This is a genomic window from Streptomyces sp. NPDC043176, assembly GCF_056436715.1.
Genome location: NZ_JBWKCA010000008.1, coordinates 227,485 through 342,385, shown reverse-complemented (window position 1 = coordinate 342,385; position 114,901 = coordinate 227,485). Strand labels below are relative to the sequence as shown.

The 114,901-nt window shown below is 72.3% G+C and carries 103 protein-coding genes and 2 riboswitches (2 of these 105 running past the window's edge); of the genes, 64 read left to right on the top strand and 39 right to left on the bottom strand.

Features of this window, described 5'->3' with window-relative positions; all coding sequences use genetic code 11:
• A protein-coding gene (locus tag AC067A_RS16635) for a L,D-transpeptidase (RefSeq protein WP_478620393.1) crosses the window boundary here: on the top strand, positions 1-1,121 show its 3' portion. 133 nt of this gene lie to the left of the window's left edge; 1,121 of the gene's 1,254 nt are visible here — the last part of the coding sequence; its start codon lies beyond the left edge, outside the window; it ends in the stop codon at positions 1,119-1,121.
• 77 nt (positions 1,122-1,198) lie between these two features.
• On the opposite strand, the gene AC067A_RS16630 is transcribed toward AC067A_RS16635, so the two are convergent.
• A complete protein-coding gene (locus AC067A_RS16630; RefSeq protein WP_478620391.1) occupies positions 1,199-1,600 on the bottom strand; it encodes a hypothetical protein in 402 nt (133 codons plus the stop codon).
• 202 nt (positions 1,601-1,802) lie between these two features.
• Here AC067A_RS16630 and ctaE point away from each other — a divergent pair, with 202 nt between their 5' ends.
• The 6 genes from ctaE to AC067A_RS16600 all read left to right on the top strand — a co-directional run bounded on the left by ctaE (position 1,803) and on the right by AC067A_RS16600 (position 8,997).
• Positions 1,803-2,423: an aa3-type cytochrome oxidase subunit III gene (ctaE, locus tag AC067A_RS16625; protein ID WP_366302417.1), complete on the top strand. Its 621-nt coding sequence runs from the start codon at positions 1,803-1,805 to the stop codon at positions 2,421-2,423.
• 74 nt (positions 2,424-2,497) lie between these two features.
• Positions 2,498-3,307 (top strand): cytochrome bc1 complex diheme cytochrome c subunit, encoded by an 810-nt coding sequence (gene qcrC, locus AC067A_RS16620; protein ID WP_033203298.1) that lies wholly within the window; start codon positions 2,498-2,500, stop codon positions 3,305-3,307.
• Positions 3,304-4,356 carry a cytochrome bc1 complex Rieske iron-sulfur subunit gene (gene qcrA, locus AC067A_RS16615; RefSeq protein WP_478620386.1) on the top strand — a complete coding sequence of 351 codons (1,053 nt, stop codon included), beginning with the start codon at positions 3,304-3,306 and terminating at the stop codon, positions 4,354-4,356. Before qcrC ends, qcrA begins: the two co-directional genes overlap by 4 nt.
• Complete coding sequence (gene qcrB, locus AC067A_RS16610; protein WP_478620383.1) at positions 4,353-5,975, top strand: cytochrome bc1 complex cytochrome b subunit; 1,623 nt, start codon at positions 4,353-4,355, stop codon at positions 5,973-5,975. The genes qcrA and qcrB overlap by 4 nt, the downstream gene beginning before the upstream one ends.
• Positions 5,976-6,105: 130 nt before the next feature.
• Positions 6,106-7,170, top strand: coding sequence for an anthranilate phosphoribosyltransferase (gene trpD / locus AC067A_RS16605; protein WP_478620381.1), 1,065 nt, complete (start codon positions 6,106-6,108; stop codon positions 7,168-7,170).
• Positions 7,171-7,252: 82 nt separating this feature from the next.
• A riboswitch (SAM riboswitch) is annotated at positions 7,253-7,369 on the top strand.
• 227 nt (positions 7,370-7,596) lie between these two features.
• On the top strand, positions 7,597-8,997 hold the full coding sequence (locus tag AC067A_RS16600) for an aminotransferase class V-fold PLP-dependent enzyme (protein WP_478620378.1): 1,401 nt from the start codon (positions 7,597-7,599) through the stop codon (positions 8,995-8,997).
• 72 nt (positions 8,998-9,069) lie between these two features.
• Here the strand turns inward: AC067A_RS16600 and AC067A_RS16595 are convergent, their stop codons facing one another.
• Both AC067A_RS16595 and AC067A_RS16590 read right to left on the bottom strand, forming a co-directional pair.
• Entirely contained in the window at positions 9,070-9,351 is a 282-nt protein-coding gene (locus AC067A_RS16595; RefSeq protein ID WP_189802211.1) for an Lrp/AsnC family transcriptional regulator, read from the bottom strand.
• Complete coding sequence (locus AC067A_RS16590; RefSeq protein WP_478620373.1) at positions 9,348-10,082, bottom strand: rhomboid family intramembrane serine protease; 735 nt, start codon at positions 10,080-10,082, stop codon at positions 9,348-9,350. The genes AC067A_RS16595 and AC067A_RS16590 overlap by 4 nt, the downstream gene beginning before the upstream one ends.
• 158 nt (positions 10,083-10,240) lie before the next feature.
• Here AC067A_RS16590 and AC067A_RS16585 point away from each other — a divergent pair, with 158 nt between their 5' ends.
• The 5 genes from AC067A_RS16585 (at position 10,241) to AC067A_RS16565 (ending at position 15,675) form a co-directional block, all read left to right on the top strand.
• Entirely contained in the window at positions 10,241-10,483 is a 243-nt protein-coding gene (locus AC067A_RS16585; RefSeq protein ID WP_017238847.1) for a hypothetical protein, read from the top strand.
• 33 nt (positions 10,484-10,516) lie between these two features.
• Entirely contained in the window at positions 10,517-11,881 is a 1,365-nt protein-coding gene (locus tag AC067A_RS16580; RefSeq protein WP_478620370.1) for an NYN domain-containing protein, read from the top strand.
• 257 nt (positions 11,882-12,138) lie between these two features.
• The gene (locus tag AC067A_RS16575; protein ID WP_478620367.1) at positions 12,139-13,176 is read left to right on the top strand and encodes a C40 family peptidase; all 1,038 of its coding nucleotides are present in this window, start codon (positions 12,139-12,141) and stop codon (positions 13,174-13,176) included.
• Between the two features lie 195 nt (positions 13,177-13,371).
• Entirely contained in the window at positions 13,372-14,397 is a 1,026-nt protein-coding gene (locus tag AC067A_RS16570) for a C40 family peptidase (protein ID WP_478620364.1), read from the top strand.
• 48 nt (positions 14,398-14,445) lie between these two features.
• On the top strand, positions 14,446-15,675 hold the full coding sequence (locus AC067A_RS16565) for a hypothetical protein (protein WP_478620362.1): 1,230 nt from the start codon (positions 14,446-14,448) through the stop codon (positions 15,673-15,675).
• An 85-nt stretch (positions 15,676-15,760) separates the two neighbouring features.
• On the opposite strand, the gene AC067A_RS16560 is transcribed toward AC067A_RS16565, so the two are convergent.
• Both AC067A_RS16560 and AC067A_RS16555 read right to left on the bottom strand, forming a co-directional pair.
• Positions 15,761-17,254 (bottom strand): DUF2079 domain-containing protein, encoded by a 1,494-nt coding sequence (locus AC067A_RS16560; RefSeq protein ID WP_478620359.1) that lies wholly within the window; start codon positions 17,252-17,254, stop codon positions 15,761-15,763.
• 53 nt (positions 17,255-17,307) lie between these two features.
• The gene (locus AC067A_RS16555) at positions 17,308-18,582 is read right to left on the bottom strand and encodes a glycosyltransferase 87 family protein (protein WP_478620356.1); all 1,275 of its coding nucleotides are present in this window, start codon (positions 18,580-18,582) and stop codon (positions 17,308-17,310) included.
• Between the two features lie 91 nt (positions 18,583-18,673).
• Between AC067A_RS16555 and AC067A_RS16550 the strand changes: the two genes are divergently transcribed.
• Complete coding sequence (locus tag AC067A_RS16550; protein ID WP_478620354.1) at positions 18,674-19,816, top strand: glycosyltransferase family 4 protein; 1,143 nt, start codon at positions 18,674-18,676, stop codon at positions 19,814-19,816.
• On the opposite strand, the gene AC067A_RS16545 is transcribed toward AC067A_RS16550, so the two are convergent.
• Positions 19,800-19,961 (bottom strand): hypothetical protein, encoded by a 162-nt coding sequence (locus AC067A_RS16545; protein ID WP_478620351.1) that lies wholly within the window; start codon positions 19,959-19,961, stop codon positions 19,800-19,802. The two genes, AC067A_RS16550 and AC067A_RS16545, sit on opposite strands and share 17 nt — an antisense overlap.
• A 135-nt stretch (positions 19,962-20,096) precedes the next feature.
• A complete protein-coding gene (locus tag AC067A_RS16540; RefSeq protein ID WP_478620348.1) occupies positions 20,097-21,893 on the bottom strand; it encodes an AMP-dependent synthetase/ligase in 1,797 nt (598 codons plus the stop codon).
• 255 nt (positions 21,894-22,148) lie between these two features.
• Here AC067A_RS16540 and AC067A_RS16535 point away from each other — a divergent pair, with 255 nt between their 5' ends.
• The 6 genes from AC067A_RS16535 (at position 22,149) to AC067A_RS16510 (ending at position 26,942) form a co-directional block, all read left to right on the top strand.
• A complete protein-coding gene (locus AC067A_RS16535) occupies positions 22,149-22,916 on the top strand; it encodes a metallophosphoesterase family protein (protein ID WP_478620345.1) in 768 nt (255 codons plus the stop codon).
• 89 nt (positions 22,917-23,005) lie between these two features.
• Positions 23,006-23,446 (top strand): SRPBCC family protein, encoded by a 441-nt coding sequence (locus tag AC067A_RS16530; RefSeq protein WP_478620342.1) that lies wholly within the window; start codon positions 23,006-23,008, stop codon positions 23,444-23,446.
• 31 nt (positions 23,447-23,477) lie between these two features.
• Positions 23,478-24,608, top strand: a complete 1,131-nt coding sequence (locus AC067A_RS16525; RefSeq protein ID WP_478620340.1) for an ArsA family ATPase — start codon at positions 23,478-23,480, stop codon at positions 24,606-24,608.
• Positions 24,609-24,649: 41 nt separating this feature from the next.
• Positions 24,650-25,111 carry a DUF5304 domain-containing protein gene (locus tag AC067A_RS16520; RefSeq protein WP_478620338.1) on the top strand — a complete coding sequence of 154 codons (462 nt, stop codon included), beginning with the start codon at positions 24,650-24,652 and terminating at the stop codon, positions 25,109-25,111.
• A gap of 66 nt (positions 25,112-25,177) precedes the next feature.
• Positions 25,178-26,119, top strand: a complete 942-nt coding sequence (locus tag AC067A_RS16515) for an ROK family glucokinase (RefSeq protein ID WP_478620335.1) — start codon at positions 25,178-25,180, stop codon at positions 26,117-26,119.
• Between the two features lie 76 nt (positions 26,120-26,195).
• Entirely contained in the window at positions 26,196-26,942 is a 747-nt protein-coding gene (locus tag AC067A_RS16510) for an endonuclease/exonuclease/phosphatase family protein (protein WP_478620332.1), read from the top strand.
• Between the two features lie 79 nt (positions 26,943-27,021).
• Here the strand turns inward: AC067A_RS16510 and AC067A_RS16505 are convergent, their stop codons facing one another.
• Together AC067A_RS16505 and AC067A_RS16500 are read right to left on the bottom strand one after the other, a co-directional pair.
• Positions 27,022-27,723 carry a hypothetical protein gene (locus AC067A_RS16505; protein WP_478620330.1) on the bottom strand — a complete coding sequence of 234 codons (702 nt, stop codon included), beginning with the start codon at positions 27,721-27,723 and terminating at the stop codon, positions 27,022-27,024.
• Positions 27,716-28,498 carry an alpha/beta hydrolase gene (locus tag AC067A_RS16500; protein WP_478620328.1) on the bottom strand — a complete coding sequence of 261 codons (783 nt, stop codon included), beginning with the start codon at positions 28,496-28,498 and terminating at the stop codon, positions 27,716-27,718. The genes AC067A_RS16505 and AC067A_RS16500 overlap by 8 nt, the downstream gene beginning before the upstream one ends.
• Before the next feature lie 173 nt (positions 28,499-28,671).
• Here AC067A_RS16500 and AC067A_RS16495 point away from each other — a divergent pair, with 173 nt between their 5' ends.
• From AC067A_RS16495 to AC067A_RS16480, 4 genes are all read left to right on the top strand, one after another.
• Positions 28,672-29,418 carry a lysophospholipid acyltransferase family protein gene (locus AC067A_RS16495; protein WP_478620325.1) on the top strand — a complete coding sequence of 249 codons (747 nt, stop codon included), beginning with the start codon at positions 28,672-28,674 and terminating at the stop codon, positions 29,416-29,418.
• A 33-nt stretch (positions 29,419-29,451) separates the two neighbouring features.
• Positions 29,452-30,663, top strand: coding sequence for a MacS family sensor histidine kinase (gene macS, locus AC067A_RS16490; RefSeq protein ID WP_478620323.1), 1,212 nt, complete (start codon positions 29,452-29,454; stop codon positions 30,661-30,663).
• 32 nt (positions 30,664-30,695) lie between these two features.
• Complete coding sequence (locus tag AC067A_RS16485) at positions 30,696-31,343, top strand: response regulator (RefSeq protein ID WP_478620443.1); 648 nt, start codon at positions 30,696-30,698, stop codon at positions 31,341-31,343.
• Between the two features lie 78 nt (positions 31,344-31,421).
• Positions 31,422-32,420, top strand: a complete 999-nt coding sequence (locus tag AC067A_RS16480) for a 2-hydroxyacid dehydrogenase (protein ID WP_478620321.1) — start codon at positions 31,422-31,424, stop codon at positions 32,418-32,420.
• Between the two features lie 103 nt (positions 32,421-32,523).
• On the opposite strand, the gene AC067A_RS16475 is transcribed toward AC067A_RS16480, so the two are convergent.
• The 3 genes from AC067A_RS16475 to AC067A_RS16465 form a co-directional block, all read right to left on the bottom strand.
• Entirely contained in the window at positions 32,524-34,395 is a 1,872-nt protein-coding gene (locus AC067A_RS16475; RefSeq protein WP_478620318.1) for an anthranilate synthase family protein, read from the bottom strand.
• Positions 34,396-34,493: 98 nt separating this feature from the next.
• The gene (locus AC067A_RS16470) at positions 34,494-34,550 is read right to left on the bottom strand and encodes a trp operon leader peptide (protein WP_071892416.1); all 57 of its coding nucleotides are present in this window, start codon (positions 34,548-34,550) and stop codon (positions 34,494-34,496) included.
• 103 nt (positions 34,551-34,653) lie between these two features.
• Complete coding sequence (locus tag AC067A_RS16465; RefSeq protein ID WP_478620315.1) at positions 34,654-37,467, bottom strand: N-acetylmuramoyl-L-alanine amidase; 2,814 nt, start codon at positions 37,465-37,467, stop codon at positions 34,654-34,656.
• 154 nt (positions 37,468-37,621) lie between these two features.
• On the opposite strand from AC067A_RS16465, the gene AC067A_RS16460 reads away from it, so the two are divergent.
• Both AC067A_RS16460 and AC067A_RS16455 read left to right on the top strand, forming a co-directional pair.
• Positions 37,622-38,974, top strand: a complete 1,353-nt coding sequence (locus AC067A_RS16460; protein WP_478620312.1) for a class II 3-deoxy-7-phosphoheptulonate synthase — start codon at positions 37,622-37,624, stop codon at positions 38,972-38,974.
• Positions 38,975-39,096: 122 nt separating this feature from the next.
• Positions 39,097-39,351 (top strand): (2Fe-2S)-binding protein, encoded by a 255-nt coding sequence (locus tag AC067A_RS16455; protein WP_478620309.1) that lies wholly within the window; start codon positions 39,097-39,099, stop codon positions 39,349-39,351.
• 19 nt (positions 39,352-39,370) lie between these two features.
• Here AC067A_RS16455 and bfr read toward each other — a convergent pair whose 3' ends face one another.
• Positions 39,371-39,847 carry a bacterioferritin gene (gene bfr, locus AC067A_RS16450; RefSeq protein WP_043223049.1) on the bottom strand — a complete coding sequence of 159 codons (477 nt, stop codon included), beginning with the start codon at positions 39,845-39,847 and terminating at the stop codon, positions 39,371-39,373.
• A gap of 183 nt (positions 39,848-40,030) precedes the next feature.
• Here bfr and AC067A_RS16445 point away from each other — a divergent pair, with 183 nt between their 5' ends.
• The gene (locus tag AC067A_RS16445; protein ID WP_478620305.1) at positions 40,031-40,675 is read left to right on the top strand and encodes a sulfite oxidase-like oxidoreductase; all 645 of its coding nucleotides are present in this window, start codon (positions 40,031-40,033) and stop codon (positions 40,673-40,675) included.
• Between the two features lie 48 nt (positions 40,676-40,723).
• Here AC067A_RS16445 and AC067A_RS16440 read toward each other — a convergent pair whose 3' ends face one another.
• From AC067A_RS16440 to thiO, 6 genes are all read right to left on the bottom strand, one after another.
• Complete coding sequence (locus tag AC067A_RS16440; protein WP_478620303.1) at positions 40,724-41,374, bottom strand: DUF4396 domain-containing protein; 651 nt, start codon at positions 41,372-41,374, stop codon at positions 40,724-40,726.
• 69 nt (positions 41,375-41,443) lie between these two features.
• Positions 41,444-42,307 (bottom strand): deoxyribonuclease IV, encoded by an 864-nt coding sequence (locus AC067A_RS16435; RefSeq protein ID WP_478620300.1) that lies wholly within the window; start codon positions 42,305-42,307, stop codon positions 41,444-41,446.
• Between the two features lie 8 nt (positions 42,308-42,315).
• Entirely contained in the window at positions 42,316-44,217 is a 1,902-nt protein-coding gene (pknB, locus tag AC067A_RS16430) for a Stk1 family PASTA domain-containing Ser/Thr kinase (protein WP_478620297.1), read from the bottom strand.
• An 87-nt stretch (positions 44,218-44,304) separates the two neighbouring features.
• Positions 44,305-45,099, bottom strand: a complete 795-nt coding sequence (locus AC067A_RS16425; RefSeq protein ID WP_478620295.1) for a thiazole synthase — start codon at positions 45,097-45,099, stop codon at positions 44,305-44,307.
• Positions 45,100-45,104: 5 nt separating this feature from the next.
• Positions 45,105-45,323, bottom strand: a complete 219-nt coding sequence (gene thiS / locus AC067A_RS16420; RefSeq protein WP_478620292.1) for a sulfur carrier protein ThiS — start codon at positions 45,321-45,323, stop codon at positions 45,105-45,107.
• The gene (thiO, locus tag AC067A_RS16415; protein WP_478620289.1) at positions 45,320-46,513 is read right to left on the bottom strand and encodes a glycine oxidase ThiO; all 1,194 of its coding nucleotides are present in this window, start codon (positions 46,511-46,513) and stop codon (positions 45,320-45,322) included. The genes thiS and thiO overlap by 4 nt, the downstream gene beginning before the upstream one ends.
• Positions 46,511-46,623, bottom strand: a riboswitch (TPP riboswitch). It overlaps the preceding gene by 3 nt.
• 82 nt (positions 46,624-46,705) lie before the next feature.
• On the opposite strand from thiO, the gene AC067A_RS16410 reads away from it, so the two are divergent.
• The 5 genes from AC067A_RS16410 to AC067A_RS16390 all read left to right on the top strand — a co-directional run bounded on the left by AC067A_RS16410 (position 46,706) and on the right by AC067A_RS16390 (position 51,115).
• Complete coding sequence (locus AC067A_RS16410; RefSeq protein WP_478620287.1) at positions 46,706-47,920, top strand: NAD(P)/FAD-dependent oxidoreductase; 1,215 nt, start codon at positions 46,706-46,708, stop codon at positions 47,918-47,920.
• Positions 47,921-47,963: 43 nt separating this feature from the next.
• A complete protein-coding gene (locus AC067A_RS16405) occupies positions 47,964-48,329 on the top strand; it encodes an Rv2175c family DNA-binding protein (RefSeq protein ID WP_478620286.1) in 366 nt (121 codons plus the stop codon).
• Between the two features lie 164 nt (positions 48,330-48,493).
• A complete protein-coding gene (gene thiE / locus AC067A_RS16400) occupies positions 48,494-49,147 on the top strand; it encodes a thiamine phosphate synthase (RefSeq protein WP_478620283.1) in 654 nt (217 codons plus the stop codon).
• Between the two features lie 117 nt (positions 49,148-49,264).
• Positions 49,265-50,182: a methylenetetrahydrofolate reductase [NAD(P)H] gene (gene metF / locus AC067A_RS16395; protein WP_478620280.1), complete on the top strand. Its 918-nt coding sequence runs from the start codon at positions 49,265-49,267 to the stop codon at positions 50,180-50,182.
• Between the two features lie 54 nt (positions 50,183-50,236).
• Positions 50,237-51,115, top strand: coding sequence for a hypothetical protein (locus AC067A_RS16390; RefSeq protein ID WP_478620277.1), 879 nt, complete (start codon positions 50,237-50,239; stop codon positions 51,113-51,115).
• Positions 51,116-51,130: 15 nt separating this feature from the next.
• Here AC067A_RS16390 and AC067A_RS16385 read toward each other — a convergent pair whose 3' ends face one another.
• The 5 genes from AC067A_RS16385 to AC067A_RS16365 all read right to left on the bottom strand — a co-directional run bounded on the left by AC067A_RS16385 (position 51,131) and on the right by AC067A_RS16365 (position 57,259).
• The gene (locus AC067A_RS16385; RefSeq protein WP_478620274.1) at positions 51,131-52,567 is read right to left on the bottom strand and encodes a phytoene desaturase family protein; all 1,437 of its coding nucleotides are present in this window, start codon (positions 52,565-52,567) and stop codon (positions 51,131-51,133) included.
• Between the two features lie 66 nt (positions 52,568-52,633).
• Positions 52,634-53,284: a DUF4126 domain-containing protein gene (locus AC067A_RS16380; protein WP_478620271.1), complete on the bottom strand. Its 651-nt coding sequence runs from the start codon at positions 53,282-53,284 to the stop codon at positions 52,634-52,636.
• Between the two features lie 304 nt (positions 53,285-53,588).
• Positions 53,589-54,197 carry a TetR/AcrR family transcriptional regulator gene (locus tag AC067A_RS16375; protein WP_478620268.1) on the bottom strand — a complete coding sequence of 203 codons (609 nt, stop codon included), beginning with the start codon at positions 54,195-54,197 and terminating at the stop codon, positions 53,589-53,591.
• Positions 54,198-54,240: 43 nt separating this feature from the next.
• Entirely contained in the window at positions 54,241-56,328 is a 2,088-nt protein-coding gene (locus tag AC067A_RS16370) for a YhgE/Pip family protein (RefSeq protein ID WP_478620265.1), read from the bottom strand.
• Positions 56,300-57,259 (bottom strand): ATP-binding cassette domain-containing protein, encoded by a 960-nt coding sequence (locus tag AC067A_RS16365; RefSeq protein WP_478620263.1) that lies wholly within the window; start codon positions 57,257-57,259, stop codon positions 56,300-56,302. The genes AC067A_RS16370 and AC067A_RS16365 overlap by 29 nt, the downstream gene beginning before the upstream one ends.
• Positions 57,260-57,407: 148 nt before the next feature.
• On the opposite strand from AC067A_RS16365, the gene AC067A_RS16360 reads away from it, so the two are divergent.
• From AC067A_RS16360 to AC067A_RS16350, 3 genes are all read left to right on the top strand, one after another.
• Complete coding sequence (locus AC067A_RS16360; protein WP_478620260.1) at positions 57,408-57,938, top strand: SAV_6107 family HEPN domain-containing protein; 531 nt, start codon at positions 57,408-57,410, stop codon at positions 57,936-57,938.
• 67 nt (positions 57,939-58,005) lie between these two features.
• Entirely contained in the window at positions 58,006-58,794 is a 789-nt protein-coding gene (locus AC067A_RS16355; RefSeq protein WP_478620257.1) for a methyltransferase, read from the top strand.
• A gap of 273 nt (positions 58,795-59,067) precedes the next feature.
• Entirely contained in the window at positions 59,068-59,472 is a 405-nt protein-coding gene (locus AC067A_RS16350; RefSeq protein ID WP_478620255.1) for a DUF3040 domain-containing protein, read from the top strand.
• A 903-nt stretch (positions 59,473-60,375) separates the two neighbouring features.
• On the opposite strand, the gene AC067A_RS16345 is transcribed toward AC067A_RS16350, so the two are convergent.
• From AC067A_RS16345 to AC067A_RS16330, 4 genes are all read right to left on the bottom strand, one after another.
• Positions 60,376-62,760, bottom strand: a complete 2,385-nt coding sequence (locus AC067A_RS16345) for a transglutaminase TgpA family protein (protein WP_478620253.1) — start codon at positions 62,758-62,760, stop codon at positions 60,376-60,378.
• Positions 62,761-62,848: 88 nt separating this feature from the next.
• Positions 62,849-64,201: a DUF58 domain-containing protein gene (locus tag AC067A_RS16340; RefSeq protein ID WP_478620251.1), complete on the bottom strand. Its 1,353-nt coding sequence runs from the start codon at positions 64,199-64,201 to the stop codon at positions 62,849-62,851.
• Positions 64,201-65,220, bottom strand: coding sequence for an AAA family ATPase (locus AC067A_RS16335; protein WP_478620248.1), 1,020 nt, complete (start codon positions 65,218-65,220; stop codon positions 64,201-64,203). Before AC067A_RS16335 ends, AC067A_RS16340 begins: the two co-directional genes overlap by 1 nt.
• Before the next feature lie 144 nt (positions 65,221-65,364).
• Positions 65,365-65,904 carry a beta-class carbonic anhydrase gene (locus AC067A_RS16330; RefSeq protein WP_478620246.1) on the bottom strand — a complete coding sequence of 180 codons (540 nt, stop codon included), beginning with the start codon at positions 65,902-65,904 and terminating at the stop codon, positions 65,365-65,367.
• Between the two features lie 325 nt (positions 65,905-66,229).
• Between AC067A_RS16330 and rsmH the strand changes: the two genes are divergently transcribed.
• The 16 genes from rsmH to AC067A_RS16250 all read left to right on the top strand — a co-directional run bounded on the left by rsmH (position 66,230) and on the right by AC067A_RS16250 (position 84,023).
• Positions 66,230-67,186: a 16S rRNA (cytosine(1402)-N(4))-methyltransferase RsmH gene (rsmH, locus tag AC067A_RS16325; protein WP_478620243.1), complete on the top strand. Its 957-nt coding sequence runs from the start codon at positions 66,230-66,232 to the stop codon at positions 67,184-67,186.
• Positions 67,183-67,794, top strand: coding sequence for a cell division protein FtsL (gene ftsL, locus AC067A_RS16320; protein WP_478620240.1), 612 nt, complete (start codon positions 67,183-67,185; stop codon positions 67,792-67,794). The genes rsmH and ftsL overlap by 4 nt, the downstream gene beginning before the upstream one ends.
• Before the next feature lie 11 nt (positions 67,795-67,805).
• A complete protein-coding gene (locus tag AC067A_RS16315; protein ID WP_478620237.1) occupies positions 67,806-69,788 on the top strand; it encodes a peptidoglycan D,D-transpeptidase FtsI family protein in 1,983 nt (660 codons plus the stop codon).
• A 16-nt stretch (positions 69,789-69,804) separates the two neighbouring features.
• Positions 69,805-71,508 carry a UDP-N-acetylmuramoyl-L-alanyl-D-glutamate--2,6-diaminopimelate ligase gene (locus AC067A_RS16310; protein WP_478620235.1) on the top strand — a complete coding sequence of 568 codons (1,704 nt, stop codon included), beginning with the start codon at positions 69,805-69,807 and terminating at the stop codon, positions 71,506-71,508.
• 4 nt (positions 71,509-71,512) lie between these two features.
• Positions 71,513-72,937, top strand: a complete 1,425-nt coding sequence (locus AC067A_RS16305; protein ID WP_478620232.1) for a UDP-N-acetylmuramoyl-tripeptide--D-alanyl-D-alanine ligase — start codon at positions 71,513-71,515, stop codon at positions 72,935-72,937.
• Positions 72,934-74,004, top strand: coding sequence for a phospho-N-acetylmuramoyl-pentapeptide-transferase (gene mraY / locus AC067A_RS16300; protein WP_030314508.1), 1,071 nt, complete (start codon positions 72,934-72,936; stop codon positions 74,002-74,004). The genes AC067A_RS16305 and mraY overlap by 4 nt, the downstream gene beginning before the upstream one ends.
• The gene (gene murD, locus AC067A_RS16295; protein ID WP_478620229.1) at positions 73,986-75,425 is read left to right on the top strand and encodes a UDP-N-acetylmuramoyl-L-alanine--D-glutamate ligase; all 1,440 of its coding nucleotides are present in this window, start codon (positions 73,986-73,988) and stop codon (positions 75,423-75,425) included. The genes mraY and murD overlap by 19 nt, the downstream gene beginning before the upstream one ends.
• A gap of 55 nt (positions 75,426-75,480) precedes the next feature.
• Entirely contained in the window at positions 75,481-76,821 is a 1,341-nt protein-coding gene (ftsW, locus tag AC067A_RS16290; protein ID WP_478620226.1) for a putative lipid II flippase FtsW, read from the top strand.
• A gap of 6 nt (positions 76,822-76,827) precedes the next feature.
• The gene (gene murG / locus AC067A_RS16285; RefSeq protein WP_017238796.1) at positions 76,828-77,922 is read left to right on the top strand and encodes an undecaprenyldiphospho-muramoylpentapeptide beta-N-acetylglucosaminyltransferase; all 1,095 of its coding nucleotides are present in this window, start codon (positions 76,828-76,830) and stop codon (positions 77,920-77,922) included.
• 27 nt (positions 77,923-77,949) lie between these two features.
• A complete protein-coding gene (locus tag AC067A_RS16280) occupies positions 77,950-78,753 on the top strand; it encodes a cell division protein FtsQ/DivIB (RefSeq protein ID WP_478620223.1) in 804 nt (267 codons plus the stop codon).
• A 277-nt stretch (positions 78,754-79,030) separates the two neighbouring features.
• Positions 79,031-80,242, top strand: coding sequence for a cell division protein FtsZ (gene ftsZ, locus AC067A_RS16275; protein ID WP_478620221.1), 1,212 nt, complete (start codon positions 79,031-79,033; stop codon positions 80,240-80,242).
• Positions 80,239-81,015, top strand: coding sequence for a peptidoglycan editing factor PgeF (gene pgeF, locus AC067A_RS16270; RefSeq protein ID WP_478620218.1), 777 nt, complete (start codon positions 80,239-80,241; stop codon positions 81,013-81,015). The genes ftsZ and pgeF overlap by 4 nt, the downstream gene beginning before the upstream one ends.
• Entirely contained in the window at positions 81,015-81,734 is a 720-nt protein-coding gene (locus tag AC067A_RS16265) for a YggS family pyridoxal phosphate-dependent enzyme (RefSeq protein ID WP_478620215.1), read from the top strand. The genes pgeF and AC067A_RS16265 overlap by 1 nt, the downstream gene beginning before the upstream one ends.
• Positions 81,735-81,857: 123 nt before the next feature.
• Positions 81,858-82,478 carry a cell division protein SepF gene (locus tag AC067A_RS16260; protein ID WP_017238791.1) on the top strand — a complete coding sequence of 207 codons (621 nt, stop codon included), beginning with the start codon at positions 81,858-81,860 and terminating at the stop codon, positions 82,476-82,478.
• Between the two features lie 80 nt (positions 82,479-82,558).
• Positions 82,559-82,849, top strand: coding sequence for a YggT family protein (locus AC067A_RS16255; RefSeq protein ID WP_478620212.1), 291 nt, complete (start codon positions 82,559-82,561; stop codon positions 82,847-82,849).
• Between the two features lie 61 nt (positions 82,850-82,910).
• Complete coding sequence (locus tag AC067A_RS16250) at positions 82,911-84,023, top strand: DivIVA domain-containing protein (protein WP_478620209.1); 1,113 nt, start codon at positions 82,911-82,913, stop codon at positions 84,021-84,023.
• Positions 84,024-84,721: 698 nt separating this feature from the next.
• Here AC067A_RS16250 and ileS read toward each other — a convergent pair.
• Positions 84,722-87,865 carry an isoleucine--tRNA ligase gene (ileS, locus tag AC067A_RS16245; RefSeq protein ID WP_478620206.1) on the bottom strand — a complete coding sequence of 1,048 codons (3,144 nt, stop codon included), beginning with the start codon at positions 87,863-87,865 and terminating at the stop codon, positions 84,722-84,724.
• Positions 87,866-88,405: 540 nt separating this feature from the next.
• Here ileS and AC067A_RS16240 point away from each other — a divergent pair.
• The 6 genes from AC067A_RS16240 to AC067A_RS16215 all read left to right on the top strand — a co-directional run bounded on the left by AC067A_RS16240 (position 88,406) and on the right by AC067A_RS16215 (position 93,632).
• Positions 88,406-89,194: a TraR/DksA family transcriptional regulator gene (locus AC067A_RS16240; protein ID WP_478620203.1), complete on the top strand. Its 789-nt coding sequence runs from the start codon at positions 88,406-88,408 to the stop codon at positions 89,192-89,194.
• An 80-nt stretch (positions 89,195-89,274) separates the two neighbouring features.
• Positions 89,275-89,895, top strand: a complete 621-nt coding sequence (gene lspA / locus AC067A_RS16235; protein WP_478620200.1) for a signal peptidase II — start codon at positions 89,275-89,277, stop codon at positions 89,893-89,895.
• A gap of 52 nt (positions 89,896-89,947) precedes the next feature.
• Entirely contained in the window at positions 89,948-90,889 is a 942-nt protein-coding gene (locus AC067A_RS16230; protein WP_478620197.1) for an RluA family pseudouridine synthase, read from the top strand.
• Positions 90,886-91,353 carry a GNAT family N-acetyltransferase gene (locus AC067A_RS16225; protein WP_478620195.1) on the top strand — a complete coding sequence of 156 codons (468 nt, stop codon included), beginning with the start codon at positions 90,886-90,888 and terminating at the stop codon, positions 91,351-91,353. Before AC067A_RS16230 ends, AC067A_RS16225 begins: the two co-directional genes overlap by 4 nt.
• 86 nt (positions 91,354-91,439) lie before the next feature.
• Positions 91,440-93,026, top strand: coding sequence for a Na+/H+ antiporter (locus tag AC067A_RS16220; protein ID WP_478620192.1), 1,587 nt, complete (start codon positions 91,440-91,442; stop codon positions 93,024-93,026).
• Positions 93,027-93,062: 36 nt separating this feature from the next.
• The gene (locus AC067A_RS16215) at positions 93,063-93,632 is read left to right on the top strand and encodes a dienelactone hydrolase family protein (protein ID WP_478620189.1); all 570 of its coding nucleotides are present in this window, start codon (positions 93,063-93,065) and stop codon (positions 93,630-93,632) included.
• Positions 93,633-93,703: 71 nt separating this feature from the next.
• Here the strand turns inward: AC067A_RS16215 and AC067A_RS16210 are convergent, their stop codons facing one another.
• The 5 genes from AC067A_RS16210 to AC067A_RS16190 all read right to left on the bottom strand — a co-directional run bounded on the left by AC067A_RS16210 (position 93,704) and on the right by AC067A_RS16190 (position 99,730).
• Entirely contained in the window at positions 93,704-94,663 is a 960-nt protein-coding gene (locus tag AC067A_RS16210; protein WP_478620441.1) for a zinc metalloprotease, read from the bottom strand.
• Positions 94,664-95,001: 338 nt separating this feature from the next.
• Positions 95,002-96,651 carry an alkaline phosphatase D family protein gene (locus tag AC067A_RS16205; protein WP_478620186.1) on the bottom strand — a complete coding sequence of 550 codons (1,650 nt, stop codon included), beginning with the start codon at positions 96,649-96,651 and terminating at the stop codon, positions 95,002-95,004.
• Between the two features lie 130 nt (positions 96,652-96,781).
• Positions 96,782-97,597: a DsbA family protein gene (locus AC067A_RS16200; protein WP_478620183.1), complete on the bottom strand. Its 816-nt coding sequence runs from the start codon at positions 97,595-97,597 to the stop codon at positions 96,782-96,784.
• 50 nt (positions 97,598-97,647) lie between these two features.
• Entirely contained in the window at positions 97,648-98,334 is a 687-nt protein-coding gene (locus AC067A_RS16195) for a hypothetical protein (RefSeq protein ID WP_478620180.1), read from the bottom strand.
• Positions 98,335-98,404: 70 nt separating this feature from the next.
• Positions 98,405-99,730, bottom strand: coding sequence for a DUF2252 domain-containing protein (locus tag AC067A_RS16190; RefSeq protein WP_478620177.1), 1,326 nt, complete (start codon positions 99,728-99,730; stop codon positions 98,405-98,407).
• A 190-nt stretch (positions 99,731-99,920) separates the two neighbouring features.
• On the opposite strand from AC067A_RS16190, the gene dnaE reads away from it, so the two are divergent.
• The gene (gene dnaE, locus AC067A_RS16185) at positions 99,921-103,460 is read left to right on the top strand and encodes a DNA polymerase III subunit alpha (protein WP_478620175.1); all 3,540 of its coding nucleotides are present in this window, start codon (positions 99,921-99,923) and stop codon (positions 103,458-103,460) included.
• A 69-nt stretch (positions 103,461-103,529) separates the two neighbouring features.
• Here the strand turns inward: dnaE and AC067A_RS16180 are convergent, their stop codons facing one another.
• Positions 103,530-103,703, bottom strand: coding sequence for a hypothetical protein (locus AC067A_RS16180; protein WP_478620172.1), 174 nt, complete (start codon positions 103,701-103,703; stop codon positions 103,530-103,532).
• Positions 103,704-103,929: 226 nt separating this feature from the next.
• Here AC067A_RS16180 and AC067A_RS16175 point away from each other — a divergent pair, with 226 nt between their 5' ends.
• The 4 genes from AC067A_RS16175 to AC067A_RS16160 all read left to right on the top strand — a co-directional run bounded on the left by AC067A_RS16175 (position 103,930) and on the right by AC067A_RS16160 (position 107,953).
• A complete protein-coding gene (locus AC067A_RS16175; protein ID WP_478620170.1) occupies positions 103,930-105,393 on the top strand; it encodes an NYN domain-containing protein in 1,464 nt (487 codons plus the stop codon).
• Between the two features lie 20 nt (positions 105,394-105,413).
• Positions 105,414-106,385: an ABC transporter ATP-binding protein gene (locus AC067A_RS16170; protein WP_478620438.1), complete on the top strand. Its 972-nt coding sequence runs from the start codon at positions 105,414-105,416 to the stop codon at positions 106,383-106,385.
• A 67-nt stretch (positions 106,386-106,452) separates the two neighbouring features.
• Positions 106,453-107,280 carry an ABC transporter permease gene (locus tag AC067A_RS16165; RefSeq protein WP_478620167.1) on the top strand — a complete coding sequence of 276 codons (828 nt, stop codon included), beginning with the start codon at positions 106,453-106,455 and terminating at the stop codon, positions 107,278-107,280.
• 34 nt (positions 107,281-107,314) lie between these two features.
• Positions 107,315-107,953, top strand: a complete 639-nt coding sequence (locus AC067A_RS16160; protein ID WP_478620164.1) for a DUF2567 domain-containing protein — start codon at positions 107,315-107,317, stop codon at positions 107,951-107,953.
• A 33-nt stretch (positions 107,954-107,986) separates the two neighbouring features.
• Here AC067A_RS16160 and ybaK read toward each other — a convergent pair whose 3' ends face one another.
• From ybaK to AC067A_RS16140, 4 genes are all read right to left on the bottom strand, one after another.
• A complete protein-coding gene (gene ybaK / locus AC067A_RS16155; protein WP_478620161.1) occupies positions 107,987-108,484 on the bottom strand; it encodes a Cys-tRNA(Pro) deacylase in 498 nt (165 codons plus the stop codon).
• A gap of 41 nt (positions 108,485-108,525) precedes the next feature.
• Positions 108,526-109,263 (bottom strand): LON peptidase substrate-binding domain-containing protein, encoded by a 738-nt coding sequence (locus AC067A_RS16150; RefSeq protein ID WP_478620158.1) that lies wholly within the window; start codon positions 109,261-109,263, stop codon positions 108,526-108,528.
• An 11-nt stretch (positions 109,264-109,274) separates the two neighbouring features.
• On the bottom strand, positions 109,275-110,354 hold the full coding sequence (locus AC067A_RS16145) for a hypothetical protein (RefSeq protein ID WP_478620155.1): 1,080 nt from the start codon (positions 110,352-110,354) through the stop codon (positions 109,275-109,277).
• 189 nt (positions 110,355-110,543) lie between these two features.
• A complete protein-coding gene (locus tag AC067A_RS16140) occupies positions 110,544-112,163 on the bottom strand; it encodes an oxidoreductase (protein WP_478620152.1) in 1,620 nt (539 codons plus the stop codon).
• Between the two features lie 225 nt (positions 112,164-112,388).
• Here AC067A_RS16140 and hisD point away from each other — a divergent pair, with 225 nt between their 5' ends.
• The 3 genes in view from hisD to hisB are tightly spaced (each overlapping or abutting the next) and all read left to right on the top strand, a layout consistent with a single transcriptional unit that may run on beyond the window.
• Positions 112,389-113,732 (top strand): histidinol dehydrogenase, encoded by a 1,344-nt coding sequence (gene hisD, locus AC067A_RS16135; RefSeq protein ID WP_478620149.1) that lies wholly within the window; start codon positions 112,389-112,391, stop codon positions 113,730-113,732.
• Positions 113,729-114,835 carry a histidinol-phosphate transaminase gene (locus tag AC067A_RS16130; protein ID WP_478620147.1) on the top strand — a complete coding sequence of 369 codons (1,107 nt, stop codon included), beginning with the start codon at positions 113,729-113,731 and terminating at the stop codon, positions 114,833-114,835. Before hisD ends, AC067A_RS16130 begins: the two co-directional genes overlap by 4 nt.
• Positions 114,832-114,901, top strand: the beginning of a protein-coding gene (hisB, locus tag AC067A_RS16125; protein ID WP_017238764.1) for an imidazoleglycerol-phosphate dehydratase HisB. 524 nt of this gene lie beyond the right edge of the window; only the first 70 of its 594 coding nucleotides appear in the window; the start codon lies at positions 114,832-114,834; its stop codon lies beyond the right edge, outside the window. Before AC067A_RS16130 ends, hisB begins: the two co-directional genes overlap by 4 nt.

Sequence of the window (114,901 nt, the reverse complement as noted above, 5' to 3'; positions counted from 1 at the left end):
AGCTCGCGGTCAACGCCCCCGCCGACGGAGCCAAGGCGGACCCCGAGAAGCCCCTGGAGATCACCGCCAAGGGCGACGGCGGCCGGATCACCGACGTCACCGCCACCGACGAGTCGGGACGCCACCTCGCGGGCGAACTCACCGCGGACGGGCAGCGCTGGCGCTCCACGGCCGCCCTCGCGGCCGGCGCCCGCTACACCGTCCGGGTGGCCACGGAGGACGACGACGGCGCCCCAGGCGCCCGTACGTTCACTTTCGAGACGGCCCCGGCCAAACAGGCCCTCACCGCGACCTTCGGGCCGGAGGCGGGTACCTACGGCGTCGGGCAGCCCATCACGGCCGACCTCAGCCTCCCCGTCAAGGACCGGGCCGCCCGCGCGGTCGTCGAACGGGCCCTGAAGGTCCGCTCCACGCCCTTCGTCGAGGGCGCCTGGTACTGGGTGGACGACAAGAAACTGCACTTCCGCCCGAAGGAGTACTGGCCCGCCGGCGCCCTCGTCACGGTCACCGGCAACCTGGACGGCCTCAAGGTCGGCGACAAGCTCTACGGCGGCGCGTCCAAACCCCTGAAGCTCACCATCGGCGACCACATAGAAGCCGTGGCCGACGCCGGGTCGCACCAGATGACGGTGAAGCGCAACGGAGAAGTGATCAATACCATTCCGGTGACCACCGGCAAACCGGGCTTCTCTACCCGAAACGGCATCAAGGTCATCCTCGGCAAGGAGTACTACGTCCGCATGCGGGGCACCAGCATCGGCATCTCCGAGGGCAGCTCGGAGTCGTACGACCTGCCGGTCTACTACGCCACCCGGGTCACCTGGAGCGGTGAGTACGTCCACGCCGCGCCCTGGTCGGTCGGCTCGCAGGGCGTGGCGAACGTCAGCCACGGCTGTGTCGGCATGTCGACCGGGAACGCGGCCTGGTTCTACGAGACCGTCCGCCCCGGCGACATCGTCCGCGTCGTCAACAGCATCGGCAAGACGATGGACACCTTCGGCAACGGCTTCGGCGACTGGAACCTGTCCTGGGACAAGTGGCGCGAGGGCAGCGCCCTGGTGGAGGCCGCCGGAAGCCCGGTCGCCCCCACCGAGAAGGCCCGCCTACGCCCGTCGCTCTGACCGGCTCACGCGGCGATGCGCCGACCGGCTCACACGATGACGTCCTGATCGGCTCGCGCGACGATGCTCCGACCGGCTCAGGCGTCGATCGACAGGCGGGAGCGCAGCAGGGCCGCCAGGGACGCCGCGAACTCCACCGGTTCCACCGGAAGGGTGACCGCGGCGTCCGCGCGGCTCCAGGTGGCCAGCCAGGCGTCCTGCGGGCGCCCGATCAGCAGCAGCACCGGCGGGCACCGGAAGACCTCGTCCTTGATCTGCCGGCAGACGCCCATGCCGCCCGCGGGCGCGGCCTCGCCGTCGAGGACGCACACGTCGATGCCGCCCTCCTCCAGGCGCTTGAGCACGGCGGGGAGCGTCGCGCACTCCACGAACTCGACCGGGGGAACGTCGGCCGCCGGCCTGCGCCCGGCCGCGAGGCGTACCTGCTCGCGGGTGTTCGCGTCGTCGCTGTAGAGCAGGACCGTGGCACTCGACTGCATCGTTCCTCCGCGTGGAAGTCCGTGGGATGGTCGTCGATCGATGCGCCGGATGCTACTCCGCTCCACACCTCGTCAACACCCGTTCAACATCTGTTCGAAGGGCGCCCGGGGGCGCTTCCACTGGGCCGTTCGGGCTGGACACACGCCTCGGACACTCCGAACGGCACCCCCCGGAGTGAGGGCGGGATAAGCGACCGACATAATGTCGGTCGTGGCGACAGTAACGACAGTAGAAACAGGGCACGCGCACCCGTCGGTCAATCGACCGAACCTCACCAGCGTCGGAACCATCATCTGGTTGAGTTCCGAGCTGATGTTCTTCGCGGCCCTCTTCGCGATGTACTTCACCCTGCGATCGGTGACGGGTGCCGAGTTCTGGGCGGAACAGGCTTCGGCCTTGAACTTCCCGTTCTCGGCGACCAACACCACGATCCTGGTGCTCTCCTCTCTCACCTGCCAGCTCGGCGTCTTCGCCGCCGAGCGGGGTGACGTGAAGAAGCTCCGGACGTGGTTCATCATCACGTTCGTGATGGGTTCGATCTTCATCGGCGGCCAGGTCTTCGAGTACACCGAGCTGGTGAAGCACGAGGGCCTCTCGCTCTCGTCGGACCCGTACGGCTCCGTGTTCTACCTGACCACCGGCTTCCACGGCCTGCACGTGACGGGCGGTCTCATCGCCTTCCTGCTGGTCCTGGGCCGGACGTACGCCGCCAAGAGGTTCACTCACGAGCAGGCAACCGCCGCCATCGTCGTGTCCTACTACTGGCACTTCGTCGATGTCGTCTGGATCGGCCTCTTCGCCACGATCTACATGATCAAGTAATCGGTCCCGCCGACACGGCGGACCGAGACATCCAGCAAGCATCGACGCAGAAGATCCTGACACCGGGGTAATCCGTGAAAAAGCTCTCCGCACGACGACGCCATCCGCTGGCGGCGGTCGTCGTCCTACTTCTCGCGCTGGCGGCCACTGGGGGGCTGTACGCCGCGTTCGCGCCCGCGGGCACGGCGAAGGCCGATGAAACCGCCCAGTCCCTCGCCATCGAGGAGGGCAAGAAGCTCTACTCCGTCGGCTGCGCCAGCTGCCACGGAACCGGCGGTCAGGGCACCTCTGACGGCCCGTCCCTCGTCGGCGTCGGCTCCGCCGCGGTCGACTTCCAGGTCGGCACGGGCCGCATGCCGGCCCAGCAGCCGGGCGCCCAGGTCCCGAAGAAGAAGGTCATCTACTCGCAGGCTGAGATCGATCAGCTCGCGGCGTACGTCGCCTCTCTCGGTGCCGGCCCGATCACGCCGACCGAGGGCCAGTACAGCCCTGAGGGTGCCGACATCGCCAAGGGTGGCGAGCTGTTCCGCACCAACTGTGCCCAGTGCCACAACTTCACCGGTGAGGGTGGCGCGCTGACCTACGGCAAGTACGCCCCGAACCTCGAAGGCGTGAGCCCGAAGCACCTCTACGAGGCCATGCAGACCGGCCCGCAGAACATGCCCTCCTTCCCGGACACCACCATGCCGGAGAAGGAGAAGAAGGACATCATCGCGTACGTCCAGGCCGTCAACAGCGACGAGGCCGACAACCCGGGCGGTCTCAAGCTCGGTGGCCTCGGCCCCGTCAGCGAGGGTCTGTTCGCCTGGGTCTTCGGTCTGGGTGCGCTGATCGCAGTTGCCATCTGGGTCGCGGCCCACACCGCTAAGGCCAAGAAGTCATGAGTAGCCAAGAGATTCCAGAAGAGAACCTGCCGGCAGGGCAGGACACCGCGCACGGCGCGGTGAAGGTCGCCGACGACCCGTTCGCCGACCCGGGCCTCCCGCCCCACAAGCCCCGCATCCAGGACATCGACGAGCGTGCCGCCCGTCGGTCCGAGCGCGCGGTCGCCTTCATGTTCACGCTGTCGATGCTGGCCACCATCGGCTTCATCGCCTCGTACGTGATCTTCCCGGTCGACCAGATCGTGTACATCTGGCCGTTCGGCCGGGTGTCCGCGCTCAACTTCGCCCTGGGCTGGACCCTCGGTCTCGCTCTCTTCTTCATCGGCGCGGGCGCGGTCCACTGGGCCCGCACCCTGATGTCCGACGTCGAGATCGCGGACGAGCGGCACCCGATCCAGGCCGACCCGGAGACCAAGGCGAAGGTCATGGCGGACTTCGCGGCCGGTGCCGCCGAGTCGGGCATGGGCCGTCGCAAGCTCATCCGCAACACGATGTTCGGCGCGCTGTCGCTCGTCCCGCTCTCCGGCCTCGTGCTGCTGCGTGACATGGGCCCGCTGCCCGAGAAGAAGCTCCGGACCACCATGTGGGCCAAGGGTCTTCAGCTCATCAACATGAACACCAACGAGCCGCTGCGTCCCGAGGACGTCGCCGTCGGCTCGCTGACGTTCGCGATGCCCGAGGGCCTCTCGGAGCACGACCACGACTTCCAGGTCGAGATCGCCAAGGCCGCCCTGATGATCGTCCGGATCCAGCCGGAGGACATCAAGGACAAGCGCGAGCTCGAGTGGTCGCACGAGGGCATCGTCGCCTTCTCGAAGATCTGCACCCACGTGGGCTGCCCGATCTCCCTGTACGAGCAGCAGACGCACCACGTGCTCTGCCCGTGCCACCAGTCCACCTTCGACCTCTCCGACGGCGCCCGCGTCATCTTCGGCCCGGCCGGTCACGCCCTTCCGCAGCTGCGGATCGGCGTGAACGACAAGGGCTTCCTGGAGGCGCTCGGCGACTTCGACGAGCCCGTCGGTCCTGCCTTCTGGGAGCGCGGATGAGCACCGTGACCGAATCCAAGAAAGCACCCGCCGGTGAGCGGGTCGCCGACTGGGCCGACGGCCGCCTGGGGATCTACACGCTGGCCAAGGCCAACATGCGGAAGATCTTCCCGGACCACTGGTCCTTCATGCTGGGCGAGATCTGCCTCTACAGCTTCCTCATCATCATCCTGACGGGCGTCTACCTGACGTTGTTCTTCCACCCGTCGATGAACGAGGTGGAGTACGTCGGACCGTACGTCCCGCTGCAGGGACAGCTGATGTCCGAGGCGTTCAACTCGACGATGCACATCTCGTTCGAGGTCCGCGGTGGTCTGCTCATCCGGCAGATCCACCACTGGGCGGCGCTGATCTTCCTCGCCGGCATGTTCGTGCACATGATGCGCGTCTTCTTCACCGGCGCGTTCCGCAAGCCGCGTGAGATCAACTGGCTGTTCGGCTTCCTGCTGTTCTTCCTGGGCATGTTCACCGGCTTCACCGGTTACTCGCTCCCGGACGACCTGCTCTCCGGCACCGGTGTCCGCTTCATGCAGGGCGCGATCCTGTCCGTGCCGGTCATCGGCACGTACCTGTCGATGTTCCTGTTCGGCGGCGAGTTCCCCGGCGGCGACTTCGTGGCCCGGTTCTACTCGGCCCACGTGCTGCTGCTGCCCGGCATCATGCTCGGCCTCGTGGTGGCCCACCTCATCCTGGTGTTCTTCCACAAGCACACGCAGTTCGCCGGCCCCGGCCGCACGAACAAGAACGTCGTGGGCATGCCGCTGCTGCCGGTCTACATGGCCAAGGCCGGAGGCTTCTTCTTCCTGGTCTTCGGTGTCATCGCGGTCATCGCGGCGATCGCCTCGATCAACCCGATCTGGGCCCTCGGCCCGTACCGCCCGGACCAGGTGTCCACCGGCGCCCAGCCCGACTGGTACATGGGCTTCGCCGAGGGTCTGATCCGTGTCATGCCGGGCTGGGAGATCAACCTCTGGGGCCACACGCTGGTCCTGGGCGTGATGATCCCGCTGGCGATCTTCCCGGCGGTCCTGGCCGCGATCGCGGTCTACCCGTTCATCGAGTCCTGGATCACCGGCGACAAGCGCGAGCACCACATCGCGCAGCGCCCGCGCAACGCTCCGACGCGCACCGCCTTCGGTGTCGCCTGGATCACCGCGTACATGATCATGCTCGTGGGTGGTGGAAACGACCTCTGGGCGACCCACTTCCACCTGTCGCTGAACTCGATCACCTGGTTCGTCCGGATCTTCTTCTTCCTCGGCCCGGTCATCGCGTTCATCGTCACCAAGCGGATCTGCCTCGGCCTCCAGCGCCGCGACAAGGACAAGGTGCTGCACGGCCGCGAGTCCGGCATCATCAAGCGCCTGCCGCACGGTGAGTTCGTCGAGGTCCACGAGCCGCTCAGCCAGGGCGAGCTGCACCGCCTCACCGCGCACGAGCAGTACGACGCCGCGGAGCTTCCGCCGGCCGTCGACGAGAACGGCGTGGAGCGCAAGGTCGGCGCCATGGAGAAGCTCCGGGTCAAGCTCAACAAGGGCTACTACGGCGGCGACAGCCAGATCGCCAAGCCGACGGTCGAGGAGTACAAGGAGATCCAGAGCGGCCACGGCCACCACTGATCACCTTGACCTCCTGACTTCCTGAGAGTCGCCACGGCGAGAGCCCCGTCCATTCGATGGACGGGGCTCTTTGCCGTCCCGCCGGCTCGATAGGGTGGGACCGCATCCGTCACGATCACCAGGAGCTGCCATGAGCGCTGCGACCCCCGCTGGAGGACCTACGTCGGCGGGCCGCTCCTGGCCCGTCCTGCTGAACGGCCTGCTCGACGGCAAGGACCTCTCAGCCGACGACACGGCCTGGGCGATGGACCTGATCATGAGCGGTGAGGCGACCGACGCCCAGATCGCCGGCTTCATGGTGGCGCTGCGCGCCAAGGGCGAGACCGTGCAGGAGATCGCCGGTCTCGTACGGACCATGTACGCGCACGCCAACGTGATCGAGGTGCCGGGTCCGGCCGTCGACATCGTCGGCACCGGCGGCGACGGCGCCAAGACGGTGAACATCTCCACGATGGCGTCGATCGTGGTCGCCGGCACCGGGACGAAGGTCGTCAAGCACGGCAACCGCGCCGCGTCCTCCGCCTCCGGCTCCTCCGACGTCCTGGAGAAGCTCGGCATCAACCTGAACCTCACCCCGCAGCGGGTCGCCGAGGTCGCCGAGGAAGCCGGCATCACCATCTGCTTCGCGGTGAGGTTCCACCCGTCGCTGCGGCACGTCGCCGCGGCGCGCGGCCAGTTGGGCATCCGGACGACCTTCAACGTGCTCGGCCCGCTGACCAACCCGGCCAAGGTGCGCGCCCAGGCCGTCGGGGTCGCCGACCCGCGCATGGCGCCGATCGTCGCCGGCGTCCTCGCCGACCGCGGCAACTCCGCCCTGGTCTTCCGCGGCGACGACGGCCTGGACGAGCTGACCACCACCGCCACTTCCCGGGTCTGGGTGGTCGGGAACGGCACCGTCACCGAGGAGCGCTTCGACCCGCGGGACGTCGGCATCGACCTCGTCCCCCTGGAGGCGCTGCGCGGCGCGGACGCCTCCTACAACGCCGACGTGGCACGGCGGCTGCTGGCGGGGGAGACGGGTCCGGTCCGGGACGCGGTGCTGCTCAACGCGGCGGCGGCGCTGACCGCCCTGGAGCCCGGCACGGGAAGCCTGGCGGAGCAGCTGTCCGCGGGCATGGCGAAGGCGGCCGAGTCGATCGACTCCGGCGCGGCCCGCCGGAGCCTGGAGCGGTGGATCGCCGCCAGCAACGCCTGACCCCTCTTCGGCCGTACGACCCCGGTCCGTCATGCGGACCGGGGTCTTGCGCATCGGCGATCATGTGGCAGGATGCTTCTCAGGTCACGAGTGACAGCGTTTAGGCCCCGGCTTGCTGTCCGGCAACCCTCCGTCCGTGGCGGGGTGCCCCGGGTGATGACCAGGCCGTAGGCAGCGAGGTCTACGGCAAGCGCGGACCCCTCGAACACCAGGGGTCCTGGTCTCTCGAGGAGCGTTTTCCGTGAGCAAGCGAATGCGATAGGGCGACTCCGCCCCTTCTTCACCCTCGGAGCAGGGCCTCTTCCGCGTACCCGTGTACCGGCGTACGCCCCCGCCGTCTCCGAGGCATCACCCGTACCCCGCCGCATCCGGCCGCGTACGGGATCCACCGAAGCCATTCCGCACCGCCCGCCGGGAGATTCCGCCATGTCCGCACGCCCGAACGCCGCCACCACCACCGTCGAGACCGCCGCCACCGAGAGCGCCGACCCCTGCTGCGCCGCCCCGCTGCCCGTCCTCGGCCGGGACGTCACCGTCCCGCTCGTCACCGGCGGCGAGGTGACCTACGCGGCGCTGGACTACGCGGCCAGCGCCCCGGCCCTCCAGCGGGTCTGGGACGACGTCGCCGCGTACGCCCCCTACTACGGCAGCGTCCACCGGGGCGCCGGATACCTCTCGCAGCTCTCCACCGACCTCTTCGAGAACAGCCGCGTCACCGTCGCCGAGTTCCTGGACTGCCGCCCCGGCGACCAGGTCGTCTTCACCCGCTCCACCACCGACTCGCTCAACCTGCTCGCCGCCACGATCCCGGCCGGCTGCGAGGTCTTCGTCTTCGAGACCGAGCACCACGCCTCGCTGCTGCCCTGGCGCGACGCCCGCGTCACCTACCTCAACGCGCCGCGGACCCCGGAGCAGGCCGTCGCCACCCTGGAGCGCGCCCTCGCCGACCGCGACCCCCACGGCCCCGCCCTGGTCTGCGTCACCGGCGCCTCCAACGTCACCGGCGAGCTGTGGCCGGTGAAGGAGCTCGCCGCCGCCGCGCACGCCCACGGCGCCAGGATCGTCCTCGACGCCGCCCAGCTCGCGCCTCACCACCCGGTCTCCGTGCAGGAGTCGGACGTGGACTGGGTCGCCTTCTCCGGGCACAAGCTGTACGCGCCCTTCGGCTCCGGCGTCCTCGCCGGCCGCGCCGACTGGCTGCAGGACTCCGAGCCCTACCTCGCGGGCGGCGGCGCCTCCCGCAAGGTGGCCCGCCGGGCCGACGGTGGTGTGGACGTGGAGTGGCACACCACCGCGGCCCGGCACGAGGCCGGTTCGCCGAACGTCATCGGCGTCTACTCGATCGCCTCCGCCTGCAAGGCGCTCACCGAGGCCGGGTTCGACTCCCTCGTCGCCCGCGAGCAGCACCTGATCGACACGGTCCGCGCGGGCCTCGCCGAGGTGCCCGAGGTGCGCGTGCTCTCGCTCTTCGGTGACGACGCGCCCCGGGTCGGCGTCATCTCCTTCGTCGTGGAGGGCTGGAACAGCTCCCACTTCGCCGCCGCGCTCTCCGCCGAGTACGGCATCGGCGTCCGCGACGGTCTCTTCTGCGCCCACCCCCTGGTCCGGACCCTGCTCGGCAGCGACCCGCAGGACCCGGGCGAGTGCGGCGCCCCCGAGGCCGCGCCCGGCGAGCGCTCGCTGAACGCCATCCGGGTGAGCTTCGGTGCCGGTACGCCGGACGAGCACGTGGAGCGCTTCGTCGGCGCCGTGAAGGAGCTCGTCCGCGACGGCGCGCAGTGGAAGTACCGCACCGAGGACGGCCGCTGCGTCCCGGACCGCGGCTGATCGGTCACTCGTACGGGTGAAGGGGGCCTCCCCGCCGGGAGGCCCCCTTCGCGTGTCGCGCGGTCCCGGGTGTCAGGACTCCAGACCGATGGCGAAGGCCGCCTCCAGGTCGTGCTGGGAGTACGTGCGGAACGCCACGTGGGTGTCGGTGGCCTCGACGCCCGGGATCTTGCTGATGCGGCCGGGGATCACGTCCGCCAGGTCGTCGTGGCGGGGTACGCGGACCATGGCGATGAGGTCGTACGTGCCGGTCACCGAGAAGACCTCGCTGACGCTGTCGAGCGCGGCGATCGCCTCGGCGATCTCGGGGATGCGGTCCACGCTGGTCTTGATGAGCACGATCGCGGTGATCACGGCTGGCTTTCTCCCTCGGTCGCCGCGGCTGGAGCCTTCACTCTATCCCCACCCCGGTAGCACCCCCAGGCGTAGAGGAAGCCGACCGAGAAGCCCACGACGTGGGCCAGGTAGGCGACCCCGGGACCCGGTCCGGCCGCGCGCGCGGCGAGCCACTGGAGCACGAACCAGAAGATCAGCACGATCCAGGCGGGGAAGCGCAGCGGCAGGAAGAGGAGGAAGGGGAAGAGGCTGGTGACGCGGGCGCGCGGGAAGAGGAAGAGGAAGGCCCCGAGCACCCCGGAGATCGCCCCCGACGCCCCCACGAGGGTCTGCTCGCTGTCCGCGTGCGCCACCGCGTACCCGAGGAGCGCGAGGTAGCCGACGGCCAGGTAGAAGAGGGCGAACCCGGCGGCTCCCATGCGTTCCTCGGCCATCGCCCCGAAGACGTACAGGAACAGCATGTTGCCGAGCAGGTGGAGCCAGCTGCCGTGGACGAAGAGCGCGGTGAGGGGGGTGAGCAGGGCGTGCGGCTCGCCGGTCATCAGCTCGGCGGGGACGACGCCCCAGCGGCGGAAGTACGCCCCCTGCGCGGCCAGGAGCGTGTCACCGGTGCCGTACACCGGATTGACACCGGAGACGGGACTGACGACGAAGAGGAGACAGCAGGCGGCGATCAGTCCGTAGGTCACCGTGGGGCCCGTGCGCGCGCCCTGCCAGGCGCCGCGGGCCGCTCCTCGCCAATCGATCATGGACAGATCATCGCGTACCGGGGTCGAAGTGGACAGAGTGCCTCGCCGTGCCCCGGGGTACGGGCAAGGCCGTAGGGTTACGGGCACGACGACCGCAGTTCGACGGCGCACCGCGGCTCCCGCACCTGGTACCACGCAACAGGAAGAAGGACGGCACGATGACGACGGTTCCCCTGCCGACCGCCGAGACCCGCTGGCGCTGCACCCTCTGCGGCAACCTGACCCGCTTCGACGTGACGCGCTCCTCGAAGGTCGTCGAGTACGTCCATCTGGACCTCGCGGGCGATCCGACGGTCGAGGAGCGGCAGGTGGTCAGTGAGACCATCGAGTCGGTCCGCTGCCGCTGGTGCAACGCGGTGGACCAGATCGAACTGGTGGACAGGCCGGGCGCCGCCTCCTGAGGAGCGGCGCGGACGACATAGGGGTGACGGATCGTGGAGCAGCCCGCGCACGGTGGAGAGCCGGCCGGCGCGGCAGGTGACGCTGCCGAGACGCTCGACCACCCACTGCCGGAAGGCGTACGGCGGCGGGTCGTCGCGCTGGTGGCGGACGCCTTCGGCGGGCTGACCGTCGCGGAGCTCCCCGCCCCCCTGCGTCAGTACGCCCGCTTCACCGCCAGCCGGCGGGCGAAGTTCGCCGGCAACGCGATGGCGGCCGCCCTGGAGAGCGACCCGCTCTTCCGGCAGCGCATCGCCGAGCGGTTCAGGCAGGACCAGCCCGAGCTGGCCGGGGCGGTGGAGACCGGTACCCCGCCGGCCGCCGCCGACCCCGTCGACGTGGCCGCCGCCGCCTATGTGCTGCGCCCGTCCGGTTGGGTCAAGCTCGTGGCCGCCGCGGGCGAGGAGGCCCAGCGGGCCGACGCCGAGCGGGCCGACGAGGCCGGCCGGCGGGAGCTCGAGCGGCTCCGCGAGGAGCTCGCCGCCGCCCGGGACCGCTCGCGGAGCGAGACCGAGCAGCTGCGGCACGACCTGGAGGCGGCCCGCAGGGAAGCGGAATCGCTTCACCGCAAGCTGCGCAGCGCCCAGAGCGACGTGAAGCGCGGCGAGGCCGCGCTGCGGCGGGCCCAGGGCGAGATCGACGCCGTGCGCGCGGAGGGGGCGGCCCAGCTGTCCTCCGCCGAGAGCGAGACCCGGCGGCTCAAGGCGCGCCTCGGCGAGGTCGAGGCGGCCCTGGAAGCGAGCCGCCGGACGGCCCGTGAGGGGCGTTCGGTGGAGGACATGCGGCTGCGGCTGCTCCTGGACACCGTCCTCGACGCGGCCCAGGGGCTGCGCCGCGAACTCGCGCTGCCGCCCCTCTCGGTGCACCCGGCGGACACCGTGGACGCGGTGGAACCGGGGCGGATGTCCCCGAAGGACATCGCGGCGCGGGCCCTGTCCGAGACCGATCCGGCGCTGCTCGACCAGCTCCTCGCGCTGCCGCAGGCGCATCTGGTGGTCGACGGCTACAACGTCACCAAGACCGGTTACCCGACCATGCCGTTGGAGAAGCAGCGGCTTCGGCTGCTCGGCGGCCTCTCGGCCCTCGCCGCCCGTTCGGGCGCCGAGGTGACCTGTGTCTTCGACGGGGCGGAGCTGGCGGCACCGGTGCTGCTGGCGCCGCCGCGAGGGGTGCGGGTGCTGTTCTCCAAGCCCGGTGTCACGGCCGACGAGTTGATCCGTCAGCTGGTGCGGGCCGAGCCGCCGGGGCGCCCGGTCGTGGTGGTCTCCACCGACCGCGAGGTGGCCGACGGGGTCGCGAAGGCGGGTGCGCGGCCGGTGGCGTCCGTCTTGTTGCTGAAGCGGCTTTCGCGCCTCTCGTGACGCATCGCAACCCGTGGGCGCTATGCCCGAATTCTGGATGGCGGACCGTCAAGTCACCATCACTGCCCGTGCGGTGCGTGTAAACAAAGTGCTGCGTGAGCAATATTTTTGCCGGTGGGATTTGAACTGATCACGGCTTGGTCACTAGGGTCGGGCATCGAACCTTCGCGCGGTTGATCACCCATCCGGGGTGACGGCGGAGGAACCGCCTGCCCCTGACCGGTTGGGCGGCTCTGAGGAAGAAGGAGATCGCCTTCGTGGCGTCCCACCGTCGACCCAAGCAGCCGAGCCGCGCCCGTGTGACCGTGCTCACTGTGACCGCGGCCGCCGCCGTGGCGTTCACCGCCCAGTCCGGCGCCCAGGCGGCCCCCGCCAAGCCCAAGATCGACGAGGTCAAGTCGAAGGTCGACAAGCTGCACCACGAGGCCGAAGAGGCCACGGAGCAGTACAACCTCGCCGAGGAGCGCCGCGGCAAGCTGCAGACGGAGATCGGCAACCTGCAGGACAAGGTCGCCCGTGGTCAGCAGGAGCTCAACACCCTGCGCGACCAGATCGGTTCGGTCGCCAGCGCCCAGTACCGCTCCGGCGGCATCGACCCGGCGCTCCAGCTCTTCCTCTCCGCCGACCCGGACACCTACCTCGACAAGGCGTCCGCGATCGACCAGTTGAGCGCCCAGCAGGCCGACGTGCTCACCTCGATCCAGGCCAAGCAGCGCACGCTCGCCCAGCAGCGGGCCGAGGCCACCACGAAGCTGGCCGACCTCGAGGACGTCCGCAAGACCCTCGGCGAGAAGAAGAAGAAGTTCCAGGCCAAGCTGGCCGAGGCCCAGAAGCTCCTCAACACCCTCACGGCGGAGGAGAAGGCCAAGCTGGAGCAGCAGGAGCAGCGCGCCAGCCGCGACGCCGGCGAGCGGGTCAACCTGGGCAGCGAGGCCCCGTCGAACGGCTTCGGCGCCGCGGCCCTCGCCGCCGCCGACACCCGGGTCGGCATGCCGTACGTCTCCGGCCACGAGGGCCCCAGCTCGTTCGACTGCTCCGGTCTGACCCAGTGGGCGTACGGCCAGGCGGGCATCGACCTCAGCCGCACCACGTACACCCAGCAGAACGACGGCACGAAGATCGGCCGCAGCCAGCTCAAGCCCGGCGACCTGGTCTTCTTCAACGGCCTCCAGCACGTCGGCCTGTACGCGGGCAACAACACCGTCCTGCACGCCCCCTACTCGGGCGCCTACGTCCGCTACGAGTCGATGAACACGATGGGCTCCTTCCAGTTCGGCGTCCGCATCGGAAGCTGACGCCCGACGAACCGCCGTGGCGTGCCGCCCAATCGGGTGGTTCGCCGCGACGCGCGCTGACCTGACGCCCCGCCGGTGACCTGTGTTCTCCGGCGGGGCGTCACTTTGTGTGCCCGGCGCCTTCGTTGGACGCGGAGTGATCAGCGGCTACTGTCTGCCGCGCCAGTCTGCGTCGAGCCGAACGGAGCGCGATTCGTGGCGTCCCACCGCCGACCCGCCAGGGTCACCGTCCTCACCGCCGCCGCGGCGGCCACCGCGGCGGCGTCCCTCGGGGCCGTCCCCGCGAGCGCCGACCCCGGAGCGAGCCCCGCGGCCGCCCGTGCCACGGTCGACCGCCTCTTCGAGGAGGCCGAGAAGGCCACCGAGGGTTACAACCGCGCGGACGAGAAGACGGACGCGCTGCGCCGCACGGTCGCCGAGGCCCGGGACGGCCTCGCCCGCGGCCAGGAGCGCATCAACCGCATGCGGGGCGCGCTCGGCTCGGTCGCCGGAGCCCAGTACCGCTCGGGCGGCATCGACCCCGCCCTCGCCCTGCTGCTCTCCTCCGACCCGGACAGCTACCTCGACCGCGCCTCCGCCCTCGACCGGGCCACCGCCCGGCAGGGCGCCGCGCTCGGCGAACTCCAGCGCGAGCAGCGCCGGCTGAACCAGAAGCGGTCCGAGGCCCGCACGGCCCTCGGCGAACTGGAGCGCAGCCGCGCCGAGGTCACCCGCCACAAGCTCGCTGTCGAGCGCAAGCTCGCCGAGGCCCGCCGGGTGCTCGCCTCCCTCACCGCGGAGGAGCGCGCCGACTACGACCGCGCGTCCCGTTCCGGCGGGCGCGACGGCGGGCCCGCCGAGGAACTGCCTCCGCTCGCCGACCTCGGCCCCGCCTCCTCGCGGGCCGCCGCCGCGGTGATCGCCGCCCGCAGCGCCATCGGCAAGCCGTACGTGTGGGGCGCGACCGGCCCCTCCGCCTTCGACTGCTCCGGCCTGATGGTGTGGTCGTACCGCCAGGCCGGCATCAGCCTGCCGCGCACCTCGTCGGCGCAGCGGTACGCGGGCCGCCAGGTGCCGCTGTCGCAGGCGCAGCCCGGGGACCTGGTCACCTACCGGGGCGACGCCAGCCACGTCGCCATCTACGCCGGCAACGGGCAGGTCATCCACGCCCCCTACCCGGGCGCGCGGGTCCGCTACGACCCGGTGAACATGATGTCCCACGTGACGGTGACCCGGGTCTGACACCCGGCCGGAGACAGGGCCCGCCGTTTCGACCGTACGATCGGGGGCGTGGCAGGTCAGGGGAGTGGAGCGGCGCGCGGCGCGGTCGCGTGCGCGGCGGCGGCCCTGCTGACCCTCGCAGGGTGCGCGGCACCCGCGCCGGCCGACCCGTCGCCCCGGGAGATCCAGACCCTGCTCGACCGGCACGCGCGGGCGCTGCTCGACCGGGACCGGGCCGGTTACCTCGCGGCCGTCGACCCCGCGCTCGCACCGGTGGCCCGCACCGAGTTCGACCGGCTCGCGAGGATCCCGCTCGGCGGCCTCGACTACCGGGTCACCGACGTCGACCGTACCGGCGAGGACCGGGCGACCGCCGAGGTCGAGCTGGGGTACCGGATCAAGGGGTACGACTCCGGGCCCGCCACCACCGAGCGGATCCTGGACCTCGTCGAACGCGACGGCCGCTGGTACGTGACCGGTGACCGCGGCGCCGAGGGCGCGCCGCAGCAGCTCTGGCAGCAGGGCGAGGTGGAGACGGTGACAGGCCGCCGCAGCCTCGTCCTCGGCGTGGGGCAGAGCGCGGAGCGGCTGCGGGAGATCGCGGTGGCCGCGGACCGGGCGGTGCCCGCGGTCGGCGACGCCTGGGGCGGGAGCTGGGCGGGCCGGATCGTGGTCCTCGTGCCCGCGTCGGTCGAGGCGATGGGCCGGCTCCTCGGCGGGTCGGCCGCCGACTACCGGGGCATCGCGGCCGTCACGACCGGCGAGGCGGGCGGCGGCCCGCAGGCGCCCGCGGACCGGGTGATCGTCAACCCGGACGCGTACGCGATGCTGGGCGCCTTCGGCCGGCAGCTGGTCCTCACCCACGAGACCACCCACGTCGCCACGCGCGTCCAGACCACCAGGGCCACCCCCGTCTGGCTCTCCGAGGGTCTCGCCGACTGGGTCGCCTACCGGGGCGCCGGCCGCACCCCCGCCCAGGCCGCGCCCGAACTCCGCCGCGCGGTCCGCGCGGGCGAGCCGCCCGACCGGCTCCCGGACGACGCCGACTTCTCCTTCGGCGGCGACGCGGACGCCCTCGCGCGGGCCTACGAGGGCGGCTGGCTCGCCTGCGAGCTGATCGCCGAGCGCTGGGGCGCCGGGAAGCTGACCGCGTTCTATCGCGCCGTGGGCGCCCACCCGGGCCGCGAGGGGGCGGTGGAGAAGGCCCTCCACGAGGTCCTGGACACCACCCCGGAACGGTTCACCGCCGACTGGCGCGCCTATCTGACGGACCGGCTCGGCGGCGCGGACCCTGCTTAGGGGGCGGCCTTGCCGGTCATGCCGGGCCGGCGGGGACCGGACGCCTTCCAGGACCCGCCCGGAGGATCACGGGCCGGGTCCCCGGTCAGCCGGAGCGGGGCCTCTGGCGCCCCGCGTTCTCCTCGTCGGAGGTCCTGGCGAAGAGAGAGATCCCGTCGCGCCGGTCGACCAGGCGGTAGCCGGGGACGTCCGGCGTGGCCGCCTCCATCGCCCGGCCGGCCGCGCAGTCCGGGTCGGTCATGTCGGTGTCGTCGTAGATCAGCCACCCGGGCGGCTCGGACGGGGGGAACGAGCGGGGGAAGAGACAGATCTCGCTGACGGTGGCGCGGTCCACGAGCTGGGCGGCGAGCTGGTTCGACGCGGCCACGGTCGCGCCGTCGGGGATCCTCGCGAGCAGCGCGTCCGCGGTCCGGACGTGGGCGGACCCGGTCCAGGTCCGCGGGAGCACGAGCTCGTGCAGGGGATGGGTGAAGAAGGTGACGGCCGTGACCACCGCTCCGACGGCACAGGCGGGCACGAGCCGGCGCGCGGTCACGCGGCCCGAGGCCACGGTGTGGACGGCGGCGGCGAAGGCGATGGGCATGAGCACCGCGCTGTAGTGGAAATCCGTCCCCCAGTGGTAGGGGTTCGGCGAGGTGAAGCGCCATGCCAGGGTCGGCAGCGCGATCAGCACGATCGGCGAGCGAAGGGCGAGGAAACCGGTGGGCGCGACGATCATCAGGACCGTGAGCCACTTGACCGGCGGCCAGAAGGCCTCGGCTGCCTGCATCAGCAGGCCCGTCTCCTCGGGGGTCGGTGCCGGCCAGTAGGCGAACTTCCCGAGGGGGTTGAAGTACGGCAGGATCACCAGCATCTCCAGGGCCGTCGCGGCGGCCCCGAAGGCGGCGACGGCGAGCCCCGCGACCCGCGGTCCCTTCCAGGCCGCGTAGGCGCCGATCGCGGCGACCGTGAGACCCAGGTCCTCCTTGACGAGCACCAGGGGAAGCGACCACAGGAGCGCCGCCCGCCACCGCTGCCGCCCGGCGGCGCAGAGGGAGAGCGTCAACAGCGGTACGGCGAAGGCGACTTCGTGGAAGTCGAAGGAGATCAGCTTGGCGAGTCCCCAGGAAGCCCCGTACGACACCCCGACCCAGGAGGCGAACCCGCGCCCCCTGACGTCGTGCGCCCACCTCATCAGGGGGATGACGGAGAAGGCGACCAGGGCGGCCTGGCAGACGAGCAGGGTACAGCTGGAGGGAAACGCCCTGTAGGCCGGCGCGAGCAGCGCGAGGATCGGGTGGAAGTGATCCCCGAGGGTGTTGTAGTCGGGCCCTTTGAGGGGCGAATACGGAGCGGAGAGCTCGGAGTAGGACTTCACGATCTGGGTGAAGATTCCCAGGTCGTAGCCGGTCGAGAGGTTGGCCGCGTGGCGTCGCGCCGACAGCAGCAGGTAGACCGCGAAGAACGCGCCGGCCATCAGGTAGGGGGACTTCCGGAACCTTCCCGCCGCGACGTCCCCGGATGTCTCCGCGGCCCTCTCGGTACCCCCTGTCGCGGTGCGCCGCTGAAGCGTGTCGACCGAGAGGTTCGGGTTGTTCATGTCAGAAGGAGGACCTAACAGGGAGGCAAAGGTCCATCAGGGTAGCACCGGGCCTATCCGCGGGACCGGGCCGAACCGGTCAGCACCTTCTCCCGCTCCGGCCGGTCCGCCGGGACGGGGATCCGCACCACGCCGGCCTCCGTCACCGTGTGCCGCCACAGGGTGCGGCAGGCGGCGAAGGCGGCGGCCACGAGCAGGCCGTTGCGCAGGAACAGGACCGCGATGCCCAGGGGGTCGCTCTCGGTCACGTGCCAGAACCAGACGGGGTACTCGAACTGCGTCACGGCCGTCGCCCACAACACCAGATGGGCGGGGCGCCGCATCCTGCTCGACCGGTAGGCGAGGCAGACCGCGGCCAGTCCGACCAGCCAGATCATGTACTGCGGCGAGATCACCCGGCTCGTCACGGTGAAGAGCAGCACCGCCACGAAGGCCGCGTCCGCCATCGTCGAGGAGACGAACCGGCGCGCCTTGAACCGCCACACCGCCAGCCAGCCGAAGGCGGCGACCGTCATCCCCATCGCGCCGGCCGACACCCACGAGACGTACGGGCCGATGAACTCCATCGAGCCGTAGTTCATCCGCGCCTCGCCGCCCCAGCCGAGGTTCCGGGCCAGGTGGAACACCATCGCGCCCAGGGACTCGACCTCCGTGCCCCGCTCGCTCTGGTAGGAGAGGAAGGCCAGGGAGCCCGGCATCCACGCCCCGCACAGCAGCAGCACCGCGCATCCGGCGCCCGCCGCCACCGGCCAGGAGCGCCAGGTCACCGGCCCCTTCGGGGTGCCCGCGAGCAGCAGCGCCGGCCACACCTTCAGGACCGCGCCGAAGCCGGCGAGCACTCCGAGCGTGCGCGGGCTGCGGCCGGCCGCCAGCAGGGCCGCGACGGCGACCGCCGCCACCATGATGTCGTAGCGGGCGTACGCGGTCGGGCCGAGCAGGGGCACCGCCGCCAGCCACAGCCAGGCGCCCCGCATCGACCGGCCCGGCCGACGGCCGGTGCGCGTCAGGAGCCCGAGGACGAAGGCGTCGCACAGGAACGCCAGGACGAAGAAGGCGGTCGCGTAGTCGAGGATCGGCAGCAGCGAGGGCGCGAGGATCGGGAGGGCGGCGCCCGGCGGATACTGCCAGGTCGCGTCGTCCAGCGGGTACGTACCCGACCTCAGGACCTCGAACCAGCCCCGGTAGATCTCCTCGACCTCGCGCGTCGTCTCCGGGCCGGGGACCGAGACGACGTCGAAGGCGCACAGCAGCAGGACGGCACGGGTGAGGCCCCACAGGACGAGCGGGAGCCGCAGCCCTATCCGGTCGTCGCCCGCCGCACCCGTCATACCGTCCTGGCTCCTGTCCTGTCGGCCCGCTCGCGAGGGAGGAAGCGGTGGGTGCCGGGCGGGGGGCGTGCTCGCGGTACTGTCGGCCACGATGCACAAGACCCTGATCGTAACGAACGACTTCCCGCCGCGTCCCGGCGGAATCCAGGCGTTCCTGCACAACATGGCGCTCCGTCTGGACCCCGAACGGATCGTGGTCTACGCCTCCACGTGGAAGCGCAGCCGCGAAGGGATCGAGGCGACGGCCGCTTTCGACGCCGAGCAGCCTTTCACGGTCGTCCGGGATCGCACCACCATGTTGTTGCCGACCCCCCGGGTCACCGCCCGCGCCACCGCGCTGCTCCGCGAGCACGACTGCGCGTCCGTGTGGTTCGGCGCGGCCGCGCCGCTCGGTCTGATGGCCCCCGCGCTCCGCCGGGCGGGCGCGCGGCGGCTCGTCGCCACCACCCACGGCCACGAGGCGGGATGGGCCCAGCTGCCCGCCTCCCGGCAGCTGTTGCGCCGCATCGGCGAGGGCACGGACACGATCACCTACCTCGGCGAGTACACCCGCTCCCGGATCGCCGCGGCCCTCACGCCCGCCGCCGCCGGCCGGATGGTCCAACTCCCGCCCGGCGTGGACGAGAAGACCTTCCACCCCGGTTCGGGGGGCGCCGAGGTCCGCGCCCGCCTGGGGCTGAGCGACCGTCCGGTCGTCGTCTGCGTCTCCCGGCTCGTCCCGCGCAAGGGTCAGGACACCCTGATCCGGGCGATGCCCCGGATCCTCCGGCAGGTCCCGGACGCGGTCCTGCTGATCGTCGGCGGCGGCCCGTACGAGAAGGACCTGCGCCGTCTCGCCGCGGAGACCGGCGTGGCCGGATCCGTACGCTTCACCGGCGCCGTCCCCTGGTCGGAACTCCCCGCCCACTACGGGGCCGGCGACGTCTTCGCCATGCCCTGCCGCACCCGGCGCGGGGGCCTCGACGTCGAGGGCCTCGGCATCGTCTACCTGGAGGCCTCCGCCACCGGCCTGCCGGTCGTGGCCGGCGATTCCGGCGGCGCCCCGGACGCCGTCCTCGACGGCGAGACCGGCTGGGTCGTCCGCGGCGACGCCCCGGAGGACACCGCCGACCGCGTCACCACCCTGCTCCTCGACCCCGAGCTGCGCGCGCGCATGGGGGAGCGGGGGCGGGCCTGGGTCGAGGAGAGGTGGCGCTGGGACCTGCTGGCGGAGCGGCTCAGGGAGCTGCTGTAGCGGACGGCTTCCGCGTCATGACGTAGGTGCTGCCGCCGTCGGGGTCGCCGAAGAAGAACAGGACGAGCTCGCGCTTGTCGTCGCGGTCGACGTGGAAGCGCCAGGCGTAGGTGGTGGGCGCGTCCGTGCCGTCCGGCAGCGGCATGGTCGCGCCGGCCCGGTGGTCGACCTTGGTGCGCGCGGTGAGTTCCAGTCCGTTTCCGCGGAGGGGCGCGGAAACGGCCGGAGGCCCGGGGCGACAACGCCCCGGGCCTCCGGCCGTACGGTCCGCCTACGGGCCTCAGGCCCGGTAGATCGCCTCGATCTCGTCCGCGAAGTCCTTCGCCACCACGTTCCGCTTCAGCTTCAGCGACGGCGTGATGTGCCCCGCCTCCTCGGTGAACTGCGCCGGGAGGATACGGAACTTGCGGACCGACTCGGCCTTGGAGACCGCCGCGTTGCCGTCGTCGATCGCCCGCTGGACCTCCGCCACGAGCTCCGCGTCCTCGCGGAGCGAGGCCGCCGTCGAACCGGCCGGCTTGCCGTGCTCGGCGGCCCAGCGGCCGAGGAACTCCTCGTCGATGGTGACCAGCGCGCCCACGAACGGACGCCCGTCGCCGACCACCATGCACTCCGCGACCAGCGCGTGCGCCCGGATCCGGTCCTCGATGACCGCCGGGGCGACGTTCTTGCCGCCCGCCGTCACCAGGATCTCCTTCTTGCGGCCGGTGATCGCGAGGTAGCCGTCCTCGTCGAGCGTGCCGATGTCACCCGTGTGGAACCAGCCGTCCGCCAGCGCCTCGGCCGTCGCCGCCGGGTTGTTCCAGTACTCCGTGAAGATGTGTTCGCCGTGCAGCAGCACCTCGCCGTCGTCGGCGATCCGCACCACCGAGCCCGGCAGCGGCTGACCGACCGTGCCGATCTTCTGCCGGTCCCACGGGTTGAACGCGGTCGCCGCGCACGACTCCGTCAGGCCGTAGCCCTCCAGGACCGTGAAGCCGATGCCCCGGAAGAAGTGGCCGAGCCGCTCGCCCAGCGGCGCGCCGCCCGAGATCGCGTACTCGCCCCGCCCGCCGAGCACCGCCCGCAGCTTGCTGAAGACCAGCTTGTCGAAGACCTTGTGCTTCAGCTTGAGCCCGAAGGACGGCCCCTGCGGGGTGCCGATCGCCCGGCTGTACGCGATGGCCGTGTGCGCGGCCTTGTCGAAGATCTTGCCCTTGCCGTCGGCCTGGGCCTTCGCCCGCGCCGAGTTGTAGACCTTCTCGAAGACGCGCGGCACGCCCAGGATCAGCGTCGGCCGGAACGAGGCCAGCTCGTCGGTGAGGTTCTTGATGTCCGGGACGCAGCCGAGGCGGATCGGCGCCATCACGGACGCGACCTCGACGAGCCGCCCGAAGACGTGCGCGGCCGGCAGGAACAGCAGCACCGAACACTCGCCCGTACGGAAGAGGGGCTTGAGCCGCTCCACCACGTTGCCGCACTCGGCGAAGAAGGCGCGGTGGGTCAGGACGCAGCCCTTGGGGCGGCCCGTCGTGCCCGAGGTGTAGACGATCGTCGCCGGGTCGTCGGCGTTCGCCGCCGACATGCGCTCGTCGAGCAGCTCGTCGGAGACGTCCGCGCCGGTGGCCGTGAGCCGTGCGACCGCGTCGGCGTCGATCTGCCAGACGCCCTTGAGGTCCGGCAGATCGGCCCGTACGGACTCCACCGAGGCCTGGTGCGCGGCGCTCTCGACGAGCACCAGCGTCGCGCCCGAGTCGCCGAGGATCCACTGGATCTGCTCCGGCGAGCTCGTCTCGTACACCGGCACGGTGACCGCGCCCGCGCTCCAGATCGCGAAGTCGAGGAGGACCCACTCGTAGCGCGTGCGGGAGAGCAGCGCGACCCGGTCGCCCGGCTCCACGCCGGCGGCGATCAGGCCCTTGGCGACGCCGCGGACCTCGGCGAGGAACTCGGTGGCGGTGACGTCGGTCCACACGCCGTCGACCTTGCGCCCCATCACGGCGACATCTGGGTGCTGGGAGGCGTTGCGGCGGATGAGATCCGTCAGGTTGCCGTCCGCGGGGACCTCGTACAGGGCCGGAAGGCTGAACTCGCGCAAGACTGCTGCTCCTCATCGGGCGCCGGCGCCACGGCTCTGTGTGATGCACCGGTGAAGTCCATGATCGGGCAGGTGCTCAGTGGGGGTGAGCACGACTGGACTGCCCGGACGTTACCCACCAGTACATGGTTCCCGATAGGGGGTCCCGGTCAGATGTTCCGTGCGTCACACATGCGTGACGGTGCTCTGCGCACAGTAATCCACCGGTTTCGCGACTCCCAAGTAACCGCAGGTGACACCCCCTAAGGTGGGCTCATGCGAGTCCATGTGGTCAGTGACGTACACGGCAACGCCGGAGATCTCGCCCGGGCGGGGGAGGGCGCCGACGCCCTGATATGCCTGGGGGACCTGGTCCTCTTCCTCGACTACGCCGATCACAGCCGCGGCATCTTCCCCGACCTCTTCGGCACCGAGAACGCCGACCGGCTGGTCGAGCTGCGCACCGCCCGCCGCTTCGACGAGGCCCGTGACCTGGGGCGCCGCCTCTGGGCCGAGCTCGACGTCGACCGGGAAACCGCCATCGAGGCCGCCGTGCGCCGCCAGTACGCCGAACTCTTCGCCGCCTTCCCCACCCCCACCTACGCCACCTACGGCAACGTCGACATCCCGCGGCTCTGGCCCGACTTCGCCCGACCCGGCACCACCGTCCTCGACGGCCGGCGGATCGAGCTCGGCGGCCTCACCGTCGGCTTCGTCGGCGGCGGCCTGCGCACCCCCATGCGCACCCCGTACGAGATCTCCGACGAGGAGTACGCGGCCAAGGTCGAGGCGCTCGGCGACGTCGACGTCCTCTGCTCCCACATCCCGCCGGACGTGCCGGACCTGACCTACGACACCGTCGCCCGCCGCTTCGAGCGCGGCAGCCGGGCCCTGCTCGACGCGATCCGCCGCACCCGGCCCCGCTACGCCCTCTTCGGCCACGTCCACCAGCCGCTCGCCCGGCGCATGCGGATCGGCTCGACCGAGTGCGTGAACGTCGGGCACTTCGCCTCGACCGGCACACCCTTCGCGCTGGAGTGGTGACGGGGGCGGAGCCGGGGCGCGATAGCCTGCCGTAGGCACGTCTGTGCCCTTTCACTTCCGCCGGAACACACCGTGGAGGAGCCACCGCGATGGCCGAACACACCAGCTCGAGCATCACCATCGAGGCGGCACCGGCCGACGTCATGGGTGTGATCGCCGACTTCGCCCGCTACCCCGAGTGGACCGGCGAGGTGAAGGAGGCCCAGGTCCTGGAGACCGACGCCGCCGGCCGCGCGGAGAAGGTCCGGCTCCTCCTCGACGCCGGCGCGATCAAGGACGACCACACCCTCGCCTACACCTGGACCGGCGCCAACGAGGTCAGCTGGACCCTGGTCAAGTCCCAGATGCTCCGCTCCCTCGACGGGTCCTACCGCCTCGCCCCGCTCGCCGGCGACCGCACCGAGGTCACCTACCAGCTCACCGTCGACGTCAAGATCCCCATGCTCGGCATGATCAAGCGCAAGGCCGAGAAGGTCATCATCGACCGCGCCCTCGCCGGCCTGAAGCAGCGGGTCGAATCCGGCGCGTGATCCCCCGGAGGGCGCGGGTAACGTCCTCCCCATGCGGATCATCCTTGTCACAGGTGTCGGGGGCGCGGGGCGGAGCACCGTGGCGGGGGCGACGGCCGTCGCGGAGGCCCGTGCGGGGAAGCGGGTCGTGCTCGTCTCCGAGGAGAGCGATCCGCTGAGGGGCGGGGACGGACCGAGGGTGCTGCGGCCCGAACCCGCCGCGGACTTCCGGCGGGAGTTCCTCGCGCTGCAGGCGAGATCGGGGGCCGCCCTCGAGCTGCTCGGGACCGCGCCGTTCGAGGACGCCGAGCTGACGGAGCTGCCGGGAAGCCGACAGTTCGCGCTGCTCAGGGCCCTGCGGGAGGTGGCCGCGGGGGACGAGGACGTCGCCGTCGTCGACCTGCCGCCGCTGCCGGAGGCGCTCGCCCTGCTCGCCCTGCCCGACCAGCTCCGCCGCTACCTGCGCCGGCTGCTGCCGCCCGAGCGCCAGGCCGCGCGCGCCCTGCGCCCGATGCTCGCGCAGCTCGCCGGGGTGCCGATGCCCGCGCAGTGGCTGTACGAGACGACCGCGCGGTGGGAGGCGGAGCTCGCCGCCGTCCAGGCGGCCGTCGAGGCCCCCGGCACCACCGTCCGCCTCGTGCTCGAACCCGGCCCCGCCGCCGGCCGGACCCTGCGCGCCGCCCGGCTGGGACTCGCGCTCCAGGGCCGGGCGCTGGAGGCGGTCGTCGCCAACCGGCTGCTGCCCGCCGACTCGGAGGACCCCTGGCTGGCCGGACTCACCGCCGAGCAGCACCGGCACCTGGCGGAGCTCCGCACCGCCACCGACGTCCTGTACGAGCTCCCCCACCTCGGCCGGGAGCCGCGCGGAACCGAGGACCTCGCCCTGCTCGCGCCCGTACGGCCCGACGTCCCGCCCGGCCCCGCGCCGCAGTGGCCCGTCGAGGACCGGCGGGAGGAGGACGGCGTCCTCGTCTGGCACATCGCCCTCCCGGGGGCCGTCAAGGAGGAACTCTCGCTCGTCCGGCGCGGCGACGAACTGCTGCTGGCCGTCGGCCCCTTCCGCCGTGCCGTCCTGCTGCCGGGCGCCCTGCGCCGCTGCACCGTCTCCGGCGCGGGACTCGTCGAAGGCGACCTCCGGGTGCGCTTCACGCCCGACCCGGGACTCTGGCCCCGCACGCCCTGAGGCCGTGTACCGTCGAAGTACCAGCCAGTGAGGAGTGCGCCATGAGCGATTCGGACGCCTGGGCCAAGGCGTGCGCCGAGGACCTGGAGGCGGAGAAGGCCCGCCGGCGGGCCGAGCGCGGAGCCGAGCCGGGCTCGCCCGCGGAGGAGTTCCGCAAGCTCTTCGAAGCCGTCGCCGACAAGGTCTCCGGAGGCCTCGGCAACCCCCTCCTCGCGGGCCAGGCCGCGCAGACCGTACAGCAGCTCGTCCATCAGGCGAAGGCCGTCGTCGAGCCCGTCATCGAGCGCAACCCACAGGTCTTCGACCACCTCGCCGCCGCCGGCAGCGAACTCCTCGCCGCCTACCGCTCCGCGGTCGAGGGCCATGAGAACCGCTGGACGCGGGGCGGCCCCGTGGCCGAGGACGACCCCCGCCGGGACGCGGACGGGCCCGGCGGCGACACCGACGAGCCCCGCAAGGACGACGAAGGGCCGGGAACCGGCCAGCACATCGACCTTGACTGATCAGTAGCCGCCTCGCCCTCGGGTACGGTGGGCCTTAGCGGGGCTCGACCGAAAACTGAGGGACACATGGGACTCACCATCGGCGTCGACATCGGCGGCACGAAGATCGCGGCCGGCGTGGTCGACGAGGACGGCAAGATCCTCGACACGCACAAGGTGCCCACCCCGCCGACCCCCGACGGGATCGTCGACGCGATCAGCGCGGCCGTCTCCGAGGCCGGCAGGGGCCACTCGATCGAGGCCGTCGGCATCGGTGCCGCGGGCTACGTCGACGACAAGCGTGCCACCGTCCTCTTCGCGCCGAACATCGACTGGCGGCACGAGCCGCTGAAGGACAAGGTCGAGCAGCGGGTCGGCCTGCCCGTCGTCGTCGAGAACGACGCCAACGCGGCGGCCTGGGGCGAATACCGGTTCGGCGCCGGCCAGGGCCACGAGGACGTCATCTGCATCACCCTCGGCACCGGCCTCGGCGGCGGCATCATCATCGGCAACAAGCTGCGCCGCGGACGCTTCGGCGTGGCGGCCGAATTCGGCCACATCCGGGTCGTCCCGGACGGCCTGCTGTGCGGCTGCGGCAGCCAGGGCTGCTGGGAGCAGTACGCCTCCGGTCGCGCCCTCGTCCGGTACGCCAAGCAGCGCGCCAACGCCACCCCCGAGCGGGCGGAGATCCTGCTCGGCCTCGGCGACGGCACCCCGGAGGGCATCGAGGGCAAGCACGTCAGCGAGGCCGCCCGCGCCGGCGACCCGGTCGCCGTCGACTCCTTCCGCGAGCTGGCCCGCTGGGCCGGCGCAGGTCTCGCCGACCTGGCCTCGCTCTTCGACCCCTCGGCGTTCATCGTCGGCGGCGGCGTCTCGGACGAGGGCGACCTCGTCCTCGACCCGATCCGCAAGTCCTTCCGGCGCTGGCTGATCGGCGGCCAGTGGCGCCCGCACGCGCAGGTCCTCGCCGCCCAGCTGGGCAACAAGGCCGGCCTCGTCGGCGCCGCCGACCTGGCCCGCCAGGGCTGAGCCCGCACACAGGCACCCGCCGACCGCCCGCCGCGTCCGCACGGACCCGGCGGGCGGTCGGCGTATGGTGCCCGACATGGCGACCAGCGAGCTGCCCGACTCCCGCACCGAGGACGACGGCTCGGCCGTCCTCCGGGTCATGAGCTACAACGTCCGCTCGCTGCGCGACGACGAGGACGCCCTCGCCCGGATCATCCGCGCCTGCGCCCCGGACGTCGTCTTCGTCCAGGAGGCCCCGCGCTTCTTCCGCTGGCGCAAGCACGCCGCCCGGCTCGCCGCCAAGAGCGAGCTCGTCGTCCTCGGCGGCGGCGCCCCCGCGGCCGGCCCCCTGCTGCTCTGCTCGCCGCGCGCCACCGTCGAACACACCGAGGACGTACTGCTGCCGCTCACCCCAGGACTCCACCGCCGCGGCCTGGCGACCGCCGTCGTCCGCTTCGGAAGGGCCCGGGTCGGCCTGATCAGCTGCCATCTGAGCCTGCGGAAGGACGAGCGGTACGCCCAGGCCGGGATGGTCCTCGACCGGGTCGACGCCCTGGGCACCCCGTACACCCTCGTCGCCGGCGACCTCAACGAACGCCCTGGCGGCCCCGCCTTCACCCGGCTGACCGGCCGCCTCCAGGACGGCTGGGAGGCCGCGCCCTGGGGCGGCGAGTACACCTCGATCCCCGCCGACCCGCACCAGCGCATCGACGCGATCCTGGCGACCCCCGGCGTCGAGTTCCTCGGCTGCGGCGTCCCCCGCGGCCTCGACCCGGCGGACCTGCGGGCCGCCACCGATCACCTGCCGGTGCTGGCGGCGGTCCGCGTCCCCGCGACGGGCTGAGCGGCCCCCGCGGTCCGGCGCGGCCGGCCCCGGGGGGCGTGCCCCGGCGCCTCCCGGGGCCACCGCGGCGCCGGGAGGCTCAGACGACCGCCCCGCGGCCCGGGTCGTCGAAGCCGTCGTCATCGTCGTCGTGCTTCATGCGGCCGACCAGGGTGGCGAAGCCGCCGAGGAAGCCACCGATGCAGAGGGTCGTCAGCCACCAGGTCATGTCCCACTGGAGCAGCACGGCCACCAGCATCAGGACCGGGCCGCCGACCACGGCGAGCCAGGCGAACCTGGTCGTCACGTCGGCCTCGGGGAGCGGCGGCGGCTCCGGAGGGACGAAATGGCCCTCGTCGGCGCCGCCCTCGGCCTCGTCCGGTTCGGCGGGCGAGTAGTCACGGGGACCGGCGGGCCGCACCCCGGGCGCGAAGACGATCGAGCCGCCCAGCGCGGGCCGCTCGGGCCCGGATTCGGCGTCGCCGTCCGCCTCGGGCTCGTCGGCCGCCTCCGACGGCTTCTTCCCGGCGGCCTCCGACGGCGTCTCCCCGGCGCTCGGCCGCGGTTTCCAGGGCGTGCCCTCCCCGACCACCGGCCGCGGCTTCACCGGCCGGACCTCGTCCCCGGCCGCGTCGGCCCCGTCCTCGGGCTCCGGCAGCGCCAGGTTCTCTATCGACCGGAACGGCTTCGTCCCCGGAGGGTCCGCGGGCTCCTGGCCGTACCCGGCGACGATCGCGGCCCAGGCCGCCTCCTCGTCGATGGGCTGCGGCTCCCGCTCGTCGCCGTCCTGCTGCTCAGCCACCGCTCCTGCTCCCCTTTCCGTCGACCAGCCCCGGCGCGAGGCGCTCGACGAAGGCCAGGCTCTCGTCGAAGATCAGCTCCGCGTCATGGTCCAACGTCGCCACGTGGTAGCTCTGTTCCAGCAGGACCTCCCGGACGTCGGTCGAGGAGATCCGGGAGAGGATCCGGGCCGAGTCGGCGGGCGGCACGACGTGGTCCTGGGGGCTGTGCAGCAGCACCACCGGCTGTGTGACCTGGGGGAGCTCCGCGTCCACGGTCATGAAGAACTGCCGCAGGGAGTGCGCGGCGTGCAGCGGCACCCGGTCGTATCCGACCTCCGCCACGCCCTCCTTCGCGATGTCGCTGGCGATGCCCTTGGTCGAGGGGACCAGATGGCGGACCACCGGCAGCGCGCGAGCCGCCAGGCCGTGCACCTTGTTCCCCGGGTTGACCAGCACGATGCCCCGCACCGCGTCCCCGTACCGGGCGGCGAGCCGCAGGGTCAGCGCCCCGCCCATGGAGAGACCGAAGACGAAGACGGTCTCGCACCGGTCGAGGAGCTCGCGCAGCGCCCGGTCCACCTCCGCGTACCAGTCGTGCCAGCCGGTGACCTGCATGTCCTCCCAGCGGGTGCCGTGGCCGGGCAGCAGCGGCACCGACACCGTCAGCCCGTGCTCGGCCAGGTACTCGGCCCACGGGCGCATCGACTGCGGGGATCCGGTGAAGCCGTGACAGAGAAGGACGCCGACCTTCCCGCCTTCATGGCGGTACGGCTCGGCTCCGGGAAGGACCGGCACCGGGGTCTCCTGTTCGCTTGCGACTCCGGCGTCTTCGGGTGTGCCGGAGCGACGGAAAATGGGGAAGGACCTTCACGTTACGCGACCGGACCGACACCGACCAGGGCCGTAGCGGGGGGCGTGCGCGGGTACGGGATAAAGTCGTCGCGACGGCACACGGAAGGCATGGCGAGTTGATCTACGGCGCAATGAAGTTCTCCCTCGGAGGGTCTCTGAAGCTTGCCTTCCGGCCCTGGGTGGAGGGTCTGGAGAACATCCCCGCCGAAGGGCCGGCGATCCTGGCGAGCAATCACCTGTCGTTCTCGGACTCCTTCTTCCTGCCCGCGGTCCTGGACCGCAAGGTCACGTTCATCGCCAAGGCCGAGTACTTCACCACGCCCGGCGTGAAGGGCAAGCTCACCGCCGCCTTCTTCAAGGGCGTCGGCCAGCTCCCGGTGGACCGCTCGGGCGCCAGGGGCGCCGGCGAGGCGGCCATCAAGGCCGGCATCGAGGTCATCGAGGGCGGCGGCCTGTTCGGCATCTACCCCGAGGGCACCCGGTCGCCCGACGGGCGCCTCTACCGGGGCAAGCCCGGCGGCCTCGCCCGGGTGGCCCTGGCCACCGGCGCTCCCGTGATCCCGGTCGCCATGATCGACACCGAGAAGATCCAGCCGCCCGGCAAGCTCGTCCCCAAGCTGATGCGCCCGGGGATCCGGATCGGCAAGCCGCTGGACTTCACCCGCTACCAGGGCATGGACGGGGACCGCTTCATCCTCCGCTCGGTGACCGACGAGGTCATGTACGAGATCATGAAGCTGTCGGGCCAGGAGTACGTCGACATCTACGCGACCGCCGCCAAGCGGCAGATCGCGGACGCTGAGAAGGCGGCCAAGGAGGCCGTCAAGGCCGAGATCGCCGCTCGGGAAGAGTCCGGCGCGTAGGTCCCCGCGAGGGGCTTTCCGGGGGTGGGGGAGATGGCCAAGCGCGAGCGTGTCGTGCGCATGTCGGTCGAGCAGCCGCTGTGGCGGGCGCTGACCGGCTACCGCGTCCTGACGATGGTCTACGCGGTCCTGCTGTTCGCGTTCGACCGGAGCGCGTACGAACGGCCCTGGATCGCCGTCGGCTACCTGGCGGTGATGTGCGTCTGGACCCTCGCGACCCTCCCCAAGGTGGCGAACGCGGCCAGCTGCACCAAGCGCTTCCTCGTCGCCGACCTCACCATCGCCCTGGTCGGCATCCTCCTCACCCCGCTCGCCGACACCCACGCCCAGTCGGTCGACGGCCCCACACTGCCGTCGATATGGACCGCCGGCTCCGTCCTCGCGTACGCGATCAAGGGCGGCTGGCGCTGGGCCGGCGTCGCGTCCACCCTGGTCGCCGTCGCCAACATCGTCGAACGCGGCCACCCCAGCCGGGACACCCTCCACAACGTGCTGCTCGTCTGGGTCGCCTCCATCGCCATCGGGTACGTCGTCGAGGTCGCCCGCGCCTCCGAGCGCACCCTCGCCCGCGCCCTGGAGATCGAGGCCGCCACCCGGGAACGGGAGCGGCTCGCCCGCGACATCCACGACAGCGTCCTCCAGGTCCTCGCCATGGTGCAGCGGCGCGGCACGGCCATCGGCGGCGAGGCCGCCGAACTCGGCCGGATGGCGGGCGAACAGGAGGTGGCGCTCCGCACCCTCGTCGCCGGTGGACTCACCCGGCCCAGCCTGGTCTCCGAGGACGAGTCCGAGGGGGCGGTCGTCCGGGTCGTCGAGGTCGACGAGGAGCCCGGCGACGACACCCCCGTCGACCTGCGCCTGCTGCTCGCCCCCCGGGCCGGCGCCCGCGTCACCCTCTCGGAGCCCGGGGCGCCGGTGCTGCTGCCCGCGCCCGCCGCCCGGGAGCTGGCCGCCGCCGTCGGCGCGGCCCTGGACAATGTGCGGGTGCACGCGGGCGGGGACGCCCGCGCCTGGATCCTCGTCGAGGACTGGCCCGACGAGGTGATCGTCACCGTCCGGGACGACGGCCCCGGCATCCCGGAGGGCCGCCTCACCCAGGCGGAGGGCGAGGGCCGGATGGGCGTCGCCCTCTCCATCCGGGGGAGACTGCGGGATCTGGGCGGCACGGCCGAGCTGATCTCGGTCCCGGGCCAGGGCACGGAAGTCGAGTTGAAGGTTCCACGGGGGAAGGCAGGGGAGAAGTGAGCGAGCAGCAGGCCGAGCGCCGGATCAGGGTGATGGTCGTCGACGACCATCCGATGTGGCGGGACGCGGTCGCCCGCGACCTGGCCGAGGCGGGGTTCGACGTGGTCGCCACGGCGGGCGACGGCGAGCAGGCCGTACGCCGGGCCACGGCCGCGGTCCCGGACGTCCTCGTCCTGGACCTCAACCTGCCGGTCAAACCCGGTGTCCAGGTCTGCAAGGAGCTGGTCGGCGCGCACCCCGCGCTGCGGGTCCTCGTCCTCTCGGCCAGCGGCGAGCACGCCGACGTCCTGGAGGCGGTCAAGTCCGGCGCCACCGGCTACCTCCTCAAGTCGGCCAGCACCGAGGAACTGACCGACGCCGTGCGGCGGACGGCCGTCGGCGACCCCGTCTTCACCCCGGGCCTCGCCGGGCTCGTCCTCGGGGAGTACCGCCGGCTCGCCTCCGAGCCCGCCCCGGCCGCCGGAGGCGACGAGCCGAAGGCCCCGCAGCTGACCGAGCGCGAGACGGAGGTCCTGCGCCTCGTCGCCAAGGGGCTCAGCTACAAGCAGATCGCCGAACGCCTGGTGATCTCGCACCGCACCGTGCAGAACCACGTCCAGAACACCCTGGGCAAGCTCCAGCTGCACAACCGGGTGGAGCTCGTCCGGTACGCCATCGAGCGCGGGCTCGACGACGCCTGAGACGGCCGGGCGGGACGAAGGGCCGTATATTCGCGATATTCGCGCATATGCGGCCCATCGTGACGGTGAGGGGAAATCGTGGAGATCCTGGCATTCGGCGTGCAGGCGGACGAGAAGCCCCTCATCGAGAAGGCGTTCGAGGGCCACCACGACGTCCGCTGTCTGGGCGTCTTCCTGACCGAGGACACCGCCCCCATCGCGGCCGGCTACGAGATCGTCTCCACCAGCGTCAACGCCGTCCTCGACCACCGGGTCCTGCAGACCCTCGCGGCCGGCGGCACCCGGATGATCGCCCAGCGCTCCACCGGCTTCAACAACATCGACCTGGAGGTCGCCGAACGCCTCGGCCTCACCGTCGCCCGCGTCTCGTACTACTCGCCGTACTCCGTCGCCGAGTTCGCCTGGACCCTCGCGATGGCCGTCAACCGCCGGATCGTCCGCGCCTCCAACCGCACCCGCGACTTCGACTTCCGTCTCGACGGACTGATGGGCCGCGACCTGCGGGGCCGTACCGTCGGCGTCCTCGGCACCGGAAAGATCGGCGAGGCCTTCACCCGGATCGCCCACGGCTTCGGCATGGACCTGCTCGGCTGGGACCTCACCGAGAACCCCGCCTGCGCCGCGCTCGGCATGAAGTACGTCGAGAAGGAACGGCTCTTCGCCGAGGCCGACCTCATCAGCCTCCACGTGCCGCTGCTCCCGTCCACCCGGCACCTCATCGACGCCGCCGCCCTCAGGGCCATGAAGGACGACGCGATCCTGGTGAACTCCAGCCGCGGCGGACTCGTCGACACCGAGGCCCTCGTCACCGAACTCCGGGCCGGCCGCTTCACCGGCGTCGGCCTCGACGTGTACGAGGCCGAGGCCGGGCTCTTCTTCCTCGACAAGTCCCTGGAGGTCGTCGAGGACGACACCCTCGCCCGCCTCGTCACCTTCCCGAACGTCGTGGTCACCTCGCACCAGGCCTACTACACCGTCGAGGCGGTCGGCCAGATCATCGACACCACGGTCCGGAACGTCCTCCACTACATCGCACGACGACGCGACGAGAACGTCCTGGTCCCGAGGGCCTCCTAGTCCCGGGGCCTCCTGGGGGCGCCCTGCCGGTCAGGCCCCGCGAGCCCGATCGGGCTTCGCGAGCCGGCCCGACCGACAGGACACCCCCCGGGGTTCCCGCTCCTCAGACCAGCACCCCGGCGAGGAGCGAGGCCGTCAGCGCGGCTCCCTCCAGGGTCAGGACCGACTCCGGGTGGAACTGGACGCCGGCGAAGCCGGGACCGCGCAGCGCGTGCACCTCGTCCGTCTCCGCGTCCCGGCTGACCTCGATGCGGTGGAGGGCGAGCTCCGTCGCCGAACGGTCGTCGCAGCGTGCCGTGAAGCTGTTGTAGAAGCCGACCGTCCGCTCCTGGCCGAAGAGGTCGACGCGGAGCTGGGCGCCCTGGAAGGGGGTGCGCTTGCGGACGATCTCCAGGCCGAGCTCGGCGGCGATCAGCTCGTGCCCGAGGCAGACGCCGAGGAGGCCGTGGCGGTGGTCCCGCACCAGCTCGGCGGTCAGGGCCCGCAGGAAGCGCATCTTGGGATCGGCGGCGTCCGAGGGGTTCCCGGGCCCGGGGCCGAGGACGACGGGCCCCTCGTGGGCGAGCGCCAGCTCCCGCAGGCCCGGCTCGTCGTAGCGGAGCACCGACACCTCCAGGCCCGACGAGCGCAGCACGTGCGCCAGCATCGCCGTGAAGGTGTCCTCGGCGTCGACCACGAGCGCGTGCCCGGTCAGCTCGGCCGACCTGGCCTGCATCTTCAGCCAGAACGGCGCGAGGTCGGCCCGGCGCGCGTCCAGGGCGGCCCGCACCCGGGGATCGTCGGCGAGCCGGGTGGACGCCGGGGCCCCGTCGCCGGCCGGCCGGCCCTCCCGCACCCCGAGCGCGGTGAGGACCCCCGCCGCCTTCGCGTGGGTCTCGGCCACCTCGCCGGCGGGGTCCGAGTGCCGGACGAGGGTCGCCCCGACGGGCACCCGCAGCCGCCCTCCCGCGTCGATGTCGGCGGTACGGATCAGGATGGGGGAGTCGAGCGTCTGGGCGCCGTTCTCGTCGGTGCCGAGCAGGGCGAGCGCACCGGCGTAGTAGCCGCGGCCGCCGGTCTCGTGGCGTTCGATCACCCGGCAGGCGTTCTGGACGGGGGAACCGGTCACGGTCGCCGCGAACATGGTCTCCCGCAGCACCTCCCGCACGTCCAGCGAGGACCGCCCGCGCAACTCGTACTCGGTGTGCGCGAGATGGGCCATCTCCTTCAGGCGCGGGCCGATCACCACCCCGCCCATGTCCCCGACCGTGCACATCATCTTGAGCTCCTCGTCCACCACCATGGAGAGCTCCTCGGTCTCCTTGCGGTCGGCGAGGAACGCGAGCAGGCCCTCGGCGGTCGGGGCGGCTCCCGCCGGGTAGCGGTAGGTGCCGCTGATCGGGTTCATCACGACCGTTCCGCCCGACATGCGCACGTGGACCTCCGGGCTCGCCCCGACGAGCGTCCGGTCGCCGGTGTGCACGACGAACGTCCAGTACGCGCCCCGCTCGCCCGCGAGCAGCCGCCGGAACAGGGCCAGCGCGTCGGCCTGGCCGAAGCCCGGGATCTCGCCGGTGTAGGTGCGGCGGATGACGAAGTTCGCCCCCTCGCCCGAGCCGATCTCCTCGTCGACGACCCGTCGCACGGTCCCGGCGTACTCCTCGTCGGAGACGTCGAACCGGCCGCCCTCGACCGTCACGTCATGCGCCGGAAGCCGTTCGAGCACGTCGGCGAGCGGCAGTTCGTACGCCTCCTCGGCGACGAGCACCGAGAGCGGGGTGCCGTCGTCGCGCACGTCGAAGCCGCGCTCCCGGATCTGCCGGAAGGGGACCAACGCGAGCGTCGGCAGCGGTCCCACCGGCAGCTCCGCGAGGCGCTCGGCCTCGTGGACCGAACCGATCAGCACCTCGACGGTGTCGTGGTCGCGCCCCGGGGTGCGCCTGCGCAGCAGCGCGAAGGGAGGGCAGGAGTCGTCGAGGAGGCGGGAGAGGTCCATGGGGTGTCGTTCCTTCCGGTCGGGTGCGGAGAGGAACGGCCCGGGTACGAGAAAGGCCGCCCCTCGGGGCGGCCTGTGTGCGTTCGGTGTACGCGCAGTCAGTGGGCCGCCGGATGAGCGGTCCACCACCAGTTCTGGATCTGAGGCGCGAACATGCGAGCACTGTAACCCAGCCGGGCACGGAAACGGGGCCCGGTCCGCACCGCGGACGGTGCGAGCCGGGCCCCGAGAGCCGTTGGCCCTGTCTCGGCTAGCCGATCAGAAGATCATGTTGTAGATCTGCCAACCGCTGCCGACCTGCACACGCGGCGGGAACGGTGCCGTCGGGTTGCCGTTGGTGGCGTACAGCCACAGCGCACCCGATCCGTCCCGGGCGATGACGTCCGGACGGCCGTCCGCGTTCAGGTCGCTCGGGCCGAGGATCGTGTTGTACGTCTGCCAGCCGGTGCCGATCTTGAGCCGGGGCCCGAACGGCTTGGACGCCACGCCGGTGCCGTTGTAGAGGTACAACGCGCCCGTCGTGTCGCGGCCCATGACGTCGGGCTTGCCGTCACCCGTGAGGTCACCCGTGCTGACGATGCTGTTGTACGTCTGCCAGCCCGTACCCACCTTCAGGCGCGGCCCCAGCGGCGAGCTCGGGTTCCCGGTGCCCGGGTACAGCCACAGCACGCCCGAGCTCTCCCGGCCGATCACGTCCGGCTTGCCGTCGCCCGTCTGGTCCCGCACGCCGACGATCTGGTTGAAGACGCCCCATCCGGTGCCCGCCTTCACCCGCGTCCTGAACGGCCCGGACGGGTTCCCGCTGCCCGGGTAGTACCAGAGCACCCCGCTCGGCTCCCGCGCGATCACATCGCCCGTGCCGTCCGCCCGCAGCGCCGTCAGCGGCGTCACCAGGTTGTACGCGTTCCACCCCGTCCCCACCTTGTATCGCGCCAGGAACGGCCCGGTGCCCTTCCCGGTGCCCTGGTACTGCCAGAGCGCACCGGAGGTGTCCCGGGCGAGGAGGTTGTAGCGGTTGTCCGTGCGGACGGGGGCCTTGGTGGCGACCTCCTTGATGTCGCTCGCCTTCACCCACGCCAGGCGGTGGTTGAAGCGGATCGGGACGAAGATGTTGGTCTTGCCCTCGACCCGGGTGCCGTCGACGTTGTAGGCGCTGTAGTAGTAGTCGCCCGGCACGGCGTTGCCGGCCTTCGCGTACTGCTGCCCGGCGGGCAGGCTGTACTTCGTCAGCGACGCGTTGTTGCTGCCCTGGACCGGGACGCCGGTGCCGGTGTAGGCGGCGTCCTCCGGGTAGGCGCGGCCGTAGACCGGGATCGAGGTGGCGCCGTCCTTGGCGGTGATCGCCGTCTGGGCGGTCGTGCCCACGGGTGCGGTGAACTGGCCGCCCGGGTTGTGGAACCAGGCCTTCTTGCCGCCGTACCAGATGGCGGTCCAGTCGGTCCCCGAGGTCCCGGCGACGACGTAGGTGCTACCGGCCGTGACCTTGTTGCCCCAGTTCGAGCCCTGCGACCACAGCGACGAGAAGTACGGGTCGGTCAGGGTCTTCGCCGGGTCGGCCACCGGCTCCGTGTACAGGTAGCCGAAGTTCACCGGTTGGGCCGGGGCCGTCTTGGTGGTGCCGTCCTCGGTGTAGGTCAGCTTCGGCTGGTTGGCCGAGGTGAACGGCGGAACCACGCGGATGAGCTGGCCGGTCTGGAGGATGCCGCCCGCGCCATTGGCACCGGTGGGCGCGCCGACCAGGGTCATGAAGCGGTTCCAGTCCCAGAACGGGCCCGGGTCCCAGTGGTCCTGGATCTTGCTGTCCAGGATGCTGGGCACGTCGTCGTGGCCGATCACGTGCTCACGGTCGAGCGGGATGGAGAACTTCGCCGCCAGGTACTTCACGAGGGCCGCGGAGGACTCGTACTGCGGCTCGGTGTACCAGCCTCCGCCGCCCTTGATCGCGTAGCCCTCGTGCTCGATGCCGATCGAGTGCATGTTCACGGTCTTGTTGCCCGCGTGGTACGCCTCGTTCTTGGTCTCGACCATCTGGGTCACGCGACCGTCGTTGCGCACGATGTAGTGGGCGCTGGCGTAGCTGGCGGGGTTCTTGAAGACCGTCACCGCGGCGTCGTGGCTGCCCTCGATGTCGTGGATGACGATCTGGCGGACGTCGAAGCCGTTCGCCGGACGACTCGCGATGTTGTAGTTGCCGTCGTTCTGCGAGTAGGCGGCCGGATCGAAGGCGCAGACGAGGCCGGAGGGGCACTCGACCTGCGGGTCCGCGGTCGTGCTCGCGAAGCTCGCCGCGAGCGGCACGCTGGACGACTTGACCGGCTCCACCGACGGGTCGGCGGCCAGAACGACCTGCTCGCCGTCGGCGGTGACCTCGCGCTCACCGGTCCTGATCGACTCGAAGACGCGCTTCGCGAAGAGGTCGGCGCCCTTCCGGTCCGTGGACTGGCTGTAGCGGGCGACGGCCGGGTACCAGTCGCCCGCGGCGTCGGAGAGTTCCGCGCCGGCCTGCTTCTGGTATTCGGCGAGCAGCGCGGCCCCGGCGCGGATCGACGCCGCGCTGTCCTTCTGGACGGAATCGGTCGACTCGTCGATCAACTCGGCGGCCTTGTCCAGCGTGTGCAGGGTCGGGTCGCTGGTGTCGACCGGCTTCTCGGGAAGGGAGGCCAACGCCTTCTGCTTGTCGAACCTCTTCTCGACGCGCGGGTCGCCGCTTCGGTTCATGAGGTCGAGCAGGTGCTCGTCCGTGTCCTGCTCCACGTCCTCCGGGTCGACCTTCGTCAGACCCATGACGTTGTACGCGCCCGTGGTGCTGGGCACGCCGTCGTGCGACTCCCACCGTGTCTGGCGGTACGACACCGCCATCAGCACGCTCTGCGGTACGTCGAACTCGCGCGCCGCGTTTGCGAACTGCGACTGGAGGGAAGGGTCACCTCCGGACGTACCGTCGCCGGCCGCGCCGAGGAGGCCCGGGGAGGCGACCGCGATGGTGCCGATCGTCGCGGTGGCGACGACCGCGGCCGCCGCTCCGTACAAGAGTCGTTTCTTCTTGCGGTCCCTGCGGTGCCTCTGGGTCACGCCCACCCCTGTGGTTCGACTGTGTACTTGTGAAACGGGCCAGAGGGTAACACCACTCGAACGCGTGAATGGCACCGGGTGACATTTCGGGCGCGCGTCTCAGCCACTGGTCAGGGGGACAGGACCGGACGAAGAACCCCGTAATGTTGTGCTCGTGACCGTGAACGCTGATTCCCACGCCGTCGCCAAGGCGACCTGGCGAGACCTGCCCGCGGCGCAGCAGCCCGAGTACCCCGATGCCGAGGCTCTGCGCGATGTGATCGCGGACCTCGAGTCGTATCCTCCGCTCGTCTTCGCCGGCGAGTGTGACCAGCTGCGCGCCCGGATGGGAGCCGTCGCCCGTGGCGAGGCGTTCCTGCTCCAGGGCGGCGACTGCGCCGAGGCCTTCGACGCCGTGTCCGCCGACCACATCAGGGCCAAGCTCAAGACGCTGCTCCAGATGAGCGCCGTCCTCACCTACGCGGCCTCCGTGCCCGTGGTGAAGGTCGGACGCATCGCCGGCCAGTACTCGAAGCCCCGCTCCAAGGGCACCGAGACGCGTGACGGAGTGACGCTCCCCACCTACCGGGGCGACTCCGTCAACGGCTTCGACTTCAACGAGAAGTCCCGCATCCCGGACCCCGAGCGCCTGAAGCGGATGTACAACGCCTCCGCCTCGACGCTCAACCTGGTGCGCGCCTTCACCACCGGTGGTTACGCCGACCTGCGCCAGGTGCACGCCTGGAACCAGGACTTCGTGAAGTCGTCCCCCTCCGGTCAGCGCTACGAGGCGCTGGCCCGCGAGATCGACAACGCCCTGAACTTCATGAAGGCCTGCGGCACCGACCCGGCCGAGTTCAAGGCCGTCGAGTTCTACGCCTCCCACGAGGCGCTGCTGCTCGACTACGAGGGTGCCCTGACCCGTACGGACTCGCGCACCGGCAAGCTGTACGACACCTCCGGCCACATGGTCTGGATCGGTGAGCGCACCCGCCAGCTCGACCACGCCCACATCGAGTTCGCCTCGCGGATCGCGAACCCGATCGGCATCAAGCTGGGCCCGACCACCTCGGTGGACGAGGCGCTGACGTACATCGACCGCCTCGACCCGGACCGCGAGCCGGGCCGGCTGACCTTCATCGTCCGCATGGGCGCCGACAAGGTCCGCGACAAGCTCCCCGAGCTGGTCGAGAAGGTCACCGCGTCGGGTGCGGTCGTCGCCTGGGTCACCGACCCGATGCACGGCAACACCTTCGAGGCCGCCTCCGGTCACAAGACGCGCCGTTTCGACGACGTGCTCGACGAGGTCAAGGGCTTCTTCGAGGTCCACAAGGAGCTCGGCACCCACCCGGGCGGCATCCATGTCGAGCTCACCGGTGACGACGTCACCGAGTGCGTGGGCGGCGGCGACGAGATCTTCGTCGACGACCTGCACCAGCGCTACGAGACGGCCTGCGACCCGCGCCTCAACCGCAGCCAGTCGCTCGACCTGGCGTTCCTGGTGGCGGAGATGTACCGCGATCAGTAAGTAGGTACCTACGACGACGGGGCGCGGATCCATGTGATCCGCGCCCCATCGCCGTATCCAGGGCTTTTGAGGCTCCCGGCCGCCGGGTAAGGTTAGGTTAGCCTTATCGATCTAGGCGGGAGGTGAACCGCGTGTACGTCTGCTCATGCTTCGGTGTCACGGAGAAGCAGGTCAAGGAGCATGCGGACGCGGGCGCCTGCACGCCCCGCCAGATCGCCTCCGCCTGCAAGGCCGGCACGGACTGCGGTTCCTGCGTCCGTCGCATTCAGGCCATTCTCGGGCGCGGCAACTGCCCGCGACGCGAGCTGGTGGACCAGGGCATGCCTGCCCTGGTCTCCGACGCTGACACCGTCGCGGAGCTCGGGGAAGCGGCCTGAGCGAGCGGAGGGCCTCGCGTCAGCTCGGCTGCTCGATGAGGGTCGAGATGTAGAGCGCCTCGCCCAGGGACTCGATCAGCTCCAGCTGGGTGTCCAGGTAGTCGATGTGGTGCTCCTCGTCGGCGAGGATCTCCTCGAAGAGGTTGGCGGACGTGACGTCCCCCTTGGCACGCATCACCTCGATCCCGCGCTTGAGGCGGTCGATCGCCTCCACCTCGACCTGGCGGTCGGCCTGGAACATCTCGGTGATCGTCTGGCCCACGCGCACGTGGAAGAGCCGCTGGTAGTTGGGCAGGCCGTCGAGCATCAGAATGCGCTCGGTCAGCTTGTCCGCGTGCTTCATCTCGTCGATGGACTCTTCGCGGGTGTACTTGGCGAGCTTCGTCCAGCCCTTGTTGTCCTGGATGCGGTAGTGCAGCCAGTACTGGTTGATGGCCGTCAGCTCGCCGGTCAGCTGCTCGTTGAGGAACTCGAGGACCTCGGGGTCGCCCTGCATCGCAGAGGCTCCTTCCACTTCCACGCTGTGTGTCTACGCCGTCACTGGGCAGGATGGCCGCATCCTCGCACCCCCAATGGGGGGCGTCCAGTAAGTGCAGGCTTAGTCGCAGTTGCCCGAATCGAATCGGGCGGGAGGTCGGCTGGTCATGACCACCCCTCGCCGTCTGTCACCATGGATGACATGGGTCAGCCGGAGAGCGGAGTACACCGGGAAGCGGGGCAGCCGGATCGTTCGCCGGATCTTCCGCCGGGCCAGCGGATCCAGCGCGGCTGGCCTGTCACCCATTACGGGCCCGTACCCAAGTTCAAGCCGGACCGCTGGGAGTTCCGCGTCTTCGGGGCCACGGCCGACGGCGACAAGCGCTGCTGGAACCACGAGGAGTTCTCGGCGCTCCCCTTCTCCACGGTCGTGGCCGATCTGCACTGCGTCACGAAGTTCAGCATGCTCGGCTCCGAGTGGGGCGGCGTGGCCGCCCGCACGGTCCTGGAGCTCGCCCCGCCGGCTCCCTCGGTCACCCATGTGATGGTCTGGGCCGAGTACGGCTACAGCGCCAACATGCGGCTCGCCGACTTCGCCGCGGACGGCACGATCTTCGCCACCCACAAGGACGGGGAACTGCTCACCGCCGAGCACGGCTTCCCGCTGCGCCTCGTCGTCCCGCACCTGTACGCCTGGAAGGGCCCCAAGTGGGTCCGGGGCGTGGAGTACATGGCGGCCGACCGCCGGGGCTTCTGGGAGGAGCGCGGCTACCACAACCTCGGCGACCCGTGGACGGAGCAGCGCTACTCGTACCAGGAGGAACCGGGGGACGGCCCGGAGCTGTAGTCGCTCCGGACCGTCCCGGGTCCTTCGGGGCGCCGCGGGGCGCGCCGGTCAGTGGTGGTACCGGTGGACCACCGCGTGGCCCTTGCCGCGGCCGATCATCCACTTGTTGACCGGGGTGGTGATCACGAAGGCGGCGCCGAGCGCGATGGCGAGCACGATCCAGAAGAGCGGCTCGGAGAGGTGCGCGTCCATGGCGCCGGGCCACAGGGCGATCACGCCGTTGTCGATGATCTCCATGACCGCGATGGACAGGGTGTCGGCGGCGAGGGCGACCTTGAAGGCCGTCTTGAAGTCGACGCCGGCGGCCAGGATGCCGCGCAGGGTCAGCGCGTAGCCGAAGAAGAACGCCAGGACGATGGCGAGGATCATCGTCCGCATGGTGCCCCAGCCGAGCGCGGTCCCGATGATCATGCCGAGGACCTCGCCGATGGCGCATCCGGTGAGGCAGTGCAGCGTGGCCTTGGCGGCCGTCGCCCAGGAGGCCCCGCCCCTGTCGTGACCCTGGTGGGCGTGGCCGTGGCCGTGGTGGCCTTCGTGCCCCTGATGCCCCTGGTGGTCCGGGTGTCCGGCGTGGGCGGCCTCGTGCTGGCCGGCGTGCTCGGGGTGGCCGGCGTGCTCCGCATGTTCCTCGTGGCCCGTGTGGGCCGCGTGGTCCTGGTGGGTGCCGTGGTCGTGGCGGGTGTGCGGGTCGTGCTGCATCGGATGCCCCCATGGTCAGGTAGCGGTTCCTGCCGTCCACGGGAACCGTATACCCCCCTGGGGTATTCCTCAACGGGAATGCGGGTCCCGCAGCTTCTTGAGCAGCTCCACGTCCGCCAGGTGGCCGGCCTTGCCGCCGGGCGTCTCGATGACCAGCGGTACGCCGTCGGTCGCCGGGTGCCGGAGGAGGTTCCGGAAGCCGTCCTCGCCGATGTGGCCGATGCCGATGTTCGCGTGCCGGTCCTTGCGCGCGCCGACGACGTCCTGGGAGTCGTTGGCGTGGATCAGTTTCAGCCGCCCCTCGCCGACCGTCGCGACCAGCTGGTCGAGCGTCCGCGTCGCGCCGTGCGGGCCGGTCAGGTCGTGGCCCGCCGCGAAGATGTGACAGGTGTCGAGGCAGATCCCGAGCTTGGGATGGTGGTCGAGGGCGTCGAAGTACGGTCCGAAGTCCTCCGCGCGCGAGCAGAGCGAGAAGCCCTGGCCGGCCGTCGACTCCAGCAGGAGGTACGGATCGTCCTCGTGCGTCAGCTCGTCGAGGAGCGGGAGCACCCGCTCCCGCACCTGGGCGAGCGCCACCTCGCGCGGACGGCCGCCGGTGGCCGAGCCGGTGTGCACGACCACGCCCTTGGCGCCGATCTCCCGGCCCCGCCGCAGCGAGTGCCGCATCGACTCGACGGACTTCTCGACGGTGGCCTCGGTGTGGGAGCCGAAGTTGATCAGGTACGGGGCGTGGACCCAGGCCGAGACCGACTCGGCCTCGCACTCGGTCCGGAAGCGTTCGTCCTGGGCCGGGTTGCCGACCGGGGTGGCCCAGCCGCGCGGGTTGGCGACGAAGACCTGGACGGTCTCGGCGCCGAGCTCGCGGGCGTAGCCGAGACCGGTCGTGGCGAGGCCACCGGCCACGGGGACGTGGCCGCCGACGGGGTTGCGCATCAGTGTTCCTACAGTCCCTTGATCGTGATCGTGACGGTGGAGCCCTCGGGGGCGGTCGTGCCGCCGGGCACGGACTGGCTCGCCACCGTGTCGCCGAGATAGGGGAAGGACTTGTCGACCTTCACCTCGAAGCCCGCGTCCTCCAGGGCCGCGCGGGCGTCGGCGGTCGTCTCGCCCGTGACCTTCGGGACCTCGACCATCCGGGGGCCCTTGGAGACGGTGAGGGTGATGGTGTCGCCCTCGGCGGCGCGGCTGCCCCGGGCGAGGGACTGGGCGGCGACGGTGCCGGCCTCCTCGGGGGAGTCGACCCGCTCCGCGGCGACCTTCACGGTGAGCCCGGCCTCCTCGAGCGCGGCCGTGGCGTCGGCGACGGTCTCGCCGGTGACGTCGGGCACGTCGATCGGGGAGCCCTTGCTGACCACCAGGGCGACGGCGGAGTCCGGGGCGCGGTCCGTGCCGGGCTCGGGGTCGGAGCCGATGACCGCGCCCTGCGCCACGGCGTCGCTGAACTCGGTGGTGACGACGCCGGGAACCAGGCCCTCCCGTTCGAGCAGGCGCTTGGCCTCCGCGAGCGGCTTGTTCCTGAGGTTGGGCACCTTCACGACCTCGGGGCCGCGGGAGAGCGTCAGGGTGACGGTGGCGTTGCCCCGGACCCGCTCGCCGGGCGCCGGGTCGACGGCCATCACCGTGCCGCGCCCGTACACGTCGCTGAAGGCGCGCCGGGTGGAGCCGACCTCGAGGCCGGCGTCCTCGATCCGCTGTGTCGCGGCGGCCTCGGTCTGGCCGAGGACGGCCGGCACGCGGGTGAACTGGCCGGAACTGACGTACCAGACGCCGGCGCCGAGGCCGAGGGCGAGCAGCACGGCCACGACCGCGAGCAGCGGGCCGCGCGGGGGCCGCCGCCGGGCGGCGGGGGGCGCCTGGGGCACCGGCATGCGGTTCGTGTGGAGCACCTGCCCGGGGGCCGTCTCGGCCGGCACCGGCCGGGCGATCACGCTGGTCCGGTCGTCGGCGGTGTCCCGGGCCTCGGACCGCGCCTGCGGGGGTACGGCGTCGAGCTGGTCGTCGCCGAGCGCCGCGCGGGCCTCCCGGAGCAGGGCGAGCAGTGCCACGGCGTCGTGCGGGCGGGCCTCGGGGTCGCGGGCGGTGGCGGCCGCGACCAGCCCGTCCAGCTCCGGGGCGAGCCCGGGGACGGCGGCCGACGGGGCCGGCACGTCGGTGTTGAGGTGCTGGTAGAGCACCTGGGCGGGGGTGTCGCCCCCGTGCGGCTTGGCGCCCGTCAGCATCTCGTAGAGGACGACACCGCAGGCGTACACGTCGGCGCGGGTGTCGGCGGTGCCGTGCTCGATCTGCTCCGGCGCCAGGTACGAGACGGTGCCGAGGACCGCGCCGGTCGTCGCCGTCGCCGAGCCCACCGCCCGCACCAGGCCGAAGTCGGCGACCTTGACCCGGCCGTCGTCCCCTATCAGGACGTTCTCCGGCTTCATGTCGCGGTGGACGAACCCGGCCCGGTGCGCGGCGCCGAGCGCGGCGAGCACCGGCTCCAGGATGTCGAGCGCAGCCCGGGGCGCCAGCGCGCCGCGCTCCCGCAGGACGTCGCGGAGCGTGCAGCCGGCGACGTACTCCATCGCCAGGTAGACGTACGCGCCCTCGGCGCCCTGGTCGAAGACGCCGACGACGTTCGGGTGGGCGAGCCGGGCCACCGACTTCGCCTCGCGGATGAAGCGCTCGACGAAGGCGGCGTCGGCGGCCAGGGCCGGATGCATCACCTTGAGCGCGAGCACCCGGTCGAGCCGGGTGTCGACGGCCCGGTAGACCGTGGCCATCCCGCCGACGGCGATGCGCGCGTCGACGCGGTAGCGGCCGTCGAGCAGCCGCCCGACGAGGGGGTCCTGAAGGGTCGTGTCCACGGCGTCGAGTCTACGAGCCGTGGACACGGCCCCCGGCCGGATGGGCCGGTACTGCAGCGCGGCTGTGACGAGCGTCCCGGCCCGGGCTCAGAACGCGGGGCGCTCCGGGTCCAGCCGGGCCCGGCCCTCGGCGGGGGAGGAGGCCTCGGCGAAGTGGCGGCGGGGGATGCGGCCCGCCCGGTGGGCGAGGCGGCCCGCCTCGACGGCGTGCCGCATGGCCGAGGCCATGAGGACCGGCTCCTGCGCGCGGGTCACCGCGGAGGCCAGCATCACCGCGGCGCACCCGAGCTCCATGGCGAGCGCGGCGTCCGACGCGGTGCCGGCGCCGGCGTCGAGGATGACCGGCACGCCCGCCCGCTCGGTGATCAGCCGGAAGTTGTGCGGGTTGCGGATGCCGAGGCCCGAGCCGATCGGGGAGCCGAGCGGCATGATCGCCGCGCACCCCACGTCCTCCAGCTTTCGGGCGAGGACCGGGTCGTCGTTGGTGTAGGGGAGGACGGTGAACCCGTCGTCGACCAGTGTCTCGGCCGCGTCGAGGAGTTCCACCGCGTCCGGCAGCAGGGTCCGCTCGTCGGCGACGACCTCCAGCTTGATCCAGTCGGTGCCGAGCGCCTCGCGCGCCAGACGGGCGGTCAGGACCGCCTCGCCGGCGGTGAAGCAGCCCGCCGTGTTGGGGAGGACCCGGATGCCGAGCCGGTCGAGGACGGAGAGGACCGAGCCCTGGACGGTCGGGTCGAGGCGCCGCATGGCGACCGTCGTGAGTTCCGTACCGCTGGCGATCAGGGAGCGTTCCAGGACGTCGAGGCTGGGCGCCCCGCCGGTGCCCATGATGAGGCGGGACGAGAACTCCGTGCCGCCGAGGACGAGGGTGTCGTCGGACATCGCGCTCAGCCTCCCTGCACCGCGGTGAGGACCTCGACCCGGTCGCCGTCGGCGAGCAGCGTGGACGCCCATTCGCCGCGCGGCACCACCGTCTCGTTGAGGGCCGCCGCGACCCCGGAGCGGGCCGTGGTCAGGCTCGTCACGAGGGTGTCGAGGGACAGGGGGCCGGAGAGCTCGCGCGGTTCCCCGTTCACGGACACGGACACGGATGCGGACAGGCTCATGCGGGCTGCTCCAGACGTACGGAGGAGAAACGGCGGGGGGTGAACGGGCGCGCCTCGTCGGGGAGGGCGCCCGTGGTGAGCACCTCCGCCATGACGTCGCCGGTGACGGGGGTGAGCAGCACCCCGTTGCGGTAGTGGCCGGTGGCCAGGTGCAGGCCGGGCAGGACGGTGGGGCCGAGCAGGGGCGCGTTGTCCGGGGAGGCGGGGCGCAGGCCGGCCAGGGTCTCGGTGAGCGGCAGTTCGGTGATGCCGGGCACCAGTTCGTGGGCGTCGCGCAGCAGCTCGTACACGCCGCCCGCGGTCACGGTGGTGTCCCAGCCGAGTTCCTCGCTGGTGGCGCCGACGACGAGTTCGCCGTTTTCGCGGGGCACCAGGTAGACGTGGCTGCCGCGGACGACGGCCCGGACGGTCCGGGAGAGGAAGGGGGCGTACGGGGCGGGCACCCGCAGCCGCAGTACCTGCCCCTTCACCGGGCGTACGGGCGGCAGCACCTCGTCCGGCACGCCCGCGAGGCGGCCGCTCAGGCTGCCCGCGGCGAGGACGACCTGGTCGGCGGTCAGTTCCCGGCCGCCGGCGAGCACGGCGCCGCGCGCCCGGTCCCGTACCACCGCGAGCCGCTCGGCGAGGGCGCGGTGGAAGACCACCCCGGCCCGTTCGCAGGCGACGAGGAGCGCGGCGGCGAGCCTGCGCGGGTCGACCTGGTGGTCGCCGTCCACCCGCAGACCGCCGCGCACCCCGGGGGCGAGCATCGGTTCGAGACGGCGGCACTCGCGCCCGCTGAGCCATTCGGAGGTGAGCCCGCAGCGGGTCTGGAGGGCGTGCAGTTCGCGCAGGTGGGCGCGGTCGTCGGCGTCGAGCGCGACGGCGAGGGTGCCGCAGGCGCGGTGGCCGACGTCGTGGCCGGTGGACTCCTCCAGTTCGGCGACGAACGCGGGATAGCGCGTGGCGGAGGCGAGGTTCAGACCGAGCAGGGTCTCCTCGCCGTAGTGGAGTTCGGTGACGGCGGCGAGCATCCCGGCCGCGACCCGCGCGGCGCCGCCGCCCGGTTCGGGGTCGACGACGGCGGTGCGCAGTCCGCGCTGCGCGGCCCGCCAGGCCGTGACCAGGCCGATGATGCCGCCCCCGATCACGAGGACGTCGGATCCGGAATCGGATGCTCCGTCGTCTCTGAGGACATCGGAAGAACGCATGGGCGTCCAGCCCCTCCCTTCGCCGGCATGACCCGGATCAGGTTCGTACGGTCGGAGGCCGGTCCAGCCTCCCTCTCAGCCCGGTCGTCCGGGCTCCCGCGAGTGCTTTACGCCCGCCAGACTAGCTTCCGCGGTGGAGGCGTCACAGCCCCCACCCTTCCTGATGATCCGTCAGATACGTAAGGTGGTCGGGTGAGCGAGCAGAAGCGGGCCCAGCAGCGCGTCGTCATCGTGGGTGCGGGGATGGCGGGCGTCCAGACCGCCGTCGCCCTGCGGGAGCAGGGCTTCACCGGCCCCGTGACCCTCATCGGGGCCGAACCCCACCAGCCCTACGACCGGCCGCCGCTCTCCAAGGCGATCCTCCTCGGCAAGGCCGAGGACTCCGCCTTCGAGGTCGACTTCGAGGACCTCGGGATCGAACTCCGCCTCGGCCTCGACGTCACCGGCCTGCGCGCCGCCGACCACGAGATCGACACCGAGGCGGGCCCCGTCGGGTACGACACCCTGGTCGTCGCCACCGGCGCCCACCCGATCACCCTGCCCGGCGCCGAGGGCGTTCCCGGCGTCCATCTCCTGCGGACCCTCGACGACGCCGTCCGCCTCGGACCCGTCCTGGAACGGCGGCACACCGTCGTGGTCGTCGGCGCCGGCTGGATCGGCGCCGAGTTCGCCACCGCCGCGCGGGAGGCCGGCTGCGCCGTCACCGTCGTCGAGGCGGCCGAACTCCCCCTCACGGGCGCCCTCCCCGCCGAGGTCGCCGCCCCCATGGCCGGGTGGTACGCGGCCGGCGGCGCCGAACTCCTCACCCACGCGCGCGTGGAGACCGTCGAACCCGGCCGGGTCCTCCTCGCCGACGGCCGCGCCCTGCCCGCCGACGCCGTCGTCGTCGGCATCGGAGCCCGCCCCGCCACCGGCTGGCTCGCCGGCTCCGGCATCGCCCTCGACCCGAGCGGCGCCGTCACCGCCGACGACCGGCTGCGCACCTCGCTGCCCGACGTGTACGCCGTCGGCGACTGCGCCTCCTTCCCCTCCGCCCGCTACGGCCGGCGGCTCCTCGTCCACCACTGGGACAACGCGCTCCAGGGCCCCCGCACCGTCGCCGCGGAGATCGCCGGGGCCGACTCCGGGCCGTACGACCCGGTGCCCTACTTCTGGTCCGAGCAGTTCGGCCGCTTCGTCCAGTACGCCGGACACCACGCGGCCGCCGACGAGATGCTGTGGCGCGGCGACCCGGCGGAGGAGGCCTGGTCCGTGCTCTGGCTGCGCGCCGGGGTGCCGGTGGCCCTCCTCGCCGTCGGCCGCCCCCGCGACCTCGCCCAGGGCCGCAGGCTCATCGAGACGGCCACCCCGGTCGACCCCGCGCGCGCCGCGGACCCGTCCGTGCCCCTGAAGGCGGCGGTCCGGTAGGACCCGACTACCGGGTGTCGGTCCGGGATGGCAGGCTTGTCCTGTGACCGAGATTGACGTGAAGATCGATGCGCTCATCCCCGCCTGGCTCTACGTGCCCGACATCGCGGAGATGCTCGACATCGAGGTGACGCGCGTGCGGCAGCTGATCAAGGAAGGCCAGCTCATCGCCGTGCGTCGCGGAGAGAACAACGCCCTGCAGATTCCCGCCGCCTTCATCCAGGGCGACAGGATCGTCAAGGGGCTCGTCGGGCTGCTGACCGTGCTGCGGGACGACGGCTTCACCGACGAGGAGATGCTGGAGTGGCTGTTCACACCGGACGAGAGCCTGCCGGGCACGCCCGCTCAGGCGCTCAACGAGAACCGTGGCACCGAGGTGAAGCGCCGCGCCCAGGCGCTCGCCCTCTGACGGTCGCGCGCCGACGGGCGCACGCCGCCGCGTCTCCATGAGCGGGCACGTGCGCCCAGGCGCGCACGTGAGCACCGAAGACACCATCAGCGGGTGTCGTGGCGGGCGGCCCTCCCGGGCGGCCCGTCGCGGCGCCCGCGCCATCCACCGGGGGGAACCCACCCATGCCCACGCCTCGTGAGCGGCTCGCCGACGCCCGGCTCTACCTGTGCACCGACGCCCGGAAGCGCCAGGGCGACCTGCCCGACTTCCTCGACGCCGTGCTCTCCTCCGGCGTGGACATCGTGCAGCTCCGCGACAAGGGCATGGAGGCCGGCGAGGAGCTGGAGCACCTCGCCGTCCTCGCCGAAGCCGCCCGCCGGCACGGCAGGCTCCTCGCGGTGAACGACCGGGCCGACGTCGCCCACGCCATCGGCTCCGACGTGCTCCACCTCGGCCAGGGCGACCTGCCGGTGGCCGCCGCCCGCGCGATCCTCGGCGACGAGGTCCTGATCGGCCGCTCCTGCCACGCCGAGAGCGAGGCCGCCGCGGCCGCCGCCGAACCGGGCGTGGACTACTTCTGCACCGGGCCCTGCTGGCCCACCCCCACCAAGCCCGGCCGGTACGCGCCGGGGCTCGACCTCGTGCGGTACGCGGCCGGCCTCGCCCAGGACCGGCCCTGGTTCGCCATCGGCGGCATCGACGAGACGAACCTCGACGAGGTCCTGGACGCGGGCGCCCGCCGCATCGTCGTGGTCCGGGCGATCACCGAGGCCGACGACCCGGCCGCCGCGACCGCCGCCCTCGCCAAGCGGGTCCGCGAGCGCGCCGGAGCCTGAGTCGGCGGAGCCTCCGTGAGCGCGGAGGCCCGATGGGCACCCGACGGCTGTCCAAAATCATGTCCAATACTCGGACACGGTTGTCGCGCTTCCCTGGACCCCGTCTAACCTGCCCGTATGGCCCTAGGTACCGCTTCCGTCCGATCGGACCGCGCGCGCACCGTGCGCGAGATCCTCGCCTCCGGCGGCACGTCGTACTCCTTCGAGTTCTTCGCGCCCCGGACCGAGAAGGGCGAGCAGGCCCTCTGGAACACCATGCGCCGGGTCGAGGCGGTCGGCCCGAGCTTCGTCTCCGTGACCTACGGCGCCGGCGGCTCCACCCGCGGCGGCACCGTCAAGGCCACCCAGAAGATCGCCTCGGACAGCACGCTCACCCCGGTCGCGCACCTCACGGCCGTCGACCACTCCGTCGCCGAGCTGCGCAACATCCTCGGCCAGTACGCCGACGCCGGCATCCGGAACATGCTCGCCGTCCGCGGCGACCCGCCGGGCGACCCGCTGGGGGAGTGGGTCGAGCACCCCGAGGGCGTCCGCTACGCCGCCGACCTCGTCCGCCTGATCAAGGAGTCGGGCGACTTCTGCGTCGGCGTCGCGGCCTTCCCCGAGATGCACCCCCGCTCCACCGACTGGGACACGGACATCCGGCACTTCGTGGACAAGTGCCGCGCCGGCGCCGACTACGCCATCACCCAGATGTTCTTCGACCCGGAGAACTACCTGCGGCTGCGCGACAGCGTCGTGAAGGCGGGCTGCGAGACCCCGATCATCCCCGAGGTCATGCCCGTCGTGAACGTCAGGACGCTCGACCGGCTGCCCCAGCTGAGCAACGCCGCCTTCCCCCCGGACGTGAAAGACCGCATCCTCGCCGTCAAGGACGATCCCGCCGCTGTACGCTCCATCGGTATCGAGTTCGCGACGGAGTTCTGCGCGCGGCTGCTCTCCGAGGGTGTCCCCGGACTGCACTTCATCACGCTGAACAACTCCACCGCGACGCTTGAGATCTACGAGAATCTCGGACTGCACCAGCAGTCGTGACCGGTCGTACCCGCCCCGAACCGTGGCGGTGACCGTGGAGAGGGGCGGCGGGGCATGGGGTGGACGGTCCTCTACATCGCGTTCGGCGTGGTCGCACTGTGGCTGCTGGGGGAGGTGCTCCTCCAGTACAAGGCACGGCTGCGCTGGCGTGTTCTCGCCTTCTGCGGCTTCCTCGGCGTGGTCCTGGGCGTCCTGCTGCCCTCGGTCGCCGTGATCATCGCCGGGGCCGTCGCCTTCGCCGTCGGCCAGACCTATGTGACGCTCTCGTTCCGCCGCGGCTTCTCCACCGGCTGGGCCATCGGCGGGAGCCCGGGGGCGAGCCGCCGCCGCAGGTCCGGGGCGCCCGCCCAGGCGGGGCCGACCCTGGAGGTCACCGAGCTGTCCTACGGCGGGGAGGACACCGCCTACGGCACGGCCGACCAGGCCGGCGACCCCGCGCACCGCCCGGCCGACGCCGAGACCACCGCGGTCTACGAGCCCCAGCCGATGCCCGACGACACCGGCCAGTACGGGGTCTACGACGGCGGCCACGACGCCGGGAACGGCTACGGGACCGGGTACGACGCCTACGCGCCCGGCTACGAACAGCCCGCGCACGGCCAGTCCGGGTACGAGCAGCCCACGTACGAGCAGCCCTCCTACGAGCAGCCCTCCTACGAGCAGCAGCCGGCCTACGACTACGGCAGCGCCGCCGGGCAGCAGCAGTACGCCACCTACTCCGACCCGTACATCGGCCCCGGCGCGGACGGCCAGCAGTACGCCCCGTACTACGCCGACCCCTACGCCCCCTCGTACACCTACGACACCCCGCCCGGCGGCGTGTGGGTCCCGCAGCAGCGCGACACCGAGCCGGACCCCCAGCAGCAGCCGCCGGCCCCGGGCCCGTACGGCTACGAGCCGCACCCGGACGACCGGCAGCAGTACCGGTACTGAGGGCCCGCGGCTCCCCTATTGGGAGCCGCGGAAGCCGTCGCCCTCCACGATCAGACCCGCCACCAGCGCGCCGGACATGCCCGCGTGGGCGAGCCCGCCGCCCGGGTGGGACCAGCCGCCGGCGAACCAGAGCCCCGGCAGCGGCGAGCGGTTGGCGGCCGGCAGCAGCAGCCCGCGGGCCCCGGCGAGCGCCGGGCCCGGCACCTCGGCGGCCCCCGTGTCCCGGCGTACGTCCTCCGGCGTGCGCACGTGCCGCCACAGCAGCCGCTCCGCGAGCCCCGGGACCGCGCGCGCGGCAGCCTCGACCATCCGGTCGGGGAAGGCCGTCCCGGCCATCCGGTCGGTGAAGGGCTCCCGGTCCTGTCCGGGGGAGGTCCGCACGGTCGCCGTGACCGTCACCGACTCGTGTGCGCCGTCCGGGCGCAGCGCCGGGTCGTCCGGCCGCAGCACGGTCACGGTCGGGCGCCCGCCCTCCGCGTGCACGACGGTCCGGTGGACCGCGTCCGCCTCCCGGGGGCCGCGCAGAGCCAGAAAGACCGTCACCCGTCCCGTCCCGTTCACCTGGTGGCGAGGCGGGCTCTGACCGTGGTGCAGCGCCGGCACCGGGGCCCCGGAGACCACGTGGTCGGCCTCGACGGTCGTGCCGTCGGCCAGCCGGACGCCGGCCGCCCGGTCGTCCTTCTCCAGGACGTCCTCGACCGCCGTGCCGAAGACGAACTCCACCCGCCGCTTCCGGCAGCGCTCGTACACCGCGTCGGCGAGCGCCCGCAGCCCCCCGCCCACGTACCAGCTGCCGAAGGTCTGCTCCATGTACGGCAGGACGGCGGCCGAGGCCGGCGCGGTCGCCGGGTCGAAGCCGTACGACCACGCGTACGCGTCGAGGAGGGCGGCGAGCCGGGGCTCACGCAGCTCCCGCGCGCCGACCTGGGCGAGCGTCGTCGTCGGACGGCGCAGCAGACCCGCCTTGAGCGCCGGGTACGGCTCGCGGGCCAGCGGCGCCGGATCGGCCGGCTGCGGTTCCTCCAGGAGCGGGCGCCGGGTGCGGTCCCAGGCCTCGCGGGCCCGGACCAGGAAGTCGCCCCACCGCTCGCCCGCGCCGTCGCCCAGCGCCGCGTCCAGGGCGGCGACCGTGCCCGCCCGCGAGGCGTTCGGCAGGTCCACGCGGGTGCCGTCGGCGAAGACGTGACGGCTCGCCGGATCGACCTGCGTCAGGGTGACGCACTCCTCCAGGGACTCCTTGCCGGTCTTCACGAACAGGTCCCGGTAGACGGCGGGCAGGTGCAGCAGCCCCGGACCCGTGTCGAAGGCGAACCCGTCGCGCTCGAACCGGCCGACCGCGCCGCCGTACGTCGCGCCCCGCTCGTACACCGTCACCCGGTGGCCCGCCACGGCCAGTCTGGCCGCCGCCGCCATGGCGCCGAGTCCCGCGCCGATCACCACAATCCGTGCCATGCCGGCGAGCCTATCCGGCCGCCGGGGCACCGGCGGAAGCCCGGTCGGCGTCGGGACCGGGCGGGGTCAGAAGGGGGCCGGCCCGTCGTCGTCGGGCGGCGGACGACCGGGCGAGCGGGCCCCCACGGCGGCCAGTCTCCGCTCCTCGCGCCGCTGGGACCTGCGGCGCAGGAAGCGCCGGATCCGCTGGGCCAGGAAGACCAGTATCGCCAGACCGAGCGCGAGCAGGACGGCCGCGACGACCGCCGCCGCCACCGGATGGAAGATCGCGAAGGTGACGATCGCCGCCACCCCGAGGTCCTCCGCCAGGCTCAGGGCGACGTTGGAGAACGGTTCGGGCGAGGTGTTGACCGCCATCCGCGTCCCGGCCTTGACGAAGTGGCTCAGCAACGCCGTCGAGCCGCCGACCGCGCCCGCCGCCAGCTCGGGCAGCGAACCGTTCTGCCCGGCGAGCAGCGCGCCGACGACGGCCCCCGCGACCGGCCGGATCACGGTGTGGACGGAGTCCCACATCGAGTCGACGTACGGGATCTTGTCCGCCACCGCCTCGCAGAGGAACAGCACACCGGCGACGACGAGGACATCGGTGCGCTGCAGGGACTCGGGCACCTCGTCGGTCAGCCCGGTCGCGCCGAAGACGCCGAACAGCAGGACCACCGCGTACGCGTTGATCCCGCTCGCCCAGCCGCTGGTGAACACCAGGGGGAGTACCGACACGCCCGCGATCGTAACCAGGACTGAGTACCCGTACCTAGGGGGCGAGATGAGTAGGTACGCGGATGGGCCCGGGTGCCCCCGGACGGAAGAGTGGAGTCCACGGAAGGGGCGCGGCTCCGGCACCGCCGGCACGGGGCTGCGGAACGGGGCCGCGCACCTGCCGGCACGGGGGTGCGTGAAAAGCCGGTGCGGCGAGGCTCGGGGGGATCGAGCCTCGCCGCACCGGCGTTTCCGCTTGTCCGGTCCCGGTCCTGCCGTCGGGTCGTCGCGGTTTTCCGTCGCTACGCGCGCGTGCCGCCCGGCGTCACCGGCCGCCGACCCGCCCGTGCAGCAGCCGCGAGAGCGCCGCGTGCACGTCGTCGAGCGACCGCTCGCTCTGGAAGGCCTGCCAGTCGAGCGCCGCCACGAGCACCATGCCGACCAGTGCCGCGGCGGTCAGCTGGACGTCGATCTCCTCGCTCAGCTCCCCGGCCGCGACCCCCTCCCGCAGCACCCCCTCGACCACCGCCACGGCTTCCTGGCGGACCACCAGGAGGGTCGAGTTCCAGGCGCGGTTGGTGCGCCAGAGCTCGGCCACGTACAGCTGGGTGAAGGCCGGGTAGCGGTCGATGAAGACGAGGCCGGCCCGGATCATCGCGTCCAGCGCGTCGACCCGGCTCCCGCCGCGCGCGGCGGTCTCCTCGGCGGCCGTCCGCAGGGAGGCGGCGAGCAGCGACACCCCGTGGCGCAGCAGCTCCTCGAAGAGCTCGGTCTTGCTCTTGAAGTTGTAGTAGACCGTGCCCTTGGCCACGCCGGCCCGCTCGGCGATCTCGTCGACCGTCGTCGCGGAGAAGCCCTGCTCCGCGATGAGGGTGACGGCCGCCTCGTAGAGCTTCGCGCGCGTGGCCTGGCGTCGGGTGCTGCTGCTGTCCATGGGGTCGATTCTCACAGGTGTCGAGGGTGCCGCCGGCCCCGTCTCACAGGGTCAGTTCGGGGTGGAGCCGGTCGAGCGTCCAGACCTGCCGCTTGCGGGCCGAGACGGCGGTCAGGGCCAGGGCGCCCAGGGTGAAGGCGGTCAGGACCGCGCAGGCCTGCCACACCGGGCCGATCCCGCCGCCCGTGATCAGCCGGCGCAGGGCCTCGACCACGTAGGTCATCGGCAGGAAGGGGTGGACGGCGTTGAAGAAGCCCGGGCTCGTCTGGACGGGGTAGGTGCCGCCCGCCGAGGTCAGCTGGAGCATCAGCACCGCGAGGACCAGGATCCGGCCGGCCGCGCCGAAGCGGGCGTTGAGCCACTGGATGATCGCGGCGAAGCAGCAGGTGACCAGGGCGAGGAAGCCGACCGTGCCGGCGGCCCTGGCCATCTGGAGGCCGAGGCCCCAGTGCAGGACCGACATCAGGGCGGCGACCTGGAGGACGCCGATCGCCGCCACCGGCAGCCAGCCGGCCAGCGCGATCCGCCAGGCGGAGCCGCCGGCGGCGAGGGCGCGCCGGTTCAGCGGCTGGATGATCATGTAGGCGACCATCGCGCCGACCCAGAGGGAGAGCGGGATGAAGTACGGGGCGAAGCCCGTGCCGTAGTTCGGCGCCTTGTGCAGGGACTGCGAGGCCAGCTTCACGGGGTCGGCCATGACCTCCGTGCGCCGGTCGCGGTCCTGCCGGTCGTAGTCGGGGATCTGGTCGACGCCGTCCTTCAGGCCCGTGGCGAGGGTGCCCGAGCCGTCGGCCAGCTTGAACAGACCGCCGTCCAGGTCGCCCGCGCCCTTCTTCAGCTTGCCGACGCCCGTGTCGAGGCTGACGGAGCCGGTCCTGGCCTCGGTGATGCCGGTGTGCAGCCGGTCGGCGCCCGCGGCGACCTGCTTGGCGCCCGCGTTGAGCTCGTTGATCTTCTTGATGGCGCCCTCGACGTCCTCGTCCAGGTGCGGGGCGCGGACGGCCAGCTCGTCGGCCTGCTTCTTGAGCTTCGTCAGGCGCGCGTCCAGCGTCTTCAGATCGGCGGCGTCGTCCTTGGTGAGCTCGTGCAGGTCGTCGGCGAGGGTCGCCACGTCGCCCGCGCTCTCCGAGGCCTTCCCGAGCAGTTCGCACATCTCGGCGTCGGGCGCCGGGGCGTCCACGCACGCCTCGCGGTGGAACCGGGCGAGACCGTCGTCCGCCTTGTGCGCGGCGGAGCGGACCAGGGGCGCCCGCCGCACCAGGTCGGCCAGGTTGTTCTGCGCGGCCGTGACGGAGTCGGAGACGAGCCGGGCCGTGTCGCGGATCGACTTGCCGTTGTTCGCCAGGTACGGGCGGACCTTGTCGGCGGTGCCGTTCACCTTGTCCGCGAGGGTCTGCGTACCGTTGGCGACCTTCCGCGAGCCGCTCTCCAGGTCCTTGGCGCCCTTGTCGAGCTTCTTCAGACCGGCCGCCAGGTCACCGCTGCCGGTCTTGGCCGTCTTCAGCCCGTCCGCCAGGTCCTTGGAACCCTTCTTCGCCTTGTCCACGCCCTGCTTCAGGTCGCCGGCGCCCTTGGCGGCCTTCGCCGTGGCGTCGTGGATGTCCGAGAAGGAGATGAAGATCTTGTCGAGGAAGGTCCGGGAGGACTTGGTGGAGGCCGCCGTGCGGACCTCGGAGAAGACGGTCCGGGAGATCTGCCCGACGATGTAGTTGTTGGCGTCGTTCGTCCGCACCCTGAGCGCCCCGGTCTCGGGGGAGTCGCCGGAGCTGGAGGCGATGCGCGAGCTGAAGTCGCCCGGCATGGTCAGGGACAGGTAGTACGTCCCGTTCTCGACGCCCTCGCGTGCCTCGGCGTCGCTGACCTGGTGCCACGCGAAGGTGTTGCTCTCCAGGAGCCCCTTCGTGATGTCGTCGCCGGCGTGGATCGGCTTGCCGCCCGCGGTGGCGCCCCGGTCCTCGTTCACCAGGGCGACGGGGATCTTGTCGAGCCTGCTGTACGGGTCCCAGAACGAGTACAGGTACAGGGCGCCGTAGAGCAGCGGCAGCAGCAGGATCGCGACGAGCGCGGCGCGCGGCAGCTTCCCCCTGCCGAAGCGCTTCAGCTCAAGCGCGGCCAGTTTCGGCGAGCGCATCGGCCGCCCCCTCCTCGGTCGTGGATGCGGGTGCATCGGTGCTGGTGTCGGCGGGGTCGGCGGCGGCGGTGTCGCCGTCGGCCGCCTCGGGGGTTTCGGTGTCGTCCCCGGTCGCTCCAGGCGCTCCGGTCGCCCCGGTCGCCTCGGCGGTGTCGTTCCCGGTCGCCTCGGCGGTGGGGGCGTCCTCCTCCGCGGGCTTCGGCGAGGCCGAGAGCGTGGTGAGGCGCAGGGCGTCGGCGGGGGCCTCGCTGCAGACGGCGAGGACGGTCGTCCCGGACGCGGCCACGGAACGCAGCAGCGCCCAGGCCTCGGCCCGGTCGGCGTCCGAGAGCTTCAGGTCGGCGTCGTCGACGGCGAGCAGCCGGGGGCGGCCGATCAGGGCGAGCGCGACCGAGAGCCGCAGGGCCTCGAGGCGCTCCAGATCCCGTACGGAGGTCCGCTCGCCCTTCGGCAGGGCGGCGAGGTCGAGCCCCGCGGCCGCCGCGGCCTCCTCGATGCGGGCCCGCGAGGTCGCCGCGCGCTCGGCGGGGCGCCGCAGGAGCGCCCGTACGGAACCGTCGTAACGGCGCTGGAGCAGGGCCCGCTCGCGCAGGTGCTCGGCGACCGTGAAGGCCGGGTCGAGCTCGCTGACGCCGGGGACGTGCCCGAGCGCGGTGATCCGGCGCACGGCGGCCATCTTCCGGGGGAGCGGGAGACCGCCGACCTCGGCGTGGCCCGCGTGGGACTTCATCCGCCCGGTGAGCGCCAGCAGCAGACAGGTGCGGCCGGAGCCGGACGGACCCTCGATCGCCACCAGCGCGCCGGGCTCCGCCCGGAAGGACACCCCGGAGAAGGCCCACCCGCGCGGGCCCTTCAGTCCGAAGCCGTCCGCGACGACGGCGGCGCCGTGCGGCTGCTCCTCGGCTTTCTCGCCCACGGACTCACCCCCCATTCCCCATTTTTGAACTGACCAGTCAGTTCAAAAGTTACCCGTCCGTGAGGCTTCAGGCAAAACCCCAGGTCAGCGCGGTTGTCAGTGGGGTCGGGCACGATGAACACATACGGCCACAGCGCCGTCACGCGACGACAGGAGGTTCGTCATGGCCGCCCCTTCCGCAGCTGCCGCGCCCCGGCGCCGCCCCGGAGGCCGTCTCGCACCCGCGCAGTCCGGACCCGCGTCCGACATCCACCCCGTCCCGCGCCGCGCCACCGCCCCGCCGGCCGCCCTCGACCTCCTCGCCAAGGCCCGGGCCGGCCTCGTCGAGGCCGCCGCCCTCGACCGCCCCCACGAGCGGTACGCCGCCGCCCACCTGGCCGCCCTGCGGGCCGCGGCCGCCGTGCTCGCCGCCCGCGCCGGACCCGAGACCGGGCCGCGCAGGCGCCGGCGGATACGGAGCGCCTGGGAACTCCTCGCCGAGCCGGCGCCCGAGCTGACCGAGTGGAGCGCCCTCTTCGCGGCGGGCGCCCCGCGCAGGGCCCGCGCCGAGGCCGGCATCGCCGGCGCCGCCACCCGCCGCGAGGCCGACGACCTGCTCAGGGACGCCGCGCTCTTCCTCCGCCTGGTCGAGCGGCTGCTCGTCCTCCGGCCGGTACCGCCGCGCCGGCCCGGGGCCGACGAGTCCGGAGGATGATCCGAAAGGCGTTACCGAGGCCATAGGGTGGGGAGCGTCCGTACCCGTCACCGAGGAGTCAACAGCCGTGCCGGACCCTTCCCCTGTCTTCGGCCGAGAGGCGTCGTCGCGACCGTCGCGCGCCTCCCTGCGTACCGCCGTCGTCTGGGACGTCCTCAAAGACGCCCTCGACCGCCGGATCGAGGCCACCGGGAAGGACAGCCTCGACGTCCTCGACACGGGCGGCGGCTCCGGGAACTTCGCGGTGCCGGTGGCCCGCCTCGGCCACCGGGTCACCGTCGTCGACCCCAGCCCCAACGCGCTCTTCGCACTGGAGCGCCGGGCCGCCGAAGCCGGTGTCGCCGACCGCGTCACCGGCGTCCAGGGCGACATCCGGGGCCTCTTCGACGTGGTCGGCCGCGAGAACTACGACGCCGTGCTCTGCCACGGCGTCCTGGAGTACGTCGACGACCCCGCCGAAGGCGTGCGGAACGCGGTCGCCGCGCTCCGCCCCGCCGGCAGCCTCAGCCTGCTCGCCGCCGGACTCGGCGGAGCCGTCCTGGCCCGCGCCCTCGCCGGGCACTTCACCGAGGCCCGGACCGCGCTCTCCGACCCGGCCGGCCGCTGGGGCGCGGGCGACCCGGTGCCCCGGCGCTTCACCGCCGAACAGCTCGCCGAGCTGGCCGAAGAGGCCGGGCTCGACGTCGGCGCCGTCCACGGCGTCCGGGTCTTCGCCGACCTCGTCCCCGGTGCCCTCGTCGACACCGAGCCCGGTGCCGCCGAGGCCCTCCTCAAGCTGGAGGCGGCCGCCGCCGAGCTGCCCTCCTTCCAGGCCATCGCCACCCAGCTGCACGTTCTGGGCGAGAAGCGCGCCTGAACAGGACGGCCACCCTTGTCGGCCGCGAGGGCCGCGGCGCTCGATGGAGTACGCCACAGCCCGCCCGGTAAGGGGTTCCGCCCCGTATGATCGGGGGACACCATCCGGCATGACGGACGAGGGGCTGGGGAATCAACGCCTCAGCAACCGATCCGCATGGCGGCCCGGATTGGCTATTCGGCATTGAGGGCGGGTTTCACGGGGGCGATTCCCTGCCTATCCTGAAAGGGCCGCAAACCGGTCGCCCCCGCGACCGACGACTAGGAGGACTCCGTGCCGCTCTCGGAGCACGAGCAGCGAATGCTCGAGCAGATGGAGCGAGCGCTGTACGCCGAAGATCCCAAGTTCGCGACAGCGCTCGAGGGAAGCGGACTGCGTACGTACACCCGACGACGGGTCTACCAAGCAGTCGCCGGCTTCCTGGTGGGTATCGCGCTCCTCATGGCCGGAATGGTCGCACAGCAGATCTGGATCAGCGTGGTGGGATTCCTCGTCATGCTGGGCTGCGCGGTCCTGGCGGTCACCGGATGGCGCAAGGCGCCCAAGCCGGGTGAGCAGCAGGCCAGGGGAGGCGCGGCGGCCGGAGGCCGTCGGACCCGGCAGCGACGCCCCATGATGAACCGGATCGAAGAGCGGTGGCAGCGCCGCCGCGACGAACAGCAGGGCGGCGGCCACTGACGCCGGCCTGAGCGGCAGCCCCGCGCCCCCGACATCGAGCCCCGCAGCCCGCGCGCCCAGCGCCACCCCCTGCGGGGCTCCTCCATACCCTCCCCACGCCGTCGCGCCCCGCCCCGCTGCGGGCCGCGTCCCCGCGTCGCGGGCTGCGCCCCCCGTTGCGAGCCGCGCCCCCGCGTTGCTGGCCGCGCCCTCCGTTGCGAGCCGCGTCCCCGCGTCGCTGGCCGCGCTCCCTGTTGCGGGGCACGTCCCCGCGTCGCTGGCTGTGCCCCCGCGCCCCGTTGGCGGCCGTGCCCGCCCGAGTTGTGGGCTGCGCCCTGCCCGTTGCGGGCCATCATTCCGCCGGTGCGGTGCCCGCCCCCTCGCCTCGCGCCCGGCGTTGTGAGCAGGCGTTCCGCTGGGGCGGTGCTCACCCCCACTCCTCCGCCCACCCCGTTGTGGGCAATCGTTCCGCTGGGGCGGAACGGGTGGGCACAACGGACGGCGCCCTTTGCCGGGCCCAGGCTTCCGCGTCCGAACCCGCACCACGTCGTGCGACGCCGTACCGGTGCGGGCTCAGGCACGAGGGGCGGAGGCGCCGCCAAGGGCGCCGTCCCGTGTGCCCACCCGTCCCGCCCAGCGGGACGATTGCCCACACGTCGGGTGGGCGAAGGCCACGGGGCGAGGGCGAAGGCACACACGGCGGCGGGCGCGAGCCCACGCGACAGCAGGCGCGGGGCCACACGGCGGTGGGGCGTGGCGGGTGGCGGCGGCCCGCACCGGCCCCCGGCCCACACGGCGGCCCGCACCGGCCCCCGGCCCACGCGGCGGCCCGCACCGGCCCCCGGCCCACGCGGCGGCCCGCACCGGCCCCCGGCCCACGGGGTGGTGGGCGCGGGGCGCCGAAGTACGCGGCAAGGGGCGGGGTCAGGTGCGGCGGAGGAGGTGGTGGGGGGAGAGGCGGGCGGTGGTGGCGGACCACCAGGCGGAGAGGGACCAGCGGAGGCGCACGGCCGACCGCGGGACGAGGAGCGCCCGGAGCCGGGCGGGACGATCCGCCGCCGCGTGGAACCCGGCCCGCACCCGCCCCGCGTCGTCCGCCAGACCGGAGGCCGGGACGGGCCGGGGCGCGTAGAGGACCTCCTCCACGGCCCGGGCGACCCGGTGCACCGCGTCCGCGGACTCGCCGCGCAGTTCACCCAGACGGACGATCCGCGCCGCCGTGTTGCGGGGCGTCCGCGACTCGTCGGGTTCGACTCCGTAGTCCCAGGCGGTGTCGTTGATCTCCTGCCAGACGGCGAGCGTCCGGGCCGCCGTGTCCGCGGGCCCGCGGCCGCCGTCCGAGCCGAGCCGGCGGGCCCGGATCCGGGTCCGCCAGAGCAGCGGGAGCAGCGGCAGGGCGAGGACGACGAGGGCCGCGAGGCAGATCAGCGCCACGGTCAGCGGCGCCGGTCCCGATCCGTCCGACGTGAGGTCGCCCGCGGCCGCGTCCGGACCGCATTCGCCGAGCCGGCGCAGCTGCGGCGTGCAGCTCTCCGAGGCGCTCGGTGCGGCGGACGGCTGTGCCGAGGCGCTCTGCTGGGGCTGCGCCGGGCCGGTGGCGGTGCCCGAGGGCGTGCTCTCCCGGCTGTAGGCGGGCGTGGAGCCGCGCGAGGGGGTCGGCTCGAACCGCGTCCAGCCCGCGCCCTCGAAGTACAGCTCGGGCCAGGCGTGCGCGTCCCGGATGCCGACGGAGACGGAGCCGTCGGTCTGCGTGGTGCCGGGGGTGAAGCCGACGGCCACCCGGGCGGGGATGCCGAGCGAGCGGGCCATCGCGGCCATCGAGAAGGAGAAGTGGACGCAGAAGCCCTTCTTGTCCTTCAGGAAGCGGGAGATCGCCTGGACGCCGGTGCCGGACTCGGCCTCGACGTCGTAGCGGAAGCCGCCCTCCTGGGTGAACCAGTCCTGGAGCCGTACGGCCCGCTCGTAGTCGTTGCGGGCACCCTTGGTGACCGTCAGGGCCGTCGCGCGCACGTCGGCGGGGAGCGAGTCGGGCACCTTGGTGTACTCGCGGCGCAGCTTCTCGGGCACGGGGCCGGCCGCGGCCAGCTGTTCGGACGTGGGCCGCACGTCGAGGCTGGCGACCTGGTAGCGGGCGCCCGCGGTGGTCTGCTTGTCGTCGCCGACGAGCATCCGCCCGGCGGGTTCGAACCGCCAGCGTCCGCTGATGTCGACCCGGCCGGCCGGGTACGGCATCGGGAGCCACTTCTGCACGTAGGCCTCGGAGGCGACGAAGTTGCTGGTCACCTCGGTGATCTGGACGCTCTGGGAGAGGCCCTGCGGCCAGGGCAGCTGCTTGGGCACGTCCTCGATCGGGCGGACCGAGGACTTCCAGGAGGTGCCGTCGAACTGGTCGAGTGCGACGAGGCGGAGGTACAGGTCGTTGGTGTCGCGGGAGTTGGTGCGGTAACGCAGGATCTCCCGGTCCTCCGGCTGGCGCAGGTTGTCCTGGAGGGAGACCAGCGGGTTCACGGCGGAGATCGTCCCGCCCTTGCCGGAGCCCGCGCCTCCCTCGCCGTTGCCGCCGCCGAACAGTCCGCCGCTGAGGCCGGGCAGGGCGAACGGAACAACCAGCGCGATGCCCATCGCCACGGCGCCGATCCGGCGTCCGGTACGGGCCGGTGCGAAGGCGTCGCCGCCGGTCGCGACGGAGGATCCGGGCCGGCCGGTGCGCTGGGCGCCGCCGAAGACCCGCCCCCACTGGGAGAGCCGGTCGCGGCCCTCGGCGAGGAGCAGCAGCAGATAGCCGGAGGCGGCGAGCAGGAACCACAGCCAACCCGCGCCGCCGCCGGAGAGACCGGCCGCCACCGAGTACAGGGCGAGCAGCGGCAGACCGGCCGGGGCCGCCTTGCGGAAGGTGACGGCGAGGGTGTCCACCAGCAGGCCGATGGCGACGACCCCGCCGACCAGCATGAGCCGGATGCCCTCGGTGTCCGGCGCGGGGATCGCGTACCGGCCGACGTCGTCGGCGCCCGCCCGGAACAGCTCGGCGGCGTGTGCGAAGGCCCGCGGTCCGGGGATCAGCCAGAGGACCGCCTGCTGCCGCGCGAAGATCACGGTCAGTGCGAGCAGCGCGACGGCGGTCTGTGCGAGGAGGGTCAGCGGTTTGGCGAGCGGTATCCGCCGGGCCAGCGTGCCGACGCCGCTGACCAGGGCGAGGACGAAGGCGGCGGTGAAGATCCAGGTCGCCGGCTTCACCAGCGGAAGCAGCGCCCCGGAGGCCATCAGCGTGGCTCCCCAGGCGGCGAGTGTCAGCCGTGCGCGGCCGCTCATGACCGGCCTCCGTGGGTGTCGGCGGCGGTTTCCGCGGGTGTTCCGGGGGTCTGCTGTGTCAGGTCGGCCGTCAGCCGTGCGCGGCCGCTCATGACCAGCCTCCGTAGGTGTCGGTGGCGGATTCGGCGCGTGTTCCGGCGGCCTGCTGCCACAGGTCGGGGAGGCGGGCCCCGGCCGGTACGGCCAGTGCCGTCCAGCCCGCGTCCCGCAGCTGCTGCACCCGGTCCTCGACCGCGCCGGAGACCGCGCCGCCGGTGAGCCAGGTGCCGGAGTCCAGGACGAAGGCGAGGGCTCCGCCGCTCCGCCCGCGCATCCGGGCGGTGAGGGCCGCCTGTTCCTCGTCGAGGTCGCCGAGGAAGGCGACGAGCAGTCCCTCGTTGCCGCCGCGCAGCACGTCGGAGGCGCGGGAGAGCCCGCCGCCCTCGGAGTGGTCGACGACCGCGAGGGTGTCCATCAGGAGTCCGGCGGAGTCGGCCGAGTCCGGCGCGGAGCCGGCGAAGCCGTCGGAGCCGTCGGAGGGCACCGTGCTGCCGGTGTCGGTGACCAGCCGGACCGCGTAGCCGCGCCCCAGCATGTGCACGAGGGCGGAGGCGGCGCCGGAGACGGCCCATTCGAAGGCGGAGTCGGGTCCCGAGCCCTGGTAGGCGATCCGGCGGGTGTCGAGGAGGACGGTGCAGCGGGCCCGCTGCGGCTGTTCCTCGCGGCGGACCATGAGCTCGCCGTAGCGGGCGGTGGAGCGCCAGTGCACCCGGCGCAGGTCGTCGCCGTACCGGTAGGCGCGGGGGATGACGTCGTCGTCCCCGGCGAGCGCGAGGGAGCGCTGGTGCCCGTCGCCGTAGCCCGAGGCCTCGCCGGTGAGCTTCACCGGCGGCAGGGGTACGGTCCGCGGGACGACGGTGAGGGTGTCGTACGCGTGGAAGGAGCGGGTCAGCTCGCACATCCCGAAGGGGTCGTTGAGCCGCAGCTGGAGCGGGCCGAGCGGGAAGCGGCCGCGCAGGTCGGAGCGGACCCGGTACGACACCTCGCGCCGCCCGCCGGCCTCGACCCGGTCGAGGACGAAGCGCGGACGGGGCCCCAGCATGTAGGGCACGTGGTCCTGGAGCATGAGCAGCCCGGTGGGGAGCTTGGAGACGTTCTCCATGCGCAGCTGGACGCGGGCCTCGGCGCCCGCCTCGACCCGCTGGGGGGTGAGGCGGCGGGAGGTGGCGACCCGGTAGCGGGTGCGGTGCAGGACGAGGACGCAGATCAGCGGCAGGGCGGCGAGCAGCAGCCCGACGCGGAGCAGGTCGGCCTGGCCGAGGACGTACGCGCAGACCGCGGCGGCCACGCCCGCGGCGAGGAAGGACCTGCCGCGGGTGGTGAGACCGCCGAGGGCGGCCCGGAAGCCGCCCCGGTCGTCTTCGTCGCCCCGCTGCCCGTCCGGTACGGCAGCGGTCGTCATCACAGCCGCCGGGCGCCGGGCTGCTGCTGGCCGTAGAGCGGCCCGGCGGGCGGGGCCGCGGCCGGGACGGGGGTGCGCTGGAGGATGTCCTGGACGACCTGCTCGGCGGTGCGCCGGTTGAGCTGGGCCTGCGCCGTCGGCAGCAGCCGGTGGGCGAGGACGGGGGCGGCGAGCGCCTGGAGGTCGTCGGGCAGGACGTACTGGCGGCCGCTGAGCGCGGCGGAGGCCTTGGCGGCCCGCAGCAGGTGGAGCGTGGCCCGGGGGGAGGCGCCGAGGCGCAGGTCGGGGTGGGTGCGGGTGGCGGCGACGATGTCGACCGCGTACCGGCGTACGGCGTCGGCGACGTGCACCGCGCGGACCGCCTCGATCAGCTTCATGACGTCGTGGGCGTGGGCGACCGGCTGGAGGTCGTCCAGCGGGGACACCGAGCCGTGCACGTCGAGCATCCGGAGCTCGGCGTCGGCGTTCGGGTAGCCGATGGAGACCTTGGCCATGAAGCGGTCGCGCTGGGCCTCGGGCAGCGGGTAGGTGCCCTCCATCTCGACCGGGTTCTGGGTGGCGACGACCATGAACGGGTTGGGCAGCTCGTAGGTCTGGCCGTCGACGGTGACCTGGCGCTCCTCCATGGACTCCAGGAGCGCGGACTGGGTCTTCGGCGAGGCGCGGTTGATCTCGTCGCCGATCACGATCTGGGCGAAGATCGCGCCCGGCTTGAACTCGAACTCCCGGCGCTGCTGGTCGAAGATCGACACGCCCGTGACGTCCGAGGGCAGCAGGTCGGGGGTGAACTGGATACGGCGCACCGAGCAGTCGACGGACCGCGCCAGCGCCTTCGCCAACATGGTCTTGCCGACGCCGGGGACATCCTCGATCAGGAGGTGTCCCTCGGCGAGCAGCACGGTCAGCGAAAGCCGTACGACCTCGGGCTTGCCCTCGATCACGCTCTCCACCGACCCGCGGACCCGCTCCGCGGTCGTGGTCAGATCAGTGAGGCTCGCTCGATCGTCATAGGTCGTCACCCGGCCCTCCTCGGCCTTCCGGAACACGGACACCTGCCCCCGTGGGATGTTCGGGGGGTGTCCACCGGGGCATTCTTGTTGGGATGGCCGGGTCGTGTCACTCGCCGGCGGACAAGTGCGGGGGAGATGCCGGGGTTTGGGCGTTTATGCCGGGTCGATCTCGCGCAGCAGACCGGTCGTCACGTCGAAGACGAAGCCCCGGACGTCGTCCGAGTGCAGCAGGAAGGGGGAGGTCCGCACCCGCTGCATCGACTGGCGGACGTCCTGGTCCACGTCGCGGAAGGCCTCGACCGCCCACGAGGGGCGCTGGCCGACCTCGTCCTCCAGCTCGTGCCGGAAGTCCTCGGTGAGCGATTCGAGACCGCAGCCCGTGTGGTGCACCAGCATCACGCTGCGGGTGCCGAGGGCGCGCTGGCTGATCGTGAGGGACCGGATCACGTCGTCGGTGACCACGCCGCCCGCGTTGCGGATGGTGTGGCAGTCGCCGAGCTGGAGGCCGAGGGCCTTGTGCAGGTCGAGACGGGCGTCCATGCAGGCGACGACGGCGACGCGGAGCACGGGGCGCGCGTCCATGCCGGGGTCGGTGAAGTCGGAGGCGTAGCGCTCGTTGGCCTCGACGAGACGGTCGGTGACCGTGCCGCCGGTGCGTATGGCGTCGGCAGAGGGGGGCGTGGAGGTCGACATGGTTCCGACGTTAACGGGCACACGGCTGCCGGGCCTGCTGTGAGAGGGGACAAAGAACGCCATCGAGTCTTGTTGTGAGCTAATCCACAAGGCCTCGGGATCATGGACCCGAACGAGTGAGGCGTCCGGAATGTCCGTCGGGCCCTCCGGCACCGTGCGACGCGCCAGCCGGTTGGTTGACCGGCGCGTCCGGTGGACTAAAGTGACGCGAAGTTAACGGAGACATCGAGCGATTTCCGCGGTTTCTCCCCCGTGTGTGCGGCGGTACCTACGGCTCGGCCTCCTCCCGCGGTACGTGCCTCCGCGCCGGTTCTGAGAGGGCGCATTGAGCAACGACCGACACGTCCCGGTGATGCTCCAGCGGTGCCTGGACATGTTGGCCCCCGCACTGGAGCGCCCCGGCGCGGTCGTCGTCGACTGCACCCTGGGTCTCGGCGGCCACAGCGAGGCCCTGCTCAAGCGGTTCCCCGAGGTGCGGCTCGTCGCCCTCGACCGCGACAAGGAGGCCCTGCGGCTCTCCGGCGAGCGACTCGCCCCGTACGGCGAGCGCGCCACCCTGGTCCACGCCGTGTACGACGAGCTGCCCGAGGTCCTCGACCGGCTCGGCATCCCCAAGGTCGACGGCGTCCTCTTCGACCTCGGCGTCTCCTCCATGCAGCTGGACGAGGCCGACCGCGGCTTCGCGTACGCCCAGGACGCCCCGCTCGACATGCGCATGGACCAGACGACCGGCATCAGCGCGGCCGAGGTCCTCAACACCTACCCGGCCGGCGAGCTGGTCCGCATCCTCCGCGCGTACGGCGAGGAGAAGCAGGCCAAGCGGATCGTCTCCGCGATCGTGCGCGAGCGCGACAAGGAGCCGTTCAGCAACAGCGCCCGGCTCGTCGAGCTGATCCGCGACGCCCTGCCCCAGGCCGCCAAGCGCACCGGCGGCAACCCGGCCAAGCGCACCTTCCAGGCCCTGCGCATCGAGGTCAACCGCGAGCTCGACAGCGTCGAGAAGGCCATCCCGGCGGCCGTGAAGGCCCTCGCCGTCGGCGGACGCGTCGCCGTCCTGTCGTACCAGTCCCTGGAGGACCGGATCGTCAAGGGCGTCTTCGCCGCCGGCGCGGCGACCACCGCCCCGCCCGGACTGCCGATCGTCCCGGAGAAGTACCAGCCCCGCCTGAAGCTGCTCACCCGGGGCGCCGAGCTCCCTACCGAGGAGGAGGTCGCCGAGAACCGGCGCGCCGCCCCGGCCCGGCTCCGGGGCGCCGAGCGCATCCGGGAGGACGTGCTGTGAGCACGGCGAAGGGGCCCCTCAAAGGGCGGGCCGCGCGACTCGGACGGCTCATGCCGTCGGGACCCAGCTCGGCCGCCCGGACCCCCTTCGTCCTGCTCGTCGTGGTGCTGCTCGGCGGCGGGCTCATCTCCCTGCTCCTGCTGAACTCGGCCCTCAACCAGGGCTCCTTCCAGCTGAACGAGCTCAAGAACAAGACGACCGAGCTGACCGACGAGCAGCAGGCGCTCCAGCGCGACGTCGACGACTACGCGGCCCCCGACGCCCTGGAGCGCCGGGCCCGCGAACTCGGCATGGTCCCCGGCGGCAGCCCCGCCTTCCTCGGCCCCGACGGCAAGGTCCTCGGCGAGCCGTCGGTCGCGGTCGCCCCCAAGCCGAGCCCCACGCCCAAGGCCACCCCGAAGCCCCCGCCGGCCGGTTCCCCGACCGCGACCGCGACCGCGACCACGACCCCGACCGTGAACCCCCGCACCCCGGCCGACCCCGCGGGCGTGAACGCGCCCGACGCCACCCCCACCGGAACGGCCCCGGCCGGCGCGACCCCGACCGGTGCCCGGACGACGGCACCGACGTCGGATTCTCAGGACCCAGTCCCTCACAACCCCCGGTAGGTGACCGAGCAGTGCCCTCCAAGGAGCCCCCGCGCCGCCGCGTCCCCGGACCCGCGCGGCCCGCGCGTCCCCGGCCCGCCTCCGCCGGAGGCCGCCCGTCCCGTCCGGCCCCGCGCCCGGCCGCCAGGCGCCCCGCGCCCCGGCCGCCGGCCCGGCAGCCCCGCACCATCCGGCTGGGCAGCCCGAGGCCGCGGCTGCGCCTGGTCTCGCTCGGCCTGACCCTGGTCATGATCGCGTTCGTGGTGCGGCTGCTCCAGGTCCAGGCGGTCGACGCCAGCGCGTACGCGGCCAAGGCCGACAAGTACCGCTTCCAGGAGTACACGCTCTCCGCCGACCGGGGCGAGATCACCGACCGCAACGGCATCGCGCTGGCCGCCAGCGTCGACGCGTACGACATCACCGCCGACCCCAAGCTCTTCACCCCCGAGGAGTCCAAGGTCCCCGACGCCCCCGAGCAGGCCGCCGCCCTCCTCGCCCCCCTCCTGGGCAAGGAGCCGGCCGAGCTCGCGAAGAAGCTCCGCACCCCCAAGTCCCGCTACACCCTGCTCGCCCGCAAGCAGACCCCTCAGGTCTGGAACCAGATCAAGGACCTCAAGCGGGTCTACGGGCAGAAGGCACAGCGCTCCGCCGGCGGCAACGGCGTCAACCTCCTCGGCGGCGTCCTCAGCGAGCCCAGCACCAAGCGCGTGTACCCCAACGGCGAGCTCGCCGCCGGGATACTGGGCTACGTCAACGCCGAGGGCCGGGGCGCCGGCGGCGTCGAGTCCATGCTCGACCCGGAGCTCGCCGGCCGGGACGGCACGATCCGCTTCACCCAGTCCGGCGGCCGCCAGGTGCCCACCGCCGGCTCCCAGGGCACCCCCGCCGTCCCCGGCTCCGACATCGAGCTGACCATCGACCGGGACATCCAGTGGGCCGCCCAGCAGGCCATCACCGACCAGGTGAGGAAGTCCAAGGCCGACCGCGGCTACGTCATCGTCCAGGACACCCGCACCGGCGAGGTCCTCGCGATGGCCAACGCCCCCGGCTTCGACCCCAACGACCTCTCCGCCGCCAACGCGGCCTCCATGGGCAACGCCGCCCTCCAGGACGCCTACGAGCCCGGCTCCACCAGCAAGGTCATGTCCATGGCCGCCGTCCTGGAGGAGGGCAAGGCGGCCCCCGACACCCACGTCACCGTCCCCAACCGGCTCCACCGCGGCGACCGGCTCTTCAAGGACGACGTCGACCACAAGACCTGGTACCTGACCCTCAACGGCGTCCTCGCCAAGTCCAGCAACATCGGCACCATCCTCGCCACCGGCAGGCTCGGCGCCACCCAGCCCGAGTCCAACCGGGTCCTCTACTCCTACCTGCGCAAGTTCGGCATCGGCAGGCCCACCGGGCTCGACTACCCGGGCGAGACCGCCGGCATCCTCGCCAAGCCCGAGGACTGGTCCACCTCCCAGCAGTACACGATCCCCTTCGGCCAGGGCCTCTCCATCAACGCCATGCAGGCCGCCTCCGTGTACTCGACCATCGCCAACAAGGGCGTACGCGTCGAACCGAGCATCGTCCGCGGCACCAGGGGACCCGACGGCCGCTTCGTCCCCGCCCCGGCGCCCAAGGAGTCCCGCGTCGTCAGCGAGAAGACCGCCGACACCCTCGCCAAGATGCTGGAGTCCGTCGTCGACGACCGCGAGGGCACCGGCACCAAGGCCGCGATCCCGGGCTACCGGGTCGCGGGCAAGACCGGCACGGCCAACCGGGTCGACCCGGAACTCGGACGCTACAAGGGCTACACCGCCTCCTTCGCGGGCTTCGCCCCCGCCGACAACCCGAAGATCACCGTCTACTGCGCCATCCAGAACCCCACCAAGGGCAGCTACTTCGGCGGCCAGATCTGCGGCCCCATCTACAAGAAGGTCATGGAGTTCGCCCTCAAGACCCTCCACATCGCCCCCACGGGCAGCGAACCCGCTCGACTGCCGGTCGACTTCGTCCCCACCCCGTGACCCTCCGGGAGCACCAGTGACAACGATCACCCCCCATTCCGGGAACCGGAAATCGAACTCCGGCGACGCCCCGGGCTCTTTTGACCCCGTACAGGGTGCGCCCGGTACGCTCACCGCCGTGCCACACGCTGATCAGTACCGAACCGCCCCGCCCCGGCCGGAGCAGGCCCGCCCGACACCCCTGGGCGACCTGGCCGCACACCTCGGGGTCGACGCCCCCGGCGACGCCGAGATCTCGGGCATCACCCACGACTCGCGGGCGGTGCGCCCCGGCGACGTGTACGCGGCCCTGCCCGGCGCACGGGCGCACGGCGCCGACTTCGTCGCCCAGGCCGCCGGACTCGGCGCCGCCGCGATCCTCACCGACCCGGCGGGCGCCGAACGCGCCGCCGCGACCGGCCTCCCGGTCCTGGTCGTCGACGACCCGCGCGGCCGGATGGGCGAACTCGCCGCCGAGATCTACGGCCGGCCCGGCGCCGACCTCCTCCAGATCGGCATCACCGGCACCTCCGGCAAGACCACCACCGCCTACCTCGTCGAGGGCGGCCTGCGCGGCTCCGGACGGAGCACCGGTCTCGTCGGCACCGTCGAGATGCGGATCGGCGACGAGCGCATCAAGTCGGAGCGGACCACCCCCGAGGCCACCGACCTCCAGGCGCTCTTCGCCGTCATGCGCGAGCGGGGCGTCGAGGCCGTCGCCATGGAGGTCTCCAGCCACGCCCTCGTGCTCGGCCGGGTCGACGGCTGCGTCTTCGACGTCGCCGTCTTCAACAACCTCAGCCCGGAGCACATGGAGTTCCACTCCGACATGGAGGACTACTTCCGGGCGAAGGCCGGGCTCTTCACGCCCCGGCGCAGCCGCCTCGGCGTGGTCAACGTCGACGACGAGTACGGCCGCCGGCTGGCCGAGGAGGCCGGCGTCCCCGTCGTCACCTTCTCCGTCGAGGGCCGCGCCGACGCCGACTGGCGCGCCGAGGACCTCGTCCTCGGCTCGCACGACTCGACGTTCACCGCCGTCGGCCCGGACGGCGAGCGGATCCCCGCCACCGCCCCGCTGCCCGGCCCGTTCAACGTCGCCAACACCCTCGCCGCGATCGCCACCCTCGCCGCCGCGGGCCTCGACCCGAAGGCCGCCGCCGACGGCATCGCCGCCGTCCCCGGCGTACCGGGCCGCCTGGAGCGCGTCGACGCGGGCCAGCCCTACCTCGCCGTCGTCGACTACGCGCACAAGACGGACGCCGTCGAATCCGTCCTGCGCTCCCTGCGCGAGGTCACCGAGGGCCGGCTGCACGTGGTCATCGGCTGCGGCGGCGACCGGGACACCACCAAACGCGGCCCGATGGGCGCCGCGACCGCCCGGCTCGCCGACACCGCCGTCCTGACCTCCGACAACCCCCGCTCCGAGGACCCGCTCCGGATCCTCGCCGCCATGTTCGCGGGCGCCGTGGAGGTCCCCGCGGAGGAGCGCGGCGAGGTGCTCGTCCTCGCCGACCGCGCCGCCGCCATCGCCGCCGCCGTCGCCCGCGCACGACCGGGCGACACCGTCCTGGTCGCCGGCAAGGGCCACGAGCAGGGCCAGGAGACCGCCGGAGTGGTCCGCCCCTTCGACGACCGCGAAGTCCTGCGCGCGGCGATCCTCGAACAGGACGCCAAGGCCGCCCCCGCGGCCGACGGCGCCGAAGCCAGCCCCGCGTACAGCCACCAGAACAGTCAGGGATGAAGCAGTGATCGCCCTCTCCCTCGCCGAGGTCGCCGCAATCGTCGGCGGGCAGGCGCACGACATACCGGATCCGGCCGCCCGGATCACCGGTCCCGTCGTCATCGACTCCCGCGAAGTGCGGGCCGGCAGCCTCTTCGCGGCCTTCGCCGGTGAGCACGTCGACGGCCACGACTACGCCGAGCGCGCCGTCGAGGCGGGTGCGGTGGCCGTGCTCGCCGCCCGGCCCGTCGGCGTCCCCGCCATCGTCGTCGACGACGTCCAGGCCGCGCTCGGGGCCCTCGCCCGCACGGTCGTGGAACGGCTCGGCACCGATGTCGTCGCCCTCACCGGCTCGGCCGGCAAGACGTCCACCAAGGACCTGATCGCCCAGGTCCTCGACCGCCACGCGCCCACCGTCTGGACGCCCGGCTCGCTCAACAACGAGATCGGCCTGCCGCTCACCGCGCTCCGCGCGAGCGACGAGACCCGGCACCTGGTCCTGGAGATGGGCGCCCGCGGCATCGGGCACATCCGCTACCTCACCGGCCTCACCCCGCCCCGCATCGGCCTCGTCCTCAACGTCGGCACCGCCCACATCGGCGAGTTCGGCGGCCGCGAGCAGATCGCCCAGGCCAAGGGCGAGCTCGTCGAGGCCCTGCCCTCCGCCGAGGAGGGCGGAATCGCGGTCCTCAACGCCGACGACCCCCTCGTCCGCGCGATGGCGAGCCGCACCAAGGCCCGCGTGACCCTCTTCGGCGAAGCGGACGAAGCGGCCGTACGGGCCGAGAACGTCCACCTCACCGAGACCGGACGGCCTTCTTTCCTCCTTCACACACCCACCGGGTGCAGCGACGTGACCTTGCGCCTGTACGGTGAGCACCACGTGTCGAACGCGCTCGCAGCGGCCGCCGTCGCGCACGAGCTGGGCATGCCTGTCGAAGAGATCGCCACCGCGCTCTCCGAGGCGGGAACCCTGTCGCGCTGGCGCATGGAGGTCACCGAGCGTCCGGACGGCGTGACGGTCGTCAACGACGCCTACAACGCGAACCCCGAGTCCATGCGAGCCGCCCTGCGCGCGCTCGCGGCCATGGGCAGGGCCGCACAGGCCCGAGGGGCTCGCACGTGGGCGGTGCTCGGCAAGATGGCCGAGCTCGGTGACGCATCGCTCGTCGAGCACGACGCGGTCGGACGGCTCGCCGTCCGGCTCAACGTCAGCAAGCTCGTCGCGGTCGGGGACAGGGAAGCGTCCTGGCTGCAACTGGGCGCATATAACGAGGGTTCGTGGGGTGAGGAGTCGGTGCACGTGTCCGACGCGCAGGCGGCTGTCGACCTGTTGCGCAGTGAGCTGCGCCCGGGGGACGTCGTCCTTGTGAAGGCTTCCAGGTCGGTCGGTCTCGAACAGGTCGCCCTGGCACTGCTCGACACCGAGGGCGAGGTCACCGGCCGATGAGGCAGATCCTCTTCGCGGGGGCCATCGGGCTCTTCCTGACCCTGATCGGCACGCCGCTGCTGATCAAGCTCCTCGCCCGCAAGGGGTACGGGCAGTTCATCCGGGACGACGGTCCGCGCGGCCACGCCGGGAAGAAGGGCACGCCCACCATGGGCGGCATCTCCTTCATCCTGGCCACGCTCATCGCGTACGCCCTGGCCAAGGTCATCACCGGCGAGGACCCCACGTACTCGGGCGTCCTGGTGCTGTTCCTGATGGCCGGCATGGGCCTGGTCGGCTTCCTCGACGACTACATCAAGATCGTCAAGCAGCGTTCGCTGGGCCTGCGGGCCAAGGCGAAGATGGCCGGCCAGCTGATCGTCGGCATCGCCTTCGCCGTGCTCTCGCTGCAGTTCGCGGACCTGCGCGGACTGACCCCCGCCTCCGAGAAGCTCTCCTTCATCACGGACTTCGGCTGGTCCATCGGCCCGGTGCTCTTCGTGGTCTGGGCGCTCTTCATGATCCTCGCCATGTCCAACGGCGTGAACCTGACGGACGGTCTGGACGGTCTGGCCACCGGCGCCTCGGTGATGGTCTTCGGCGCGTACACCTTCATCGGGCTCTGGCAGTTCCAGGAGTCCTGTGCGAACGCCATGACCCTGACCAACCCCAACGCCTGTTTCGAGGTGCGCGACCCGCTCGACCTCGCTGTCGTCGCCTCCGCGCTGATGGGTTCCTGCTTCGGCTTCCTGTGGTGGAACACCTCGCCGGCCAAGATCTTCATGGGTGACACCGGCTCGCTGGCGCTCGGCGGCGCCCTCGCCGGTCTCGCCATCTGCTCCCGTACGGAGCTCCTGCTGGCCCTGCTCGGCGGCCTGTTCGTCCTGATCACGATGTCCGTGGTCATCCAGGTCGGCTCGTTCAAGATGACCGGCAAGCGCGTCTTCCGGATGGCCCCCCTCCAGCACCACTTCGAACTCAAGGGGTGGTCCGAGGTCCTGGTCGTCGTCCGGTTCTGGATCATCCAGGGCATGTGCGTGATCGTGGGCCTGGGCCTCTTCTACGCGGGATGGGCAGCAGAGAAGTGACGGAACAGCTCGACTGGAACGGCAAGAAGGTCACCGTCGCGGGGCTCGGGGTGTCCGGCATCCCGGCCGCCCGCGTCCTGCACGGTCTCGGCGCGCTCGTGACCGTCGTCAACGACGGCGACGACGAGCGCTCCCGGGCCCAGGCGGCCGACCTGGAGGCGGAGGGCATCACCGTCCGCCTCGGCGACGGGGCCACGCTGCCGTCCGGCACCGAGCTGATCGTCACCACCCCCGGCTGGCGGCCCGACAAGCCGCTCTTCGCGGCCGCCGCCGAGGCGGGCGTGGAGGTCTGGGGCGACGTCGAGCTGGCCTGGCGCCTCCGCGGCCCGGACGCGGCTCCCTGGCTCGCGGTCACCGGCACCAACGGCAAGACCACGACGGTCCGGATGCTCGCCTCGATCCTGGAGGCGGCCGGTCTGCGGACCGCCGCCGTCGGCAACATCGGGGTCTCGCTCCTCGACGCCGTCCTCGGCGAGGAGAAGTACGACGTCCTGGCCGTCGAGCTCTCCAGCTACCAGCTCCACTGGGCGCCCTCGGTCCGCGTCCACTCGGCGGCGGTGCTCAACCTGGCGCCCGACCACCTCGACTGGCACGGCTCCATGGAGGCGTACGCCGCCGACAAGGGCCGCATCTACGAGGGCAACCGGATCGCCTGCGTCTACAACGTCGCCGACCGGGTCACCGAGGACCTGGTCCGCGAGGCCGACGTCGAGGAGGGCTGCCGGGCCATCGGCTTCACCCTCGGCACCCCCGGCCCGTCCCAACTGGGCGTCGTCGAGGGCATCCTCGTGGACCGCGCCTTCGTCGAGAACCGGCAGAAGAACGCCCAGGAGCTCGCCGAGGTCGCCGACGTCCAGCCGCCGGCCCCGCACAACATCGCCAACGCCCTCGCCGCGGCCGCCCTCGCCCGCGCCTTCGGCGTGGACGCCAAGGCCGTACGGGACGGGCTCAGGGCCTTCCGCCCCGACCCGCACCGCATCGAACTGGTCGAGGAGGTCCAGGGGGTCACGTACGTCGACGACTCCAAGGCCACCAACACCCACGCCGCGGAAGCCTCGTTGGCGGCCTACGACCCGATCGTCTGGATCGCCGGCGGTCTCGCCAAGGGCGCGACCTTCGACGAGCTCGTCCAGAAGTCGGCGAAGCGCTTGCGCGGCGCCGTCCTGATCGGCGCCGACCGCGCGCTGATCCGCGAAGCCCTGGCGCGACACGCCCCGGAGGTCCCGGTGGTGGACCTCGACCGGACCGACACTGAGGCGATGTCCGAGGCGGTCCGCGAGGCGGCCCGGCTCGCCCGCCCGGGGGACACGGTCCTCCTCGCCCCGGCCTGCGCCTCGATGGACATGTTCACCAACTACAACAAGCGGGGCGAGGCCTTCGCGGACGCCGTCCGCGCCCTCGCCGCCACCGGGGACGCCTGACCTGACCAGCGGGAAGGTCCGGCCGGACCGGGCACGACCGGAGGGGACAGCGACCATGCCGAGCAAGATCGTCGGGACACGCAGGCCCTCCGCCGCACGCGGCGGGGGGCGGGTCCCCGCGACCCCGCGGCGACCCCGTGACGGAGGCGTACGGCGGCTCTACCGGCGGGCGCAGAAAGCCTGGGACCGGCCGCTGACGGCGTACTACGTGATCATCGGCGCGGGGATGCTCATCACCACGCTCGGCCTCGTGATGGTCTACTCCGCCTCGATGATCACGGCCCTCACCTACGACCTGGTGCCGTCCTACTTCTTCCGGAAGCAGTTCTTCGCCGCGCTGCTCGGCACCGGACTGCTCCTGGCCGCCTCGCGGATGCCGGTGAAGCTGCACCGGGCGCTCGCCTACCCGATCCTGGTCGGCGCGGTCTTCCTGATGGTGCTCGTGCAGATCCCCGGGATAGGGCACGCGGTCAACGGCAACCAGAACTGGATCTCCCTCGGCGGCCCCTTCCAGCTCCAGCCCAGCGAGTTCGGCAAGCTGGCGCTGATCCTGTGGGGGGCCGACCTGCTCGCCCGCAAGCACGACACGCGGCTGCTGACCCAGTGGAAGCACATGCTGGTGCCGCTGGTCCCCGGCGCCTTCATGCTGCTCGGGCTGATCATGCTCGGCGGCGACATGGGCACCTCGATCATCCTCGCCGCGATCCTCTTCGGGCTGCTGTGGACGGCCGGCGCGCCCACCCGCCTCTTCGTCGGGGTGCTCACGGTGGCCGGCGCGATCGGCGTGCTGCTGATCAAGACGAGCTCGAACCGGATGAAGCGCTTCGACTGCATCGGGGCGACCGACCCCGGCGGCGAGGGAGCCCCCTGCCTGCAGGCCGCGCACGGAATCTATGCTCTGGCCTCGGGCGGATGGTTCGGATCCGGGCTCGGTGCGAGCGTGGAGAAATGGGGCCAACTCCCCGAGGCGCACACCGACTTCATCTTCGCGGTCACCGGTGAGGAACTGGGCCTCGCGGGGACGCTGTCGGTACTCGCCCTGTTCGCGGCTCTAGGCTATGCGGGTATCCGCGTGGCCGGAGGCACGGAGGACCCCTTCGTGAGGTTCGCCGCGGGAGGCGTGACCACCTGGATCACGGCGCAGGCCGTGATCAACATCGGTGCGGTGCTCGGTCTGCTGCCGATCGCCGGTGTCCCCCTCCCGCTGTTCTCCTACGGAGGGTCGGCCCTGCTGCCGACCATGTTCGCCGTCGGGCTCCTCATCGCCTTCGCGCGACAGGAACCCGCCGCGAAAGCGGCCCTGGCCATGCGCCGCCCCGGCTGGGGCAAGCGGGTCGGGGTGAGATGGAAGTCGATGCGACGGCGCGTCAAGAAGCGCCCGTCCGGAGAGCGGTGAATTTCGGTGCATGTCGTACTCGCCGGCGGGGGGACCGCCGGCCACATCGAGCCGGCGCTGGCCCTCGCGGACGCCCTGCGCAGGCAGGACCCCAGCGTGGGAATCACGGCGCTCGGCACGGAGAAGGGTCTGGAGACCCGGCTCGTGCCCGAGCGGGGCTACGAGTTGGCTCTCATCCCGGCCGTACCGCTGCCCCGCAAGCCCACCCCCGAGCTGATCACCGTCCCCGGACGGCTGCGCGGCACGATCAAGGCCGCCGAGCAGGTCCTGGAGCGCACCAAGGCGGACTGCGTGGTCGGCTTCGGCGGTTACGTGGCGCTGCCCGGCTATCTGGCGGCCAAGCGGCTCGGGGTGCCGATCGTGGTCCACGAGGCCAACGCCCGGCCCGGCCTGGCCAACAAGATCGGTTCGCGGTACGCGGCCGGCGTCGCCGTCGCCACCCCGGACAGCAAGCTGCGCAACGCCCGCTACATCGGCATCCCGCTGCGGCACACGATCGCGACCCTCGACCGGGCGCGGGTGCGTCCCGAGGCGCGTGCCGCGTTCGGCCTCGACCCCAACCTGCCGACGCTGCTCGTCTCCGGCGGCTCGCAGGGCGCCCGGCGGCTCAACGAGGTCGTCCAGCAGATCGCCCCGGTCCTCCAGCGCTCCGGGATCCAGATCCTGCACGCGGTCGGCCCGAAGAACGAGATGCCGCGCGTCGACAACATGCCCGGTATGCCGCCGTACGTGCCGGTACCGTACGTGGACCGGATGGATCTCGCGTACGCCGCGGCCGACATGATGCTCTGCCGCGCGGGCGCGATGACCGTCGCCGAGCTCTCCGCCGTCGGCCTGCCCGCCGCGTACGTCCCGCTGCCCATCGGCAACGGCGAACAGCGGCTCAACGCGCAGCCCGTGGTGAAGGCGGGCGGTGGACTGCTCGTCGACGACGCGGAGCTGACCCCGCAGTGGGTGCAGGGCAACGTCCTGCCCGTACTGGCCGATCCGCACCGGTTGTACGAGATGTCCCGTGCCGCCGCCGAGTTCGGCCGCCGGGATGCCGACGACCTGCTCGTCGGCATGGTGTACGAGGCGATCGCCGCCCGCCGTCAGGCGTAGCGCGGCGGCGAGAGGCAGGAGCGCCAGGTGGCAGCCGGACCGACGACCGCGGAGAAGAGCGGGGCCAGCAAGTCCAAGGGGCCGGCGGAACGGTCGTCCGGCGCGGGTGCGCGGAACCGTCAGTTCCGCGTACCCGCCCCCCGGCTGCTGCTCGTCGCGTTCGGCGTGCTCGCGCTCGTGGTCGGCGGGGTCTGGGCGCTCTACGGATCCACCTGGTTCCGTGTGGAACGTGTGAAGACTTCCGGCACCCGGGTCCTGACCGCGCGCGAGGTCGAGGCGGTCGCCGCCGTCCCCCTGGGGGCCCCGCTCGTCACCGTCGACACCGAGGCGATCGAGGCCCGTCTCCGGGGGGCCTTCCCGCGGATCGAGTCGATCGACGTCGCGCGGTCCTGGCCGCACGGAATCGGGCTGAAAGTGACGGAACGACAGCCTGCCCTGCTCATCGAAAAGGGCGGAAAGTTCACCGAAGTGGACAGGACCGGCATGCGGTTCGCCACCGTCGACACCGCCCCGCGAGGCGTTCCCCGGCTGGTCCTCGACAGCGCCGCCTCCCCGAGCCTGCGGCGCTTCGGCGCCGACCGGCTGCTCCGCGAGGCGGTGCGCGTCCGGGGTGAACTCCCGGCGGAAATCGTCCGGGACACTCGTGTCGTGCGCGTCACTTCGTACGACTCCGTCACGCTGGAGCTGACCAAGGGGCGCACGGTCTTCTGGGGCAGTGCCGAGCACGGCCCGGCGAAGGCCCGGGTGCTGACCGCTCTGATGAAGGCGGCACCCAAAGCGGGGCACTTCGACGTAAGTGCTCCCACGGCGCCCGCCTCGTCCGGGAGTTGACGGGCATCACCGCTGGCCAGCACCCTGGTTGGCCAGCGCTACGGGTGATCACATAGGGTGAAAAGAAAAACGGGAGGTTCGGCGTGTTCGTTGAACGTGCGCCGCTTGTCGACTTAGTGTCCTGTTCGGAAGAGTCCAGAGAACAGAGACACTGGTAACCCTAAACTTCAACGTTAGGGTTCGGGTCGGCGTTTCGGACCGTCCCAATCGGCATCCGTCGGAGTGGCGCGACCAACGCGCGGCACCGACACGTAACTCGAGGCGAGAGGCCTTCGACGTGGCAGCACCGCAGAACTACCTCGCAGTCATCAAGGTCATCGGTGTCGGCGGCGGTGGTGTCAATGCCATCAACCGAATGATCGAGGTCGGCCTCAAGGGCGTCGAGTTCATCGCGATCAACACCGACGCGCAAGCGCTGTTGATGAGCGACGCCGACGTCAAGCTCGACGTCGGTCGTGAACTCACCCGCGGCCTGGGCGCCGGGGCCAACCCGGCCGTCGGTCGCAAGGCGGCAGAGGACCACCGTGAGGAGATCGAGGAGGTCCTCAAGGGGGCCGACATGGTCTTCGTCACCGCCGGCGAAGGCGGCGGCACCGGCACCGGCGGCGCACCCGTCGTCGCCAACATCGCGCGCTCGCTCGGCGCCCTCACGATCGGTGTGGTCACCCGGCCGTTCACCTTCGAGGGCCGCCGTCGTGCCAACCAGGCGGAGGACGGCATCGCCGAGCTCCGCGAAGAGGTCGACACCCTCATCGTCATCCCGAACGACCGACTGCTCTCGATCTCGGACCGCCAGGTCTCCGTGCTCGACGCGTTCAAGTCGGCCGACCAGGTGCTGCTGAGCGGTGTCCAGGGCATCACCGACCTCATCACCACCCCGGGCCTCATCAACCTCGACTTCGCCGACGTCAAGTCGGTCATGTCCGAGGCCGGCTCGGCGCTCATGGGCATCGGCTCCGCCCGCGGCGACGACCGCGCGGTGGCCGCCGCGGAGATGGCGATCTCCTCGCCGCTCCTCGAGGCCTCCATCGACGGCGCCCGCGGCGTGCTGCTCTCCATCTCCGGCGGCAGCGACCTCGGTCTCTTCGAGATCAACGAGGCCGCGCAGCTGGTCAGCGAGGCGGCCCACCCCGAGGCCAACATCATCTTCGGTGCCGTCATCGACGACGCCCTGGGCGACGAGGTCCGCGTCACCGTCATCGCCGCCGGCTTCGACGGCGGCCAGCCGCCGGCCCGCCGGGACAACATCATCGGCTCGGTGTCGGCCAAGCGCGAGGAGCCGGCCCCGGCCCCCCGCCACGTCGAGACCTCCCGTCCGCTCGGCGGCCTCGGCACCGTGGCCCCCCGCGAGGAGCCCGCCGCCCCGGTCGAGCCCGCCCCGGCCGTCAACGAGACCCCGTCGGCGCCCGCTCAGCCGGTCGTCCCCCCGGCCCGTCCGTACGCGGACAGCCAGGCCGAGGAGCTGGACGTCCCGGACTTCCTGAAGTGATAGGACATCGCTTCGACGCGAACGGCGCGCACTTCGCCTTCACCGACCGGTGGGGCGGGGTGAGCGCCGTTCCGTACGAGGAGCTCAACCTCGGCGGAGCGGTCGGGGACGTTCCCGAAGCGGTACGGACCAACCGGGCGCTCGCGGCCGGGGCCCTCGGGCTCGACCCGGCGCGGGTGGTCTGGATGAACCAGGTGCACGGGGCGGACGTCGCGGAGGTCGACGGGCCCTGGGGCACCGACGCGATCCCGGCGGTGGACGCGCTCGTCACCACCCGGCCGGGACTCGGGCTCGCCGTCCTCACCGCGGACTGCGTGCCGGTCCTGCTCGCCGACCCGGTCGCCGGCGTCGTGGCCGCGGCCCACGCCGGGCGGCCCGGGATGGTGGCGGGAGTCGTCCCGGCCGCGGTCGCGGCCATGATCGACAAGGGCGCCGACCCCGCCCGTATCGTCGCCCGCACCGGCCCCGCCGTCTGCGGGCGCTGCTACGAGGTGCCGGAGGCCATGCGGGCCGAGGTCGCGGAGACCGAACCCGCGGCCTGGGCCGAGACGAGCTGGGGGACCCCGGCCGTCGACGTCGTGGCCGGAGTCCACGCCCAGCTCGACCGGCTCGGCGTCACCGACCGGCGGGCCAGCCCGGTCTGCACCCGGGAATCCGGTGACCACTACTCGTACCGCCGCGACCGCACCACGGGGCGACTCGCGGGATATGTCTGGTTGGACGCTGTATCCGCCCCGGGGACGACCCCCGGATCCCCGGCAGGAAAGAACTGATGACGGACCGCACGTCGGAACTGGCCGAGAACCTGGCCCGGGTGGAGGCGCGCATCGACGCGGCCTGCGCCGCCGCCGGGCGCGCGCAGGAGGAGGTGACCCTCGTCGTGGTCACCAAGACCTATCCCGCGAGCGACGTCAGAATCCTCCATGGACTCGGCGTGCGGCACGTCGCCGAGAACCGGGACCAGGACGCCGCGCCCAAGGCGGCCGCCTGCGCCGACCTTGATCTGACCTGGCACTTCGTGGGCCAGTTGCAGACCAACAAGGTCAGATCCGTGGTGGGTTATGCCGATGTGGTGCAGTCCGTCGACCGGTTGAAGCTGATTTCCGCCCTTTCCGCCGCCGCGGAGAAGGAGGGGCGCGAGCTCGGCTGTCTGCTCCAGGTCGCGCTCGACGCCGAGTCCGGCGAGCGGGGCGACCGCGGCGGCGTCGCGCCGGACGGGATCGAGGAGTTGGCGGCCGCGGTGGACGCCGCACCCGGGCTGAGGCTCGGCGGACTGATGACGGTGGCCCCGCTCGCCGGCCCGTACGCCGGGCGCCAACGTGCCGCCTTCGACCGCCTCATGGATTTGTCGACTGCCCTGCGCGCGACCCGTCCGGCTGCGAACATGGTGTCGGCGGGGATGAGTGCGGACCTCGAGGAGGCCGTCGCGGCCGGGGCGACACACGTACGCGTCGGTACGGCGGTACTCGGCGTCCGCCCGAAGCTCGGGTAACGTCGCGAAGCAAGTCGGACCACAGCAGAAAATATGGTCATCCCGCAGAACGGCGGGGTGTACCCGTGGATCGCCGGCACTTGGTGACGAGGCCGATCCACCACAGAGCGGAGGACTCAGAGAATGGCCGGCGCGATGCGCAAGATGGCGGTCTACCTCGGCCTCGTGGAGGACGATGGGTACGACGGCCGGGGCTTTGACCCCGACGACGACTTCGAACCCGAGCTGGAGCCGGAGCCCGAGCGCGACCGGCGTCACACCCCCCCGCGCCAGGTGGAGCGCGAGGAACCCGTACGTGTCGTGGCGCCCCCCGCACAGCGGGAGCCGGTCGCCCATTCCGTCCCGGTACTCGCCGAAAGCGGACGTCCGGCCCGAATTGCCCCCGTGGCATCCATCACACCCGAACGTCCGAGCCTGGAGAAGAACGCACCGGTGATCATGCCCAAGGTCGTGTCCGAGCGGGAGCCCTACCGCATCACCACGCTGCACCCGCGGACGTACAACGAGGCCCGTACCATCGGGGAACACTTCCGTGAGGGTACCCCCGTGATCATGAACCTCACGGAGATGGACGACACGGACGCGAAGCGACTTGTCGACTTTGCCGCCGGACTCGTCTTCGGGCTCCATGGCAGCATTGAGCGCGTGACGCAGAAGGTGTTCCTGTTGTCGCCTGCTAACGTCGATGTCACGGCGGAGGACAAGGCCCGGATCGCAGAGGGCGGATTCTTCAACCAGAGCTGAGAACAACAGAACCGGACGGACCGGTCGCGACGCGGCCGGCCAAGCGAGAGCACGTAAGCCAGGGGAGAGGGAAACGCGGGATGGGCGTCGCACTACAGGTGGTCTACATCGTGCTGATGTGCTTCCTCGTCCTCCTGATCGTCCGGCTGGTCATGGACTACGTCTTCCAGTTCGCCCGTTCATGGCAACCCGGTAAGGCGATGGTGGTCGTACTCGAGGCCACCTACACTGTCACCGATCCACCGCTCAAGCTTCTGCGGCGACTCATCCCGCCGCTGCGTCTCGGGGGCGTGGCGCTCGACCTGTCCTTCTTCGTTCTGATGATCATCGTCTGGCTTCTGATCAGCTTCGTGAGCCGGTTCGCGGGGTGAGAGTGGACGACGACGATACGGTCTTGCCGACTGCCGACGACTACGTAGAGGTGAAGAAGAGATGCCGTTGACCCCCGAGGACGTGCGGAACAAGCAGTTCACGACCGTCCGCCTTCGAGAAGGCTATGACGAGGACGAGGTCGATGCCTTCCTCGACGAGGTCGAGGCCGAGCTGACCCGCCTGCTCCGCGAGAACGAGGACCTGCGCGCCAAGCTGGCCGCCGCGACGCGTGCCGCCGCGCAGAACCAGCAGCAGCAGGGCATGCGCAAGCCCCCGGAGCCGCAGGACCGTCCCGGCGCGCCCGTGCCCGCGGCCATATCCGGACCGCCGGTCCAGCAGCAGCCGCCCCAGATGGGCCCGCCGCAGCTGCCTTCCGGTGCCCCCGCGCTCCCCGCCGGTCCGATGCAGGGCGGCCCGATGCAGGGCGGCCCGATGCAGGGCGGTCCCATGCAGGGCGGCCCGATGCAGGGCGGTCCCATGCAGGGCGGCCCCATGGGCCCCGGCCCGATGCAGGGCGGTCCGATGGGTCACCCGCAGCAGCAGATGCAGCAGATGCAGCAGCCGCAGCAGGGCCCCGGTGGCGACAGCGCCGCGCGTGTCCTCTCGCTGGCCCAGCAGACCGCCGACCAGGCGATCGCCGAGGCCCGCTCCGAGGCCAACAAGATCGTCGGCGAGGCGCGCTCCCGCGCCGAGGGCCTGGAGCGCGACGCCCGCGCCAAGGCCGACGCCCTCGAGCGGGACGCCCAGGAGAAGCACCGCGTCGCCATGGGCTCGCTGGAGTCCGCCCGCGCCACGCTGGAGCGCAAGGTCGAGGACCTGCGCGGCTTCGAGCGCGAGTACCGCACGCGTCTGAAGTCGTACCTCGAGTCGCAGCTGCGCCAGCTGGAGACCCAGGCCGACGACTCGCTGGCCCCGCCGCGTACCCCGGCGACGGCCTCCCTGCCGCCGGCCCCGTCGATGGCCTCGGCGGGCGCGGGCGCCCCGTCCTACGGCGGCAACGGCGGCATGGGCGGTCCGCCGTCCATGGGCGGTGCCCCCTCCTACGGCGGTCAGCAGCAGATGTCTCCGGCGATGACCCAGCCGATGGCTCCGGTCCGTCCGCAGGCACCGCAGCCGATGCAGCAGGCGCCGGCGCCGATGCGGGGCTTCCTGATCGACGAGGACGACAACTGACGGCGGGTGGTCGCGCGATGAGCGCGTAGCCGTCGGCAGGCTGCAAGGGCCGGTTCCCGGGTTTTCCCCCGGGGGCCGGCCCTTCGCCGTACCCACCGGCCGTGTGGGCCGTCGCCCACGCCCACCTGGCGTGTGGGCCTTCGCCCTCGCCCACCCGGCGTGTGGGCCTTCGCCCTCGCCCACCCGGCGTGTGGGCCTTCGCCCTCGCCCACCCGGCGTGTGGACCTTCACCCTCGCCCACCGCCGTGTGGGCAATCGTCCCGCTGGGCGGGACGGGTGGGCACACGGGACGGCGCCCTTGGCGGCGCCTCCGCCCCTCGCGCCTGGACCCGCACCGGTGGTGCGCCGAGCAAAGGGTGCGGGTTCGGGCGCGAAAGCCTGGGCCCGGCAAGGGGCGCCGTCCGTTGTGCCCACCCGTTCCGCCCCAGCGGAACGATTGCCCACAACGTGGTGGGGCGCGGAGGCACGGGGGTGGGTATCGCCCCGGCGGAGCGATGGCCCACAACGGGGTGGGTGGAGGAGTGGGGGTGGGTATCGCCCCGGCGGAGCGATGGCCCGCGACGGGGTGGGTGGGGGCCGCCCCGGCGGAACGGTGGCCCGCAATGGGGTGGGTGGGGTTCGCAGCGGGCGCGGGGCGGCGGGGGCGGGTACGCCGAAGGGCCCGGCCTCAGGAGAGGCCGGGCCCTTCGGGCAAGGGGTCAGGACTTGCGGAGGCGGAACACGAGGGCGAGGGAGTCGTCCTCGAAGGGGGCGCCGTAGGAGTCGTCGGCCTCGCCCTGTGCGAGGTCCGTGGCGAGGACCTCGTCCGCGATGAGGCCCGCGTGGGCCGTCAGCGCCTCGGCGGTCTCCGGCGACGCGGAGGTCCAGCGCAGCGCGATGCGGTCGGCGACGTCGAGGCCGCTGTTCTTGCGGGCCTCCTGGATGAGGCGGATCGCGTCACGGGCGAGGCCCGCCTTGCGGAGCTCCGGGGTGATCTCCAGGTCGAGGGCGACCGTCGCACCGGCGTCGGAGGCCACCGACCAGCCCTCGCGCGGGGTCTCGGTGATGATGATCTCCTCGGGGGTGACGGTGACGTCCTCCCCGTTCACCGACAGGGTCGCCTCGCCGGAGCGCAGCGCGAGCGACAGCGCGGCCGCGTCCGCCGCGGACACGGCCTTGGCGACGTCCTGGACGCCCTTGCCGAAGCGCTTGCCGAGGGCGCGGAAGTTCGCCTTGGCCGTCGTGTCGACGAGGGAGCCGCCGACCTCGGAGAGGGAGGCGAGGGAGGAGACGTTCAGCTCCTCCGTGATCTGGGCCTGGAGCGCCGGCGACAGGGCCGCGAAGCCCGTCGCCGCCACCAGCGCGCGGGAGAGCGGCTGGCGGGTCTTGACGCCCGACTCGGCGCGCGTGGCCCGGCCCAGCTCGACCAGCCGGCGGACCAGGAGCATCTGCTCGGAGAGGGTCGGGTCGATCAGGCCGGCGTCGGCCTCCGGCCAGGTGGCCAGGTGCACGGACTCGGGCGCGTCGGGCGTCACGGGGACGACCAGGTCCTGCCAGACCCGCTCGGTGATGAACGGGGTGAGCGGGGCCATGAGGCGGGTGACCGTCTCGATGACGTCGTGGAGGGTGCGGAGCGCGGCCGCGTCGCCCTGCCAGAAGCGGCGGCGGGAGCGGCGCACGTACCAGTTGGACAGGTCGTCGACGAAGGCGGAGAGGAGCTTGCCGGTCCGCTGGGTGTCGTACGACTCCATCGCCTCGGTGGCCTCGGTCACCAGGGTGTGGAGCTCGGAGAGGAGCCACTTGTCGAGGACCGAGCGGTCGGCCGGGGCCGGGTCGGCGGCCGACGGGGCCCAGCCGGAGGTGCGGGCGTACAGCGCCTGGAAGGCGACCGTGTTCCAGTACGTCAGGAGGGTCTTGCGGACGACCTCCTGGATGGTGCCGTGGCCCACCCGGCGGGCCGCCCACGGCGAGCCGCCGGCCGCCATGAACCAGCGGACCGCGTCGGCGCCGTGCTGGTCCATCAGCGGGATCGGCTGGAGGATGTTGCCCAGGTGCTTGGACATCTTGCGGCCGTCCTCGGCGAGGATGTGGCCGAGGCAGACCACGTTCTCGTAGGACGACTTGTCGAAGACCAGGGTGCCGACGGCCATGAGCGTGTAGAACCAGCCGCGGGTCTGGTCGATGGCCTCGGAGATGAACTGGGCCGGGTAGCGGCTCTCGAACAGCTCCTTGTTCCGGTACGGGTAGCCGTACTGCGCGAACGGCATCGAGCCCGAGTCGTACCAGGCGTCGATGACCTCCGGCACCCGGGTGGCCTCGAGCGAGCAGCCGTCCGTCGGGCAGGTGAAGGTCACCGCGTCGATGTACGGGCGGTGCGGGTCGAGCTCGGACTGGTCGGTGCCGGTCAGCTCGGTCAGCTCGGCGCGCGAGCCGACGCAGGTGAGGTGGCCCTCCTCGCAGCGCCAGATCGGCAGCGGGGTGCCCCAGTACCGGTTCCGGGAGAGCGCCCAGTCGACGTTGTTGGTGAGCCAGTCGCCGAAGCGGCCGTGCTTGACCGAGTCGGGGAACCAGTTGGTCTTCTCGTTCTCCTGGAGCATGCGGTCCTTGACCGCGGTCGTGCGGATGTACCAGGACGGCTGCGCGTAGTAGAGCAGGGCCGTGTGGCAGCGCCAGCAGTGCGGGTAGCTGTGCTCGTACGCGATGTGCCGGAAGAGCAGGCCGCGGGCGTCCAGGTCGGCGGTGAGGGCCTCGTCGGCCTTCTTGAAGAAGACGCCGCCGACCAGCGGGACGTCCTCCTCGAAGGTGCCGTCGGGGCGGACCGGGTTCACGACCGGCAGGCCGTACGCCTTGCAGACCTTGAGGTCGTCCTCACCGAAGGCGGGGGACTGGTGGACCAGACCCGTGCCGTCCTCGGTCGTGACGTACTCGGCGTTGACGACGTAGTGCGCCTCGGCCGGGAAGTCCACCAGCTCGAAGGGGCGCCGGTAGGTCCAGCGCTCCATCTCGGCGCCCGTGAAGGACTCGCCGGTGGTGACCCAGCCCTCGCCGAGGGCCTTCTCGACCAGCGGCTGGGCGACGACGACCCGCTCGTCGCCGTCGGTGGCGACCACGTAGGTGACCTCGGGGTGGGCGGCGACCGCGGTGTTGGACACCAGGGTCCAGGGGGTCGTCGTCCAGACGAGGAGCGCCGCCTTGCCGGCCAGCGGGCCGGAGGTCAGCGGGAAGCGGACGTAGACGGAGGGGTCGACGACCGTCTCGTAGCCCTGGGCCAGCTCGTGGTCGGACAGGCCGGTGCCGCAGCGCGGGCACCAGGGGGCGACCCGGTGGTCCTGGACGAGGAGGTCCTTGTCGAAGATCTGCTTCAGCGACCACCAGACCGACTCGATGTACGAGGGGTCCATGGTCCGGTACGCGTCGTCCAGGTCGACCCAGTAGCCCATGCGGGTCGTGAGGTCGGCGAAGGCGTCGGTGTGGCGGGTCACCGACTCGCGGCACTTCGCGTTGAACTCCGCGATGCCGTACTCCTCGATGTCCTTCTTGCCGGAGAAGCCGAGCTCCTTCTCGACGGCGAGCTCGACCGGCAGGCCGTGGCAGTCCCAGCCGGCCTTGCGGGCCACGTGGTAGCCGCGCATGGTGCGGAAGCGGGGAAAGACGTCCTTGAAGACGCGGGCCTCGATGTGGTGGGCGCCGGGCATGCCGTTGGCGGTCGGCGGGCCCTCGTAGAACACCCACTCGGGGCGTCCTTCGGACTGCTCCAGGGTCTTGGCGAAGACCTTGTTGTCCTGCCAGAAGTCGAGCACGTCGTGCTCGAGGGCGGGCAGGTCGACCTGGGCGGGCACCTGGCGGTACTGCGGCGGTGTCATCGAGTTCCTCCGGCGGAAAGTCGTCGTTCCGTCGGAGGGACGAGAGCCCGGCTCCCGCGGTACCACCCTCCTTGGCCCCGGGCACACAGGCCCTGAGCCCCCTCATTGGGGTCGCGACGCCGGGTCTAGTCACCGCGCTGTGCTGCGGCTTTCTTCCGACGGCTCCGGGGTGATGCTTCACATCGGGCTCGCCCCCGGGCTCTCACCGTCCCCGGGTCGCTCATGGCTGCGTACGACGCTACTCGTCCCCATCCAAGCCTTTCGCTGAGGCCAGTGTACGGGGCCCGGAGGAGGGCGGCAGACCGGTTTTCGCGTGACCCGAATGGCCACATGGGGCCGGCCGGAGTCGAGTGCGGCCATGTGGGGGAGGGACGGGACGGATAACCGGGCGGGGAGCTGGGCACAACGGAGGCAGGCCCGCCCCGCGGGGAGCGGGGGCGGGTGGGAAAGGCGGCGTGCCCCGTTGCCGCGGGCCTTGGGCCGATTTATCGTCCCAGCACGATTCGCGAGCAAGATCACAAAATGTGAAGGGGCCGCGACATGGTGGCGAAGAAGACCGCCGCGAAGAGGGCCTCGGACGCCGGTTCCGCCGGTACGGCCGAGGCCGCCAAGGACGTGACCGGCAAGAAGTCGACGGTCGCGACGAAGACGGCTGCCGGGAAGGCCGTCACCAAGAAGGCGGTCACGAAGAAGACGGTCGGCGGGAGGACGGCCGTCGACGGGACGGACGCGGCGGCCCCCGCCCGCGCGACCGCGGCCCCGGCCGACGAGGCCTCCGGCGGGAAACCCGTGGCGAGGAAGGCGGCCGCCAGGAAGGCGCCCGCCGCGAAGAACGCGAAGAAGCAGACAGGAGCCAGGACGGTGGCAGCGAAGAAGACCGCGGGCGGCGTCACGACCGCCGGCAGCGAGGCCGCGGTGCCGTCGGCCCGCACCGGTGAGCTCGCGGTGCGGCCCGGGGAGGATCCCTGGACGCCGGAGGAGGTCGACGAGGCCCGCAGCTCGCTCCAGGCGGAGGTGCTGCGGCTCCGCAGCGAGCTGGTCCACTCCCAGGAGGAGCTCACCGGCCTCATGCGGGACTCGGGCGACGGCGCGGGTGACGACCAGGCCGACACCGGCACGAAGAACATCACCAGGGAGCACGAGCTCGCCCTCGCCGCCAACGCGAGGGAGATGCTGGAGCAGACCGAGCACGCCCTGGAACGGCTCGACGCGGGCACGTACGGCCTCTGCGAGGTGTGCGGCAAGCCCATCGGGAAGGCCAGGATGCAGGCCTTCCCGCGGGCCACGCTCTGCGTCGAGGACAAGCAGCGACAGGAGCGGCGTGGCTGACGATCTCGGCTGACGGTCTCGCACGCCTGTGCCGTACCCTCGGTGCACGGTCAGGCATCGAGGTCGAGGGACTCACTCACGTGGCAGAGGCGGAGCGCATCATCGGTACGCCGGATTCAGCAGGGGCCGAGGAGCCGGCCGTGTCCGGCGAGACGGTCGCCTCCGAGGGGACGGCGGCCTCCGACGGGACGGCCGCCCCCGAGGCGCGGCCCCGGGGCAGGCGCCGGATCGTCGCGCTGTTCGTGGTGGCCCTGCTGGCCTACCTCCTGGACCTCGGCAGCAAGATGCTGGTGGTCGCCGAGCTGGAGGGCCACGAGCCGATCGACCTCGTCGGGGACCTGCTGCGGCTGGACGCCATCCGGAACCCGGGTGCCGCGTTCGGCATGGGCGAGGCCTTCACGATCATCTTCACCTGCATCGCGGCCGCCGTGATCGTCGTGATCATCCGGCTGGCGCGGAAGCTCTACAGCCTGCCCTGGGCGATCGCGCTCGGCCTGCTGCTCGGCGGCGCGCTCGGCAACCTCACGGACCGGATCTTCCGCTCGCCGGGCGTCTTCGAGGGCGCGGTCGTCGACTTCATCGCCCCCGCGCACTTCGCCGTCTTCAACCTCGCCGACTCGGCGATCGTCTGCGGCGGCATCCTGATCGTCCTGCTGTCGTTCCGGGGCCTGGACCCCGACGGCACCGTCCACAAGGACTGAGCCCGACCCGTGCGGACGACGGAGTGTCGTCCGCACAAGGCATACTCGACGGGTGAGTACGAGTCCCGAGATCCGCACGCTGCCCGTTCCCGATGGCCTGGAGGGCGAGCGCGTCGACGCCGCCATCGCCCGTATGTTCGGGTTCTCCCGTACGAAGGCGGCCGAGCTGGCCGCCACAGGGAAGGTCCAGGTCGACGGATCCGTCGTCGGCAAGTCCGAGCGGGTCAGCGGTGGCGCATGGCTCGAGGTCGAGATGCCGGGTGCGGCCGCGCCCGTGCAGATCGTCGCCGAGCCCGTCGAGGGCATGGAGATCGTCCACGACGACGACGACATCGTCGTGATCATGAAGCCGGTCGGCGTCGCCGCGCACCCGAGCCCCGGCTGGACCGGCACCACGGTCATCGGCGGCCTCGCCGCCGCCGGGTACCGCATCTCCACCTCCGGCGCCGCCGAGCGCCAGGGCATCGTGCACCGCCTGGACGTCGGCACCTCCGGCCTGATGGTGGTCGCGAAGTCGGAGTACGCGTACACCTCGCTCAAGCGCCAGTTCAAGGAGCGCACGGTCGACAAGCGCTACAACGCGCTGGTCCAGGGGCACCCCGACCCGATGAGCGGCACCATCGACGCTCCGATCGGCCGGCACCCGAACCACGACTACAAGTGGGCGGTCACCGCCGAGGGCAAGCCCTCCGTCACGCACTACGACCTCATCGAGGCGTACCGGTCGGCGTCGCTGCTCGACATCAAGCTGGAGACGGGCCGCACCCACCAGATCCGGGTGCACATGTCCGCCCACCGCCACCCCTGCGTCGGCGACCTCACCTACGGCGCCGACCCGACGCTGGCCAAGCGCCTCGGCCTGACCCGGCAGTGGCTGCACGCGGTCCGGCTCGGCTTCGAGCACCCGGGGGACGGTTCGTGGGTCGAGTTCTCCAGCACGTACCCCGAGGACCTGCAGCGGGCCCTGGACCGGATCGCGGCGGAGAGCCAGTGACGGCCGCGTACTCCGTCCGCGAGGCGGCGGAGCCGGCCGACCGGGAGGCGTGCTTCGGCGTCCGCCGCGAGGTGTTCGTCGAGGAGCAGGGCGTTCCGCGGGAGCTGGAGTACGACGCGTACGACGCGACCGCGGTGCACGTCCTGGCCGTGCGCGCGGACGGCCTGCCGCTGGGCACCGGGCGTCTGCTGCACGGGGCGGACGCCGCCGGCAAGACGGGCGGGGACGCCTCGGTGGGCTCGCTCGGCCGGCTCGCCGTCGCGAAGGCGGCGCGCGGTCTCGGGGTCGGCGCGGCGCTCGTGCGGGCCGTCGAGGACGCGGCCCGCGAGCGGGGTCTGACCGCCGTCGACCTGCACGCGCAGATCCAGGCGCTGGGCTTCTACGAGCGGCTCGGCTACGAGGTGTACGGCCCCGAGTTCCCGGACGCGGGCATCCCGCACCGGGCCATGCGGAAGCCGCTGTGAGGTCCGGCCCCCTGTAGCACCCGGCGCATCGGGAGCACACAGGGGGCGATCGGCATCAAAACGGACGTACGTGGCAGGGTGGGCCCGTGGATCAATTGGCCCTGTTGTTCTTGCTGCTGCTCGGCGCCCTGCTGACCGTTCCCCTCGGCGACCGGCTCGGTCTGCCCGCCCCGGTCCTGATGACGCTCGTCGGGATGGTGCTGGCGCTCCTGCCCTTCGTCCCGAACGTCGAGGTCCCGCCGGAGTTCATCCTCCCGCTCGTGCTGCCGCCGCTGCTCTACGCCTCCGTCCAGCGGACCTCCTGGCGGCAGTTCGCGGCCAACAGGCGACCGATCTTCCTGCTCGCGGTCGCCCTGGTCTTCGTCACCACCGCGGCCGTCGGCGCGGTCGCGCACGCGATGGTGCCGGGCCTGCCGCTGGCCGCCGCGGTCGCCCTCGGGGCCCTCGTCGCCCCGCCGGACCCGGTCGCCGCGACCGCCGTGGCGGGTTCGCTCGGGCTGCCCCGCCGACTGGTGTCCATCCTGGAGGGCGAGGGGCTCTTCAACGACGTCACCGCGATCGTGCTCTACCACGTGGCCATCGCCGCGGTCGTCAGCGGCTCCTTCTCCTGGCCCGACGCGCTCGCCGAGTTCGTGCTGTCCGCCGTGGTCGCCGTGGCCGTCGGCCTGGCCCTCGGCTGGCTCTGCAACAAGCTGATCGGTCTCCTCGGCGACGTCACGCTGCAGACCGGCCTCACCCTCCTCGTCCCCTTCGTGAGCTACGTGCTCGCCGAGGAGCTGCACGGCTCGGGCGTCCTCGCCGTCCTGCTCACCGCGCTCTTCCTGGCCGAGCACGCGGCGGACGCCGACGACGTCATGGGCCGGCTCGCCGGCCAGACCTTCTGGCAGATCGTCGACACCCTCGTCACCGGCATCGCGTTCGGGCTCATCGGCCTGGAGCTCATCCACGTCTTCGGCGTCGCGGAGGGCCGCGGCCGGGAGATGCTCGGCTGGGGCGCCGTGGTGGTCGGCGTCGTCGTCGGGGTCCGGCTCCTGTGGCTGCTGCCCGCCACCTGGCTGGCGAAGCGGCTGCACACCCTCCGGGACGTCGACGAGGAGATCCCGATGAGCTGGCGGGAGACCGTCGTCATGTGGTGGGCGGGGATGCGCGGGGTGGCCTCGGTGGCCCTGGCCCTCGCGATCCCGCTCCGCACCGACGACGGCGCGCCCTTCCCCGGTCGCGACGAGATCGTCTTCATCGCCTTCTGTGTGATCATCGCCACCCTCGTCTTCCAGGGCCTCACCCTGCCCGCGCTGGTCAAGCGGCTGGGCGTGCGGGCCGACACGGACGCCGAGCGGGCGCTCGAACGCGACCTCGCGATCCGGGCGGCGAAGGCCGCCAGGCGCAGACTGAAGGAGATCGAGGAGGTCGAGGAGCTGCCCGAGGAGGTCCAGGAACGGCTGCTGCGCGGCGCGTACGACATCGGCGCCAGGATCAGTCCCGACATGGTCGACGAGGAGCGGCGGGCCGCCTACGCGGCGCGCGTGGACCGGCTCAAGGCGGTGCAGCGGATCCAGCGGGAGCTGATGTCGGCGGCACGGCACGAGGTCCTGGCGGCGCGCAGCGAGCCGGGCGCCGATCCCGAGGTGGTGGACCGGGTGCTGCGGCAGCTGGACGTGCGCAGCATGCGCTGAGCGGCGGCCCGTGGGCCGGGTGGCAGGATGGGACGCATGGACATCATGCTCTTCCACTCGGCCTACGGGCTGACCCCTTCCGTCGAGGCGGCCGCGGAGCGGCTCCGGGCCGCCGGGCACCAGGTCTGGACCCCGGACCTCTACGACGGGCGGACGGTGGGGACGGTCGAGGAGGGTGTGGCGCTCCGGGACGAGATCGGCAAGGACGAGCTGCTGAAGCGGGCGGTCCTGGCCGCCGCGCCGTACTCCGAGCGGGGCCTGGTCTACATGGGCCTGTCGCTGGGGGCCTCGATCGCGCAGACCCTGGCGCTCGGGGACGAGAAGGCGCGCGGGCTGCTGCTGTTCCACGGCACCTCGGACCTGGCCGAGTCCGCGTCGGTGGACGAGCTGCCCGTCCAGCTGCACGTGGCCGAGCCCGACCCGTTCGAGACGGACGACTGGCTGTCCTCGTGGTACCTCCAGATGCGCAAGGCCGGCGCGGACGTGGAGATCTACCGTTACCGGGGCGCGGGGCACGTGTACACGGACCCGGAGCTGCCCGACTGGGACGCGGAGGCGGCCGACCGGACCTGGTCGGTGGCGCTGGACTTCCTGAAGAGCCTGTAGGGCGTACGGCGAGAAAGGGGTGTGGCCCCCGGGGGGATCCCCGGGGGCCACACCTGTGTCCGGACGGTGCGTCAGGCGCGGTACGCGGTCCAGGCGTCGTTCATCCGGGTCACCTGACCCGCGGTGAACTGGTACATGCAGGCGTCGTAGGTGTAGTCCATGAAGTTGTGGATCGGGTCCACACCCGCCTTGGAGGCGCAGGAGTCACGGCCGGTCGGGCACTCGTACGCGGGGCTCTTCTCGGCCGGGGTGTCGGCGACGTAGTCGCCGTTGCCCGTGCAGCCGCCCTGGAAGGTGTGGTACAGGCCCATCCAGTGGCCGACCTCGTGGGTGGCGGTGTCGCCCTCGTTGTAGTTCGCGGCCGAGCCGCCCGGGAGCGAGGAGTCGAGGACGACGACGCCGTCCATGGACGGGTTGGAGTTGTACGAGGACGGGAAGGTCGCCCAGCCGAGGAGGCCGCCGCCGAGCTTGGCGGTGTAGAAGTTCAGCGCGCCCGCGCCGCCCTTGCGGAGGGTCTGCTTCATCTGCTTCTCGGCGGTGGAGCCGGAGGACAGGTTGTACCAGGTGGCGTTGTCCGTGTAGTCGGTCGCGGCCAGCGTGAACTGGAAGTTGGTGTTCACGTTGCCGGTGCCCTGGCCCGCGTAGGCGGCGTTCAGGACGTTCAGCTGGTTCTGGATCTGGGTGGCGGAGAGCTTGCCCGTCGTGCCCGAGTGGATCACGTGGAAGTAGACGGGGATGTTCACCACGGCGGCGGCGTCGGCGGCGGCGCTGAGGCGGCCTTCGGCGCGGGCCGCGGACAGCTTCTTCTTGAGGTCGTCGTCCATGGCCTTGGCCTTGGACGCCGTGACCTCGTTCGGCTCGGCGGCGTGGCTGTCGGCGCCGCGCTCCTTGCGGGCGCCGGACAGGGTGGCCGTGCCGTCCGCGCACTCCTCGGCGGACGCGCCGGCCAGGGTGGTGGCGGCGCCGGTGGCGACCGGGGCGGACAGCGGGGCCAGGGCCAGGGTTCCGGCCATGACGGCGGTGCCGAGCATCCGGCGCGACATACGCGGGGATATGCGGACAAGAGCACGCACGGTGACTCCTCGTGGGGGGTGCTGGTGAGGAACTTCCTCGCCACGCCGGGGAGATTACGCGTCCATGTCAGCCGCCGTTGAGAAGTGATCAGGCCCAATCATTCATGGGGCAATTCGGGTCATCGGGAAGAAATTCTTGTGCCCGTTCCGGAGTTTGAGACCTCGACGTAACAGGTGGAGTGGCAGAGGCGGGTGGTGTGTCCGGATTCGATCTCCAAAACTCGCCACCCGCCGTAGCCATGTGATCTCCCGTTAACAAAAGGGATCATGGCTGAAAATCGTCGTTGAGATGACGTCTAGCGCACCGGCTGGTACACCCGCTCGACACGTTGCGTTCCGGTCAGCGTCCGGTACGAGCGCGCCCAGGCCGTCGTGGCGGCCGGATCCGCCTTGTCGGAGACCGTGTAGTAGTCCATCTGCGAGCGCTCGGCGGTCACGTCGAGGACCCCGTAGCCGTGGTGGTCCATGTCCACCCACTTCACATGCCGGTTGGCGGCCTTCACCGCGCCGGCGGCCACCACCGAGAGCGTCCCGGGCGCCACGTGCAGCAGGTCGTCCAGGTTGTCCGAGGTGACGGAGGTGACCACGAACTCCGTCGCGGCCGACGCCGACAGCGGGTACGTCGCCGCCTTCACCGGCACGTCGTTGGCCCACGCCATGTGGATGTCGCCGGTCAGGAAGACCGTGTTGCGGATCCCCCGCGAGGTCAGGTGCGCGAGCAGCTCCCTGCGGTCGTCGGTGTAGCCGTCCCACTGGTCGACGTTGACCGCGAGTCCCTCCTTCGGCAGCCCCATCAGTTCGGCCAGCGGCTCGAGGAGGTACGCCGGGAGGGAGCCGAAGGCGACCGGCGAGATCATCACCGAGGTGCCGACCAGCTGCCAGGTCGCGTCCGAGCCGGCGAGGCCGGCCTTCAGCCAGTCCAGCTGGGCCCGGCCGGTGACGCTCCGCTCCGGGTCGTCGACCGTGCCGCTGCCCGTCTTCGCCGGCGCGGAGCGGAAGGAGCGGAGGTCGAGCAGGTGCAGATCGGCCAGCCTTCCGAAGCGCAGCCGCCGGAAGACCGTGCCCTCCGTGGAGGCGCGGACCGGCATCCACTCGAAGTACGCCTGCTTGGCGGCGGCCACCCGGGCCGCCCACTCGCCCTCGGTGCCGGCGGTGTGGTTCTCGGCCCCGCCCGCCCAGGCGTCGTTGGCGAACTCGTGGTCGTCCCAGATGGCGATCACCGGGTGGGCCGCGTGCAGCGCCTGGAGGTCGGGATCCGTCTTGTAGTTGCCGTGCCGGGTCCGGTAGTCGGCGAGCGAGACGATCTCGTGCCGCGGCTCGTGCGGCCGTACGACGTACTTCGCCTCCGGGTAGGCGCCGCTGGCGTACTCGTAGACGTAGTCGCCGAGGTGGAGGATCGCGTCCAGGTCGGCGCGGCCGGCGAGGTGCCGGTACGCGGAGAAGTGGCCGGACTCCCAGTTCGCGCAGGAGACCACGCCGAAGCGCACGCCCGGGGCGGCGGTGTCGGTGGCCGGCGCCGTGCGGGTGCGGGCGGCGGGGGAGACGGCGGAGCCGGCGGTGAACCGGAACCAGTAGGCGGTGGCCGGGCGCAGGCCGCGCACGTCCGCCTTGACGGTGTGGTCGGCGGAGGCGCTCGCCGTGGTCGTGCCGGAGGCGACGACCCGGGCGAAGCCGCGGTCCTCGGCCAGTTCCCAGCCGACCTGGACGTCCGGGCCGAGACCCGATCCGGGCACGGCCTCGGGGGAGGGGGTGACGCGCGTCCAGAGCAGGACGCCGTCGGGCAGCGGGTCGCCGGAGGCGACGCCGTGGAGGAAGACGGGTGCCCCGGCGTCCGCGAGGGCCGGGGAGGCCGCGCCGAGGAGGGCGGGCGCCGCGACGGCGGTGACGGCCGCGGCCTTCACGACCGTGCGGCGGGTGGGGGCAGGAGATATGAAACGACTGGTCACGGCCAGTCAGATTACTGACGGGTAGCGCCTTTGGGCAGGCGAAATCCGGAAGTTCGTCGACTCGTCGCCCGCAAGTCGCCCCGCCCCGGCCGAAAGGCCGGGGCGGGGCAGGACGGGGCGCGCGAGGGCGTCAGGCCTTGAGGGCGGCGTCGATCGCCGTGGTGAACTCGGCCGGGGTCATCGGCGGGTTGTCGCTGCCGGCCACCGTCACCGGCTTGCCGTCCATCCTCAGGCTCGGGGTGCCCGTCACCCCGCTCGCGTCGAAGGCCGCGGACATCTTCATCGCCCAGGCGTCGAAGGTGCCGTCCTCCACGTGCTTCCTGAACGCGGCGTTGCCCTTGAGCGCCGGCACCGAGTCCGCCACCTCCAGGAGGTAGGAGTCCTTCGCGAACTTGTCGTCGTTCTCCTCCGGGTGGAACTGCGTCGAGTAGAGCGCGGCCTTGTACTTCAGGAAGGCCTCGGGGCTCACGTCCAGGGCCGCGCCGAGCGCCGACAGCGCGTTCTTCGAGCCCTCGCCCGGGACGCCGTTGTCGATGAAGGTGGCACCGACGTACTTGATCTTGTACTTGCCGGCCTCGACGTCCTTCTCGACCGTGGCGCCCACCGACTGCTCGAAGGTCGCGCAGACCGGGCAGCGCGAGTCCTCGTACAGCTCCAGGGTCTTCTTCGCGGACGACTTGCCGATGACGACCGTCGTGCCGTTCGTGCCCGAGGTGTTCTTCGGGGCCGTGACGGTCTTCGCGTCCGCCGCGGCCTCCCACTGGGACGGCTTGCCGGACTGCACCACCGCGTAGCCGATGCCGCCGGCGGCGGCCAGGACGGCCGCGGCCGAGACGGCGACGACGAGCTGCCGACGCGCCCGGTCCTTCTTCGCCTGGCGCTCGCGCTCCGCGCGCAGCCGCTCGCGGGCGGCGGCCTTGTGGGACTGGCTGTTGCGTGCACTCATGATCGTGATCTCCGTGAAAGAGGGAAGGCAGGGGGAACCGCGGGACTCGCTCAGACGAGGGCGAGGCCCGGGCGCGGCGGTCCCCGCCGCCCCACGGAGTGCACGAGGAGCCGGGTGCGGGAGGGCCGCGGCCGGTCCGCGGGCCGCGCGGCGCGCCGGGGCGCCGGACCACCCGCACGGAAGAGGGCCGCCACCAGGAGCAGCGGACGGAACGCGAAGGCCGCCACCGCCCCGGCCAGCCGGACCAGCGCCCGCTCCCCGCCGCGCAGCCAGCACGCCGCCGAGAGACCGACGCCCAGGTGGGCCAGGAGCAGCAGCCACGGCAGCGCCGGGTCGGGGGAGGCGAGCAGGGCTGCCGCACCCCCGCCCTCGGGGGTCACCACGCCGGGCAGCGGGGTCCCCACGGCGCCGCCGCAGAAGACCTCCACGCCCACCGCGCGCAGCGAACCGGCGACCGGGCCGCCGGCGGGGCCGTAACAGACCGCCTGGCCGCTGGTGAAGAGCGTGTCGGCCGCCAGTTCCAGCGGGACGAGGAGCCCGGCGATCGGGCCGAACCCGCGCTCGCGGCCGGCCAGCGCGTACGCCACGGCGAAGACGGCGACCGCCACGGGGGCGACCGTCCCCAGTGGCAGCGGAACGCCCGAGAGCAGCACGTGGGACGCCACGGACAGCGTCACGACCAGTGCCGTGAAGAACGCCGCCCGCAGCGTCCTCGGCTGCGTCCCTGCCATGTCCATCGTCGTGGAGTGTGCCACGGGAAGCCGTAAGAGGTCCCTAAGGACAAGCTGTGGGCCGCCCCGCCCGTCCCTACAGGCCCGGGATCCGGCCGTTGCGGAAGAGGTCCACGAAGATCTGGTGGTCGGCCCGCGCCCGGGCCCCGTAGGAGTGCGCGAAGTCCACCAGGAGCTCGGCGAAGCCCTCCTCGTCGGCCGCGATCGCCGCGTCGATGGCCCGCTCCGTCGAGAACGGCACCAGGGAGTGCCCGCTGGAGTCGTCCGCCGCCGCGTGCATGGTCGCCGTCGCCCGGCCCAGGTCCGCGACGGTCGCCGCGATCTCCTCCGGGTCGTCGATGTCCGACCAGTCCAGGTCCACCGCGTACGGCGAGACCTCGGCGACCAGCTGCCCGGCGCCGTCCAGCTCCGTCCAGCCCAGCCACGGGTCCGCGTGCGCCTGGAGCGCCCGCTGCGAGATCACCGTGCGGTGGCCCTCGTGGTGGAAGTACCCGCGCACCGCGGCGTCCGTGACGTGCCGCGAGACCGCCGGGGTCTGCGCCTGCTTGAGGTAGATCACGACGTCGTTCTCCAGGGCGTCGCTGTTGCCCTCCAGGAGGACGTTGTACGAGGGGAGGCCGGCCGAGCCGATGCCGATCCCGCGCCGCCCGACGACGTCCTTGACCCGGTACGAGTCGGGCCGGGTCAGGCTGGACTCCGGCAGCGTCTCCAGGTAGCCGTCGAAGGCCGCCAGGACCTTGTACCGGGTGGCGGCGTCCAGCTCGATGGTGCCGCTGCCCGGCGAGAAGCGGCGCTCGAACTCCCGGATCTCGGTCATCGAGTCGAGCAGCCCGAAGCGGGTCAGCGCCCGCGCCTCGCGCAGGGCGCCGAGCAGCGCCCCGTCGGCCGTCTCCAGGGTGAAGGCGGGGACCTCTTCGCCCTTGGCGCCGGTCGCCAGGGCGTGGACGCGCTCCCGGTAGGCGGCGGCGTAGATCCGGACGAGCTCGGTGATCTGCCCGTCGCCGAGCGCCTTGGCGTAGCCGATCAGGGCGAGCGAGGCGGCGAAGCGCTTCAGGTCCCAGGTGAAGGGGCCGACGTAGGCCTCGTCGAAGTCGTTGACGTTGAAGATCAGCCGGCCGTTGGCGTCCATGTAGGTGCCGAAGTTCTCGGCGTGCAGGTCGCCGTGGATCCAGACCCGGCCGGTGCGCTCGTCCAGGTAGGGGCCGCCGTGGGCCTCCCGCTCCAGGTCCGCGTAGAACAGGCAGGCCGTGCCCCGGTAGAAGGCGAAGGCGGAGCCGGCCATCTTCCGGAACTTCACGCGGAAGGCCGCGGGGTCGGCGGCGAGGAGCTCGCCGAAGGCGGTGTCGAAGACGGCGAGGATGTGCTCACCGCGCTCCGTGGCGGTGGGCTGCGGGACCGACATCGAGGTGCCTCCTGGTACAGGGCGTGCTGCGAGAATGTTCACGACAATCGGGACAGGTGTTCCCGGTCTCTCAACGCGCGACCCCAGCCCCGAGTGCCCGCCGTCCGTCACTCGGCCGACGTAGACTTCCACGCTGTCCCCCCAGACTGTCCGCAGCCTGTAGTCCGCCGTTTCCCGGAGGCCCCCCGCCGTGACCAAGCCGCCCTTCACGCACCTCCACGTCCACACCCAGTACTCGCTGCTGGACGGGGCCGCGCGGCTGAAGGACATGTTCGACGCGTGCAACGAGATGGGCATGACGCACATCGCGATGTCCGACCACGGCAACCTGCACGGCGCGTACGACTTCTTCCACTCGGCGAAGAAGGCCGGGGTGACGCCGATCATCGGCATCGAGGCGTACGTGGCCCCCGAGTCCCGGCGCAACAAGCGGAAGATCCAGTGGGGCCAGCCGCACCAGAAGCGGGACGACGTCTCCGGTTCCGGCGGTTACACCCACAAGACGATCTGGGCGGCCGACGCCACCGGACTCCACAACCTCTTCAAGCTGTCCTCCGACGCGTACGCCGAGGGCTGGCTGCAGAAGTGGCCCCGGATGGACAAGGAGACCATCTCGAAGTGGTCGGAGGGGCTCATCGCCTCCACCGGCTGCCCCTCCGGCGAGCTCCAGACCCGTCTGCGCCTCGGCCAGTTCGACGAGGCCCTCAAGTCGGCCTCCGAGTACCAGGACATCTTCGGCAAGGAGCGGTACTTCCTGGAGCTGATGGACCACGGCATCGAGATCGAGCGCCGGGTCCGCGACGGACTCCTGGAGATCGGCAAGAAGCTCGGCATCCCGCCGCTGGTCACCAACGACTCGCACTACACGTACGCGCACGAGGCCGGCGCCCACGACGCCCTGCTCTGCATCCAGACCGGCAAGAACCTCTCCGACCCCGACCGGTTCAAGTTCGACGGCACCGGCTACTACCTGAAGTCCACCGACGAGATGTACGCCGTGGACTCCTCGGACGCCTGGCAGGAGGGCTGCCGCAACACCCTCCTGGTCGCGGAGCAGGTCAGCACCGACGGCATGTTCGTCGAGAAGAACCTCATGCCGAAGTTCGACATCCCGGAGGGCTACACCGAGGTCAGCTGGTTCCGCGAGGAGACCATGCGCGGCATGCACCGCCGCTTCCCCGGAGGCATCCCCGAGGACCGCATGAAGCAGGTCGAGTACGAGATGGACACCATCATCTCGATGGGCTTCCCCGGCTACTTCCTCGTCGTCGCCGACTTCATCATGTGGGCGAAGAAGCAGGGCATCGCCGTCGGCCCCGGCCGGGGCTCCGCGGCCGGCTCCATCGTCGCGTACGCCATGGGCATCACCGACCTCGACCCGATCCCGCACGGCCTGATCTTCGAGCGCTTCCTCAACCCCGAGCGCATCTCGATGCCCGACGTCGACATCGACTTCGACGAACGCCGGCGCGTCGAGGTCATCCGGTACGTGACCGAGAAGTACGGCTCCGACAAGGTCGCCATGATCGGCACCTACGGAAAGATCAAGGCCAAGAACGCGATCAAGGACTCCGCGCGCGTCCTCGGCTACCCGTACGCCATGGGCGACCGGCTCACCAAGGCCATGCCCGCCGACGTCCTCGGCAAGGGCATCGACCTCAACGGCATCACCGACCCCTCCCACCCGCGCTACAGCGAGGCGGCCGAGATCCGGGCGATGTACGAGAACGAGCCCGACGTGAAGAAGGTCATCGACACCGCCCGCGGCGTCGAGGGCCTGGTCCGCCAGATGGGCGTGCACGCCGCCGGCGTCATCATGTCCAGCGAGCCGATCGTCGACCACGCCCCGATCTGGGTGCGGCACACCGACGGCGTCACCATCACGCAGTGGGACTACCCGCAGTGCGAGTCGCTCGGCCTGCTGAAGATGGACTTCCTCGGCCTGCGCAACCTCACGATCATGGACGACGCCGTCAAGATGGTGAAGTCCAACAAGGGGATCGACATCGATCTCCTGGCGCTGCCGCTCGACGACGCGAAGACCTTCGAACTGCTCCAGCGCGGTGACACCCTCGGCGTCTTCCAGTTCGACGGCGGCCCCATGCGGTCCCTGCTGCGGCTGATGAAGCCCGACAACTTCGAAGACATCTCCGCCGTGTCCGCCCTGTACCGGCCGGGCCCGATGGGCATGAACTCGCACACGAACTACGCGCTGCGCAAGAACGGCCAGCAGGAGATCACCCCGATCCACCCCGAGCTGGAGAAGCCGCTCGAAGAGGTGCTCGCGGTCACCTACGGCCTCATCGTGTACCAGGAGCAGGTGCAGAAGGCCGCCCAGATCATCGCCGGGTACTCCCTCGGCGAGGCCGACATCCTCCGCCGCGTCATGGGCAAGAAGAAGCCCGAGGAGCTGGCGAAGAACTTCACCATCTTCCAGGCGGGCGCCAAGAACAACGGCTACAGCGACGAGGCCATCCAGGCCCTGTGGGACGTCCTGGTCCCCTTCGCCGGCTACGCCTTCAACAAGGCGCACTCCGCCGCGTACGGCCTGGTCTCCTACTGGACCGCCTACCTCAAGGCCAACCACCCGGCCGAGTACATGGCCGGACTGCTCACCTCGGTCAAGGACGACAAGGACAAGTCGGCGGTCTACCTCAACGAGTGCCGCCGCATGGGCATCAAGGTGCTCCCGCCCAACGTGAACGAGTCCGAGTCGAACTTCGCCGCCCAGGGCGACGACGTGATCCTCTTCGGCCTCTCCGCCGTCCGCAACGTCGGCACCAACGTCGTCGAGTCGATCATCAAGTCGCGCAAGGCCAAGGGGAAGTACTCCTCCTTCCCGGACTTCCTCGACAAGGTCGAGGCGGTCGTCTGCAACAAGCGGACCGTCGAGTCGCTGATCAAGGCAGGCGCCTTCGACGAGATGGGCCACACCCGCAAGGGCCTGGTCGCCCACCACGAGCCCATGATCGACAACGTGGTGGCGGTCAAGCGCAAGGAGGCCGAGGGACAGTTCGACCTCTTCGGCGGCATGGGCGACGAGACGAGCGACGAGCCCGGCTTCGGCCTCGACGTCGAGTTCTCCGACGTCGAGTGGGAGAAGTCGTACCTGCTCGCCCAGGAGCGCGAGATGCTCGGCCTCTACGTCTCCGACCACCCGCTCTTCGGCATCGAGCACGTCCTCTCCGACAAGACGGACGCGGCGATCTCCCAGCTCACCGGCGGCGAGCACGGCGACGGCGCGGTCGTCACCATCGGCGGAATCATCTCGGGCCTCCAGCGCAAGATGACCAAGCAGGGCAACGCCTGGGCCATCGCCACCGTCGAGGACCTCGCCGGCTCCATCGAGTGCATGTTCTTCCCGGCCACCTACCAGCTGGTCTCCACCCAGCTCGTCGAGGACACGGTCGTCTTCGTCAAGGGACGGCTCGACAAGCGCGAGGACGTCCCCCGTCTCGTCGCCATGGAGCTGATGGTCCCCGACCTCTCGAACGCCGGGACCAACGCTCCGGTGGTCCTCACCATCCCCACGGTGAAGGTGACCCCGCCGATGGTCACCCGGCTGGGCGAGATCCTCAAGCACCACAAGGGCAACACCGAGGTGCGGATCAAGCTCCAGGGCCCCCGGACCACGACCGTCCTCCGGCTCGACCGGCACCGGGTCACCGCCGACCCGGCGCTCTTCGGCGACCTGAAGGTGCTGCTCGGCCCGTCCTGCCTGGCGGGCTGACCCGCCCGAGGAGAACGCGCAAGGGGCGCGCCCGTCGTCACGGGCGCGCCCCTTTGCCGTCGGGCGGCGTCAGTTGTGGCCGAAGCGCTTCTGACGGCCCTTGCGCGCCATGTCGCCCGGTGTCACCTGGGCGGCGCGCTGTTCGGCCTGCGATTCGAACGCGGACTGCTGCGCCTGCTGCGCACCGCGCTCGGCCGGGGACTGCTGCTTCTGACCGCGGTTCTGGTTGCGGTTCTTGGCCATGGGAATGCCTCCTCAAAGGGACCTAGGGGCCAGGGCCGCTGTCAGACTCACATACGGCATGAACCGCCGCATGTTGGATCATTACGGAGCGTAAGGGGCGAGCCGAGGTGATATTCGCCACGCCGATGATCCAGTTCCGGCCGTCAAGCCCCCGGCGGTCGGGCAGACTCGATGGAAACCCGAAGCACCCTTTCGCATCCGAGGCTCCCGAAAGAGGGTGGAACACGTGGACCGCTGCGTCGTCCTGGTGGACGCCGGCTACCTCCTGGGCGCCGCCGCCAGTCTCCTCGCCGGGGAACCGGCCCGCTCCAGGATCACCGTCGACCACGCCGCGCTGATCCGGCAGCTGCGCGAGCGCGCCGAGACCGAGACCGCCCTGCCCCTGCTGCGGATCTACTGGTTCGACGGCGCCCCCGACCGGGTGCCCCAGCCCGAGCACCGCAGGCTCCGCGTGATGCCGCGGGTCACCGTCCGGCTGGGCGCCCTGACCAGGAGCGAGGGCCGCTGGGCGCAGAAGGGCGTCGACGCGGCCATGCACACCGAGCTCACCGAACTCGCCAGGAACCGGGCCTGCTCCGACATCGTGCTCGTCACCGGCGACGGCGACCTGCTGCCCGGCCTCATGTCGGCCAAGGAGCACGGCGTGGCCGTCCATCTCTGGGCCGTCCAGGCCGCCGACGGCGACTACAACCAGTCCGAGGACCTGGTGGCCGAGGCCGACGAACGGCGGGTGCTCGACCGGGCCTGGATCACCCGAGCCGTCCGCGCCAAGGACCTCAGCGGCCTCTGCGCGCCCCCGCCCGCCCCGCGCCCCGAGATCGCCGCGATCCTCTCCGCGCCGCTGCCCGAGGCCGCGCTCGCCGCCTCCGCCGAGCGGGCGGCGGAAGCCGCGGCCGCGCGCGACGGCGGACCCGCCCCGGTCGGCGGGTCCGGCGGCCCCGCCGACCGCGACCACGGCGCCGGCGGCCACGCCCGTGACGGCGAGCGCGTCCACGGCAACGGCCATCTGCGCGACGACGGTCATCTGCGCGAGGACGGCCGTCTCACCGGCAGCGGTCACCTGCGCGAGGACGGTCACCTGCGCGAGGACGGCCACCTGAGGAGCAACGGCCACCTCAACGGCACGGGGCTCCCCGCGCCGGCCTCCGGCAAGGGCGTCCCCACGCCCAAGGACCTGGCCGGGCTGCGCGGCCCCGGCGCCCCGGCGACGCCCCCGGCCACGTCCCTCGCCGCCGTGCCGCAGGGCGCGAGCGCGCTCCGCTGGTCCTCCGACCGGGGCTGGATCGAGCGCCCCGCCCCCTCCCTCGGCGAACCCGCCGAGACCGCCTCCCTGCCCACCCTCGCCACCCTCACCAGCGCCGAGCAGCGCTGGGCCGACCGCGAGGAGGACATCACCACCGTCGGCGGCGACCCGTTCGAAGTCGGGCAGGTGTTCGCCCGCCGCTGGATGGAGCGGCTGCCCGAGCAGAGCCACGTACAGAAGCTGTCCACCCTCTACCCCCGCATCCCGCACCGCATCGACGGCGAACTCCTCCGCTACGCCGCGCGCTTCGGTCTGCTGGCCCACAAGGACGACCAGATCGACGAGCACGACCGGTACGCGATCCGGGCCGGGTTCTGGCGCGAGATCGACGTCCGGGCCGCCGCCGAACACGCCCCCGCGCCCGGTGCGGGCCCGGCGACCCCGTAGGCTCTTCCCCCGTGAGTACGGTGTGCGTGGTGCGGGATCTGGTCAAGACGTACCCCGCCACGCGCGGCAGGCGCGGTACGCCCGCGACACCCGAGGTGCGGGCCACCGACGGGATCAGCCTCGACGCGCGCGGCGGCGAGATCTTCGGGCTGCTCGGCCCCAACGGAGCCGGCAAGTCCACCCTCGTCCGCCAGCTCACCGGCCTCATGCGCCCCGACTCCGGAACCGTCGAGCTCCTCGGCCACGACCTCGTCCGCCACCCCGAGCGGGCGTCCCGGCTCCTCGCCTACCTCGGCCAGGAGTCCACCGCCCTCGACGAGCTGACCGTCGCCCTCGCCGCCGAGACCACCGGGCGGCTCCGCGGCCTCACCGCCCACGACGCCCGCGCCGAGCGCGACGCCGTCCTGGACGAGCTGGGCCTCACGGCACTCGCCTCCCGCCCCCTCAAGAAGCTCTCCGGCGGACAGCGGCGGCTCGCCTGCGTCGCCGCCGCGCTCGTCGGCGGCAGGCCCGTCCTCGTCCTCGACGAACCCACCACCGGCATGGATCCCGTCGCCCGGCGGGCCGTCTGGGCCGCCGTCGACCGGCGCCGCGCCGAGCACGGCACCACCGTGCTGCTCGTCACCCACAACGTCATCGAGGCCGAGACCGTGCTCGACCGGGTCGCCGTCCTCGACCACGGCCGGGTCATCGCCTGCGACACCCCCGCAGGGCTCAAGGAACGCGTCGCCGGCGAGGTCCGCGTCGAACTGGTCTGGCGCGACTCCGCCCCGCTCCACCTCCCCGAGGTCGCCGCGCTGCGCGCGCTGGCCCAGGAGACCGGACGGCGCTGGAACCTCCGGCTCGCCCCCGACGCCGCCCGCGCGGCCGTCGCCACCGTCACCGGCGGCGCCGCCTTCGCCGCCCTCGACGACTTCACCCTGGCCACCCCCAGCCTGGAGGACGTGTACCTCGCACTGGGCGGGGCGACCGAGGGGCTGGTGAAGGCGTGACCCGCCGCGATCCCCGCGCCCCGCGCGGCCCCCACGTACCGCACGCCACCGTCAGGAGCTGCCCGCAGTGAGCACCGTCCCCGCGGAGGTCCTGCCGGCCGCCGCGCCGACCCCCCGGTCCCGCGGCGACGAGGACGGCGCCGCGCCCCTCGCCCCGCGCGCCCGGCTGCTGCCCTCCCTGGCCGCCGTCTACCGCGCGCAGCTCTCCCGGGCCCGGGTCGCCCGCATCCCGCTGCTCTTCGTGGCCACCTTCCAGTCCATCGGGATCATGGTCCTGATGCGCGGGGTCGTCGACGGCGGCACCGAGGCACGCGCCGTCGTGGCCGGCTCCACCGTCCTGGTCGTCGCCTTCGTCGCGCTCAACCTGCTCGCCCAGTACTTCGGGCAGCTGCGGGCCGGCGGCGGCCTCGACCACTACGCCACCCTGCCCGTGCCGCCCGCCGCCGTCGTGCTCGGGGCGGCCGGGGCGTACGCCTCCTTCACCGTGCCCGGGACGGTCGTCACCGCCGTCGCCGGCTCCGTGCTGTTCGGCCTTCCGCTCGGCCACCTGTGGGTCCTCGCCGCCGTCGTCCCGCTCTCCGGGGCCGCGCTCGCCGGACTGGGCGCCGCCCTCGGACTGCTCGCGCCCCGGCCGGAGCTGGCCACCCTGCTCGGCCAGCTCGGCATGTCGGCGGCGCTGCTCCTCGGCGTGCTGCCGGCGGAGCGGCTGCCCGGGCCGATCGGCTGGGCGCGGGACCTGCTGCCGTCGACGTACGGCGTGGAGGCCCTGGCCCGCACCTTCGACCCGCACCCGGACTGGGCGGTCGTCGGTCTCGACCTCGCCGTGTGCGCGGTGGTCGGCGTCCTCTCCCTCGCCGTCGCCACCTGGGCGTACCGGCGGGCCGCCGTCCGCTGAGGCGGGCCACAGGGACACCTGGCACGATGGCGGGGTGACCGCACCCCTGACTCCGCCTCACCAGCCGCCCCACGACCCCGACTGGCCCCCGCAGCCTCCGCCGCATCCGGGGCCGGCCGGCGACCCGATCACGGGCGCCGAGGTCGTCCAGGGCGTCGTGGTGACCGCCGTCTCGGCGGTCGCGGGCGCGGTGCTCGGAATCCTGTGGCTGACCCTGGCCCCGCGCGTCCTGCTCATCTCGGACGGCAAGGGGGTCTACCTCCGCGACTCCGAGGGGGAGTCGGCGATCGGCGCGGACGGCACGTTCGTGCTCCTCGCCCTGGCCTTCGGCGCGGTCGCCGCGCTCGTCGTCTTCCTGCTGCGCCGCAAGGGCGGCGTCCCGCTGGTGCTCGGCCTGGCCCTGGGCGGCGTCCTCGGCTCACTCCTCGCGTGGGGCATCGGCACGACGTTCGGCCCGACCGACGACGTCGTCGCGCACGCCAAGGCGGTCGGCCCCGGCATCACCTTCGAGGCGCCGCTCGAACTGGACATGGCCGCCGCCGCGATGCTGGCCTGGCCGCTGGCGGCGATGATCGTGCACCTCGCCCTGACCGCCGCCTTCGGCCCCCGCGACCCGGAACCGGAGCCGTGGGACCAGCCCAAGCCGTACGGACAGGGTCCTGGCGCGAGCTGACGGACCGGGTCCCCGAGAGGACCGCGCCGAGCGTCAGGCGCGGCCGATCGGGGCGACGACCGCCGACGTGAGGGCCGCCAGGTCCGCGGGGGAGAGCTCGACCTCCAGGCCGCGCCGGCCCGCCGAGACGCAGACGGTCGCGTGGTCCGAGGCCGAGGCGTCGAGGACGGTACGCAGACGCTTGCGCTGGCCCAGCGGGGAGATCCCGCCCCGGACGTAGCCCGTCGTGCGCTCCGCCGCCGCCGGGTCCGCCATCGCCGCGCGCTTGCCGCCGACCGCCGAGGCCAGCGCCTTCAGGTCCAGCTGCCCCGCCACCGGGACGACCGCCACGGTGAGCTCGCCGTCGACGTCGGCCACCAGCGTCTTGAAGACCCGGTCGGGGGAGACCCCGAGGGCCTCCGCCGCCTCCTCGCCGTAGGACGGGGAAGCCGGGTCGTGCTCGTACGCGTGCAGGGTGAAGGAGGTGCCGGCCGCCGCCAGCGCCACCGTCGCCGGGGTGCCTCCGCCGTTCTTCTTCTGCTTCTTCGTCACGCGCTCATCCTCGGCTCGGGTCCGTCCCGCTGGGGTCCGGCTCAGTTCGGGTACGTCGGGCCCTGCGTCAGGTCCACCGCGGGCAGCGACGGCAGGTGGCGGAGCACCGCCGTCTCCGCGCGCAGCAGCGTCAGCTCCTCGCGCAGCCGCGTCGCCGTGTCCGGTGCCTGGAGCAGCCGCTGCTTCGACGGGGTGTCGAGCACCGCCGCCGCGGCGACCAGGTACGACACCACCGACGGGTCGTCGGGCAGCTCACTCGTCGTCAGCGAGCGCTCCCGAGCCCCCGCGAGCCGCTTCTGATAGCTCCGGAAGGCCCGCAGCACGCCCTCGGAGAGGGTGCCGGCCTCCTCGCCCCGCTCCTCCGGGATCTCCTCGACCTCGGCGACCAGGAACGGCCCGCTCGCGTCGACGGAGAGCAGCTTCACCCGGGTGGTGCCGGTGGCCATCACCTCGAAGCTGCCGTCACCGCGCTCCCGGATCGACGCCGCGTCGGCGACGCAGCCGACCCGGTGGAAGGACTGGATCGGGTCGGAGCCGAAGCCCGCGGCCGGGCCCTTCTCCGGCAGCGCCGTCTGGTCCGGCATGCCCGGGGCGGTCGGCGCGACCTCACGGCCGTCGCGGATGGCGACGACGGCGAAGCGGCGCGGTTCGGACTCGTCGATCGTGAGCAGCTCGCGCATCATGGCGCGATAACGCTCCTCGAAGACGTTCAGCGGCAGCACGAGGCCAGGGAACAGCACCGCGTTGAGCGGGAAGAGAGGCAGGCGAGCGGTGGTCACAGCGGCCAAGCCTAATGGCCGCCGCGCCCGCCTCGTCCGGCCCGTCCGACTCCGGTCTCCCACAGCGGTGTCCGGCGGGCCACCTCGACCCGGACGCGGTCCCGCGCGGCCAGGAATCCGAGGAGGGGGTCCCCCCTGTCCGGGCGAAGCCGAGAGCCCGGGGAAGGGTCCTCCGGTACGGCCCCCCGCGCGGCCCCCCAGGGGAAGGAGGTCGCGTACGGGCCGATCCGGCCGAACTCGTCCCGGGCCTCGTCCCACCGTGCCCGTTCGACCAGCACGTACGCCAGCAGGTTGCGGACCTCGGCGGGCCACCGCTCGCCCGCGGGGAAGGCCGCCGACAGGGCCAGGGCGCGGTCCACGGCCCGGTCGATCCGCGCGGTCGGCACCGACCGGTCCGCGGCGGGCTCCCCCCGCAGCCGGTCGTAGGCCGCGCGGACCGGCAGCGCCCGCACGAGCGAGCCCTCGGCGGCGTCGTCCGCGGCCTGTTCGGCGAAGTCGAAGGCGGCGCGGTGCGAGCCGTACCACTGCGCGGAGAGGTACTTCAGCGCCGCGACGTGGCAGCCGTAGTGGTGCGGCGCTCGGCGCACGGCCTGCTCCCAGTGCGACTCGAAGACCGCGTCCCCGGCGTGCGCCCCGCGCGCGTGGTCGAGGGCGAGGCGCCACGGCACCGGGTCCCGGGGCGCCCCCTCCGCGACGGCGCCGATCAGCGGGGCGAGTTCGCGCAGCCGCTCGGCCCGCGCCGGCGAATCCCAGGCCCTGCGGACGGCGAGCTGCGCCGTGACGAGGAGGGCGTCGGGGTCGCGGGGCGCGGCGGCGAGCCAGTGCGTCAGCCACTCGTCCCTGCTGTACGCGAAGGTGGCGAGCCGGGTGACGTACCGGTCGCGGTCCTCCCACTCGCCGGAGTCCCGGGTGGTGGCGAGCAGCTTCGCCGCGGGCTCCGGGTCGGCGAGGGCGGCGGCGACGAGGGCGGGGGCGAGCCGCTCGTCCGGGGCGTCGAGCAGCACGTCGTCGTCCGGCACGAATCCCGCGGTGAGCCGCGGCGCGTGCCGGACCGAGCGGACGGCGCCGACCAGGGCGCGGAGCAAGGCCATCGTGCGAAGTATTTTCCCATCGCGCCCCGACCCCGCGCGCCCGCCTGCCCAGCCCTTTCACCCTCATTCCACCGGGCCCACACCCCGGCTCCCACCGGGTCCACCGGGCGCGGCGGCCCGGCCGGGCCCTCCGCCGCCTCTCCTTCGCCCCTTCACCCGGCGCCGCCGCACCCGTCGCCGGCCGGGCCGTCAGCCGCGCCGCAGCAGTCGCGTGGCGCCCGCCGCCACCGTCGTGGCGAGGATCCAGCCGAGGAGGATGAGCACCGCCGCGACCCACTGCCAGAGGCCCTCCAGCCGCCAGTAGCCGTCCTGGCCGAGGTTGATCACCGGGAGCAGGAGGTCGAGGGCGTACAGCGGGCCGTTCCACTCGGGTGCCTCGTCGCCCTTCAGGGCTATCGGGTGGTAGTGCGAGAAGGCGACCGTGCCCGCCGCCCACAGCACCGCCATCCACAGCGCCGCCCGGCCGGGCCGGTAGCCGTACGCCACCGTCCAGTCCTGGAGGTACCCCCACAGCTTCCCGGCCATGGGGAGCGTCTCCCGTCTGCGCCGCTGCTTGGCGAGCAGCACCTGCCGGGCGTCGGCGTCCTCGCCGCTGTTGCGCAGGACCGTCGCGAGCCGTTCGTACGGCTCGGGGGCGTACTCCGGGGTCGCCGCCGCGACCCACTCCAGCCGCCGGGCCAGCGGGAACGGCCCGTACGGCACGAGGTTCTCGTAGGCGAAGCCGCCCATCGCGAGACCGCCGGGACCCGGCCAGCTGGTCGACAGGTCGATCAGCGTGACGACCTTGGCGCCGTTCAGCACGACCCGGCCCTCCTCCGGCCGCTCGCCGTTGAACCGCAGCTCCGGGGTGACGATCCGGCGGAACGACACCTCCTCGCGGCGTGCCCCGCTCAGCACGAACCGGGCGTGGTGCAGGTCCACCGCGTCCCCGAACCGGCCGTCGTCGAGCCGCACTCCGCCGTGGCACTCCACGGGTTTGCGCCGGGTGCCCAGGGCGGGCGTCACCCCGTAGGGCGGGGTGGCCGTGGAGCTGGAGGAGGAGTAGTAGTCCCCGGAGTCGGCGTACACCCACGCCGCGTTCAGATAGAGCGAGCGCTCCACCGTCAGCTGCGGCGCGTTCAGCGCGCGGCGGCCCTGCGCCCCGCGCAACACGCTGCCCCGCAGGCTGAGCGACACCCCGACCTTCGCCCCGCGCAGGCTCAGCTCCCCGTGCGTCTCGATCAGCTCGGCCTGGACGTCCTGCGCCACCACCATCCCGTCCGCCGTGATCGCCCGGCCGCGTCGGTCCGGCCACACCTGGATCTGGTTGATGAGCAGGTCCGTGCCGATCTGGGCGTCCGTCAGCCGGATGCCGTGCCGCACCCGGCAGCGCGGCAGGTGCAGGTCCCCCTCCGTGTGCAGCCGGGCCGCCTCGAGGCGCGGCAGCGCGCACTCGACCATCCGCAGCGTCCCGAAGCGCGCCTCGGGCAGCACCACCTCGCCGTCGAAGCGGCAGCCGTGCAGCTCCACGTACGGCGCTATCGTCCCGCCCGCCAGGTTCAGCACGCCGGTGATCCGCACCCCGCGCAGCTTCAGCGCGGCCACCCGCCCGGACCGGGCCGGCGGCCCGGCGAGCAGCAGCAGCGCCACCACGTCGGCGCGGACGCTCCGTTCCTCGCCCCACTCCCACTCCCGCTCCCTGAACGGGTCGTCCCGCTCCGCGATCCCCTCCGTGAGATCGCACGTCCTGCCGATGCGGAACGCCCGCCACACGGCCCGCTCCGGACCCGTGAGGCCCTCCGGCATCCCGTCCTCGTGCGGCTCGGTCAATGCCGCCCCCTCGCTTTCCACGATCCGCTCCCACGACTCCACCGATTTCTCACACCGGGATTCGTGGATTCGTACAGCCGTTCTTCCCGCTGTGTGACGGGCTGAACGCTAACGGTCAGGTGTGGCGACAAGACGCCACTGTGGCGTGTATCAGTCAGTGATTGGCATGTATCAGCTGTTGATACGGGCCACCGGCGTGGATGGGCCGTCTGCGAGAATTGACCCGTGATCTCTCGAATCGATCTGCGCGGCGAGACCCTGCCCGAGGGTTCCGCCCTGCGCGACCTGCTGCCCCGTGCCGAGTTCGACGTGGAAGCCGCCCTGGAGAAGGTGCGGCCGATCTGCGAGGACGTCCGGCATCACGGCGCGGCCGCGGTGATCGACTACGGGGAGAAATTCGACGGCGTCCGCGTCCCGAGCCTGCGCGTCCCCGCCGAGGCGGTCACCCGCGCCCTCGACGAGCTCGACCCGGCCGTCCGCGCCGCCCTCGAGGAGTCCATCCGGCGCGCCCGGCTGGTCCACCGCGAGCAGCGCCGCACCACCCACACCACCCAGGTCGTCCCGGGCGGCACGGTCACCGAGAAGTGGATCCCGGTGGAGCGCGTCGGCCTGTACGTGCCGGGCGGCCGCTCCGTCTACCCGTCCTCCGTCGTGATGAACGTCGTCCCGGCCCAGGAGGCCGGAGTCGAAGGCGTCGCCATCGCCTCGCCCCCGCAGAAGGAGTTCGGCGGCCTGCCGCACCCCACGATCCTGGCCGCCTGCGCCCTGCTCGGCGTCGACGAGGTCTACGCCGCCGGCGGCGCCCAGGCCATCGCCATGTTCGCCTACGGCACCGGGTCCACCGCCCACGAGCCCGGCTGCGCCCCCGTCAACCTGGTCACCGGTCCCGGCAACATCTACGTGGCCGCCGCCAAGCGCCTCCTCAAGGGCCGCATCGGCATCGACGCCGAGGCCGGCCCGACGGAGATCGCGATCCTCGCGGACTCCACCGCCGACCCCGTCCACGTCGCCGCCGACCTCATCAGCCAGGCCGAGCACGACCCGATGGCCGCCTCCGTCCTCGTCACCGACTCCGACGAACTGGCCGCCGCCACCGAGGCCGAGCTGAAGACCCAGGTCGCCGCCTCCAAGCACGTCGACGACCGGATCGTCCCGGCGCTCGCCGGCCGCCAGTCCGCGATCGTCCTCGTCCGCGACCTCGCCGACGGCCTCAAGGTCGTCGACGCGTACGGCGCCGAGCACCTGGAGATCCAGACCGCCGACGCCGCCGCCGTCGCCGACCGGGTCCGCAACGCGGGCGCGATCTTCGTCGGCCCCTGGGCGCCGGTCTCGCTCGGCGACTACTGCGCCGGCTCCAACCACGTCCTGCCCACCGGCGGCTGCGCCTGCCACTCCTCGGGCCTCTCCGTGCAGTCCTTCCTGCGCGGCGTGCACATCGTGGACTACACGCGCGACGCGCTCGCCGACGTCGCCCACCACGTGGTGACCCTCGCCGAGGCCGAGGACCTCCCGGCGCACGGCGCCGCGATCAAGGCCAGGTTCGGATGGAAGGTGCCGGAGACCAAGTGACCGGAATCGACGATCTCCCCGTCCGGGACGAGCTGCGCGGCAAGTCGCCGTACGGCGCGCCCCAGCTCGACGTCCCCGTCCAGCTGAACACCAACGAGAACCCCTACCCGCTGCCCGAGCCCCTGGTGGCCCGGATCGCGGAGCGGGTCGCCGAGGCCGCCCGCGGCCTCAACCGCTACCCCGACCGGGACGCGGTCGAACTGCGCACCGAGCTCGCCCGCTACCTCACCCGGACCGGGAAGCACCCGGTCGCCGTGGAGAACGTGTGGGCCGCCAACGGCTCCAACGAGGTCCTCCAGCAGCTGCTGCAGACCTTCGGCGGCCCCGGCCGCACCGCCATCGGCTTCGAGCCCTCCTACTCCATGCACGCCCTGATCGCCCGCGGCACCGGCACCGGCTGGATCTCCGGCCCGCGCAACGACGACTTCACCATCGACCTGGCGGCGGCCGAGAAGGCGATCGCCGAGCACCGGCCCGACGTCGTCTTCATCACCTCGCCCAACAACCCCACCGGCACCGCGGTCGACGCCGCCACCGTCCTCGCCCTGTACGAGGCGGCCCAGGCGGCCAAGCCCTCGATGGTCGTCGTGGACGAGGCGTACGTGGAGTTCAGCCACCGGGAGTCGCTGCTGCCGCTCCTGGAGGGCCGCCCGCACCTGGTGGTCTCCCGGACCATGTCCAAGGCCTTCGGCGCCGCCGGACTGCGCCTCGGCTACCTCGCCGCCCACCCGGCCGTGGTCGACGCGGTCCAGCTGGTCCGCCTCCCGTACCACCTGTCGGCCGTCACGCAGGCCACCGCGCTCGCCGCCCTGGAGCACACCGACACCCTCCTCGGGTACGTCGAGCAGCTCAAGGCCGAGCGCGACCGACTCGTCACCGAGCTGCGGGCGATCGGCTACGAGGTCACCGAGTCCGACGCCAACTTCGTGCAGTTCGGGAAGTTCCCCGACACGCACGGGGCCTGGCGGCGGATCCTCGACCGGGGCGTCCTGGTCCGGGACAACGGCGTACCGGGATGGCTGCGGGTCACCGCCGGCACCCCCGAAGAGAACGACGCGTTCCTCGACGCGGTCCGTGAACTGATGAAGGAGCAGGAACGATGAGCCGCGTAGGCCGCGTTGAGCGCACCACCAAGGAGACCTCCGTCGTCGTCGAGATCGACCTCGACG

What these genes read in the sequence shown, in the direction of transcription:
- AC067A_RS16145 (WP_478620155.1), bottom strand. Translation starts at nt 110,354, where the DNA reads ATGGCCTTGCTCCGCGCCCTGGTCGGCGCCGTCCGCTCGGTCCGGCAC.
- AC067A_RS16515 (WP_478620335.1), top strand. Translation starts at nt 25,178, where the DNA reads ATGGGACTCACCATCGGCGTCGACATCGGCGGCACGAAGATCGCGGCC.
- AC067A_RS16555 (WP_478620356.1), bottom strand. Translation starts at nt 18,582, where the DNA reads ATGACGGGTGCGGCGGGCGACGACCGGATAGGGCTGCGGCTCCCGCTC.
- qcrB (WP_478620383.1), top strand. Translation starts at nt 4,353, where the DNA reads ATGAGCACCGTGACCGAATCCAAGAAAGCACCCGCCGGTGAGCGGGTC.
- AC067A_RS16545 (WP_478620351.1), bottom strand. Translation starts at nt 19,961, where the DNA reads ATGCCGCTGCCGGACGGCACGGACGCGCCCACCACCTACGCCTGGCGC.
- mraY (WP_030314508.1), top strand. Translation starts at nt 72,934, where the DNA reads ATGAGGCAGATCCTCTTCGCGGGGGCCATCGGGCTCTTCCTGACCCTG.
- AC067A_RS16195 (WP_478620180.1), bottom strand. Translation starts at nt 98,334, where the DNA reads ATGGACATGGCAGGGACGCAGCCGAGGACGCTGCGGGCGGCGTTCTTC.
- AC067A_RS16520 (WP_478620338.1), top strand. Translation starts at nt 24,650, where the DNA reads ATGAGCGATTCGGACGCCTGGGCCAAGGCGTGCGCCGAGGACCTGGAG.
- AC067A_RS16445 (WP_478620305.1), top strand. Translation starts at nt 40,031, where the DNA reads ATGGGTCAGCCGGAGAGCGGAGTACACCGGGAAGCGGGGCAGCCGGAT.
- AC067A_RS16475 (WP_478620318.1), bottom strand. Translation starts at nt 34,395, where the DNA reads ATGGACCTCTCCCGCCTCCTCGACGACTCCTGCCCTCCCTTCGCGCTG.
- AC067A_RS16535 (WP_478620345.1), top strand. Translation starts at nt 22,149, where the DNA reads ATGCGAGTCCATGTGGTCAGTGACGTACACGGCAACGCCGGAGATCTC.
- thiS (WP_478620292.1), bottom strand. Translation starts at nt 45,323, where the DNA reads ATGAGCCTGTCCGCATCCGTGTCCGTGTCCGTGAACGGGGAACCGCGC.
- AC067A_RS16210 (WP_478620441.1), bottom strand. Translation starts at nt 94,663, where the DNA reads ATGCTCGGCACCGCCGTCATGGCCGGAACCCTGGCCCTGGCCCCGCTG.
- AC067A_RS16190 (WP_478620177.1), bottom strand. Translation starts at nt 99,730, where the DNA reads ATGTCGGTCCCGCAGCCCACCGCCACGGAGCGCGGTGAGCACATCCTC.
- macS (WP_478620323.1), top strand. Translation starts at nt 29,452, where the DNA reads ATGGCCAAGCGCGAGCGTGTCGTGCGCATGTCGGTCGAGCAGCCGCTG.
- murD (WP_478620229.1), top strand. Translation starts at nt 73,986, where the DNA reads ATGGGCAGCAGAGAAGTGACGGAACAGCTCGACTGGAACGGCAAGAAG.
- AC067A_RS16180 (WP_478620172.1), bottom strand. Translation starts at nt 103,703, where the DNA reads ATGGCCAAGAACCGCAACCAGAACCGCGGTCAGAAGCAGCAGTCCCCG.
- ctaE (WP_366302417.1), top strand. Translation starts at nt 1,803, where the DNA reads ATGTCGGTCGTGGCGACAGTAACGACAGTAGAAACAGGGCACGCGCAC.
- trpD (WP_478620381.1), top strand. Translation starts at nt 6,106, where the DNA reads ATGAGCGCTGCGACCCCCGCTGGAGGACCTACGTCGGCGGGCCGCTCC.
- AC067A_RS16560 (WP_478620359.1), bottom strand. Translation starts at nt 17,254, where the DNA reads ATGAACAACCCGAACCTCTCGGTCGACACGCTTCAGCGGCGCACCGCG.
- ileS (WP_478620206.1), bottom strand. Translation starts at nt 87,865, where the DNA reads ATGACACCGCCGCAGTACCGCCAGGTGCCCGCCCAGGTCGACCTGCCC.
- AC067A_RS16250 (WP_478620209.1), top strand. Translation starts at nt 82,911, where the DNA reads ATGCCGTTGACCCCCGAGGACGTGCGGAACAAGCAGTTCACGACCGTC.
- AC067A_RS16340 (WP_478620251.1), bottom strand. Translation starts at nt 64,201, where the DNA reads ATGACGACCGCTGCCGTACCGGACGGGCAGCGGGGCGACGAAGACGAC.
- AC067A_RS16600 (WP_478620378.1), top strand. Translation starts at nt 7,597, where the DNA reads ATGTCCGCACGCCCGAACGCCGCCACCACCACCGTCGAGACCGCCGCC.
- AC067A_RS16525 (WP_478620340.1), top strand. Translation starts at nt 23,478, where the DNA reads ATGCGGATCATCCTTGTCACAGGTGTCGGGGGCGCGGGGCGGAGCACC.
- AC067A_RS16435 (WP_478620300.1), bottom strand. Translation starts at nt 42,307, where the DNA reads ATGCGCAACCCCGTCGGCGGCCACGTCCCCGTGGCCGGTGGCCTCGCC.
- AC067A_RS16550 (WP_478620354.1), top strand. Translation starts at nt 18,674, where the DNA reads ATGCACAAGACCCTGATCGTAACGAACGACTTCCCGCCGCGTCCCGGC.
- AC067A_RS16240 (WP_478620203.1), top strand. Translation starts at nt 88,406, where the DNA reads ATGGTGGCGAAGAAGACCGCCGCGAAGAGGGCCTCGGACGCCGGTTCC.
- AC067A_RS16390 (WP_478620277.1), top strand. Translation starts at nt 50,237, where the DNA reads ATGGGGTGGACGGTCCTCTACATCGCGTTCGGCGTGGTCGCACTGTGG.
- AC067A_RS16585 (WP_017238847.1), top strand. Translation starts at nt 10,241, where the DNA reads ATGACGACGGTTCCCCTGCCGACCGCCGAGACCCGCTGGCGCTGCACC.
- AC067A_RS16200 (WP_478620183.1), bottom strand. Translation starts at nt 97,597, where the DNA reads ATGAGTGCACGCAACAGCCAGTCCCACAAGGCCGCCGCCCGCGAGCGG.
- AC067A_RS16530 (WP_478620342.1), top strand. Translation starts at nt 23,006, where the DNA reads ATGGCCGAACACACCAGCTCGAGCATCACCATCGAGGCGGCACCGGCC.
- ftsW (WP_478620226.1), top strand. Translation starts at nt 75,481, where the DNA reads ATGCCGAGCAAGATCGTCGGGACACGCAGGCCCTCCGCCGCACGCGGC.
- AC067A_RS16370 (WP_478620265.1), bottom strand. Translation starts at nt 56,328, where the DNA reads ATGCGCTCGCCGAAACTGGCCGCGCTTGAGCTGAAGCGCTTCGGCAGG.
- AC067A_RS16265 (WP_478620215.1), top strand. Translation starts at nt 81,015, where the DNA reads ATGACGGACCGCACGTCGGAACTGGCCGAGAACCTGGCCCGGGTGGAG.
- AC067A_RS16215 (WP_478620189.1), top strand. Translation starts at nt 93,063, where the DNA reads ATGGACATCATGCTCTTCCACTCGGCCTACGGGCTGACCCCTTCCGTC.
- AC067A_RS16255 (WP_478620212.1), top strand. Translation starts at nt 82,559, where the DNA reads ATGGGCGTCGCACTACAGGTGGTCTACATCGTGCTGATGTGCTTCCTC.
- AC067A_RS16330 (WP_478620246.1), bottom strand. Translation starts at nt 65,904, where the DNA reads ATGTCGACCTCCACGCCCCCCTCTGCCGACGCCATACGCACCGGCGGC.
- bfr (WP_043223049.1), bottom strand. Translation starts at nt 39,847, where the DNA reads ATGCAGGGCGACCCCGAGGTCCTCGAGTTCCTCAACGAGCAGCTGACC.
- AC067A_RS16360 (WP_478620260.1), top strand. Translation starts at nt 57,408, where the DNA reads ATGGCCGCCCCTTCCGCAGCTGCCGCGCCCCGGCGCCGCCCCGGAGGC.
- AC067A_RS16510 (WP_478620332.1), top strand. Translation starts at nt 26,196, where the DNA reads ATGGCGACCAGCGAGCTGCCCGACTCCCGCACCGAGGACGACGGCTCG.
- AC067A_RS16345 (WP_478620253.1), bottom strand. Translation starts at nt 62,760, where the DNA reads ATGAGCGGCCGCGCACGGCTGACACTCGCCGCCTGGGGAGCCACGCTG.
- AC067A_RS16385 (WP_478620274.1), bottom strand. Translation starts at nt 52,567, where the DNA reads ATGGCACGGATTGTGGTGATCGGCGCGGGACTCGGCGCCATGGCGGCG.
- AC067A_RS16630 (WP_478620391.1), bottom strand. Translation starts at nt 1,600, where the DNA reads ATGCAGTCGAGTGCCACGGTCCTGCTCTACAGCGACGACGCGAACACC.
- thiO (WP_478620289.1), bottom strand. Translation starts at nt 46,513, where the DNA reads ATGCGTTCTTCCGATGTCCTCAGAGACGACGGAGCATCCGATTCCGGA.
- thiE (WP_478620283.1), top strand. Translation starts at nt 48,494, where the DNA reads ATGCCCACGCCTCGTGAGCGGCTCGCCGACGCCCGGCTCTACCTGTGC.
- AC067A_RS16440 (WP_478620303.1), bottom strand. Translation starts at nt 41,374, where the DNA reads ATGCAGCACGACCCGCACACCCGCCACGACCACGGCACCCACCAGGAC.
- AC067A_RS16365 (WP_478620263.1), bottom strand. Translation starts at nt 57,259, where the DNA reads ATGGGGGGTGAGTCCGTGGGCGAGAAAGCCGAGGAGCAGCCGCACGGC.
- AC067A_RS16485 (WP_478620443.1), top strand. Translation starts at nt 30,696, where the DNA reads ATGGTCGTCGACGACCATCCGATGTGGCGGGACGCGGTCGCCCGCGAC.
- AC067A_RS16425 (WP_478620295.1), bottom strand. Translation starts at nt 45,099, where the DNA reads ATGTCCGACGACACCCTCGTCCTCGGCGGCACGGAGTTCTCGTCCCGC.
- metF (WP_478620280.1), top strand. Translation starts at nt 49,265, where the DNA reads ATGGCCCTAGGTACCGCTTCCGTCCGATCGGACCGCGCGCGCACCGTG.
- AC067A_RS16590 (WP_478620373.1), bottom strand. Translation starts at nt 10,082, where the DNA reads ATGATCGATTGGCGAGGAGCGGCCCGCGGCGCCTGGCAGGGCGCGCGC.
- qcrA (WP_478620386.1), top strand. Translation starts at nt 3,304, where the DNA reads ATGAGTAGCCAAGAGATTCCAGAAGAGAACCTGCCGGCAGGGCAGGAC.
- AC067A_RS16375 (WP_478620268.1), bottom strand. Translation starts at nt 54,197, where the DNA reads ATGGACAGCAGCAGCACCCGACGCCAGGCCACGCGCGCGAAGCTCTAC.
- AC067A_RS16260 (WP_017238791.1), top strand. Translation starts at nt 81,858, where the DNA reads ATGGCCGGCGCGATGCGCAAGATGGCGGTCTACCTCGGCCTCGTGGAG.